The organism is Frigoribacterium sp. ACAM 257, assembly GCF_007954365.1.
In the GTDB taxonomy this organism is placed as follows: Bacteria; Actinomycetota; Actinomycetes; order Actinomycetales; family Microbacteriaceae; genus Frigoribacterium.
Genome location: NZ_VOLO01000004.1, coordinates 57,672 through 173,014 on the forward strand (window position 1 = coordinate 57,672; position 115,343 = coordinate 173,014).

The following is a 115,343-nucleotide window of genomic DNA, read 5'->3' on the forward strand; positions in this document are numbered from 1 at the left end:
CCGACGGCGAGCACGCCGCCGCCGAGGGCGAGCAGGCGGTCGGGGTCGAGCAGGTACGAGCTGACGGCCGCGACGGCGTCGTCGACGTCGACCTCGAGGCCGAGGGTCTCGACGGCCTGCTGCACCCACGGCTGACGCGAGACGTCCTGCAGGGCGGCGGGCGCCGTGCGGATCACGTGGCCGACCTGGTCGACGAGGGCGGGCACGACGGCGGCGAGGATGCCGACGACGGCGCCGATCACGAGCACGAGCGAGACGACGACGCCGACCCAGCGCGGGGCGCCCGCCCGGGAGAGGCGGCGCACGACGGGCTCGAAGGCCAGGGCGAGGAAGAAGGCGAGGCCGATGTACACGAGGATCGTCGACAGCGCCATCAGGGCGACGATGATGCCGACGCCGAGCCCGCCGCCGAGGGTCGCGATCAGCCCGAAGCGGAACGCGCCGGGGCGCCGCAGCGGGCTGGAGGGCTGGTCGCGGGACGCGGTCGAGCGGGACGACGTCGAGCCGGACGACGTCGAAGAGGCGTCGGCGCGTGCCGTCGAGCGGCGCACGGAGCGAGCGCGGTGGGAGAGGGCCATCGGACCATCCTGGCGGTCGCCGACGGCGGAGGGCCGCACGCGCCTGCCCAGGCCCGTCGCGCCTCCGGTCAGATCGGCTTCTCGACCATCCCCCAGGGCGAGTCGTGCCCCTCCGGCGACGCGAGCAGGTCGAGGAACGGCCCCGCCGGGAAGGCCTCCGGCCCGAGGACCCCCACGCCCGACCAGACGCCCGTCGCGAGCAGCTCGAGCGCGATCACGGGCCCGAGCGCCGTCTGCCACACGACGGCCTGCGAGCCGTAGTCGCGCATCGAGGTCTCGTTGTCGGCCACGTGGTAGAGGTAGGTCGACCGCGGCTTCCCGTCCTTGCCCGTGCCTCGCACCCAGACGCCGGCACAGGTCTTGCCCGACATCACGTCGCCGAGCGTCGCCGGGTCGGGCAGCACCGCCGCGACCACGTCCCGGGGCGAGACCTGCACCCCCTTGACGTCGACAGGGGCCGTCTTGTCGAGGCCGAGCTTGTTCAGCGTCCTCAGCACGTCGATGAACTCCTGCCCGAGGCCGTACTTGAAGGTGACGCGCTTCGCGGCCGTCCAGCGGGGCATGAGCAGCACCTCCTCGTGCTCGACGTTGACGCACTCGACCGGGCCTATCCCCTCGGGGAAGTCGAAGACCTCGGGCTCGCTGAAGGGGGCGGTGGTGTACCAGCCGCGCCCCTCCTCCCAGACGACCGGGGGGTTCAGGCACTCCTCGATGGTCGTCCAGATCGAGAACGAGGGGGCGAAGTCGTGGCCCTCCACGACCAGGTCCGCGCCGTCGCGCACTCCCAGCTCGTCGATCTCGCTGAACAGCTCGTCCTCGGCCCAGCGCGCGAAGACGTCGGACATGCCGGGCTCGACGCCCATGCCGACGAGCGCGAGGCGTCCTGCGTCCCGCCACCGCGCCTCCTGCGCGAACTGCTCGTCGCCGAGCATGACCCCGGTCAGCTCGTGCGGCTTCTCGGGGTGCGGGCTCGAGAGGCTCATCGCCATGTCGAGGTAGACCGCGCCGCCCGCGAAGGCGCCCTCGAAGATCGGCATCACGAACCGCGGGTCGACCGCGTTCAGCACATGGGTGATCGCGTGCTCGCGGATCAGGGCCGTGACCGAGTCGGCGCTCGACGCGTCGACCGAGGCGCCGAGGAGGCGCGGGTCGGCCAGCGAGTCCACCAGCGCCTGTGGGCGGGCCGGGTCGTGGTCGGCGACGACGAGCAGCTCGAAGAAGGCGCGCCGCACGGCGATGCGCACGGCGGCCGAGCCGACGCCCCCCGCGCCGACGATCAGGATGCGGGCCGGTGCCGCGGCGACGTCGCCGGGCGCGGGGGTGGTGGGTGCCGTCGTCATGCCAGTCCTCCGTCGATGGAACGCGTGTAGAGCTCGGGCTCGTCGGGCACGAGCACCTCGGTGTCGCGATTCAGGCTCTCGCCGCGGAAGAACGGCCGGGACACGGGCAACGCCGACCAGACCACCATCAGCACGGCGCCGACCAGCAGCGAGCCGATGCCGATCACGAAGGTGCCGCCGATGCCGAGCAGCACCGTGTAGCCGTAGTCGGGCGCGAGCATGTCGACGACCGACTGCACGAAGGCGTACGTGAGCATCAGCGCGCCGAGCAGCGGCAGCAGCCCCTTGAACAGGAACGCCTGCCACGACGACGTCAGCTCGCGGCGGAAGTACCAGACGCACGCGTAGCCGGTCAGCCCGTAGTAGAAGGCGATCGCGAGGCCGAGCGAGAGGATCGAGTCCTGCAGCACGTTCGCGCTCACCAGCGTCATGACGACGTAGAACACGATCGCGACGACGCCCATCACGAAGGTCGAGAACGACGGGGTGCGGAACCTCGGGTGCACCCGGCCGAACCGCGCGGGCAGGGCGCCGTAGACGGCCATGGCGAGGGTGCCGCGGGCCGTCGGCAGGATGGTCGTCTGCGTCGACGACACCGCCGAGACGAGCACCGAGATCACCAGCAGGACCGAGAGCGGGCCGAGCACCGGGTCCTTGAGCGCGAGGAACACGTCGTCGGCGTTCGCCTCGTTCGCGAGGCCGATGCCCGTGCTGCCGAGGCCCGCGAACGACATCGCGACGACGGTGACGCCGACGTAGGTGACGAGCAGGATCGCCGTCGACAGCACGGCGGCGCGGCCGGGGGTGCGCTGCGGGTCCTTCGTCTCCTCGGTGAGGGCGAGGCACGCGTCCCAGCCCCAGTAGATGAACAGGGCGAGCAGCACGGCCTCGACGAACCCGGACCAGTCGGTGAACGCGGTCGGGTCGAACCAGCTCCACTCGACCGGGGTCGCGTTCGGGGCGTCGCCCGTCGCGATCTTGTAGAGCGCGACGACGACGAACAGGGCGAGGGCCACGTACTGCACGCCGAGCAGCACGTTCTGGACGCGCTCGCCCAGCTCGAGGCCGCGGTAGCTGATCCAGGTCATCAGGGCGATGAACACGACGCCGGTCGCGGTGACCAGCGGCACGTTCTCGGCCAGCGAGCCGTCGCCGACCATCAGCCAGGTGTACTGCCCGGCGATCTGCGACAGGTTCGCGAGCACGACGATGCCCGCGATGGCGACGCCCCAGCCGCCCATCCAGCCGACCCGGGGGCCGAAGGCCTTCGTCACCCAGGTGAACGTCGTGCCGCAGTCGGGCACGGCCCTGTTCAGCTCGCGGTAGGCGAAGGCGATGAACAGCATCGGGATGAACGCCACGATGAACGCGATCGGCGCCTGCGCCCCGACGGCGGCGACCACGAAGCCGAGCGTCGCGACCAGCGAGTAGACGGGCGCGGTGCTCGCGAGGCCGATGACGGTCGAGCCCCAGAGGCCGAGGGTGCCGGCGGCGAGGCCCTTGCCCGCGGACGGGGCGTCGGCTCCGTCAAGGCGCGAGGAGGCGGTCGGCACGCGGCCGGGAGAAGCGTCGGGACCGCTCATGGCCAGAACGTAGTCCTGCCGCCCGGGCGTGTCAACGAGCCTGGGTCGCTGGCGCCCGGGGCCGCCGTGCCTGCTCCGGCAGGGTCAGGCCCGCGCGGCCGGGAACCGCAGCCCGGCGACGAGCCAGGTGACGGCGACGACCAGCAGCGCGAGCACCGTCAGCACCTGGCCGCCGAACGCGAACGCCGTGATCGAGGAGGCGCCGAGTGCGAACCCGATCGGCGTCGAGAACACGACGGTGCGGACGAGCGCCACCACGGCCCACGCCACCAGGGCCCAGCCGGCCGGGCCCCGCACGCCGCCGCTCCCGTCCCCGCTCGCGGAGCGCGCCGCGAGCACGGCGCCCGCGAGGGCCGCCACGACGGACACGAGCGTGAGGAGCAGGACCGCCATGGACCCGATGCCCGCGGCGAGGACGGTCGGGACCAGCGCCAGGACGGCGGCCAGCAGCTGCGTCACGGCGGCGATGCGCAGCGCGACGCGTCCGGCAGGGGACGCGGCGCAGATGCCCCGCCGTCCGCTGACCAGCCAGAGGGCAGCCGACGTCGCGAGGGTCACGACGAGCGCGACGACCGGCAGGAAGGCGAACAGCGAGGCCGTCGAGAGGGCAGCCAGCCCGAGCAGGAGGCGCGCCGCGGTCAGCAGCGCAGCCAGCGCGAACAAGGCGCCCGCGACGACGAACGCCCTGCGTTCGAGGCCGGGGTGTGGAGAGGGGGAAGCCGGGTCGTGCGTGGGGGCATGGTGCGTCGCGGGATCGCTCATGCCCCGACGCTACCGACAGACCGTCCCGTGCGGCACGCTGTTCGTCGCCGCAGAGCGAGAGTGATCCGGGCTGATCGACCCACGGGGGCCAGGCTCCCGGGCGCCTCCGGACCGGATCACGCGCGGATCACGGGATGCGGGCCGGTGGCACACGGTGCGGAACGGGGGCGCAGACGAGGAGGTGCCCGTCCGGTCTGACCGGACGGGCACCTCCTTCGGGCTGCTGAGCAGGCCCCGCAGAGCGGGCTCAGCTGCGGCGCGACCTCCTCCGCAGGGTGAGGAACCCGCCCGCGACCATCAGCAGCAGTGCTGCCAGCAGGACCGGCGCGGTGTCGCTGCCCGTGAAGGCCAGCGGGCCGCTGCCGGCGGTGCCGCTGTAGTAGCCGCCCGAGCCCGAGCCGCCGACTCCGCCTGCACCGCCGCCGGGCGTGCCGCCCGCGCCGGGGGTCCCGCCGCCGGGCTGGCCGGCCGCCGGCAGGTCGACCGTGAAGTCGACCGACTCCGAGGCCGCCGACGTGACGCCGTCAGGCCCGGTCTGCGTCGCCGTGGCCGTGAACTCGCCCTCGGGCAGTCCGCCGAGCGGTGCGCAGGCCCAGGTGCCGTCCCCGGCGACGACCGTGGTGCAGAGCACCCGGCCGGGGATCTGCACGGTGACCGTGTAGCCCGGCGTGCCCGTTCCCGTGAAGACCGGGTTCGCCGTGTCGACGACCTGGCCCTGCACCGGCGAGGTGATGACCGGCGCGACGCTCGGGTCGGTGTCCGGGTCGACGTACACGAACGGGAGCGGCGCACTGGTGCCGGCTCCGTTCGTGACGGTGACGGTCGTGCTGCCCGCCGTGCCGGCCGGGGTCGTGAACGTCAGCGTCGTGCCGTCGGCCGAGATGCTGTCCGGCGTGATCGGGGCGGAGCCGCCGACCGAGACGGTCGAGCCCGGGGTGAACCGGGTGCCCGTCACTGTCACGACGGTGCCGCCGGCGATCGGACCCGACGGAGGCGTCAGCGACGTCAGCTGCGGAGCCAGCGCGGCCGCGGCCTGGTACGAGAACGTCAGCGGAGCGCTCGTGCCCGTGTCGTTCGTCACCGTGACGCCCACCAGCCCGGCGGCGTGTGCCGGGGTCGCGAAGGTGAGCGACGTGCCGTCGGCGCTGACGGTGATCGGCGCGATCGGCGCGGAGCCGTCGACCGAGACCGTCGAGCCGGCCGTGAAGCCGGTGCCCGTGATCGTCACCGTCGTGCCGCCGCCGACCGGGCCGGAGCTCGGCGTCAGCGAGGCCAGCACCGGCGCCCCGGCGGGAGCCGCGACGTAGGTGAAGGTCAGCGGCGCGCTGGTGCCGCCGGCGGTGGTCACCGTGACCGGCACCGGGCCCGCCGTGTCGGCCGGGGTGGTGAAGGTCAGCGACGTGCCGTCGATCGAGACGAACGAGGGCGTCCGGGGGGCGCCTCCGTCGATCGAGACCGTCGTCCCGCCGGGCGTGAAGCCCGAGCCGCTGATCGTCACCACGGTGCCTCCGCCGACCGGGCCCGACGCGGGCGTCAGGCTCAGCAGCAGGGGTGCCGTCGACGCCGGGGCCAGGTACGTGAAGGGCAGCGGCGCGGAGGTGCCCGTGCCGTTGGTGGCCGTGACCTGCACGAGGCCGGCGGCGTGCGGCGGCGTGTCGAACGTCAGCGACGTGCCGCCGGTGCCGAGGGAGACCGGCGTGATCGGCGCGGAGCCGTCCACGGAGACCGTCGAGCCTGCGGTGAAGCCGGTGCCCGTGATCGTGACGCGGGTGCCGCCTCCTGCCGGTCCGCTCGTCGGCGACAGCGTCGCCAGAACGGGCGCGCCCGCCGGAGCGACCTGGTAGGTGAACGGCAGGGTGCCGCTCGTGCCCGCCGGGTTCGTCACCGAGACGTCGGTCGTTCCCGCGGCGCCGGCCGGCGTCGTGAAGACGAGCGAGGTGCCATCGGGCGAGACCGAGTCGGGCACGATGCCGGTCGTGGTGCCCACTGTGACCGTCGAGTCGCCCGTGAAGCCGGTGCCCACCACCGTGACCGGGGTGCCGCCTCCTGCGGGGCCCTCGTCGGGCGTGAGGCTCGTCAGCGTCGGCGCGGCCACGGGGGCCGCCTGGTAGGTGAACGTCAGGGGCGCGCTGGTGCCCGTCCCGTTCGTGACCGTCACGGGCACGCCGCCGGCGGTGCCTGCCGGGGTCGTGAACGTGAGCTGCGTGCCGTCGGGCGAGAGGGTGCCGACGATGCCCGTCGTGTCGCCGATGGTGATCGTCGACGCGGGGGTGAAGCCGGTGCCCGTGAGCGTCACCGTGGTGCCGCCCGCGACCGGTCCGACTGCGGGCTCGATGTCCGTCAGCACGGGCGAGCCCGCAGGAGGCGCCACGTACGTGAACGTGAGGGGCGCGCTCGTGCCGAACAGGTTGGTGATCGTCACCGGTGCGTCGCCCGCGGCGCCCGGGGGCGTCGTGAAGGTCAACGAGGTGCCGAGGGGCGAGATCGCGTCGGGCACGATGCCCGCCACGCCGCCGATCGTGACCGTCGAGCCGGGCGCGAGGCCCGTGCCCGTGACGGTGACCACGGTGCCTCCCCCGGCGGGGCCGGAGGCCGGGGCGAGCCCCGTGAGCACAGGGGCGCCGACGGGAGCCGCCTCGTAGGTGAAGGTCAGCGGCGCGGACGTGCCGCCGTCGGTCGTCACCGTGACCTGCACGTCGCCGGCCGCGTTCGGCGGGGTCGTGAAGGTCAGCTCGGTGCCGTCGTCGGAGACGTCGTCCGGCACGATGCCGGCCGTGCCGCCGACCGTGACCGTGGCGTCGGGCGTGAAGCCGGTGCCGGTGATCGTCACCGGGGTGCCGCCTCCGACCGGGCCCGAGTCGGGCGTCAGCGTCGCCAGCACGGGTGCGGTGACGGGCGCGGCGAGGTAGGTGAAGCCGAGCGGCGCACTGGTGCCCGCGTCGTTCGTCACCGTGACGCTCACGGGACCGGCCTGGTTCGGCGGCGTCGTGAAGGTCAGCTCCGTGCCGTCGTCCGAGATGTCGTCGGGCACGATGCCTGCGGACACGCCGATCGACACGGTCGACCCGGCCGCGAAGCCGGTGCCGGTGATCGTCACCGAGGTGCCGCCGCCGACCGGGCCCGAGGTCGGGTCGATCGCCGTGAGCACCGGCGCGCCGGCCGGGGCCGCGACGTAGGTGAACCCGAGCGGGGCGCTTGTGCCCGCGTCGTTCGTCACCGTGACCGTCACGGGGCCCGCGACGTTCGGCGGGGTCGTGAAGGTCAGCTCGGTGCCGTCGTCCGACACGGCATCGGGCTCGAGGCCCGTCGTGTCGCCGATCGACACGGTCGACCCGTCGGTGAAGCCGGTGCCGGTGATCGTCACCGAGGTGCCGCCGCCGACCGGGCCCGAGGTCGGGTCGATCGCCGTGAGCACGGGGGCGTCGGCCGGGGCCGGCAGGTAGGTGAAGGGCAGCCCGGCGCTGGTGCCGGCGCCGTTCGTCACCGTGATGCTCACGGGTCCCGCGGCGTTCGGCGGGGTCGTGAACGTCAGCTCGGTGCCGTCGGTCGAGATCGAGTCGGGCACGATGCCGACGGTGTCGCCGATCGAGACCGTCGAGCCGGGCGTGAAGGCCGAGCCGGCGACGGTGACGACCGTGCCGCCTCCGACCGGGCCCTCGGCCGGGGTGGCCGAGATGAGCACCGGCGCGTCGTCGGGAGCCGGCAGGTAGGTGAAGCCGAGCGGAGGGCTCGTCCCCGCCAGGTTCGTCACGGTGACGGTCGTGGCACCGGCGGCGTTCGCCGGGGTCGTGAACGTCAGCGTCGTGCCGGTCAGGTCGATCGAGTCGGGCACGAGGCCCGTCGTGTCGCCGATCGAGACGGTCGAGCCGGGCAGGAAGCCCGAGCCGGTGAGCGTCACGACGGTGCGTCCGCCGACCGGTCCCGAGGTGGGAGCGATGGTCGTCAGCACCGGGGCGCCCGCAGGAGGTGCGGTGTACGTGAACGGGAGCGGTGCGGACGTGCCCCCGGCAGTGGTCACCGTGACGGTCACGTCGCCCGCGGCGTTCGGCGGGGTGGTGAACGTGAGCGACGTCCCCGCCGGGTCGACCGAGTCGGGCACGAGGCCCGTCGTGTCGCCGATGGTGACGGTCGAGCCCGCGGTGAAGCCGGTGCCGGTCACGGTGACGACGGTGCCGCCTCCTGCCGGTCCCGTGGCGGGGTCGATCGTCTCGAGCACGGGCGCCGTCGGCGGGGCGGGCTGGTAGGTGAAGTCGAGCGGGGCGGACGTGCCGCCCGTGCTCGTCACCGTGACGGGCACCGTGCCGGCGACGTGGGCCGGAGCGGTGTAGGTCAGCGACGTGCCGTCGGACGCGATCGCCGTCGGCGTGATCGGGGCGGACCCGTCGACGGAGACCGTCGAGCCGGCGAGGAAGCCCGTGCCGGTGACGGTGACGGCGGTGCCGCCTCCTGCGGGGCCCTCGTCGGGGTCGATCGTGGCGAGCACGGGCGCGGTGACGGGTGCGGCCTCGTAGGTGAAGTCGAGCGGGGCGGACGTGCCGCCCGCGTTCGTCACCGTGACGGGCACGGTGCCGGCGACGTGCGCGGGCGACGTGTACGTCAGCGACGTGCCGTCGGTCGCGATCGTGTCGGGCGTGATCGGCGCGGAGCCGTCGACCGAGACCGTCGAGCCCGCGGCGAAGCCGGTGCCGGTGACGGTGACGGGGGTGCCGCCTCCTGCCGGTCCGACCTCGGGGTCGATGTCGGTGAGCACCGGCGCGGCGGCCGGGGCGGGCGTGTAGGTGAAGTCCAGGGGCGAGGACGTGCCGCCGGCGTTCGTCACCGTGACGGCGATGGTGCCCTCGACGTGCGCGGGCGTCGTGAACGTCAGCGACGTGCCGTCGGCCGCGAGCGCGTCGGGCGTGATCGGGGCGGAGCCGTCGACCGAGACCGTCGAGCCGGCCGTGAAGCCGGTGCCGGTGATCGTGACGGCGGTGCCGCCTCCCACCGGGCCCTCGTCAGGCGTGATCGTGTCCAGGACGGGAGCGGCGAGCGGAGGCGCGACGTACGTGAACGTCTGGGGCGCGGAGGTGCCCGTGCCGTTCGTGACCGTCACCGGCACGGGGCCGGCGACGTGGGCGGGCGTGTCGAAGGTCAGCGACGTGCCGTCGTCGGCGATCGTCGTGGGGACGATCCCGGCGGACCCGTCGACCGACACCGTCGAGCCGGCGGTGAAGTTCGTGCCGGTGATCGTGACGGCGGTGCCGCCTCCTGCGGGGCCCTGGTCCGGCGTGATGCCGGTCAGGACGGGTGCGCCCACGGGTGCGGGCTGGTACGTGAAGGTCTGCGGGGCGCTGGTGCCGCCGCGCGTCGTGACCGTGACCGGTGCGTCGCCGAGTGCGTGCGCGGGCGTCGTGAACGTCAGCGACGTGCCGTCGGCGGCGATGCTGTCGGGCGTGATCGGGGCGGAGCCGTCGACCGAGACCGTCGAGCCGTCGAGGAACCCGCTGCCGGCGACGGTCACCGTGGTGCCGCCTCCGACCGGGCCCTGCGCAGGGGTGAGGCCCGTGATCGCGGGGACCGGGATGTAGGTGAAGGTCTGCGGGCCGGAGGTGCCGATCGCCGTGGTGACGGTGACGGGCACCGGTCCTGCGGCATGGGCGGGGGTCGTGAAGGTCAGCGAGGTGCCGTCGTCCGAGACCGCCGTGGGCGTGATCGGCGCACCGCCGTCGACGCTCACGCGCGAGTCCGCGGTGTAGGTCGAGCCGGTGAGCGTGACGGCGGTGCCGCCCGCGACCGGGCCCTCGACGGGCGTGATGCCGGTCAGGGTCGGCGCGGCGAGCGGGCCGGCGTTCGGGCCGACCGAGGCGGAGGCGAGCTCCACACCGGTGCCGGCCTGGAGGACGCCGAGCAGGCCGACGCGGAGGGCGCTCTGCGTGAAGGTGCCGCCGGCGGTCGTCTTGTTGTTGACGCGGAGCGAGACGACGCCGGTGAGGGCGGTCGCGAGCGGCGTGACGACCGTGCCGCCGAGGCCGGTGAGGACGGTGTTCACCGGGGCGAGGACGGTGGCGAGCACGCCGTTCAGCACCGGGCCGAGGACGCCGAGGTCGACCGGGACGCGGAGACCGAGGACGTTGACGGTCGCGCCGACCCCGTTCAGGCTGGTCGTGATCTGCGTCACCAGGTTCTGCACCGCCGTCGTGAGGGCAGGGAGCAGCTGCGTCGTGAGGGCGGTCGTGATGTACGGCGTCAGGTCGGTGCCCGCGGGGAGGCTGTTGAGCGCGACGCCCTGCGACGCGAGGGCCGAGGGGACGTCGAGCGTGATCGCGCCCGTCTGCAGGTTCGCGGTGATCGACCCGTCGGCGCTCGTCACGGTCGTGAGCGAGTTGCCGAGGGTGGTCAGGTTCGGCAGGCCCGTGACCTGGACGGTCGGGCCGAGCAGCCCGGTGAGCGTGCCGGGGATCGCGTCGACCGTGGGCTGCAGGCCCGTGAGGGTCGTCCGCAGGCCGTTGATCGTCGTGGCGAGGACCGGGCTGGTGAGGCTCAGGTCGAGGTCGGCGATCTGGTAGGTGCCGGTCTGGGCGCCGTTCGGCCCGGCCGCCTGCGCGGCGGTCGCCGAGAGCGCGCCCGTCGTGACCCGGAGGTTCGCGAGGGCCTGCGTGTTCACCAGACGGCTGAGGTTGAAGCTGGCGTTGGCCTGCGGCACCCCGCCCTGGCCGCCGACGCCGATCGCCCCGGCGTTCGTCACGGCCCCGGAGGCGGCGGTCGAGCTGCCGTTCGCGTTCGCCTGCGCGAACTCGTTCACCGCGCCGACCGTGAGGAGCCCGTTCGGGCCGAGCAGCTGGATGCCGCTGCCGAGGTCGGCGCGCGCGGCGTTCAGCAGGGTCGCGTCGAGGGGCGTCGACTGGGTCGCCGGAGCGGGCTGACCCGTGTTCGTGGCCGCGGCGGGCTGCAGCAGCAGCACGTTGGCCAGGTCGAGGCCGAGAGCTGTCCCGTCGAGGAACCGGCCCTCGGCCGTCGAGGCCGCCGGGGCGGCCATGGCCGGGGCCGCGGCGAGCACGCTGCCGCCGATGCCGAGCAGGGCGGCCGTGAGCACGGCCACGCCCTGCTTCGCCCTGGAGTGGTGACGGTGCGCGGTCGGTCGCCCTTTTTCGGCGCGCGCGGGTGCTTCAGTCCTCATGGACTCGCTCCTGATCCTCATGGCAGCGGTGGTTGGCGTCCGCGCCGTCGGTTGGTGAGACCGAGGCAGCAGACTCGCTACCCGCCCGACGATAGGGCACGTCGGCGAGGATCGCTCGACCTTTTTCGCCGCATGTCCCCCGATCCGAGCGGTCGACCCCCGGAGTGGGGGTGCTCTGCGGGGGTGCGGGAGGGGATGCGGGAGGGGGTGCGGGAGGGGCTCCCCGGGTGGCCGCCGTAGCGTGGTCGCGTGCACCCACTCCACGACCTGCAGCACGCGACGGTGACCGTCGTGGGTGCCGGGCAGGCGGGGCTGTCCGCGGCGCACCACCTGCGGCTGCGCGGGTTCGTGCCGGCCCCGGGAGGGGACTCGGCCTCGGACTCGGGCTCGGGCTCAGGTGCCGACGCTCCGCCGACGTTCGTCGTCGTCGACGCCGGCGAGGCACCCGGAGGCGCCTGGCAGCACCGCTGGGAGTCGCTGCGGATGGCCACCGTCAACGGCATCTTCGACCTGCCGGGCATGGCGCTGCCGCCCGTCGACGAGTCCGAGTCGAGCCGGGTCGCGGTGCCGCGCTACTTCGCCGCCTACGAGGAGGCGGAGCAGCTGCGGGTGCACCGCCCCGTGCACGTGACCAGGGTCGAGCCCGTCGACGACGACCCGGCGGGCCTGCTGCGGGTCGAGAGCGACGCCAGAACGTGGACCACGCGCGCGCTGGTGAACGCGACGGGCACCTGGGACGAGCCGGTGCTGCCGGACGTGCCCGGCGCCTCCTCGTTCACGGGTCGTCAGCTGCACACGCGCGAGTACGTGTCCGCGGCCGAGTTCGCAGGCCGACGGGTCGCCGTCGTCGGCGGCGGCATCTCGGCGGTGCAGCTGCTCGACGAGATCAGCCGGGTCGCGACGACGCTCTGGTACACGCGGCGTGAGCCGGTGTTCCTCGACCACGACTTCACCTCGGGGTCGGACGGCGTCGACGTCGAGCGCCGGGTCGCCGAGGACGCTGCGGCCGGCCGCCTCCCGGGCAGCATCGTGTCGTACACCGGGCTGATCTGGACGGGCTACGCCCGCGAGGCAGCGCAGCGCGGCGTGCTCGAGCGGCGTCCGATGTTCACGGCGATGGGGCCGCGGCACGTGGTCGAGGCCGACGGCTCGACGACGAGCGTCGACGCCGTGCTGTGGGCGACGGGGTTCCGGCCGAGCGTCCGGCACCTCGACGCGCTCGGGCTGCGCGGGCCGCTCGGGGGCGTCCCGCTCGTCGGCACCCGGGCCGCTCGGGACAGGCGGGTGCACCTGATCGGCTTCGGGCCGTCGCAGTCGACGGTCGGCGCGAACCGCGCGGGGCGCGCCGCCGTGCGCGAGCTCGCGCGCGACCTGCTCGGCCCCGGCAGCTGACGCCGCGCGCTACCTCCGCCGCCGCCCGCCCCCGCCGGCCGCCGCCGCCGCCGCCCCTGAACCTCCGCGACAGCGACGAACCTCCGTGAAAGATCACGCCGCTTTGTCGCCATCGCGGAGGGATGCGGCGCGACCGCTGCTCCAGTCGGGACGACATCCTCCTCGGGTCCGTCGGGAGGGGGAGGAACCGACGCGAGCGGCTGCCTAGCCTGGAGCGATGGACGAGCGCAGGGACGAGGAGCGACCCGAGACCGAGGCAGGCGCGAAGGCCGCCGCGGACGAGAGGAAACGCAGCGACGACATCTCGATCGGCGTCGTGTTCGGCGTTCTCGGCTTCACGCTGTTCCTCACGCTCGACACGCCGTGGGCGGGGCTGCCGATGCTCGTCGTCGGCATCGTGTTCGTCGCCCGGGGGATGAGGGGCCGCACGCGTCGTCGCACCGACGGCTGAGGGCTGACGATCGACCGAGGACCGAGCCCGTGGCCGCCCCGAGGCCGGCCCTCAGGCCCCAGTCCCCAGGCCGAGCTCAGCCCCGACGCAGCCGGAACCGCTCGGGCGCGGGAGTCCCCGTCGCGATCCCGGCCAGCAGCTCGCCGAAGACGGCGCCGAACTTGAAGCCGTGCCCCGAGAACCCGGTCGCGACCGTGACGGAGCCGACGCGGTCGAGCACCGGGTCCTCGGTCGGGGTCGTGTCGTAGAGGCAGCTGATCGGGGCGAGCGTGTCGACGTCGACGCCGGGCACCCACTCGGAGACGTAGTCGCGCAGCACGGCCTGTCCCTCGGCACCGGGCGAGGCCAGGCGTGCGTCGGGGTGCACTTCGCGCCCGGTCCCGTGGGTGCCGACCTTCACGCCCTCGCCGGGCGTGAGCAGCCCGTAGATCGTGCTGACCCTCGCCCGCAGCGCCGGGTCCGTCGGGTGGTGCACGAAGCTCGGCCAGGCGTCGTCAGGCAGCTCCGTCGTGAAGTGGGCGGGCTCCTCCTGCGTGACCCTGACCTCGGGCAGCGACGCCCCCGCGCGCCGCACGATGTCCCCGGCCAGGTACCGCGCCCAGGAGCCGACCGCGAGCACGAGGCTGGTCGTCACGACCGTCGAGGAGGCGCCTCCTGCGCCCTCGAGACGGAGCACGACGTCGCCACCCTCGGTCTGGGCGCCCTCGGTCCCGACCCCCTCCGTCTCGATCCCGGCCACGGCGGTGTCGAAGCGGAGCTCGGCGCCCGCCGCCGCGGCGCTGTCGAGCAGCGCCTCGACGGCGTCGGCCGAGCGGACCCGCCCGGCCTGCGCGTGGAACAAGACGGACGTGTCGAAGCGGAGCCCCGGCCAGCGAACGGCCGCCTCCTCGGGCGTGAGTCGTTCGTGGGCGACGCCGCCGCGCTCGAGGGCCGCCTGGATCTCGTCGAGCACGACCGGGTCGCCGTGGTCGAGCGCGCCGGTGAAGTCGAGGAGGGTGCGGCCCGTCTCGGCCTCGAGCTCCCGCCAGGCCGTGATCGCGTCGCCGGTGAGCGCGACCCAGTCGTCGGTGATGTAGCCGCGACGGAAGATCCGGCTCGCGCCGTGCGACGAGCCCTTGTCGTGGCCGCGGCCGAACTGCTCGACGAGCAGGACGCGCGCGCCGCCGCCGCCGCCGGCCCGTGCCAGGGCCCGCGCGGTCGACGCGCCGATCACGCCGCCGCCGACGACGACGTGGTCGAAGCGCTCCGGGACAGGTGCGGCCGCCTCGGCGACCTCGGCCTGTTCGGCAGCCTCGGCCTGCTCGGCAGCCTCGGCCTGCTCGGCGGAGTCGGCTTCGGAGGCGGCGGCGGCGGCGGCGGGCACGGTGCCGTCAGTCGTGATCACGGGGCTCCTCGTGGTCGGATCGGCGGGATCGGCGGGATCGACGATGCCGGGCTCGGCACGTGCGGCGAGCGGGTCGCGGTCGAACAGGACGTGCGTCACGATCACGGCGGCCGCGCTGAGCCCGCCCGTCCAGAGGGCGACCGACAGGTCCGACGGGACCGCCGCCTCCGGGTCCCGGAAGAGCTGCAGCTGTGCCGAGCACACGACGAACGCGCTGAAGGCCAGGACGCCGGCGGGCAGCGCCGCCCTCAGGCCCGACCCCGGCAGGCCGTTCCGGAACGCCGCGTCGAGCAGCCACAGGATGCCGAACGCGGGCACCCCGGCCGCCGCCGCGCCGCCGAGCGGCCCCGTCAGGAGGGAGATCAGCACCGGCACGACGAGCGCCACGGGCGTCGCGATCGCGACGGCGGCGCCGACGACGAGCGCGTGGGCCGCCGCCATGGCGACCGGTTTCGTGCTCCCCACGGCGACCTCCCCTGCCGAGCCCAGCGTAGCGACGCGCACGACGTCGGCGCCGTGACCGCTGGCCCGAGCGCAGGCCCGCCGGCCCGAGCGCAGTGCCGGCTGGCCCGAGCTGCACCCCTGGTCCCGCGCTACACCCGCGGAGGTCCTGCACGCCCACGACCTGAACGCCCGCCTCCTCGCGGAGCTCGACGCCGAGCGCGGGCTCGGGCTCGGCGCCGGGACTGGTCTCGACGCCGGGCCGGCCTCGGGCGCCGCTGCGGGAGCCGCCTCGTGAGCCGCCCCGACGCGAACTCCGGCACCCACGCCCGTCGGCTGCCCTTCGCCGCCGCGAAAGCGACAAAGCGACGCGGGACCCCGCGTCGCTTTGTCGTTTTCGCGGCGGGACCCGGGCCCGACCCGGGTGGGTGCCGCGGCGCGGCTACGCCGCGTCCGTCAGCGCGCCCCCGAGGAACGCGGCGAGCGCCGCCGTCGCCGACACCGACGACTCCCGCTCGACGTCGGGGTTGTAGTTCGTGTTCGTGTTCACGTCGTAGGGAACGACGCGGCCGTCGACCGTCTCGATGAACTCGACGCCGGCGACCTCGATGCCCTGCGCGGCGAGGAACGCCTCGAGCCGGACCACGAGCGGGTGCTCCGCCGTCACCGAGGGGCGCACCGCGAACGGCGCCCAGGTCGCCGGGTCGGCGCCCGTCGGGACGACGCAGGCGTCCGCCGGGCACAGCTCGAAGCTGCCGGCGGACGTGTCGACCCTGACCGCGTAGACGAAGCGGCCGCCCACGAACTCGGCGCGGGTGACGAACGGCTCCTCGGACTGCAGGTACTCCTGCAGCAGCGTGACGCCGTCGGCAGGCTGCTCGAAGTCGGGGCCGTCGACGTACGCGTCGAACGACTCGTGGTCGTCGAACCGTCGGACCCCGATGCCCTTGCCGCCCTGGTTGTGCTTCGTGATGAACGGCGCCGGCAGCTCGCGCGCCCGCACCTTGAGGTCGGCGGTGCCGAACACCGCGACCGTCCGCGGCACGTCGAAGCCCTCAGCCGACAGGGCCAGGTACTGCGCGACCTTGCTCACCTCGAGCTCGACGACCCCGCTGCCGTTGACGACCCGGCGACCGTGCCGCTCGGCCCAGCGCAGGGTCGCGCGCGCCACCTCCTTCGCGGTCGCCCTGCCGCGGGTCGCAGCCGACGCGCTCAGGCGCGACCAGAACACCCCCGCAGGAGGCGCGGCCGACAGGTCGAACGAGGTCCCGTCGAGCAGGTGCTCGGCGTGCGGCACCCCCGCGGCGTCGAGCGCGGCGAGCAGCGGCGGCAGCCACTCCTCGTTGTCGTGCAGCACGTGGACGACGGGCGTCGTGTCGATCGCGTTCGGGTCGGCGGGGCTCATCCCCTCACCCTGCCCGCCGACACCGACATCGCCACGACGGTGACGCCACATGACGCCGGGGCGCTCGTCATGACGCTGAGGGGCCGAGGCGAGTCCGACACGGTGCCTGCGATCAGGAGGAGCGCTGCGAGAGGGGCGAGATGACGAGCTCGTCGATCCGCACGTGACGGGGAGCGTCGATCGCGAACATCGCGGAGCGTGCGACGTCGCCGGGCGCGAGCATCGCCGAGCGCGCGGCTGCGCCGGGGACCACGGGCCGCTGTCGCAGGAAGTCGCTGTCGATGTCGCCTGGGCAGAGGAGGGTCGCCCTGACGCCCGCCTCCGCCTCCTGGTCGTTGATCGTCCGGACGACCGGGGCCAGAGCGGCCTTGCTCGCGCTGTACGCGACTCCCGCACCCGGCGAGGGGCGCCAGCCCGCGATCGAGGACACCACGACCAGCACCCCCGAAGCGGAGCGGAGCCCGGGCAGTGCAGCGTCGGCACTCCGGACGACGCCGAGGAGGTTCGTCTGCACGATCCTCGCGAACTCCGCCGTCGACTGGTCCGCCCACGACCGCCGCGGGGTGTTCGCGCCGGCGGAGAGGACCACCGCGTCCAGGCCGTCGCCGCCGGTCGCGGCGGAGATCGCCTCGACGCGGTCGCGAGCGTCGTCGACCGTGACGTCGAACGGCAGCTCGAGGGGCGTGCCCCCTGCGGCACGGACGAGGGCGGCCGTCTCGGCCAGCTCGGGTGCCCTGCGGCCGGAGAGGGCCACGGTCCATCCCCGCTCCGCCAGGGCCTCTGCGCACGCGCGTCCCACGCCGCTCCCGGCTCCCGTCACCCAGGCCACTCGCCTCGTCGCGTTCATGAGATCTATAATAAGCAGACTTTTCATGGAAGACAGGAGCAGCGCATGCTGGTGGATCTCACGGACCGGGTCGTGCTGGTGACGGGCGGCGGACGGGGAATCGGGCGGGCCCTCGTGGAGCGTTTCGTGCACGAGGGTGCACAGGTGGCGGCATTCGACGTCGCATTCCCCGAAGACCCCGTCGAGGGCGTCCTCGAGATCGAGGGCGACGTGACCGACGCCGCGTCCGTGCAGAGCGGGGTCGACCAGGTCGCCGAGCGGTTCGGCGGCATCGACGTCCTGGTGAACAACGCGGGCATCAACGTGGAGGGCAGGGTCGAGGACCTCGACCTGGCCGCCTGGCGCCGGTGCTTCGATGTCAACGTCACCGGCGTCTTCCTGATGTCACAGGCCGTGCTGCCGCACGTGAAGGCCTCGGGTCACGGGCGCATCCTCAACGCGGCCTCGTTCGCGGCGATCGTCCCGTCGGTGGGCGCCGCTGCCTACGGGGCGTCGAAGGCGGCCGTCGTGCAGTTCACCCGGGTGCTCGCTGGCGAGCTGGGCCCGTGGGACGTCACGGTCAACGCCTACGCTCCCGGCATGGTCCCGAGCGCGATGAACGGGTTCGAGACGATGCCCCAGGCGACTCAGGACCGACTTCTCGACACCCTCACCCTCCGCCGCTGGGGCACCGCCGACAGCATCGCGGACCTGCTCGTGTTCCTCGCCAGCGACGCCGCCGCCTACATCACGGGCACGCTGGTCGACGTGAGCGGGGGCAAGCTCGCCACGCAGCTGCCCCAGCGCGCCTACGAAGGCCTCTCCCCCTCCGCCTCGTGACGCATCGACGTTCCCTCGACGAGATCCTGGGCACCGCCATCGTGGGCGGCGAGCTCCAGACGGGGACGGTGCTGAAGATCCAGGCACTGTCCGTCGAGCACGGAGTCTCCCGTTCCGTCATCCGAGAGACCCTGCGCATCCTCGAGACCCTCGGGATGGTCGTCGCACGGCAGCGAGTGGGGATCACCGTCCTGGGTCGCGAGCACTGGCGGCTGCTGGATCCTCGGGTCATCGCCTGGCGGTCCCACGCCGACGACGCGCAGACGCAGCTCCACGAGCTGATGCAGCTGCGCGGCATCCTCGAACCCGCCGCGGCCGAGCTCGCCGCGCGCCAGGGCACGCACGAGCAGCTGGCCGCCGTCGTCCGCGCGGCCAGGGAGATGACGACGACCTACCGCGATCGACGCGTCGCCCCGTTCGCGCAGGCCGACCTCGACTTCCACTCGGCGATCGTCGCCGCGGCCTCGAGCTCCGTCCTCGCCCAGCTCGCCGACACCGTCCTCGCCGCCCTGCTCCTGCGTTACTCCGGGAGCGTGCCCGTCTTCGACGAAGAAGGAGAGCGGGCCGTGGCGCTCCACGTCCGGATCGCCGACGCCCTCGCCTCGCGCGACGCCGCCGTGGCCGCGGACCTGACCCGCACGCTCGTCGACCACACCCGTGGTCGCGTCGAGGAGACCGCAGCGGCCCCGGCGATCGCCCGTGCGAGTGCGAGTGCGGGTGCGGGTGCGGGTGCGGGTGCGGCACCGGACGACCCCGATCCCGTGGCCGCCGCCCTCAGAGTGCGCTGAAGAAGACGACGAAGGCGACGGCCCCGACGGCCGTCAGCCCGACGGCGAGACCCCGCTCTCGCCACCCGTCGAGGCGCCGGACCACGACCCAGCCGAGCGCCGCGACGCCCGCCGCGATGCTGACGAGCCACCAGGTCGTCCCGGTCGTCGCCGCGACGCGGACGAGGCCCGAGACGCCGTCGCCGATCATCACGGCGGCGAGGACCGCGATGCCCGCCGCCTGCAGCACGGGGCGCGGCGACCACCACCACAGCCCGGCGAGCCCGACGACGGGGCCGGCCAGGGTCGCCGCCGTGAACCAGAAGTCGCCCGGTCCGTACGAGTCGGGGAAGCCCCTCAGGGTGGAGACGATCACGTAGCCCTGGACCGCGGCGTGGAAGACGACGAGCCCCAGGCCGGCTGCCGTCCACCACCTCCGGGCGCTCGGCCTTCGAGCGACCACCACGACAGCCGCGAAGGTGAGGATCGTCCAGCCGCCGCTCGAGTTGGCGAACGAGCTCAGCCCGCCGGGCAGGTGCTGCTGGCCGAAGGATGTGGCACCGCCGAGCACGAGGCCCGCCACGGCGCCCAGCAGCCACCAGCCGAGGGCCGTCAGCACTGAACGCGTCATCCCGTGAGCCTCACAGGTCGACGGCCGCTCGCCGACCACCTGGCGGACGATGCTCCCCCTCCTGGAGGGCGACCTCGCCGGCGCCGACGCCGCCCCCTTGAGGCGGCGAGGGGGCTCGACGTACGGTGGAGAGGTCGACGACGACGAGGGGACCACGACGATGGACGACGAGACGAACCGCGACCAGGGCCGACTCCGCCTGCAGAAGCCGACGTTCCGCGGCTCCTCGGTGGGCTGGGGCATCGCCGCCGTCGTGTGGCTCACCTGCGTCGTCAGCGTCGTCGTCAGGATGGCGACCGCATCGGGCGGGCCGGGCCTGGTGGACGTGATGATCCTCGTCGCACTGCTCGTCGCCACGGCCTTCTGCGTCACGGGCACCGTCGCGACGATCCGCCACCCGCGCCCCGCACCTCCGGCCGTCGACGACTAGCTCGGGCGGAGCGCCTTGGCCAGGAGACGTCCGACGACGGCGAGCTCGTCGGAGCTGAGCCTGCCGAGCGGGCCGGGCCGGAGGACCGCGTCGATCATCGCCCCCCTGACGGTCTCGCCCCGCTCCGTGAGCGAGACCACCCTCTGTCGGCGGTCGGTCGGGTCCGGCAGCCGCTGCACGAGCCCACGCCGTTCGAGCTGCCCGTAGAGGAAGGTGGCGTTGGGGGGCTTGCAGTGCAGGCGCACCGCGAGCGCCCCCATCGACCAGGGCCCGGACTCTGGATCGACCGTCCACAAGGCGTACGCGGTGTTCATGGTGAGGCCCAGCTCTGCGAGTGCCGGCGCCACCGCCTCCGTCGTGCCCGCGGTGACGTCGAACGCGGCGAGCACCGCTGTGGCCATGTCGGCCGTTCTCGCATCCATGCACCTAGGGCATGCCCTTCCCGCGCTGGAGAGGACGCCGGGTGAGCTCGTCGTCCACATGGGCAGCTTCATCACGGAGAAGCACCCCCTCGACCGGACCGACTGGTTGTCCGACCGCGACTACCGCTCCCGCACCGCCTACGCGAACTTCAAGCACGCCGTGCAGCTGTTCGGCTTCGAGCTGGCCAGGCGCCCCAAGCAGTGCGGACACTCGACCCGGTCCGTGGTCGTGCACCCGGGAGCCGCGATCGACGCCCTCACGCACGACCGGCCGGGCATCCACCAGCGCAGTGCACTCACCCGTGCCGCAGCCGCCGTCGTCGGCCCGCCCTTCTCCCGGATCGTCGCCGACAAGCAGGACGCGGCACGGTCGGCGGTCCTGGCCGTGAGCGCTCACGACCTCCCGCCCCTGGCGTACATGGGCCCGGAGCGGCGCGAGACGGGAAGGCCTCGAGCCGTGCCCGCACCGGCCGTGAGCCTCGACCCGGAGCTGGGCGCGTTCGTCTGGGACGAGACTGAGAGGCTCCTCGGCGCCCCCGTGTTCACGACTCCCTGCTGAACTCGGTCGCGTACACGCTGACCATCGCCGCGGACGATGGACGATCGGTGATCCCTGGCATCACGGAGGTGCGGGACCGCGAGGGACGGCCCGCAGAAAAGGCGGCCCACACCGTGGACCGCCTTCGTTCTGTGCGCCTGGAGGGACTCGAACCCCCAACCTTCTGATCCGTAGTCACATGCTCGCGAAGCTCACATCAAGGCCCTACTTGCGGCCCCAGCACGGCATGAGCCCGGGGCGGCCGAGCGGCTGCTGCCATCGAGAACCATCTAGATGCAACTGCGTGGAGTCGTCTAGGACGAGCAAAAAGGTGAGCGGGACAGATATGGGGCCATAACAGTCACCGGCGCCGCTGAGCCCGTGCGTCATCCGTGTCGTCTGGCCTGTGCGTGCCGGTGCCGCACCTGCCGAGGCTTCGTGTCGTCCCGGTCACCGGTGCGGTGGGGCGTGGCGGGTATCGAACCGGTATCGAGGTGTCTCCCTGCCGTGGGCTTCCTCATGGCCGGGTGCGTGCGGACAAGCTGCGGTCCGGCTAGCGGTGCGGTGGAGCGGGTCGGGGAACGTTCCGGTCCCGGAAGAAGCAGGCCCGGTGCGCATGAACCAGCCATCGGAGAGGCCCCCGGCAGGGGTGACGACGAGCACGCACGATGCGCGCGGAAGGAGGGTGGTTCCCGACGCATCACGAAGTGGTCTGGCGTGCCAGGCGAGGCAGACGCTCACAGCGTCAACCAGCCCCTGAGCTGCACACGGCAGCGAAGTCCCCGCCCACCGGCAGGTGGGTTACAGCAGCGAACGAGTGAGCGGAGGGAATCGCAGCAGTGACGGACGCGCCAGCGTTCGGCGGGGCGGAGACGCTTCTCGCGCAGCGGCAAGTCTGACGGGGAGCGGAGTGGACCGGAAGAGGGCGCCGGAACGAGGGTCACGTGCGAAGCAGCTGAAAGTGCAGGTGGAGCGGCGGCGACGAATCGAAACGGTGTGGGCGATTCTCAATAGCCGAGGAGACCACACTCGGTGCGTCAACAGTGTGGGAGCGTCAACCGGTAGTCCGGACACATGCCTTCGTCCGAGATGGGCCGCGACTCGGCCCCGTTCCGAGACGGCTGCACGACCGCGAGACTGTGCTTCTCTAGTCGCGCACACGATCGACGAGCTCAAGCGGCATCACCGCGAGAACGGTCGTTCCTGCTGCGCTTGCAGAGTAGGCCGACCGCCCCCATTGCCGAACCACAACGGCGCTGCCGGGCGCGCGGTGGTGTCATTCTGTTGACGTGTTTCGCAGCTGACTCGTCAACAGTTCGGCGCGCAACTGTGGCTTCCTCAGCCGCACTTTGGTCGGCAGGTCCCGAGGTATGGGTCGCACAGACATCGCTCGAGAGCTGACCGTTCACGAAAAACTCACTGTCAGCTATGTCGAAGCAAGCTGTGCCTTTCTCGCGACAGCTGACGTCACTGCTCATCGACTCAGGACGGCGACCGCCCTTCGGCGACGCATCGCGCACCAATTGACCGACCACGAGGCGTGAATGGGCGACGTGAACGTCCTTCTGACGCGCGACTCATGGCTCACGACGTCGAGCTCTGCCCTCGCCGTCACTAAGCTGTAAGTGAGCGATCGGTGCTTTCGCCGCCTGCTCAGGGGCCCGGGACTTGCATGCCCGCTGGGGAGGAGATCGACGTGGTGACCGGTCGGCCAGGCCTCAAACAAGTCGCCGCGGTGGCAGGCGTCTCGCACATGACCGTCTCGCGCGTCCTGAGCGGCCATCCCAACATCAGGGACTCCACTCGCGAGAAAGTGCTCAAGGCAGTCGACGAGCTGAACTACCGACCCAACGTCGCGGCTCGATCGCTCGTCACGCAGCGCACGGAGCGCATCGGCGTACTGGTCGAGAGCGGAACCGCGTTCGGTCCTTCGAGCACCCTGCGGGCCATCGAGCGGGCCGCGCGGTCGAGGGGCTATTCGGTGACGTCCGTCGCACTGCGAGACGAACAGGACATGACTCCGGTCGACGCCATCGAGCACTTGACGGGGCTGGGCATCGACGCCCTGTGCATCATCGCGCCGCGCTCCTCGTCCGTGGCGACCCTCCGCACCATCGAGATCGGGGTCCCGACACTGGTGGTGAAGTCCGAGGATGACCCGACCTTCCTCACGGTCTCGGTCGATCAACAAGCGGGCACGGCGGAGGCGGTCGACCACCTCGCGTCGCTGGGGCATCGTGACGTCCTGCACCTCTCAGGCCCTCTGGACTGGCTCGACGCTCGATCTCGTGAACGTGCTTTCCACGTGCGCGCCAAGTCCTGGGGGATGCGAGAACGCCCCATCGTGGTCGGTGACTGGACGCCCGACTCCGGCTACGAGTTCGCCGCGAGCCTGACCTCGGTCCCGGAGTTCACCGCGATGGTCGTCGCCAACGACGACATGGCCCTCGGCGTGATCCACGGTCTCGCCGAACGGGGGATCCGTGTTCCGCGAGACGTCAGCGTCATCGGCTTCGACGATCTGCCGAGCGCTCGCCACATGCTGCCTCCGCTGACGACGGTGCGGCAGGATTTCGACGCGCTGGGGACGGCGGTCGCAGACGTGATCCACGCCCACATGCACGGCCAGGAGATCCCCCGGCGCACACTCATCGCGACCGAGCTGGTGGTTCGCGAGTCCACTGCACCGCCCCGCGCCTGATCGCCGTGGGGTGATCCGTAGTCAGCTGTCGCGTATCATCGGCGACACCTCGGCACGGCGGCCCCGATGCCGTGCCGCACACGATCCGAGGACGGCACGTGGATCTGCAGTCGATGGCGGCTCCTGGTTCTCCCCACCGGACGGTGGAGATGGTCGGGATCGACGTCGTCTTCACCTCGGGCCCGGCTCTCACCGGCGCACGTCTGTGCCTGGCCCCGGGAGAGATCCACGGGCTGATGGGGCAGAACGGCGCTGGCAAGTCGACGCTGATCAAGACCCTTACGGGCATTCATCGTCCCGACGCCGGAATGGTCAAGGTGGACGGCGTCGAGCGCCGCTTCTCGGGGCCGGCGGACGCACGATCGGCCGGCATCTCGGCGGTGTTCCAGGATGAGTGGCTCACGGACAACCTGAGCATCGGCGAGAACATGATGCTCGGGCACGAGGTCCGTGGCCGCTTCGGCATCTCCTGGTCGCGGACCCACCAGCGAGCAGCCGAGATGCTGGGAGAGCTCGGACTGGGAGACCTCGATCCGCGGGCATCCGTGCGCTCGCTGTCGCCGGCGCTCCGCCAGCTCGTCGCCATCGGTCGGGCGATGATCGACCGCCCCCGCGTCCTCGTGCTCGACGAACCGACCTCGAGTCTCGACCTCGACGACGCCGTCCGGCTCTTCGCAGTCCTGAGACGCCTGCGCGACAGCGGTGTCGCGATACTGTTCGTCTCGCACTTCCTGGAACAGGTCTTGGCCCTGAGCGACCGGATCACCGTGCTGCGCGACGGCAGCACGGTCGGCGACTACCCCGCGCACTCCGTGGACCGGGCCGAGCTGATCGCCGTGATGCTCGGCGAGGACATCGAGGCGCTACGGCGGATCGGCGTGGACCGCCGCCAGCATCACCGACAGCCCGTCGGCCCGCCGATGTACCAGGCTCTCGGCCTCGGCCGTCGAGGAGCGGTCGCACCGACCGACTTGGAGCTGCATCGAGGTGAGATCGTCGGCTTCGCCGGGTTGCGAGGCTCCGGTCGCACGGAGATGGCCTCCCTGCTCAGCGGCGCCGATCGCCACGACTGCGGACGCGTCCTGATCGACGGTGAGCCCACGCAGGTGACCGAACCCCGCTCGGGCATGCGGCATGGGATCACGCACGCGAGCGAGAACCGCCACGAGGACGGCATCATCGCTGAACTGTCCGTCCGCGAGAACATCGTGATCGGCATCCAGGCCCTTCGCGGCTGGTCTCGGCCCCTCTCGGCCGCCGAGACCGACGGCCTCGTCCGTGCCTACATCGACTCGCTCGACATCTCGCCGGCGGATCCCGACCTCCCGGCCAAGTACCTCTCAGGCGGCAACCAGCAGAAGGTCGTGCTGGCACGGTGCCTGGCGACCATGCCTCGACTCCTCGTGCTCGACGAGCCGACCAAGGGGATCGACGCGGCCTCGAAGGTCGACATCCAGGCCCACGTCGTCCGGCTCGCGAAGGACGGGGTCGCCGTCGTCTACATCTCGTCCGACCTCGACGAAGTCGTTCGCCTCAGCGATCGCGTCGCCGTGTTCAAGGACCGCGAGAAGATCGGCGAGGTCAGCAACGGCCCGTGGCTGACGGTCGACACGATCGTCGAGATGATCGCCGCCGACTCCTGAAGGGAAGCGACTGGAAGACCGCGTGGGCAAGATCGCTGCGTTGACCCCTGTTTGGGTGTTACCGTGAACATCACTGACAGCCTCAGCTCTCCTCAGCAACGACGCCGAACTAGGAGCACGTGTGATGAAGCACTTCCCGCGACCGATCGTCCTCGCGACGACCGTGGTCCTCATGGCTCCCCTGTTGGCGACAGCGTCAGCATCCGCCGCTGCAGCCCAGGGTGACGCCCCGGCAGATGCCCTCGGTGCACCGGGTGAGATCCTTCGATATGACTTCGACGCCGATGCCGGCACAACTGTCCTCGACAGCTCTGGACATGGTCGGAACGGGGAGCTCGTCGCCGGCGGCACGTGGAACGACGGTGCTCTGCAACTCGACGGCGACGACGACTTCGTCAGGCTCCCGGACGACCTGCTCGCCGATGTCACCGACATCACGGTCGAGGCCGACGTCTGGATCGATCCCGCCCAGGCTTCCCCCTACTTCCTCTACGGGCTGGGCAACACGACGGCCGGAGCAGGCGACGGCTACCTCTTCACCTCCGGAGACAACTACCGCACCAGCCTGACCACCGGCAACTGGACCACAGAGCAGACGGTGTCGCAGAGTGCAGCAGTGCCGCGCGGCACCTGGGCGCACCTGGCGTACACGCTCGCCGGAACGACCGCCACCCTCTACCTCGACGGGGTGAAGGTCGGCAGCTCGACCGTGACCATCGATCCGAAGGACATCGGAGCCGGCAGGACGACGGCCAACTACATCGGCCGTTCGAACTACGACGCCGACAATCGCTTCCGAGGCCAGATCCGGGAATTCGCGATCTACGACCGAGCTCTGAGCCCGGCCGAGGTGCTCTCCGCCTCCGGGAACACGACGACCCTGTCCGACGTGACGATCGGCGGAGACGTCCTCAAGACCGCGCCGATCATCGACTCGGTCGATCGGGTCGTCACCTTACCGGTGAAGCCGGGTGTCGCGCTGACCTCCCTCGCTCCCACCTACACGACCGCGGCCGGCGTCGTCGCCAGCCCCGCCTCCGGGACCGTGCGCGATCTGTCCACGCCTCAGCGGGTGGTGCTCACGCCGCTAGACGGCGGCTCGCCGACCACCTGGACGCTGAAGGCGATCTCTATGGGGAGCCCCGCCATCCCCGGCCTCTACGCCGACCCCAACATCGCAGTCTTCGGAGACACCTACTACGTCTACGCCACGACCGACGGCGTCCCCGGCTGGGGCGGCAACCAGTTCTGGGTCTGGTCGTCGAAGGACCTCGTGGACTGGACTCGCTCGGACCAACCGATCCTGACCCTCGACGGTGCGAACGGGAACGTCCCCTGGGCGGCTGGCAACGCCTGGGCACCGACGATCTCGGAGAAGAACGGCAAATACTACTTCTACTTCTCCGGCCACAACGCCGCGCTGGACCGCAAGACGATCGGGGTCGCTGTCGCCGACAGCCCGACAGGCCCCTTCGCCGCACAGCCGACGGCCATGATCACGAACGGTGAGGCAGTCAACTCCGGGCAGGCCATCGATCCAGCCGCGTTCACCGACCCGGCGACGGGCAAGAGCTACCTCTTCTGGGGCAACGGAGTCCCCGTCTACGCCGAACTCGCCGACGACATGCTCTCGGTCAGAACGGACACCATCAAGCGGATCGACGGCCTGACCGACTTCCGTGAGGGCGCCTTCGTCAACGTGCGCAACGGGCTCTACCACCTGACGTACTCCATCGACGACACGGGGTCCGAGAACTACAGGGTCGGGTACGCCACTGCGACGAGCATCGACGGACCCTGGACCTACCGCGGTGTGGTCCTCGAGAAAGACCCTGCCCTGGGCATCCTCGCCACGGGCCACAACTCGATCATCAACGTGCCGGGCACCGACGACTGGTACATCGCCTACCATCGCTTCGCCTTCTCCGGCGGCGACGGCACGCACCGTGAGACGACCATCGACCGGGTCACGTTCTCTCCGACGACCGGCCTCATGGAGAAGGTGCGACCGACGCTCGAGGGCGCCAGCGCTCAGGAGGTCGTCGACGTGGCCGTGCCCGCGGTCACCGTCACCGCCGCGAGCAGGACCCGCTGCGTGCAGGGCAAGGTCTTCCTCTCGGTGGCCGTCTCCAACCCGAACACCTTCGCGATCAAGGTCGTCGTCACCTCGGCCCACGGCGTCAAGACGATCGACGAGATCGGCGCCGGGAAGAGCGCCACACACGCGTTCACCACCCGCGACGCGAGCGTCGCCGGCGGTCAGGTGAGCGTGTCCGCCACGGCGTTCGTCGCCGGCAAGCCCGCGACGACGAGCGCTGTTGCCACCTATCCCGCTGCTAGCTGCCGCTGACCCCCGTCCCACCCTCACCACCCCACCGCGTCGGCGATGCTGCCCACGCAGAACGGAGACACCCGAGATGAACACCCGCTCCCTCCTCGCCCGCGGAGCCGCAGGCCTGACCGGAGGCCTGCTCCTCCTCGGCGTCGCCAGCACGGCGGCCGCCGCAGAACCTGAGATCGGCACCGACGACGTCGACGTCACCGTCGACATCGCCCCCCTCAGCGGAGGAGGCGCTCTCGCCATGTCCGTGGCCGGCACCTCGTCCGCACTGGCCGAGAACGGCTCGACCGGCGTGATCCGCCAGTTCACCGGGACCCTGCCCACCGTCACCGTGACCGACACCCGCGATCCCGCCGACATCCCCGCGGACGCCGGCTGGTACGTCCTGGGGACCGCGACCGACTTCGTCTCCTCAGACGGCCTGAGCACGATCGGCGCGGAGAACCTCGGCTGGGCTCCGAACCTCATCGACGGAGGCAACAGCGGCCTCGTCGCTGAGGGCGACGTCGTCGACACCGCCATCGATGGTGGGCCCGACGGCGTGGGCCTCGTCGACCAGGAGCTCCTGGCGATCACCGGCGACTCCGCCGGCATCGCGGGCGAGGGGTCGTGGACCGCGGACGCGGCGCTGACCCTGAAGACACCGACCACCGTCGACGCCGGCGATTACAGCTCCACCATCACGCTCTCCCTGTTCGAGTAACTTCCGCGAGGCACGCCCCTCATCCCCCCACAGCCGTGAGCGGCCGGGCACCTCGTGCCCGGCCGCTTCGTGCGTCCTATTCGAGATCCAGAGGTTTCCATGACCGGTCCACGCCGATCCTCTTCCGGCGGGCGCCTTCCGGCGACGCGCCTCCCCACGCTCTCCGGGTTCGTCCTCGTCGGGCTCGTCACCGGGGGGTTGGTCGCGGCGGCCGCTCCGGCCGCGTCAGCCGCGTCAGCCCCCCAAGGCGTGACGTGGGCAGTGAGCCCCGCGACCGACGGCGCTCCGGACGAGCGATCCTGGGTCGAACTCGACCTCGGGCCCGGTGCCACCGCCTCCGACGAAGCTGCCGTTCGCAATCTCAGCGACGAGACCGTGACGTTCCGCATCGACGCGGCGGACGGCTACTTCACGGACGAGGGCCGCTTCTCCATGCTCCCCTCGGACAGGCCGTCGACGGACGCCGGTACCTGGATCTCCGCTCCCGAGACGGTCACCATCGAGCCCGGAGCGACGGGCATCGTCCCGTTCACGGTCTCGGTGCCCTCGAATGCCGAGCCCGGAGACCACGCGGCCGGCATAGCGGCGTCCCTGGTGTCGGTCGGCTCCGGCGCCGGTGGCGCGTCCGTCGGGGTCGAGAGCCGCATCGGCTTCCGCGTGATGACCAGGGTGACCGGCGACGTCGTCCCGGGTGTCGCCGTCGACGGCATGCGGGTCGACTACCAGATGTCGTGGAACCCCTTCGCCGCCGGGTCGCTGACCGTCGAGGCCGACATCGTCAACACAGGCAACGTCCGCCTCGTCCTCGACGGGACCGTCCGCGCGCAGGGATCGTCCGCGCCGATCGTCGCCGAAGACGCCGCACGACAGGAACTGCTGCCGGGCGACCGCAGGGCGGTGTCGATCCCGCTCAGGGGCGTCTGGCCCCTCATCGTCGCGAGCGCCGAGCTGGAGGTCGCCCCCACGGTCGTCGCACCGGACGGAGGAGAGGCCGTCGATCTGGAGCCGGTCGCCGCCACGGCGACGGCCGCCGCAGTTCCGTGGCCACAACTGCTCGTCGTGCTCGGCGCGGCACTCGTCCTGTCGGCGCTCCTCGCGGGCCGTTCACGCTCACGCAGCCGTGTCGCCGCGCTCGTGCGGCAGGCCAAGGAGGAGGGCCTCCGGGAGGGCGCCGTCGGCGGGCGCACGGATGGCGGAAGCCCGAACGCGAACGATCGCTGAACAGCTCGTCGAGCGCAGGAACGGAAACGACGAGAGCCGCCCCCGACGGGGCGGCTCTCGCGTCTCTCGTGGAGCTCAGTGTCCTGGGGACTCAGGGGACGAGCCGGAAGGTGGCGTCTCCGTACTCGGCACTGGACACCGGGTCGATCCTCAACGAGAAGTCCCTGTGTCGCAGGTACCTGGTGGGGTAGTTGTAGCTCTGGAACGAGGACCAGGACGAGTCCGAGAGGCCGGCGACCTTCCTGAACGTCGCGTCAGCGGCGAAGCCGGCGCTGCCGTCGTTGGCGTTCAGGACGACAGAGAAGTTCGAGTGCCTGAGGTACTGGCCGGGGAAGTTGACCGACTCGAAGGAGACGGCGTTCGCGTCGGCCAGACCAGGGACGATCTTCCACTGCGAGTCCTGCTGGAGGTCGAAGGGGAAGGCATCGATGCGTGCTGCCCCGCCCTGGTGACGGACGTACCGGTCAGGGAAGTTCGACGACTTGAGTCGCGTCGAGCTGGTCAGGCCGTACTTGCCGGTCAACCCGGTGTACTCGGAGGACGTGATGGGCTGGATGCTGTTGTGCTTGGACCCGATGGGGGCCGTGAAGTTCCGCTGGCTGAGCGGCGTCCACGATCCAGTCGTGACGCTGCCTTGCCAGACGTTGAACTTGTTGTTCGGGCAGTAGTTGTCGCCCCAGAGCCACCACGAGTTGGGGTCTGACAGAGATCGCACGACGGTGGGCGCCTCGACGCAGCCACCCTGGTACAGGCCGGTCGTGTACGGGGTGAACGAGCCCGGCGTGAGGGACGACGAGCGGGCGCCCATGAGGCCCGTCTGGTTGGGGGCAGGAGAACGGTAGTAGAGGTAGTTCACCCCGTTGATGTCGGTCTGCACGTCGGAGTCGATGACACCGCCCTGGCCGTTGTTGTCGAAGAACGTCACGGGTGCCGTCGTCGTCACGAAATCGGACGTGTAGACGACGAGGATCGTGCCGAACGGGCCACCCGTGGGACTCGCGCTGAACGTGATGCCGTACTTGGCACGCGTCGGGTCCCAGAAGATCGCGGGTGCCCAGGTGAACGAGTTGGGGTTCGCACTGTTGATGTTGAGCAGCCGGTCGCTCGACCAGTTGACCAGGTCAGGCGAGGTCCAGATGTGGATGGAGGGGTTGGCAGCCCCGAAGTTCTCGTTCTTGAGGTCCGTCGCCGTCATCACCCAGCTGCCGTCCTGCAGCCGGAAGAGGAACGGGTCGCGGATGCCCTTCGTCCCGAGCGTCGGGACGAGGATCGGGGCGTTGTCGTTGAGGGCCGTCCACTCGAGGGCGTCCTTGCTCACGGCGAGGTGCACGTTGTTGGAGTTGCCGGAGCCGTTGGGGCTCTCCTTGAAGTACGCCATGACGTAGGCGCTGTTGGCCGTCGCTGCTTCAGCCGGGGCTGTCTGCGGCGACGCCACGATGAACGCGCCGACCATGGCGGCGGATGCGGCGATGGTCGCGAGACGGCGCCGCCACGAGCTGCGGCCGGGGCCGGCGATGGAGTTCGATCTTGTTGACATGGTTCGCTTTCTAGGGTGGGTCAGTGGGTCGGGTCGGGGTGCGGATGCTCGAAGTCGCCGTGTGTGGGTGTGTGCCGGGACAGCCTCCTGGGACGTGGGCGGGTGTCTGACGGCGCGGCGCAGTGCGGGCCGAGACAGGCTTCTAGGTGATCAGGAAGGCATTGCCGTTGATGATCAGGACGTCGTCGTCGGACCCGGAGCTCCCGTCGACGAGATCCCTGTCGAGTTCTCCGCTCAGACGCGACAGACGACCGCCGATCGGCCCGCCCGTGCCCTCCCCGCTCATCCGCAGCTGCGCGACGCGTACGCCACGCTCTCCTGCGAGGTACCCGTGGCGGACGTCGCGGTGATCGCGACCGATCCCGACGTGACGGACGCTGCCCGCGTCGTCGCGGCAGTCGTGCCCGACGCTCCCGGAGCGACTCCCTTCACGGTCTTCGACCCGAAGGAAGTCGCGGTGGTGACGTCGATGGCCGAGGGGCCGGAGTTCTTGACCACGGTGGTGAGGACGACCTTGCCGCTGATGCACCGTGTCGTCGCGACGGCGCTCACGACGGGTCGCGGCAGGACGGTCACCGTGGTCGTCACCGCACGGTTGGCGGGCGCCACCTCCTCGTCGCGCGTCACGTCGAGCACAGGGCGGCCGTCGGCGGCGTAGTGGATGCGGACGAGCCGGGTGTCCCTGCCGTCTCCCCCGACCCCGTTGCCCCACGTGTGGTACACGAAGACGTCGTTGCCGTCCTCGTCGCGTGTGACGGCCCCGTGGCCGGGTCCTTGCTCGTACGCGCGGTAGTCGACGACTCCGTCCGGCATGGGGACGCTCGCCAACAGCGGAGCGTCGTACTTGGTCCAGCTGGCGATGTCGGTCAGGTCGCTGCCCTCCTTCGCCCAGGCACCGCCGACGATGTACTTCGGGCTGACGCCGCTGCTGGAGTAGACGAGCGTGATCTTCCCGTCGCGCTGGATCGCGAACGCCCCCTCTGACAGGTGGTCCTCGAACGAGAGCGACGGGACGATGATCGGTGTCGGCTCACCGATGACCCGAGTCGGATCGCCCGGATCGACCTTCGCGATCCAGGTCGCCGGGTCGCTGGCGCCTCCGTCGACGTAGCGCTGGGACCACGCGTAGTAGGCGGTTCCGCCGGACTCGAAGTAGGTCATGTCCAGGCTGATGTTGCGCCCCGTGCCGGTGCGTCCGAGGGCGCTCGAGTCGCCCTTCAGGACTGCGCGGGGCGCCGACCAGTCAGCCGGCTCAGCAGGGTCTCCCCCGTCGCGCAGCTGCATGATGTGGGCCTGTACCGTGTACCACGCGGCGTCCTGGTTCGACTGGTCGTTCCCCGGGTTGAAGCACGGGGCGAACAGGATGGACAGCTTGCCGCCGATCTCGTGGATCTCGGGGGCCCAGTAGCAGCCCGCGATCACCTTCCCCTCGGCAGTGCGGTCCATCCGCGTCGTGCGGTTGAGCAGGTCGACCTCCCTGGCACGCCCGCCGTCGTCGTCGCTGAGCTGGTCGATGCTGTCGGCCACCCGGATGGGGAGGTGCTCGGAGGCGATGTTGTCGTTGCCCGTGTCGTCGGTGGCCGTGAAGAGGTACTGCGTCTTCCCGCCGCGCTCGTACCGGTAGATGGTCGGGTCGGCGCGGTTGTAGGCGAACGGCTCGTCGTACTGCCGCTGGCGGACGGTGCCCGAGAGTTCGTACGTCCCCGGGCCCTTCGTGCCGATGTCCGCGAGCTGCTGAGGGTCCCAGTCGACGCCGAGGCTGCCGGCCGAGCCGTCGGCGTAGGACAGGCGGGCCTTCGCCTCCGTGAGGGCGGTCACGTCCCCCTGCTCGATCGTCTGTGGCGCGACAGACGATCCGGTGTTGACCGTGCGACCGAAGGCCTTCGTCATCGCGCCGGCGGTCGAGGCGGACACAGCCAGCGCACCGCCCGGAACCGCGTCGGCGACACGCCCGGCGAATTCGGACAGGTCGGCGGTCGCCACGGTCGCGGGGCTCCCGCCGAGGACCGGTCCGCGGTTCCCGTCGGTCACGACAAAGCTCCGGCGGCCGCCGTCCTTCGGCGAGAAGGCCTCCGCCCGGAGCTCGGTGCGGGCGAGATCCGTGACGGTCGCGTACTTGGCGGCTCCCGCCGCATCCGTCCACGAGACCAGGTACTGCTCCTGGTCGCTGTCGTAGACGGCGCGGGGCGAGACGACGCCTCCTGTGGTCCCGAGGTCGACGAGGCCGAGCTCGGTGAAGTCGGTCGCGGTGCCGTCGGTGGCCTTGAAGACCAGAGCGCTGGAGGTCTCGGTGCCGTCAGGTCCGCCTCCTTCACGGACGCGGGTGGCGAGCACCCCCACGGTCCCGTCGGCGAAGGTGAACAGCGACGGAGCCGCGACGGCCCGGTGATCGACCTTGTCGGTCCCCACGAAGACGCCCTCGGCGAAGAGGACACCGCCGTTGCCGGCGAGGGGTGCCGCTGTGTCGACGGACGAACCGAGGGCCAGGTGCATGCTGCGGGCGACCGTGTCCTGGTTGGCCTTCAGCTCGCCGGTGGGGGTCCGAGTGTAGGCGACGACGGTCTTCCCGGTGGTGGCGCTGAGGACGGTGGTGCGGAAGGTCTTCGTCAGCGTGGTGCCGCCGACCGCCACGGAGGCGGTGAGCCGGATCGCCTGGTCGGATGCCGTGTCGTTGACGAGGCGTCCCCCTGACAGGCCGGTGCCGTCGGCGCTCCACGACACGGCGTACCCGGCGATCGTGGGCAACGTGGTGCCGGACGCGACGGTGGGGGGAACGACCAGGGCGGTGCGCAGGCGTCCTGTCGCGTCGGCCTCGGTGTCGGCCGCGACGGTCACGGAGCGCGCGGCGCCGGTCGCGGCGGAGCCCGCGAAGCTCGCGCTCGGCGTGAGGGTGACCGCGGCGTTCGCCGTTCCGGGTGCTGGTCGGCGCACGGTCCCGTCGGCGCCGATCACCGAAGGGTCGCTGCTCGACCAGGTCAGGAGGGAGCCTCCCGCGCCGCGGGTCGGGAGGGCGATGTCGCCGGTGACGGGCTGCGTGGCCGAGAACGTCGCCGCAGCGGCGTCCGAGCCCGCGATGACGGAGGCGGCGGGAGCTGCGTCCTCACGCACCTGCTCCTGCGACAGGGCCGTGGAGTACACGTGCACGTCGTCCATCGCACCCGCGAAGAGGGGGTCGGGACCGTAGAGCGACTTGCCCAGCAGTCCGGACGCGGTCGAGGTGCCGATCGTCGTCGCGCCGGTCGCGGAGGTCGGGGTCGTCTGCGCGAGCCGACCGTCGACGTAGGTCGACACGCTGACTCCGCTGCGGAGCACGACGCCGACGTGGGTCCAGCGGCCGGACGCCGCGGGGCCGGTGTCCGCCGCGCGCTGCTCAGAGCCGTTCTTCACGGCGCCGATGAGGTTCCCGCCGCACTGCGGGGTGGCGAAGAGATACCGCTCGGTCGACTGCCCGAGGGCGTACGCCCAGCTGCAGCTCTGGCTGCCGTCCCATCGCAGCCAGGCTGACATGGTGAGGTCGGCTGTCGACGTCGAGGTCAGTCCAGGCGCGATCTCGGCGAATGCAGCAGAGCTCCCGGCGACGCCTCCGGGGAGACGGAGGGCGCGATCGTTCCCGCCTCGCGGACCCACGACCGTCGTGGCGCCGGTCCCGCGCACCGTGGCGGAACGGTTCCCCACCGAGTCGGCGAAGGCCGTCCCCGCGGTGACGGGGGCGCCCGCGGCGCTCGTCGAGGCGAAGTCGTAGGAGAGGATCGGGCCGGGTGCAGCGGCCTGCGCGGGTGCGCCGCTGAGCGCAGCGCTCCCCGCCGTCAAGGTCGCGGCCACCATCAGGGCCGTAGTGCGTCGGAACCACATCGTTCGTCAACTTCCGTGAGAGGTGCATCCGGGGAGCGCGGGCCGTTCGGTCCGCGCCCCCCGCTGGGCGGGAACCTCAGGCTCCCGAGTGCATGAGGTCCGGGCGGGGAGAGTGGCTGTCCTCCCGGAACCCGTGCTAGCGGCAGACGAGCGCCGCGTAGGGCGCCGTCACCGTCCGGGAACCGGACGCAGCCTTGGATGTGACGCTGAGTTCACCTGCCGCGATGGAGGCAGACCGGGTGCTGAACGCCGCGGAGACGGTCTTCCCGGGGGCGACGCCTGTGAACGTCCTGCTCCCCCACGGCGAGGACATCGTCAGCTCGACGGTCGAGTCGCTGGCGTTGGTGCCGGTCCCCGTCACCGTGACTTTGCCGGCGACGCAGCGGCTGGAGGCCGCAGCCTGGACGGCCGGTCCAGGAGGCGCCGTCGCCGTGATCGTCGCGACCGCGGGGGTCGCTGCCGAGTTGGCGAGCTGTCCGCGCACCTGGACGGTGTCGCCGGCCTTCTTCAGCGAGCTGAGGTCCGCGGTCTCCCAGGTCACGGCCACGGTCTCCCGGTGGCCGTCCTTGAAGGACGCCGCCACCGTCGCGGGGAGCGACACTGCGCTCGATCCGGCCTGCACCGTCCGTGCCACCGGGTCCACGGAGGTGACCAGGAGCGACGGGTTCCACTTGGCGGCGAGCGCGTCGCGCTCCTTGGCGGTGATCGAGACGACGGACCCGTGACGGGGCGAGGCCGGCAGCGAGAAGCTGCTGGGGATCGTCCACCGGATGTCGCCCTCGAGCGAGTTGGTGCCCAGCGGGATGTAGCCGCGTCCGCCGTAGTTGTCGGTCCAGAGGAAGTACTTGAACCCCGCCCGGTCGCCCTCGTTGGTCTTGAAGATCTCCGGACCCTCGACCTCGGGCGTTCCGGCGTCGCGGCCGATGCAGGTGTCGATCAGGCTCCACGCCCCGGAGGCCGTGGTGGCACGCAGGTCGGTGGACTTCTGTCCGATGATGTCGGGCGAGGGGCAGCCGGTGGTCTGGGTCGCCTTCGTGAAGCGGTAGTAGGTGTCGCCGTCCTTGAGCATCGTGGCGTCGATCAGCCCGTTGCTCTTGTTGAGCGAGGGGACGTCGGCGGCCTTGAACCACACCTCCGGAGTCGTGAAGTCACGGAAGTCGCGGGTGGTGGAGGTGAGGATCTGCGGCCCGTTGCCGTCCTCCACGTTTCGCGTGCTGTCAGTGAAGAGAGCCGAGGTCCAGTAGACGACGTAGGCGTCGATGGTGGGGTCGTAGGTGGCTTCCGGTGCCCAGGTCATTCCCGCGTTGGGCAGGTTGACCTCGATGTGGCGCTGCTGGCCCCAGTTGACGAGGTCGGTGGACTCCCAGATCTCGAGGTGGCGGCTGCCGCGGTTGGTCGATCCGCCGAAGCCGGTGGTGCCGACGGAGAGGTCGGTGGCCATCAGGAAGAACCTGTCGCCCTCCTTCGAGCGGAAGATGAACGGGTCGCGCAGGCCCTTCGTGCCCAGGGTCGAGGTGAGGATCGGCTGCGCGTCGTTCAGGTTCTTCCACTGCAGCGAGTCGTTGCCGTCCGAGGTGGCGAAGCGGATCTTCTCGCCCTCGACGCTGTCGCCGGTGAAGTAGGCGAACAAGTAGGCGTCGAGGTCGCTCGCGGCGACGGGGGCCGCAGCCGGCACGGTGCGCGTGAGCGTCCGCACGACGGGCGAGGCTCCCGGCACGGTCACCGTGGCGGTGAGGGTGACGGTCGTGTCGGCGGAGGGACGCGTGAGCGATCCCCCGGCAACCACGTCGGGCGCGGTTCCCTTGTCGCCGGAGGTGATGACCGCCTCGTTCGACGAGGTCCAGCTGACGGCCGCGCCCGAGCTGCCGGGCCGCGAGGCCGTGGCTGCGACGTCGGCTCCGGTCGAGGGCAGGTCCAGGCTGCCACGCACGGGTCCGGCGAGTGCGGGATCTGCGCTGATGGCGTCGGCCACGGCCCGAGCGAGCTCGGACTCGGCGGTCTCGCCCGCGGCGTAGGCGGGAACGGTGACGGTGATCGGACGGCCGACGGCGGAGATGCCGCCGTGGACGGCGGTGGGGGTCAACGTCACGGTCGCGTCCGGGTTGCCGGAGGCAGGTCGGGTCACGACGCCGGCGGGGCTGACCGTGCCCGGGGCGCTCGACGCCCAGGTGACCACGGAGCCGGCGGAGCCGGACGTGGGGAGGGTGAGGTCGGAGGTGACGGCGGAGGTGTCGCCGAGCGAGACGGTGGCGTCCTGGTTCGCGAGCACGGCGTGCACGCTGGCAGCACTCTGCTGCACCTGGCCTGCGGTCAGCGCGGAGGTCCAGACCTGCATGTCGTCGATGGCACCGGCCCAGTAGGCGTCCGCGCCGTAGAACGACTTGCCGAGGTAGCCCGAGAAGGTGGAGGTGCCGATCGCGGAGGCGGCGGTGGAGGAGGTGTTTCCCTGGCCGACGAGCGCGCCGTCGAAGTAGGTCGAGACGGACTGGCCGCCCTTGACCACGACCGCCATGTGCACCCAGCGGTTCGCGGTGACGGCAGTGTTACCTGCTCCCCGTACCTCGGCGCCGTTCTTGACCGCGCCGAAGCCGGCCGGACCGCACTTGGTGGTCGCGAGGACGTGGGAGTCGACGCTGGAGCCGAGGGTGAAGGGCCAGGTGCAGTCCGGAGCGCCGCTCCAGCGCAGCCAGGCGGACATGGTGACGTCCTGGGTGCCGGCCGGGATGAGGCCGGGCGCGATCCGGACGTGCGGGGCAGCGGACGTGCTCGACCCGCCCGGGAGCGAGAGCGCGCGGTCGCCGGAGGCGCCGGAGGCACCGGCGACGCTCGTCGCGCCGGAGTTGACCAGCGTCCCGGGGTGGTCGCCCGCCGCTGCGTCCGCGATGACGGCACCGTTGCCGAGGGTCGAGCCGATGGCGTCGAAGGAGTACTGCAGGACGGGCGCGGGGACGCTCTCGGCCGCTCCGGCGACTCCGATCGGCGACAGTGCACCGCCCAGCGACACGGCGGCGACCGTCAGCGCGAGGCCCGCGCGGGGAAGGCGCGAGCGTCGGGTGCGCTCTTGCGGGAGAGATCGTGACATGAGGAGTCCTTCGCATGGTGGGGAGGGCGGGGAGTGAGGGCCAACTGGCCGTCTGCTTCTGGCGGAGGGCGAGCAGGAGCGGGTCGTCGGTGGGGAGGGCACGGCGAACAGCGACGCATGACAGCAAGGGCGCACGCTGTTCGCCCAGCTCGGGCCGAGCGCTGAGCGCTCGCCCGTGGGGGCGGTGAGCGCGAAGGGTCAGCCCGTGGACTCGTCAGCGGAGCGCGGGCCGCACGATGTCGGCCGGCAGGACCGGTGACCGGGGGACCAGGCCTGGCGGCCTCGTCTGGAAGGGGGTGGCGACGTCGTCATCGACGTTCCTCTCAGGCTCTTCTTCGAGCCGATAGATCGGGGCGAGTCGGCTGGATCGTGTCCTGCGCGGCCTCTGATCGTCCACTGTATCCATTTTTGTTACCGTGAACAATGCCTGTTCCCGGCTGTGCGCTATGTGGCCACGCCTGGCAGCCAGGATGCGGCGCCCGAGATGCGCCGCAGCGCTTCTCAGCCCGTCCGGAGGTCTCAGAACGGGGCCGACCATCAAGCCGACCCCGCACTCTCGAGGCCCGTCAGCAGCGAGCTGCGGGGTAGGCCACGGTGACCGGTGTGCTCACGCCGCCGGTGACCGCCGTCCCTACGAGTGTCCCCGCGGTGATCGCGACCGCCCGCGTCGTGATCACGAGTGAGGCTGTCTTCTGCGCACCGACGCTCTGCGTCCGCTCGCCCCAGGGGGTCGCCCAGGTGACGACCGCGGCCGCTCCGGAGTTCTTGGTCACGATCGTGACGACGGCCTTCCCCGCGATGCACCTCGTCGTGGCCGCGGAGGTCACGGCCGAGGCCGTGGCGCGGACGACCACCGTGGCCGTGACGGTCCGATTGCTCGGAGCCACCTCCTGGTCCTTCGTCAACGACAGGTCGAGTGTGCCGTTGGCGCGGACGTTGACGCCCTTGAACCAGGTGTTCCGATCGGAGTCGAAGAGGCCGCCGGCGTTCTGAGGGTCCGTCACCAGGTGCGGATCTTCGTACGGACGGGCATGGTACGCGAGGACGAGATTGCCCGATTCGTCCTTGGCGAACGAGTTGTGCCCCGTGCCGGCCTGCTGCCTCGTGTAGTAGCGGGTCTCGTCCGCCCCGAGACGGCCCGTCGAGGTGTCGTTGGTGTCCAGCACGGGGAAGCTGGTCTGCCTCCAGCTCGCCGGATCTTGGAGATCTGCGTCGGCAGTCGTCGTCAGGAGGCCCAAGCTGTAGTACTTGTCGACCGTGCCGCCGGAGTAGGTGATCGAGATGGCATCTCCTTGCTGCACCATGAACGGGGCCTCGACGACCCCCTGGTCGCTTCCCTCGGACGTGTCGCTGGGCGTCGGAGACCGCTTGCCGAACTCCCACGGCTGGGACTCGCCGTAGACGCGCCGGAGTTCGCCGTCGACGAGCGGGACGGTGCCCTTCGGCCCCGCCACGGCCTTCCCCACGAGGATCTGGCCGCCGGCGGGCATGATCCAGTAGCCCTGCTGCTCGCCTGCCTCCGTTCGCTCGAAGTAGCTGACGTCGAATGCGGCGCCGTCGAGGACGACGGGCTCGCCCCACTTCGTCTGGTCCAGGAATCCGCCCGCCGCGATGGACGCGTCCGTGCCCGTGTACGGGATCAGGACGGTGTTGTCGCACCACCCGCCGACGGGTGCGTAGCCCTTGTTCATGCCTGCGACGATCCACCACGTGCCGTTGATCTTGTGGAACTCCTGCGCCCAGATGTAGCCGCCCCAGCCGTAGAAGGTGTTCGGGTACTGCGCTTCCTTGCCGGGCGTGCCCTGGTCGGGGTCGATGACGATCTGCTCCGGGGCGTCCCGGAGCCCCGCGAGCGTCTTCGCTCGCTTGAGGCCGATCTTGCGGTAGCTCGAGCTCTCCTCGATCGGCCCCAGGGAGGGCTGTCCGTAGTGCGACCCGGTGAGGTAGTAGTATCCGTCGTCGGGGTTCAGGAACACGTACGGATCGGCGCGCGCATCGCTGACCATCTCCTCGGGATCCTGCTGGAGCGTCCCCGAGACCTGGTAGCTGCCCGGCTTGGTGGTGTCCACGCCGGTGAGGTCGTCCTGCCAGTCGACGTTGAGGCTCTTCCTCGACCCGTCGTTGTAGGTCAGGGCCGCCTGCTTCGGCAGAGCGGCAGCGACACCCTCGGCGCCGGCACCCTGGGCGACGGAGGCGTCGATCGTCTCGACGCCCGTGTTCCGGAGGTCGACGTAGTTCTTGTAGAAGGCGTCGAACTCCGTCGTGGACAGCAGGGAGTCGCTCGCCTGGCTCTGTGTGGCCCACGACGGGAGCCCTGCTCCCTGCACGCCGAGTACTCGGACGTCCGCTTCGGACGTGACTCCGAGCGGGGTGCTCGTGGTCAGATCTGCGAGGATCGTCACGCGACCTCTGCCGGTGAGCAGGTCCGTCCAGAAGACCTTGTACTTCTGGGAGGCAGGGTCGAACACGATGCGAGGGTCGGTCACGACAGATCCGGGGGCGATCTTCACGGACCGCTGCTGCGCGAACGTGCGCCCCTCAGGCGAGTTCCACACGTAGACGGAATCGGTCGCGTTGTTCTGGGACGACACGGCACCGAGAGCCCCGTCGGCGAGGCGGAAGAGGCTCGGTGATCCCACCTGGGCGTTCGGCCTGGAAGCCTGGTCGCCGTCGTTGCCCACGTACAAGATCGCCTGTGAGCGGTTCAACGGCTCCCAGCTGCTGCTGCCGGTCGGCAGAGCCGCGGCGTACACCGCGTCGGCACGACGGTCGTCGTTGTAGGCCAAGGGATCGTCCTTCGTCCCCCCGGTGGTCGTCACCGTCTTGACGTAGGTGGCGATGCGCCCGCCAGGAGCCGCGATGCGGCTGTCCCAGCGGAAGCTCTGGGCGGTGCCCTCGACGGCGGCCGTGAGCGTCACGGCCACCGCTGCCGAGCCGAGACCGGCGGTGTCGATGGTCCCGTTCGGCCGCACCCTGCTCGCGCCGGCGCCGGTGGCAGTCCACGTGACCGGCTTGCCGAGGACCTGCGACGGCAGATCCCCGAGCACCGTGGACGGGACTGCCAGGGCGGCACCCACGTCGGACGGCAAGGCGGCGGCCTCTGCACCGAGTTCCGCACCGGACAGCGCCCGGTCGTAGATGCGCAGGTTGTCGATCAGGCCGGAGAAGTACTCGCCTGAGCCCCAGTTGGCCTTGCCCACCTGCAGGACTCCGCCGGATGATCCGAGGATCTGGCTCAGAGGGATCCCGGAACCGTTGACGGCGACGGGCTTCTTGTCGACGAAGAGCCGCGTCGTCGTGTCGGTGACGACCAGGTCGACGTGCTTCCACTCCGCGTTCGGCGTGGTCGCCTCCAGGTTGCCGGCGGAGTTGCGTGCGGCGGCGTTGTCGTAGCGCTCGACGGTGATGCCGGTCGTCCGATCGAGCACTCCGAGATAGTGTTCCTGGGCGTACTCCTGGCGAGTGGCGGACCGAGCGGCGAAGACGGTCCAGCCGGCGTTCGCCGACGAGTCCGGCTTGCTGTCGTAGGAGATCGTGACGCTCTGCCGGCCCGCGAGGAGCGCTTTTCCGTCAGTGTCGGTCAGGTTCAGCCACGACCTGTCGGAGAGTCGCGCTGCCGTCCCCTGCCCCGACTTGCCGGGGGCCAGGTTCGCGACGCCCTCGACCGCGGCACGGGTCGTACGGTCGACGAACGCACCGTCGACCGGAGCCGAATCGAAACTGAGGTCAGCGAGGAGGCTCTGCTCCGGGGAAGCCACTGCCTCCCCCGCCGATGCCGATGCCGCCGGGACCGAGCAGGAGAGCAGCAGCGCCACAGTCGCGACGGCAGCCGTGACGGGAAGGCGCGAGGATGACGACAGTGAGCCTGTCGGGCGGGGGGACGTCGACATTGACGGTTCCTCTCAGGATTCGCCTCTGAATCCGATGCGGATGGAACGGAAGTGACAGCGCGAATGCGCCACACGAGCCGACCTGGGGGTTGAGGCCAGGTGGACAAGCTGAACCTAATGCAGATTGTTCACGGTAACAAGAACAGGGTCGGAACAGGCGGGGCCTGTCCCGAAGGATGCGAGCCATGAGGGTCTGGTCACGACGAACGGCTGCGCTGCACTCCGATCTGGAGCGCGACGCAGCCGTTCGGGGGGTGAGACTGCGCTGCACCCCGATCCTGATCCCGTGTGCAGCGCAGCCGTTCGTGGAGAGTGCGGGCAGACGATGCCCGACTCAGGGTGCCGACTCAGGTCTGCCGACGTCTCGCCATCACAGCGCGCTGCAGGAGCACGAAGACCAGGAGGATCCCACCGGTGATGATGGTGGTCGCCTCGGGCGGGATGCCTCCGTCTCGCGTGATGAGCACGTTCATCAGTCCGAGCACGAGTGCCCCCACGACGGACCCGAGCACGAAGCCGACGCCTCCCGTGAGGAGGGTGCCGCCGATCACCGTCGCGGCGATCGAGTCGAGCTCCCAGCCGATGCCCGTGATGTTCTGCGCGCTCCCGAGTCTGGCCGTGTAGATGACCGAGGCGAGCCCGGCGAGCGAACCGCTGATGATGTAGACCGCGAGCTTGGTGCGGCGGACGGGGAGCCCCATGAGGGCGGCCGACTGCTCGGATCCGCCTATCGCGTACACGGTGCGGCCGAGGCGTGTGCGGTGCAGCACGAAGAACGCGACGGCCACCACGACCAGCGCGATGAGCACGCCCGGCGTCGTGACGATGTCGTTCACCTTCGGGCCGTCGACCACCTTCATGTTCGTGGCGAGCGACCGGATGGGCGACTCGTCGCCGAGGCGCTCGGGCACCGTGCTGAGGATGGAGGCGAGGCCGCGGCCGAGGAACATCATCGCGAGCGTCGCGATGAACGGCTGCACGTCGAAGAACTGGATCAGCACGCCGGACACGACGCCGGATGCCGTGCCGATGAGGATCATGAGCACCATCACTGCCCACGGGTTCCAGCCGGCGTTGGCGAGCAGCACGCCTGCGACGCTGCTGACGGCGACGATCGCGCCGACGGAGAGGTCGATCCCGCCCGTCAGGATCACGAACGTCAGCCCCACGGCCAGGACGATCACATGTGCGTTGTTGATGAGGAGGTTCGACAAGGTCGCGGCCTGCACGATGCGGCCGTAGGCGATCTCACCGTAGGCCAGCATCGCGATCAGGATCACCAGGGCGGCGACGGTCGGCAGGGAGTCGAGCCGGAGTCGCATGCGGCGCCGCGGCTCCAGGGGCCCGCTGCCGGGACCAGGTGCCGGCGTCGGGGTGAGGGGCGGGCGGATCGTGGTGGCGCTCATGCGGACACGGCCTCCTTCTCGGTGGGCACGGGGGTGGGCACCGGACGTCGGCGCCTCGTGAACAGGGCGCGGACGCGCCGGGACTGCAGGAGCACGATCGCGACGATGACGATCGCCTTGAATGCGGGCGTGGCCGAGGACGAGACGCCCAAGAACACGACGGTCTTGTCGAGCGTGGCGATCAACAACGCTCCGACGGCAGCTCCGAGCAGGTGGAATTTTCCGCCTGCCAGGGACGTGCCCCCGATCACGACAGCCAAGATGGCGTCGAGCTCGAGCTGGTAGCCGGTGCGGGAGACGTCGACCGTCATGACGCTCGACGTGGCGAAGATGCCAGCCACGCCGGCGAGCAGGCCGCTGCCGATGTAGGCGGTGAACAGGAGCGCCCGTCGGTCGAGTCCCGCGAGGCGGGCGGCCTTCGGGTCCATCCCGATCGCCTCGATCATGAGGCCCAGGGCGCTGCGCCGCACGAGCGCAGCGACGCCGAGCGTGATCAGGACCGCGAGGAGGAACACGACCGGCAACCCCACGAGGTAGCCGTTGGCGACCCAGCGGAACGGCTCGTTGGAAGCGGCGGTGTTCTGGCCGCCCGTGATGACCTTCGCCAGGCCGCGGCCGGCGAGCATGATCACCAGCGTGCTGATGAACGGCTGCAGCCCCACGACCGAGACGAGCATGCCGTTGACCGCGCCGAGGATGCCGGCGATCAGGAGAGCCAGGCCCATCGCCGCGAGCGCGACGCCGAGGGAGTCGGAGCCGGCTGCCTTCAGGAACTCCATCGAGACTGCACCCGCCACGACCATGATCGAGCCGACGCTGAGGTCGATGCCGCCGGTGGCGACCACGAGGCACATGCCGACCGCGATCATGAGCACAGGGGCGGCTGCGCGGAGGATGTCGATGAGGTTGCCCACGAGGTTGCCGGTGTCCGGGTTGACGGACAGAGCGAGGTAGCCGGGGTCCTTGGCCACGTTGATCGCCAGCAGCAGGACGATCGCGACCGTGCCCCAGACCCAGGGCCGGTGCAGCACGTCGCCGAGGCCGTGCAGGCCCAGGCGCCTGGTCACGGGGATTGTCGGGTCACTCATCGGGCTGCCTCCTCAGGCGTGGTGTGGGGGACGGTCTCGAGAGGGACCTCGGAGACGCCCTCTTCAGCGATGGCGGCGACGATGGACTCGGCAGTCACGTCCGGTCCGGCCTCGAGCTCCGCGATCTTGCGGTGGTCCTTCAGGACGACGATCCTGTCGCTGAGCCGCACCACCTCCTCGAGTTCGGAGGAGATGAACACGACGGCGACACCCGTGTCGGCGAGCGCCGCGACCTGCTCCTGGATCTCGGCCTTGGCGCCCACGTCGATGCCGCGGGTGGGCTCGTCGAGGATCAGCAGCTCCGGCTCGGTCGCGAGCCACCTGCCGAGCAGCACCTTCTGCTGGTTGCCGCCGGACAGGTTCCGGATGGGCCGATCAGGATCGGCCGGTCTGACGTTGAGCTCGGTGAGGTACTTCTTGACGACCCGGTCCTTCTCCTTCGCGGAGAGCGGCCGGGCCCAGCCGCGCTTCGCCTGGACGGCGAGCACCAGGTTCTCACGGACGCTGAGGTCACGGATGATGCCCTCGTCACGGCGGTTCTCGCTCGAGAACGCGATGCGGTGCTTGAGAGCCTTCGCGGGAGAGGAGATGGCGACGGGGACGCCGTCCATGGTCACGGTTCCCGTGTCGGGTCGGTCGACGCCGTAGAGGAGGCGAGCGAGCTCGGTGCGGCCGGAGCCGAGGAGCCCTGCAAGGCCGACGACCTCGCCGCGACGGAGTGCCACGTCGGTGGCGTCGAGCGAGCCCTTCCGGCCGATACCTGTCGCTCGGTAGACGGGCTCACCCTCGGCGACCTGTCGGCTGGCCCGCTCACGGTCGAGGGAGCGGAGGCTCTGCAGGTCCTTCCCGATCATCTCGGCGATGAGCCCGGCCCGGTCGATGTCGCGGGTGAGGTGCTCCCCGACGAGCTTGCCGTTCCGGAGCACGGTGAGCCTGTCGCTGATGGCGAAGACCTGGTCGAGGAAGTGGGAGACGAAGAGGATGGCGACTCCTTCGTCACGAAGCCGCCGCATCACTCGGAAGAGCCCCTCGACCTCGTCGGCGTCGAGGCTGGAGGTCGGTTCGTCGAGGATCAGCACCTTGGCGTCGACGACCGTGGCACGACTGATCGCGACGAGCTGCTGGAGCGCGAGGCTGAGGGAGGAGAGCGGGGTGCGGGGGTCGAGGTGACCAAGACCCACACGGGCGAGGACGTCGGAGGCGGCAGCGTGCGTCCCCTTCCAGTCGATCCCGAACCGGCCGCGCCGCTCGTGGCCGAGCATGACGTTCTCGCCGATGGTGAGGTTGGCGCAGAGGTTGACCTCTTGATAGACCGTGGAGATCCCGGCGGCCTGCGCATCGGCGGTGCCGGAGAGCCGGCGCTCGGCGCCGTCGACGACGACGCGGCCGGAGTCGATGCCGTAGACGCCCGTGAGCGCCTTGATCAGCGTCGACTTGCCGGCGCCGTTCTCGCCCATGAGCGTGTGGACCTCGCCGGGGAAGAGACGGAGGTCGACCCCGTCGAGCGCTTTGACCCCGGGGAAGGCGATGGTGATGGCTTGCATCTCCACGATCGGACTGGATGCCTGCATGGCGTGTGCTCCTTGTCTGCCGACTCCCCCGCCCGCTGCCGTGGCAGCGGACGGGGGTGGCGGGGGCGGCGAGGCGGTCAGGTCCGCCTCGCCGCCGGGTGTGGCCGTGCGGACGGGTCAGAACTTCCGGTCGGGCAGTGCCGTGGCGGCCGCCTCGGGCGAGTCGAACGTGGCCGACTGGACGACGATCGAGGACTCGACGGTGTCGCCGTCGAGCAGCTTCTGTACCGCCTCGAGGGCCGTGTCGCCGAACAGCGGGTTGTACTCGGCGACGAAGCTGAGCTTGCCGTCGGCCAGCGCCTCGAGCGCGCTCTTCGTTCCGTCGATCGTGGCGATCTTGACGTCCACGCCGGGCGTGAGTCCCGCCTCCTCGACAGCCTGGACGGCTCCGAGGCCCATCTCGTCGTTCTGCGCGAAGACGAGCTGCACGTCGTTGCCGTTCGACTTCAGCACGGTCTCGAAGACGCTCTTGGCCTCCTCGGTCGACCAGTTGGCGGTCTGCGCGCCGATCTTCGTGAACGAGCTCTCGGCGCCGATCACCTCGTCCCAGCCCTCGTTGCGCTCGTTCACGACCGAGACGCCGGCAGGGCCCTCGAGCGTGAAGTACTTGCCGCCCTCGGGGAGAGCGGTCTTGGCCCACTCGGCGACCGACTCGCTGACGGCGATGTTGTCGGGGGCGATCCGAGTCGCGTAGAGCGAGGTGTCGTCGGGCTCGATGCCGCGGTCGATGAGGACCACGGGGATCTCGGCCTCCTTCGCCCTCTCGAGCGAGTCCTCCCAGCCGGAGCCCTCGGTGGCCGAGAGCAGGATCACGTCGACGCCCTCGTCCACGAACGACGTGAAGGCGTCGATCTGCGACTTCTGGTCGTTGTTGGTGGCAGGGGCGTACTTGAGGTCGAACCCGGCCTCCTTCGTGAAGGTGTCCTGGATGTTCGACTCGTTGGCCTGACGCCAGGCGCCCTCGGGGCCGACCGCGACGAAGCCGATCGTGGCCAGATCGTCACCGCCGTCGGTCGAACCGGTGCCGGAGCTGCAGGCCGCCAGGCTGAGGGCGATGGCCCCTACGGCGGCGATTGTGGCGATGCGCCTCTTCGTGGACATGGATCTCCTCCTTGAGATGACCGGACGTCTGCGTCCGGTCGTGGCCATGGGGGCCGGTCGTGCTGCGTGGGCTCGGGTGCTTCCGCTTGTCGGGAATGTTACCGGTAACAGTCTTCCGATGACAAGAGCTGCCGGGAACATTCGTCAGCGGGTGGACAGCGGCGCGTCAGGCCCGCCGTCGCTACGGCATCGGAAGCGGGCGCGGGGGGTCCGGCCATGCCGGAGGGAAGTCGTCGTCATCGTCCTCGTCGTCCGGTGCGGCGATGAGCTCGACGAGCGTGTCGACCGTGACTCCGGGCCCGTTGCTCAGCTCGCCGATCTTCTCCCGGTCCTTGAGGACGACGATCCGGTCGCTCACGCGCACGAGCTCGTCGAACGCGCTCGAGATGAACACGACGGCCACGCCCTCGAGCGCGAGCTGCGCGATGTGCGCCTGGATGTCGACCTTGGCGCCGATGTCGACCCCGCGGGTCGGCTCGTCGAGGATCAGCACGCGCGGCCGGATCGCCAGCCAGCGAGCGAGCAGCACCTTCTGCTGGTTGCCCCCCGAGAGCTCGCCGGCGGGCGTCGCCGGATCGGCCGGCGTGATGTCGAAGTGCTCGATGTGCCGCTCGACGAGGTCCTCGCGCTCGGCCTTGGAGAGCGGATGTGCCCACCCACGCAGAGCCTGCAACGCGAGGACGATGTTCTCTCGCACGCTGAGCTCGTTGATGAGCCCTTCCGCCCCTCGATCCTCGGCGGACAGCGCCACCCGGTTCCGCAGTGCGTCCGCGGGGCGGTCGATCACGACGGCCCGACCGCCGAGCGTGACCACGCCGCCGTCAGCTCGGTCGGCACCGGCCAGGAGGCGAGCGAGCTCGGTCCGGCCGGAGCCGCGGAGCCCCGCGATGCCCACGACCTCGCCCGCGTGCAGCTCGAAGTCGACCGGCCGCAACATCCCGCGGCGCCCTACACCGGTGGCCCGGTACAGCGGCGGGCCGACCGGATCCACACGATGGGCGCGACGCTCTGAGCCGATGCGCTGCAGGTGCGCGATGTCCTTCCCGATCATCCGCGCGACGAGCTCGGCCCGGCCGATCTCGTGCGGCAGGTAGTCGCCCTTCTTCACGCCGCCGCGAAGGATGGTCATCCGGTCGCTGAGTGCCAGCACCTGCTCGAGGAAGTGCGAGACGAAGAGGATCGCGACGCCCTGGTCGCGGAGGCGGCGGATCACCTCGAAGAGCTGCGCCACGTCGACCGCATCGAGGCTCGACGTGGGCTCGTCCAGCACCAGCACCCGTGGCCGGTCGACCATGGCGCGGGCGATGGAGACGAGCTGACGGCTGGCGGGGGTGAGGTCAGCCAGCAGGGCTCGCGGGTCGAGCTCGGCGAGTCCGAGCTCGGCGAGCATCACGGCGGCGCGTTCATGCGTCGCGCGCCAGGAGATGCCGACGCGACCGTGCACCTCGTGGCCGAGCATCACGTTCTCGCCGACGCTCAGGTTCTCGACCAGGTGCGACTCCTGGAACGCGGCCTGGATGCCGAGGGCCCTCGCGTCTGCCGGACCGCCGAGACGGACGGGCTCGCCGTCCACGAGGACCTCCCCTGCCTCGATCGGGTACACGCCGAGCAGCGCCTTGATGAGCGTGGACTTCCCCGCTCCGTTCTCGCCCAGCAGAGCATGCACCTCGCCCGAGTGGAGGTCGAGGTCGACCCTGTCGAGCGCGACGCCGTTCGAGAAAGCGACGGTGATCCCCCGCATCTGCACCGTGGGGCAGGCAGGTCCGTCCCGCCGCTCGCCGCGACCGGACCAGGTCGGGCCCGCGGCCTGTGGGCCGATCGGGCGCATCGTCGTCGATGCCCGTACGTGACGCACGTGGTGCTCCTCGGGTCGGAGGCCTCGACGGCCTCGTGCCGGGCGGTGCCCGACGTGCACGACTGTAGCTGTCGGGATGCACGCGGGCGAACGGCGACGAGCTGGATTACCTCAGATGGCCATCTCAGTCGATCTGACGCGCAGCCGCGCTGGAGTCGCGCACGACGAGCTCGGCAGGGATCCGGCTGTTCTGCGGGATGTCGCGGCCCTCGATCGCTGCGATGAGAACGTCCACCACGAGCGACCCGAGCGCGGGGAAGTCCTGCCGCACGGTCGTGAGCGGCGGGAGGAAGTGGCGCGAGACGGGCAGGTCGTCGAAACCGACGACGCTCAGGTCCTCCGGAACGCGGATGCCACGGTCGTGGAGGCCGTGGATCACCCCGAGCGCCATCTCGTCGTTCGCCACGAACACCGCGGTGTACTCGGGGACGCTGGCGAGCCCACGTGCAAAGTCGTAGCCGAAGTCACTCGACCAGTCGCCGATCACGATGGGCCGCTCGTGCATGCCCCAGGCCCGGGTACGCGTGTGGAAGGCACGCTCGCGCGCGCGCGCGTCGAACCAGTCGAGGGGCCCTGAGAGGTGGAGGACGTCGCGGTGACCGAGCGACGCGAGGTGATCGACGGCCAGCTTCGTGCCCGCGGCCTGGTCGACCGAGACCGTGAGGAAGGCCGGGTCCTTCTCGGCCTTGACGACCAGTGTCGGCAGCCCCGTCGTGATGGTCCGGAGCACGGCCACGGACGACGAGCGCGGAGCCACGACGCAAAGCGCGTCGATGCCCTGGCCGGTGAGGTGGCGGACGGCCTCCTCGGGCGTCGCCGAGTCGTCGCGGAGCGCGAACGACGCCACGGAGTACCCGCTGTCGCGCGCCGATCGTTCGATGGCCCGCAGGATGCTCGACGGTCCGAACTCGACGGCGCTCTCGATCAGCACGCCGATCCGGAGAGCCCGCTGCGTGACGAGCTCGCGCGCAGCGCTGTTGGGCCGGAAGTCGAGCTCGGCGACGACCTCGAGCACGCGTTGGCGCGTGGACTCCTTCACCTGAGGATGTCCGTTGAGCACACGGGACACGGTCATGTGCGATACACCGGCACGCTCGGCCACCTCGCGAAGACCGAGACGCTCACCGCCGCCTCTGACGCTCACCCAGACTCCATCCTGCACGCTTCGCAACGCAGCTTGGCGTCATCTGCGCCGGCGTTGACGTCGTTCAGTGGCGCTGATCCAGTGTACTGGGGGCCTTGCTGACTGCGAGGAACGATGTGTCCCGACAACTCGCCCGATCCGGTGCGTTGTCACGGGGCGTAGTGAACAGACTTGATCGGACACAAGACACCGGCCGAGGGGCAAGAGCTGCCAAGGTCGCCGCATGGCGCTCATCTGTCTGGTCCTCTCCGGGGCCGCCCTCCTGGTCAACGGCCTCACCCTGCTCGGGCGCGTGCCCGGCCTGGACAGCGGCGTGTTCAACGTCCTGATCGGCGGTCTGCAGCTCGTCCTCTGCGTGGCCGTGGCCGTGTCGGCTGACGGTTCCCTGCCTGTCCTCCTCGGGATCTCGGGCACCTTCTTGTTCGGCATCACCTATCTCTACGTCGGCGTGGACTCCCTCCTCGGCCTCGGCGCCGTGGGCCTGGGCTGGTTCTGCGGTCTGGTGGCCACTCTCGCCGTCGTCTTCGCGGTCGTCCACGTCGCGGACGACCCGTTCCTCGCAGTTCTCTGGACGGGATGGGCGGCGCTCTGGGCGCTGTTCTTCGTCCTGCTCGCCCTCGGCCGATCAGTCATCGGCACCTACACCGGGTGGGCCCTCGTCCTCGCGAGCCAGGTGACCACCACGGTCCCCGCGCTCCTCGGCCTCACCGGGCACTGGCCGACCGGGTCGATCGCCACGACGACCGCGCTCCTGTCGCTCGTCGGGGTGTTCGGCGGCGCCGCCCTGTTGGCCCGCCGAGCCGCCACACGTCCCCAGCCGGAACACACGCCTGCCCCTGCCGCTGCCTGACCCACCAGAACGGAACCGAGACCCATGACCACCACATCCATCACCACCGCGGCACCCACCGACGACGCTCTGTCCGCGCGTTTCCGCCCGCTCTTCGACCGCATCGCTGCCGGTGCCGCGGAACGCGACCGTGAGCACCGCCTCCCCGTGGCCGAGATCCGCGAGCTCGCCGACGCGGGCTTCGGAGCCCTCCGTGTCCCCGTCGAGTTCGGGGGTTCCGGCGCCACACTCCCGCAGCTGTTCGAGCTGCTCACCGAGCTCGCGGCGGCGGACAGCAACATCCCCCAGGCCCTGCGCGGCCACTTCGCCCTCGTCGAGGACCGCCTCGTCGCCCGGTCCGGGCCGCGCGACGTCTGGCTCGAACGGTTCGGCCGCGGCGAGATCGCCGGGAACTCCTGGACCGAAGTGGGCACGGTGCAGGTCGGAGACGTCATGACGAAGGTCAGCCCCGACCCGGACGGCGGGTTCCGCATCACCGGGCAGAAGTACTACTCCACCGGCAGCATCTTCGCTGACTGGATCGACACGTACGCCGAACGCACCGACACCGGCGACCGGGTCATCGCGATCGTCGACGCCCACCAGGAAGGCGTCGCCCACACCGACGACTGGGACGGGTTCGGACAGCGGACGACAGGCTCGGGCACGAGCACCTTCCGGGACGCTCGTGTCGGCGCCGACGACGTCGTGCTCTTCGACCAGCGCTTCAAGTACCAGACGGCCTTCTACCAGGCCGTGCTGCTGAGCGTCCTCGCCGGCTCCGTCGTGGCGGCCGAGCGGGACATCGCGTTCGAGGTCAGGAACCGGACCCGGGTGTTCTCGCACGGCAACGCTGACACGTTCGCTGCTGACCCGCAGATCCTGCAGGTCGTCGGGGAGGTCTCAGCCGCCGGGTTCGCCGCCCGAGCGATCGTCGACCGAGCCGCGCAGTCCCTCCAGGGCGCCTACGAGGGCGCCTTCCTGGACGAGGTCGAAGACGAGCGGCGGAACGACCGGGCCGAACTCGCCACGGCGCAGGCACAGGTCGCACTGACGTCGCTCGCGACACAGGCGACCTCGCACCTGTTCGACGCGCTGGCGGCATCCGGCGTGAGCACCACGAGGAACCTGGACCGGCACTGGCGCAACGCCCGCACGGCCGGCAGCCACAACCCGTGGGTGTTCAAGGCACGCATCGTCGGCGACCACGCTGTCAACGGGGCCCAGCCGCCGCGGGTCTGGGCCATCGGCGCGACCCGCCGCTGACTCTCCTCCAACAGCGACGACGCCTCGAGAAACGAAGAAAGCCTGGCTCTCGGCCAGGCTTTCTCGTGTGTTCTGTGCGCCTGGAGGGACTCGAACCCGCAACCTTCTGATCCGTGGTCACATCCGTTCGAGGCTTGCAACGTGGCCCGAATCAAGCGTCCAGGGCAGCAGGGCCCGAGGGCGGCCGGGCAGCTCCCGCCATCGAGAACCATCGAGATGCATCTGCGTGGAGCCATTTACGACGAGCAAAAAGGTGAGCGGGGCGAATGCGGGGACTTCACGTCCGCTGGGGGCGCCGTGGTCTGGAACCGCGCGACGGGTAGCCCGGCTGGAATGAGATGACGTGGGCTCATTTTGCGCTACGGTCCTTTTTGGAGACCAGGAGGGGTATGACGATCCCAGTGACGGCGGGGCCCTACGGCCTGCTGCCAGCCGGGCGGCACGCATGCACGGTCGACGAACTCGAGCAGCACTTTGTTGTGAGCGCTCCATTCCCCGATGAACGGCGCCAGATTTTTGACGCGTTCCGGGTCTGGGCCCGCGCCGTCGGAGACTTACTGCCGGGTGCGCGGTGCTGGGTCGATGGCGGCTTTGTCACGCACAAGACGTGGGCCGCTCCACGCGACGTCGACGTCGTGGTGTTCACCACCGCGGAAGTACTAGATGCGCTGCCCGAGTCGGATCAGCAATTGCTGATGTCGATGATGACCCAGCACAGTTCCGGGATCGCTCGAGTCCAGCCGATGGCTGGCCTGGTCGACGGCTTCCTCGGACTGCGGGACGATGCGGATCGTACGATCTACTGGCGGAATCTGTGGTCGGGCGTCAAGGACGTTGACGGTAGCAAGGTAGATGCTGTGCAGAAGGGGTTTCTGGAGGTGACGCTGTGACGATCGATCGTGCTGACATCGGCGCGCTGCGAGACGCCTGGCACGCGCTTCCCGACCAGACCACCTTCGCCGGCAGGATTGCGCGACAGTCACTAGAAGCATCTGCCAAGCAGGACCCGATCTTGGAACGGGCGCTGTTCGATCTGCAACTGCAAGCGCAATCCGAACTCGACCTGCATCTCGACGGTGAGACCGTCACCGAGCACGCAACGAATGCGCTCGACTTTGCGAACCTCGTACGCGGTGTCGCGGAGGCAGTCAAAGAGCTAACGAAGTCCTCCATGGGCAGGCAGCGGATGCCCTCGACGCTTCAGGTGATCGCACCGACCCCAGGGTCAGTGCGAGTGGTGTTCCGTCCGGAGGCTCCGAAAACAGTGGACGGAGTCGTCGCGGATTCCGCATCGGAGACACGAGAGTCTGCGTCGCTCGTTCGTGTCGCAACGATCCTTGCCCGCGCTGGAGAACAAGACGGCGGCGGCGTACTCGACGCGCTCACCGCTGGGGTCCCCATCGGCGCGCACGCTGGACTCCGCCGAGCAGCCAAGGCCGTTGTCGCAGCCCGGTGGAGCATCAGCGGCACCCTTCGACGACCACACCACGACCCGATCCATGTATCCGTCGACCCCAGAGGTGCGGCGCGACTGCTCACTGCCCTCGCGGCGCGCACACACGAGGAACAGCACGTCGATGTCCAGGGCCGCGTCGACGGGCAACGACGATCCGTAGGGGCCATGTGGTTCGTTCCACCCACCGGGGCGGCTTTTGAGGCAGCCGTGCCGGACACTCAGCTCCTGGACACGGTGGCGTCCCTGGCGGCAGCCGACAAGCAAGTCCGCGCAAGGTTCCAAGTCATTGTCACCGCACTTGCAGGATCAACAGGCGGCATCCGACGCAGCTACTCACTTGAGTCGATCAGTGAAGCACCTAGCGAACCAACCCTGAATCCCGAGAACTAAGCCTCAGGGTCATTCGACGACGCCGACGACGCCGACCGCCTGAGAGGCCCTGACCAATCGCGAACGGAGCTCACGGCCGTGTGCGCCGACCGGCATGGCCGGCGAGGCGCTGCCGGGTGCCGGCTGGCTGTCAGTCACGAGCGGGGACGGCGTGCGGCTCTGCCTGGACGGGCTGGTCGTCCTTGAGCTCGGCCTTGACGATCTTCATGGACTGGCCGACGCTCCGTGCCAGAGCCGGGAGCTTGGCAGCGCCGAAGAGGAGCAGGACGACGGCCAGGATGATCAGGGCGTGCCGGCCGGTGAGGTTGTGGAGGAGCCCCATGGGGTGCTTCTTTCTGGTGGGTGAGATGCTGCAGGGGCGAGGTCAGGGTGCGGTGGGGGGCGTGCCCCCGGCACCGCCCTCGGGCGGCGTGCCTCCGCCGCCACCACCGCCGCCTGAGGGCGCGGCACCGGCCGACGGCGTCGTGCTCGTGTCGACGCGGACGGTGAGGGACACCTGGTACCCGGAGGTCGCATCGCCGGTGACGGTGGCGAGCTGCAGGGCGCCACTGTCGTCGCTGAAGACGTTGTCGCTGTCGAGGCTGACCTGGTCGAGGTTTGAAGTTGACCCGTCGTACGCAGTGAGGGCGTAAACAGCGCGGCTGGCGTCCTCGGGCAGGGCGATCTGCGACGTCGCGATCGCGTTTGTGGAGTCGGTGATCGAGTCGACGTCGGGGTAGACCTCGAAGTGGATGTGCGGCCACCGGCCCGTGTAGCAGGCGGGAAAGATGGAGGTGTAGCTGACGGTTCCGGTCGCGTCGGCGACCTGCACCCCTCGGAGGTAGGTCTCGTCCTCGATGCCGTCGGAGTACATCGAGTAGCCGCCGGCGGCGTCGCAGTGCCACACGTAGACGGCCACGTCGGCGAAGGGCGCGTCGTCGTTCACCATGTCGAGCACGGTCAGCTGCAGCGACATGGGCACGCCCTCGGCGGTCGCACCTCCCCCGATGCTTGACCGGATGTCGCTGCGGACGATGCCCGACTGCTCGAGGACGTCGACGCCGTTCGAACCGTCTCCCGGGTAGGGGCCGGCGGTCTCGTCGGGGATCTCCCCGGCCGTCGTCGTCGCCGCGCCCGTGCCGGACGTCGCCGTGCCGGAGGCGGAGCCGGTGGAGGCACCTGTCGCGGTGGTGCAGGCGGCCAAGGCGAGGGTGCCCGCACCGATCCCGATCAGACCCAGCACGGTACGACGGGAGAGGAGCGTGCGGACGTCGAAGGCGACACCCTGGTCGACGACCTCCTCGTCGGCACGGTCGAGGAGGCGCCCTTCGTAGGCGGGCCCCTCAGGAGTGGTCTCGGGTTCGGGGATGCGGCTCATGATGTCCTCTCGGATTGCAGCGGTCGGTCTCGCCACACTCTGTGATGTGGCCCTTTGACTGTCCTTTCCTCCTGCTATGGGAAACGGAAGGAACTGAAACTCGCCTCGACATGGGTGAGCAGCCGCCGGTGTGACGCCGCTTGGCACGCGCTAGACGTGGCAGAGTACGAGCATGAGCAACCCCGGTGACGACGATGGAGAGGCGGCATCGGGCGGCCTGCCGCAGCTCCCCACGATGCGCGACATCGCTCACCACCTCGGCGTCTCTCGTCAACTCGTCTCTCTCGTGATGCGTGGCGCTCCCGGGCCGAGTGCAGAGTCGCGCGACCGCATCCTCGCGGCCGCGAGGGACCTCGGCTACCGCCCGAACGCGTCGGCCCGCCTGCTGCGCCAGCGCCGGACGCACCTGATCGGTGCGATGTTCGTGCTGCGGAACCCGTTCGAGGTCCGTTTCGTCGAGCGCTTCGTCGAGCGTGCCGCCGAGGAGGGCTTCGGCGTCGTGCTCGGCGCCCACTCCGACGAGCGTCCGACCGACGTGGTCGTGTCCGACCTGATGGCCCAGCGGGTGGAGGCACTCGTCGCCTTCAACCCCGATCCCGCGTCCCCCGCGCTCCAGGACGCTCTCGATCGCCTCCCTGTCGTCTGGCTCGGCGAAAAGTCGCCGGAGGCCCGCGCCGACAACGTCCGTGTGGACGAGGTGACGGGCCTGCGCCTTGCCGTCGAGCACCTCGTCGAGCTCGGCCACCAGGACATCGCCTACGTCGGGGGAGACGCAGGGATCGTCGGTCGTGACCGCGCCGAGGCTTACCGCAGCGCGATGGTCAGGGCGGGGCTCGGCGACCGGGTCGAGGTCGTCCCCGGCGACTTCGGTGAGGAAGACGGCGCCGCCGCCGCTCGCGAGATCGCCTCCCGTCCGGAGCGCGACCGCCCCACGGCCGTCCTCTCGTGCGGCGACCTCTCCGCCGTCGGCCTGCTCGCCGCGTTCGCCCGGGCCGACGTCTCGGTGCCCGACGACATCTCGGTCGTGGGGTTCGACGACAGCTATGTCTGCGCGCTCTCGTACAACGACCTCACGTCGGTGCGACAGGACGTCGAGGCGACCGTCGAGGCTGCGCTCGAGACCGTGCTCGCCCGCCTCGCCCAGCCGTCGTCGACACCGCTCGACGTCCTCACGCCGACAGTGCTCGTGACTCGCGGGTCGACCGGTCGGGCACCGGCTACAGCCGCTAACGCACCTTCTTGATCGGGAGCACGACGGCGGCCCCGATCAGGGCGATGGCACCGGCGCCCCAGAGAAGCGCCGTGTAGTTGTCACCGGCGCCCGTCCCGGTGCCGATCCCGAGCAGGAGAAGCCCGAGGGCCGGGGCCAGCGACTGCGGCAGGGAGTTGGCGATGTTGATGACGCCGAGGTCCTTGCCGGGTTTCTCGGGGTCGGGCAGCACGTCGATCGTCAGCGCGGTGTCGACGGCAGCGTAGATGCCGTAGGCGAAGCCGAGCACGACCTCGGCGAAGTAGAACACCCCGACCGTCTCCGCATGGGCGAGGATGATCAGCCCCACTGCGAAGAGCAGCGTCGAGCCGGCCACGAAGACCTTGCGGCGCCGCAGCTTGTCGCTGAGCCAACCCGAGAAGGTCAGGCTCACGAAGAGAGCGATCGTGTAGAGCAGCACCCCGAAGGCGACGGCTCCCACAGCGTCGACGGCCGAGAGCCCGATCTGGTCCTGCATGTAGAGCAGCCGGTACGTCGTGAACATGAAGGTGGCCATCGTCACCAGGAACCGCGACCACCACGCCAGCCCGAAGTCGGGGTGCTTGATCGGGTTCGTCCAGAACGTGCCCGCGATCTGGCGCCACGAGAACGCCTTGACCGGGTTCGTGGGCAAGTTGTCCGGAGTGACGAACACGTAGACGGCGACCAGCACGACGCCGACGACACCGGGCAGCACGAAGAGCAACGGCAGGTTCGACACCAGGAACACCGCGAGGTAGGTGCCCGCCAGGATCGACACGTTCTGCGCCAGGGCGAGCACGCTCGAGGCTCGACCACGCTGCTCTTCGGGGACGTTGTCGGCGAGGCTGGCGACCAAGGCGGAGAACGCTGCATTCGACGCGAGCTGGCAGGCCAGCCAGGCGAAGGTCAGCGTCAGCACGGTGTCCGACACCGACACCCAGAAGAGGGCGAGCGTGAGCCCCACGATGCCCGCGAGGAGCCACGGCCTACGGCGCCCCCACCGGGTGCGCGTCCGGTCGCTCAGTGCGCCGAAGAGCGGGTTGGAGACGAGGGCGCCCAGGGCGCCGACCGGCAGCACGGCGCCGATGACGGATGCCGGATCGTCCGGGTTCATCTCCTGTGCCTTCAGCTGCAGGCTGACGAACACCGGCGCGAGGATCGCGAGGAAGATGCCGAACTGAGCGGCGAAGAGCGCGGCCAGGTAGCCCTTCCCGACCCTCTGCGTACTGATCGGCACGGTGTACGGGTGGGCGAAGGGCGGTCTCGTCGACATCGACGTTCTCCTCGTGGTCGGGTTCTCCGGCAGGTCGGGGCCTGCGCGGCGGACTTCGTTGTCTCGTGCCAAGTGCAAGAGTGGCGTGAGCTTAGCTCGTGCCAAGTTTTTCCGCTACGGTGAGTTGAGCGTCGCCTCGGCGCACTGAGCGTCGCTGCTCCCGGCGGCGCAGACCCCCTGGAGGCCTGCATGCTGCCCACCCACCTGCCCGATCCCGAGCTGTTCCTGCCCGGCACCGGCGAGCCCGCCCTGCGCTGGGGCTTGATCGGCCCGGGCTGGATCGCCGGCAAGTTCGTCGGCGCCGCGCACGCGCACACGGCGCAGCGGTTCACGGCCGTGGCGTCCCGCTCGCTCGGACGCGCCTCCTCGTTCGCCGCCGCGCACGGCATCGAGAACGCGCTCGACAGCTACGAGGCCCTCGTCGCCCACCCCGAGGTCGACGTCGTCTACGTCGCGACGCCGCAGAGCCAGCACCTCGAGCTCGGCCTGCTCGCGATCGCCGCGGGCAAGCACGTGCTGATCGAGAAGCCCCTGGCCCTCACGGCCGACGAGGCCCAGCAGCTCGCCGATGCGGCCCGCGCGGCCGGCGTCCTGGCCATGGAGGCGATGTGGAGCCGCTACCTGCCGCAGACCTCCGTCGTGCGGCAGCTGCTCGACGATGGTGCGCTCGGCACCGTCGACCAGGTGCACGCCGACCACGGCCAGGCGATCCCGGCCGACCCGCAGCACCGGCTCTACCGGCCTGAGCTCGGCGGCGGCGCCCTGCTCGACCTCGGCATCTACCCCCTGCAGTTCGACTCCATGGTGCTCGGCGCGCCGACGGCCGTCACCGCCGTCGGCGGGATGACGGAGACCGGCGTCGACGCGTTCTCGACGCTCGTGCTGTCGCACGGCAAGGACGCGCAGTCGACGGTGACGACGACGATGCTCACGAACACCCCGACGCGTGCGTCGATCTCGGGCAGCGTCGCGCGCGTCGAGTTCGAGTCGTTCTTCTACACGCCGTCGTCGTTCCGCCTGCTGGCGAACAACCCCAACGACCCGACCGGCGGCACGTCGCTCGAGTTCACGGACACGAGCGGCCTCAGGCTGTTCGCCGCCCTGTCGTGGGAGGCCACCGCGCTGGCGCGGTTCGTCGGCGAAGGACGCACCGAGTCGCCCCTGCACACGCTCGACGAGACGGTGTCGATCCTCGCGACGATCGACTCGGCGAAGGCACAGCTCGATGATGCGCACGGCACGCGCTCGACAGGCGTCGACAGCACGCACGGCGTCACGGTGGACGCATGACCGACGAGACGCAGGACGCACCGCAGCACCGCGCCCTTCTCCCCGGCCAGAGCTGTCGAATCCGCGTCTTCGACGTGGCCAGCGGTGAGTCGACGACCCTGCACGAGTCGACCGAGACCCTGTTCGAGGCGCCGAACTGGACCCGCGACGGTCGCCTCGTCGTGAACGCGGACGGGCTGCTCTGGACGCTCCCGGTCGACGGTTCCGCACCTCCCGGACCCGTCGCGATCGAGGGCGTCCCGGCGCTCAACAACGACCACGTGCTGGCCCCCTCGGGCGACGGCATCTTCGTCTCGGGCATGGACTTCCACCTCTGGGAGGCGTCCCTGTCGGGCGGACCCTCTCGACGGATCACGAGCGAGGACGGCCCGCTGCACTTCCTTCACGGGGTCTCGCCCGACGGTCGCACCCTCGCGTACGTGCGCCTCGAACCCGCCGGCGACGACTGGTGGGCGAACGCGACGATCCACGAGATCGGAGCCGACGGCACGGGCGACCGTGCCGTCACGACGCACCCCGGGCCCGCCGACGGCCCGGAGTACAGCCCCGACGGCACCTGGATCTACTTCAACACCGAGCAGTTCGAGGCCGGCCGGGCGCAGGTCGCTCGCGTGCGCCCGGACGGCAGCGAGCTCGAGCAGCTGACGACCGACGAGCGCGTCAACTGGTTCCCGCACCTCGCACCAGCCGGCGACCTGGCCGTCTACCTGAGCTTCCCCGAGGGCACCGAGGGCCACCCTGCGGACAAGGCGGTACAGCTCGTGCTCGTCACCGGGGCGTCGGGCTCGGGCGCCGCCGGCCCCTCGGCCGACGCCTGGCACGACGGCCGCGTCGTCGCCGAGTTCAACGGCGGCCAGGGCACGATCAACGTCAACAGCTGGGCACCTGACGGCAGCGCGTTCGCCTACGTCGACTACCCCGTGCCGTCGCGACGACACGCGACGCCCACCGCGCCTCCTCGGTCGTGACGACACCCACCACCAGCGCTTCCTCCCCCACCGACGGCACCACAGACAAGGACGGTCACCGATGACCCACGACAACTCCGCCAAGCTCGCCACCCTCATCGCCCAGGAGGACGAGCTGCACTTCGCCGACTTCACGCACGACGACGCGATCGCCGTGGGCCTCCGGGTGATCGAGCTGGCGCGCGGTCGCTCTCAGACGATCTCGACGTCCGTATGGCTCGGGGAGCAGCTCGTCTTCCAGGCGTCCCTCGCCGGCACGACCGCCGACAACGACTCCTGGATGAACCGCAAGGTCGCCACGGTGCGCCGCTTCGACAAGGCGTCGCTGCTCGTCGCCGAGCAGATGACCGCCTACGGCATCGACGACCCGGCGACCGCCCGCATGGTCGACCCGATGACCTACGCATTCAACGGCGGGGCGTTCCCGATCCGGGTCGGCTCGCGGCAGGTCGGCGTCGCCGTCGCCTCCGGGGTGAACGACGACGTCGAGCACGACCTCGTCGTCGAGGCGCTCCGAGCCCACCTCGCCTCCACCAGCCCAGGAGAGGGAGCAGTCGCGTGATCCGCCACACCGTCAGCTTCTCCCTCGTCCACCCCGCCGGCTCCGACGCCGAGGCCGAGTTCCTCTCGACCGGGGCGCGGACGCTCAGCGCGATTCCCGGCGTCGAGAGCTTCGTCGTCAGCCGCCAGGTCAGCGCGAAGAGCGAGCACGCCTTCCAGTTCGCCATGACGTTCGCCGACCAGGCGACCTACGACGCCTACGACTCCCACCCCGACCACCGCGGGTTCGTGGCCACCCGGTGGGAGGCGGAGGTCGCGTCGTTCCAGGAGCTCGACCTGGTGCCCCTCACCCCCCAGTAGTGGCGGGAGGAAGAGCTTCTGCGCGGCGGTCGCGGTCGCCTTCTTTCAGGACCAGACCGTGGTCGGCGCCGTCACGAATCGAACGGATGAATGGCGCCGGTGTTGTGAGGTTCGGCGAACTGGACCATCAACTGCACGCAGGCGTCGGGCCCGACCTGCCCCGACCGGTGCCCGATGTTGCCGTCGACGTCGCGGGTGTCGAGGTCCTGGCCCCAGTGGATGTCGCCGGGCCCCATCTCGACTCGAGTCCCGTCCTGGGTCTCGATGAACCACCGCCCCGACAGAGGCACGATCCACTGCGGTTTCGGGCTCTCGTGCCATTCGCCCTCCCACCCGACCTCCATCACGTTGAAGAGGACCTTCTCGACGCGGCCCGGCATCTCCTTCATCCACAACGGTGAGGCCTTGCCTCCGACGCTGCCCTGGACGAAGTTCCGCAGCTCACTCGGACCGATGCTGCTCAGGCCCTCAGGTGTGGTCCACATGCTCAGGAACGGGACGGTGGGCGAGGTCTTGTTCGCTTCAGCCATGTTGTATCGCCATGCCTCTCTCAGTTGTTTGCAGTGCTCGTCAGTCTCGACATCGTCCTCGAGCTCACACCCCGCGGATGTTCTTCGTTCGGGTCAGCCTCGAGCCGGCGGCCAGGGCGGCGTCGACAGAGATCCGGCCGGGCCCGGCGAGGATCACCGCCAGTGCGCCTGCCGCGAGTGTCAGCGGCAGCTCGTAGCCCCCGTCCGCGGAGAAGATCCCGAACGGCAGGTGCACGAGGAACGCCGCGATGACCATGTCCACGGCGAGGGCTGCTGCCACGAGGCGTGCGCCGAAGCCGACGACGAGCAGCATCCCGCCGATGAACTCCACCAGCCCGACGAGCGGCCCTGCGATCGACGCCATCGGGACTCCCATGTCGGCGAAGGATCCGCTGGTGCCGGCGAAGCCGTAGACGAAGAGCTTCTGGGCTCCGTGCGCGATGAAGACGGCCCCGAGAGCGACTCGGAGCACGAGGAGGGCGAGCGACGGCGAGGTGGGCCAGCCGCGGGCGGCCCCACGTCGGGCCTGGGCCTGAGGGGAGGTGGTCGTGGTCATGAGGGAGCCTTTCCAGGACGGATGGTGGTGCAAGAAGGGGCAAGCGGGACTGCGGGGGATCAGGTAGAGAGGGCTGCGCGTACAGCCGGGAGCACGTCCGTGGCCAGGAGCTCGATGGACCGCAGGGTCTCGGCCTGCGGAACACCTCCGAGCCCGATCTGCGCGAGGAACCGCGTGTGGCCGAGGAGCTCGTGCTCCCACAGGATCTTGTCGACGATCTCGGCCGGGCTCCCTGCGAACAAGGCACCGCCAGGGGCGGCCCAGGTGTCGAAGGACGCGCGGTCGAGATGACCGACCCGGGGCATGTTCTGGCCTATGTAGGACGAGTAGTGCGGGTAGAAGGTGTCGCGGGCCCCCTGCGACGTGGATGCTGCGAAGAAGTGCGACGTGACGCCGATGCGCCCCGCCGACCGGCCCGCCTCCGCGGCAGAGCGCCGGTAGAGGTCAGCGAGGGGGACGAAGCGTTCCGGGCTGCCGAGGATCGCGAGGTAGACGGGCAGGCCGAGCTGGCCCGAACGCACGACGGACGCTGGAGTGCCGCCGACGGCGGTCCAGACGGGCAGCTCGTCCTGCACGGGACGTGGCCAGACCCCGGCACCGGACAAGGGGGAACGAGTCGAACCAGACCACGTCACCGGGTTGCCCCGCCGCAGGCGCAGGAGGAGCTCGAGCCGATCGTCGAAGTACTCGTCGTAGCGGTCGAGGTCCTGACCGAAGAGCGGGAACGACTCGACGTACGCACCTCGTCCCGCCGTGATCTCGGCACGCCCGCCGCTGATCAGGTCGAGCGTGGCGAAGTCCTCGAAGACCCGGACGGGGTCGGCGCTGGAGAGCACCGTCACCGTGCTCGTCAGCCGGATGCGCTCCGTCTGCGCCGCCACGGCGGCGAGGACGACGGGCGGGGACGAGATGGCGAAGTCTTCGCGGTGGTGCTCGCCCACGCCGAAGACGTCGAGGCCGGCCTCGTCCGCGACCCGGGCCCACTCGAGCACGTCGCGGAGGCGGACCGCGGGCGGGATGGCCCTGCCGCCCGCGTCGGTGGTCAGCTCGCCGAAGGTGAAGACGCCGATCTCGAACCCGGGTGTGCTCACGACACGCCCTGCCCCTCCGTGATGTTGCTGAGGACGAACTCGCGGACGTCCGAGACCTCCTGAGCACTGATCCCGTGACCGAGGCCCGGATAGACACGCTCGTTGAGCGCGGCGTGCAGGGGCAACCAGGAGGAGGTGCGGGCGACGGCAGGACCGGTGATGACGTGGTCGTCCCCTCCCCGCCCCCAGAACACGGCCGGCCGCTCGGAGGCGAGGACGTCGTCTCCGGGCTGGGGAGCACCCAGGACGAAGCCGCCGAGGACGACGGGGGCGAGGACGCGCTGAGGACGCGACCGCAGCAACTGGGACGCCATCAGCCCTCCTTGGGAGAAGCCGACGGGGACGATCCTGGTTGCGCGCTCGACGTTGTCGTCGACCCACGCCCAGATCGCCTCGGTCGCTTCCTCGACCGGTGCCGCGCTCGGGTTCCCGGGGGTGGTGACGGGGAACCAGGCGGCGCCTCCCCCGGGCATGTCGAGGGGCGCGCGGAGCGAGGCCCAGGGCAGTCCGAGGTCGAGGGCGGCACAGAGGCCGACGAGGTCGTGCTCGCTCGAGCCGTAGCCGTGCAGGAACAGCGCGACGGCCGGAGCCGCGGCGGGTCCGCCCGGCCAGTCGGCCGAGCGGACGTCACGCGTCAGGGTCTGCACGGGGTCAGCGGACGATGCCGAAGCCGCCGGTCCAGTTGATCTTCTCGGCGGCGGCGAGGGTCAGCTGCAGGAAGCCGACCGACTCGAGCTCGTGGGCACGCTTCAGCGAGCCGGCGTCGATCGCCTGCACACCGCCGGCGGTGATGAGCTGGGCGAGGGTCTGCTTGGCCGTCTCGTCGTCGCCGGCGATCAGGACGGTGGTGTCGAGGTCACCGATCTTCTTGGTGGCGAGGGTCGCGGCGAAGGTCGTGTTGAAGGCCTTCACGACGCTCGACGAGGGGAGCTTCGCGGCGAGCTCGGCGGTGGCCGAGGTGCCGTCGGCGACGACGAGCGAGTCGAAGGTGGAGAAGTCGAGGGGGTTGGTGATGTCGACGACGATCTTGCCGGCGAGCTGGTCGCCGTGGCTGGCGACGATGGCGTCGAGGGCCGGGTACGGGACGGCGAGGACGACGACGTCGCCGGTGACGGTTCCGCCGTCGGTGCCGATGTGGTCGACGGAGGCGCCGCCGGCTGCGAGGACGCTCGCGATGGCCGAGCCCATGTTGCCGGAACCGAAGATGGTGACGTTGGTCATGAGGATTCTCCTTCTGATGAGTCTCGGCGATCAGGTCGAGACCAATGGTTGCTTCTACAACCAATGTAGACGGCAATGGTTGTAGATGCAAGTTATTGGTACGATGGGCCCATGACCGAGACGAAGTGGCTGTCCGAGACCGAGCGAGCAGCCTGGGTGCGGTTCACCGCCGTCCTCGAACTGCTGCCGTCAGCGCTCGACGTACAGCTGACGACGGACGAGGGCCTGACCCACTTCGACTACTTCACCCTCGCGATGCTCTCCGAGGCGCCGGGGCGCGTTCTCCGCACGAGCGCTCTCGCGGCACGGGCGAACGCCACGCTCCCTCGGCTGTCGAAGGTGGTCACCCGCCTCGAGAACGCGGGGCTGGTCGAGCGAGCACCGTGCCCTGAGGACCGACGCGCGACGAACGTGACGATCACGGACGCCGGGTGGAAGAAAGTCGTCGCGGCAGCCCCAGGCCATGTCGGCGCGGTTCGCCACTACGTGATCGACGCCCTCACCCCGAAGCAGGTCGAACAGCTCGGGGCGATCTCCGCAGCGCTCCTCGGCCGTCTCGACCCTGACGGCCGCATGCTCGCCAGCGAGGCGTGACGAAGGTCAGCCGACCGTGACGACGAGCTTCCCGGGCGCCGAGCCGGACTCCATGTCGGCGTGGGCCTGGACGATGTCGTCGAACGCGTACACGCGGCCGATGGGCACGGTGACTTGGCCGGCCTCGACGGCGTCGAGGAAGTCCTGCAGCACGGCCGCCGGCAGGTCGCTGGCCTCGCCCGAGTACGCGGTGAGGCGAACCCCGTTGGGCAGGTAGTCGATGGGGTAGAAATCCGGCACCGTCCACTGGTCGCTAAGCATGCCGGTGAAGCAGACCGTGCCGTGCACGGCGGTGGCCCGGAGGGTGTCGCGCAGCGTCGGTGCGCCCACAAGCTCGACCGCGCCGGAGACCCCCTCGGGGACGATGCGGCGCACGGCGTCCGCGATGGCTCCGTCGTCGATGACGACGTGGTCGACGCCCGCAGCCTCGAGGACAGCGGACTTGGCGGCGCTCCTGGTGGTGGAGATCACCGTCATGCCTCGCTGCTTGGCGATCACGGCGAGGGCGAGGCCGATCGAGGAGGTGCCGCCCCGGATGAGCAGAGTGTCGCCCGGCTGCGCGTCCACACCTGTCACGAGGGAGCCGTAGGCGGTCTGCAGCATCTCGGGGACAGCGCCGATCACGGCCCAGTCGAGAGAGCTGACCAAGGGGACGACAGAGGCGGTGGGCACGGTCACGTACTCGGCGTAGCCGCCGTCGATGGTGCGCCCCATGCCGCCCATCAGTGCCGCGACCTTGGTGCCGGGCTCGAACTCACCGCCCGGCGCCTCGACGACGACACCGACCGCCTCGATCCCCGGGATGCGCGGGAACGACCCGAACGACCCGAGGCCTTGTCGGAAGTGCAGCTCGGAGCGGTTCAGGCCGAAGGCGCGCACCTCGATCAGCACCTGCCCTGCTGTGACGCCAGGGCGCTGGACGTCCCGGATCTTCAGGACGTCCGGTGCGCCCGGTCCGTCGAGGACGATCGCTCGCATGCTGCTCATCTCGCGCCTTCCTAACTCCCAGACCGTCCCGGGGGTCGCACAAAGTAGTTGACAAGGAATATAGTTCCTCGGAGTGCACATCCGCACCGACCATCCCAAGGAAAGCTGCATCATGTCGACCACCCTCGCACCCACGACCACCGCGGTCCTCGTCATCGACATGCAGAACGACACCGTCCACGCCGACGGGGCCTACGCCACGTCCGGCGCTGTGGAGCACGCCCAGTCGCAGGACGTGATCGGGAACGTCGGCTCCGTCGTCGACGCCGCCCGCACCTCCGGTGCCCCGGTCTTCTACAGCCGCATCGTCGTCTACCCGGTCGCGGGGATGAGCGGCACCAACGCCCCCATCTTCCAGATGCTCGCCCCCGACACGTTCAAGCTCGACAGCTGGGGCGCCCAGATCGTCGACGAGCTCACCCCGGTCGCCGGCGACGTCGTCCTCGACCGCACCCGCATGAGCGTCTTCAACGGCACCGCGATCGACAACATGCTCCGCAACCTCGGCATCGAGACCCTCGTCGTCGTGGGCGCGTGGACGAACATGGCCGTCGAGCACACCGTCCGCGACGCCGCCGACCACGGCTACCAGGTGACCCTCGTCGAGGACGCCACCTCGAGCCTCAGCGCCGAGTGGCAGCACGCCGCGACGAGCTTCGCCCTGACGAACATCGCCACCGTGAGCGACACTGCCACGGTCACCGCCGCCCTCGCCGGCTGACCCGTGACGACCCGCCCCGACGACGTGAGCCTCTACGACGTGTTCTTCGACCTGACCCGCACCGAGATGCAGCTCTGGGACCACATCGACGACGCCCTCCGCGCTGAGATCGACGTGCCGTTGGGGCGGTTCGAAGCACTCCTCGTCCTCCGCCGGCTCGGGCCTTGCCGCATCCTCGACGTCTCCCGCGAACTCGCGCTGACCGTCGGGGGCACGAGCAAGCTCATCGACAAGCTCGAGACCACCGGCCTCTGCCTGCGTGCACCCAACCCCGACGACCGGCGGTCGTCCCTCATCACCCTCGCCGAGACCGCCCCCGCAGTCATCGACCGCGGCGAGGCCGTCATCGAGACGACCCTCCGGTCCCACCTCGACGCTCATCTCACGGGCGAGGAGATCACCGCCCTGCGCGGTGCCCTCCGTGCCCTTCGCCGTGCCACCAACGAAGCCTCTCTCCCGGAATGACCGCCAGATCATGACTGCCCTACACCGCACCCTGGCGACGACGACAGCGCTCGTCGCCTCCCTCGCCCTCGCCAGCTGCTCGTCGTCCGACCCGTTGGCCTCCACCGATGCGGGCGCCGGCGCCATCGTCATCGGCTCTCAGCAGTACTACTCGAACGAGATCATCGCCGAGATCTTCGCGCAGGCACTCGAGGCCGAGGGCCGCGAGGTCGACCGCCAGTTCGCCATCGGCCAGCGGGAGGTCTACCTTCCCGAGATCGAAGAGGGCTTCATCGACCTCTTCCCCGAGTACACCGGCCCCCTCCTGCACGCCTGGGACCCCGACTCCACCGCCACATCGGAGGCGGACGTCGAAAAGGCCCTGGCGGCAGCGACCCCTGAGGGGCTACGGACCCTCGCCACCGCGCAGGCATCGGATCAGGATGCCTACGCGGTGACGAGCACCTTCGCCGCCGAGCACGACGTCGACAGCGTCGACGACCTCGCCGGCCTCGGCATCCCGCTCGCCCTGGGTGGCAACCCTGAGGGCGCAGACCGGCCCCAGGGGCCAGCGGGGCTGAAGGCTGCGTACGGCGTCGACGTCAGCTACACGAGCATCGACGACAGCGGCGGTCCCCTCACCATCAAGGCGCTCCTCGACGACGACATCCAGCTCGCCGTCGTCTACACGGCCAACCCGCAAGTCGGCGACGAGGACCTCGTCGTCCTCGACGACCCGGAGGACCTCTTCATCTCCTCGCACGTCGTCCCGCTCGCCAGCGACGCACTCGACGCGGACGCCGCTGCCGTGATCGACGAGGTGACGTCAGCGCTCACCATGGACCAGCTCCTCGCCCTCAACACCCGGAGCGTCGACGAGCAGGCCTCGGCGACCGTCATCGCCCGCGACTGGCTCGCGGACGTCGGCCTCGACTGACAGGCGCACCCTCACTTCCGCGCCCCTCGACGCGGTGTCACCGATGAAGGAGTCACACCATGCAGATCACCGCAGCAGTAGCCCGCGGCAACGGCGAACCGTTCACCATCGAACAGCTCGAGCTCGACGGCCTCCGACACAACGAAGTCCGGGTCCGCCTCGTCGCCTCCGGCATCTGCCACACCGACGCCCTCGTCCGAGACGGCATCTACCCCACCCCCCTCCCCGCCGTCCTCGGCCACGAGGGCTCCGGCGTCGTCGAGGCGATCGGCGACTCGGTCACCTCGGTCACACCGGGCGACCACGTCGTCCTGGCTGCCGCCTACTGCGGGCACTGCAAGCGATGCCGCAGCGGCCAGATGGCGTACTGCGAGAACCTCTTCGCCGCCGACTTCGGCGGACGCCGCCTCGACGGCAGCACCTCCCTCAGCGACGACGCAGGAGAGGTCGTGTCCTCGCACTTCTTCGGCCAGTCCTCGTTCGCCACCTACGCCAACGTCGTCGAGGAGTCCGTCGTCAAGGTCGACGCCGACGTCCCCCTCGAGCACCTCGGCCCGCTCGGCTGCGGCTTCAACACCGGCGCCGGCACGGTCCTGAACGAACTCCAGCCCGAGATCGGCTCGACGCTCGTCGTCTTCGGCGTCGGCGCCGTCGGCAGCGCCGCCGTCATGGCCGCCCGCATCGCCGAGTGCTCGACGGTCGTCGCCATCGACGTCCACGACGACCGCCTCACCCTCGCCCAGGAGATCGGCGCGACCCACGTCATCAACTCCCGCACCGAGGACGTCGCCGCCCGCCTGGACGAGATCACCGGAGGCCGCGGAGTCGACTACGTCGTGGACACCACCGGCCGGCCTGAGCTCCTCCGCACCGCGGCGGACTCGCTCGGCGTGCGGGGCACCATCGCTCTCGTCGGAGCCGCCAAGCCCGGCACCGAGGTCACCTTCGAGGTCGGCGCCTCCCTCGTCAAGGGATGGACCTTCAAGACCGTCGTCCAGGGCAGCTCCGTGCCGCAGGTGTTCATCCCCCGGATGATCCAGCTCTGGCGCGAGGGGCGCTTCCCCTTCGAGAAGCTCGTCAAGGACTACACCCTCGACGACATCAACCAGGGCTTCGAGGACTCCAAGAAGGGCATCACGACCAAGCCCGTCATCATCTACTGAGATGTCCGGCACAAGCATGGACTCGCTCGGAACGCCTCCGTACCGTGCTGTCCCGCTCCACACGAACACGGTGACGGCTGCCTCCGTCGTCGTCGAGGATCGCGTGGCCGCGGGCCGGGATGCCCTCAACGTGCGGCTGTCCGAAGAGATCGAGGCGCACGGGCGGCCAGGGATCGACTTCGTCGATCAACCCACTTTCGCTGTGATCCCTGTCGTCGTCGAGAACGCGCGCGTGAGCGTCGACATCTTGAGTCGGCTTCGGCCCGGTGCTCCGGACTTCGCTCGAGGTTTCGCGGGGCTCGCTTTCCGGATCAACGACGACTTCTCGCGCTTCGAATCTGTTTATCTGCGCCCGCTCAACGGAAGTCTCGAGAGCCCACCGCCTGAACGGGTGGGGCGCGCGGTCCAGTACTTCGCGTATCCGGACTGGCCGTTCGATCGCCTGCGGGAACAGCGACCCAACGCAGGGTACGAGGCGGCAGCGGACATCGGTCTCGACACGTGGCACACGCTTGAAGTCGATGTCGTCGACGACAAGGTCGACGCCTGGGTGGACGGGAAGGAGGTCTTGCACACGGGAGGGCTAGCCGGTGCACGACCGGGCCGTCTGGGGCTGTTCGTCGACATCGGTACCGATGCGACTTTCTCACGGTTGCGGGTCGCCCCGCACTCAGACTGCTGCTGACCCGCGCCCACCGTCTTCCTTAACCGATCAGTCACAGACGTCTCGGCCCCTAGCAGTTCGGTAGGGGCCGAGACGTCTGCCATCAGGGGTCTCGTCTAGACACGAGTCCAGGTCTGGTTGGACGTTCCGAGAGCCCGCCACAGTTGGACGGGTGATCCGTTCGCGACGGCCCGGTTGCTCACGTCGAGGGCAAGACCGTTCGAACGGTTGATGATCGAGCCGTCGAGGCGTGTGGACCACCTCTGGCTGCTGGAGCCGTTGCAGTTCCAGAGGATGGCCTTGGTTCCCGGTGTCGAGCCGTTCGCTTCTGCCGCCAGGCACCGGTCTCCGACCCGCAGTTCACCGGCAGCGGTGGGGGTGATGCGCTGGTTGGAGTTGCCGACGCAGTCGTAGATCTGCAGCTGCGCCCCGAGCGTTCCGTTGGGGACGTCGAGGCAGCGGCCGGAGGCGGTGCCGCGGATGCTCGTGGCGACTCCGACGGTGGTGGCATCTTGACTGATGAGCCACTCCTGGCTGTCGTCAGCGGCGGCGTTGCTGGTGGTGCTGATGAGGGGCCGCAGTTCGACGGCTCCGTTGGTTCCCGTCGAGGTGAGGTAGAGCGAGGGGTCGGCAACGGAACGCAGTTTCTGTCGGCCGTCGGAGCTGGCGACGAGGGTCCACTGCTTGTCCGTGGCGCCGTCGTCGACCCACTGAGCGACCTTCTGGCCGGCGGAGGGCGTGCCGGTCCAGATGGCGAGGGAACGACCACCAGCCTTGTTCAGCAGGGTGACCGTGGAGCCCGTCTGCTCGAGGTTCCAGCGCTGCTGGATGTCGGTGTCGGAGCGGTCGCGGGTGATGACGTCCGGTACGTCGCCGGTGAATCGAGCATCCTGGGTCTTGCCCGCCTGGGGGCTGAGTGCCTGACCAGTCGCGCGGTTGGTGAGCGTGGAGTAGCGGGAACTCGTGCGTCCGAGGTCGACGTCGGCGTGCTTCACGGGGCCGACGCTTCCGCCTGCCCAGGCGGCCTGGAGGACCAGGAGCCGGCCGGTGCCTTCGAGGTACTGGAGGTTGCGGCTGTAGCCGCCGGGCAGGGTGGTCTGGTGTTCTTTCCACTGGCCGTCGCTGCGGCCGGACTCGTTCACCCAGACGCTGCCGCTGCCTGCAGCGTTGAAGACGATGCGCCCGTCGGGGAAGGACGTGAGGACGGGGCTGCCTCCGTCGGAGAGGCCGTTCTGTCCCGCCGGGACGGGGAGCTGGGCGATCTCGGTGCCGTCGGGGTCACCATCGGCGAAGAAGCGCAACGGGTCGTCGGCGAACTTGTAACGGGTGTTCTGCCCGCCGCCGAAGTACTCGAAGGTGAGCAGGTAACGCCCGTCGGTGGTGGGCGCGATCGTGGTCATGCCGGGTCGGCCGCCCCCGATCTGCGTCTTGCCGTTGCCGCGGTTCTCGGTGAGGCCGGCGACGTCGACGACGGGCTGGCTCCAGTCGGTGCTGCGGCCGTCCCACGTCTTGTGGACGAGGATCTGGCCGTGGGAGTCGGGGGCGGTGGCGTTGTCGGGGTCGATGGTCGGGACACCGGTCTGGGTGTTGTAGCCGATGTAGTCGTTCTCGTCGGAGTAGTAGGCGATGAGCTGGCCGTCGCGGGCGAGGAGGTGGGGTTCCCAGACGGGGTCGACCTGCTTGGTGGTGTTCGCGGCGGAGGTGCGGCCGATCGCTCCGGCGCTGCCGCCCTGCCATCCGCCGGTGGCGATGACGTTGACGAGGCCCCAGTTGGCGCCTTCGTCAGTGCTCGAATAGAGGGCGATGGCGAGGTCTCGGCGGTCGCCGTCTCCGGTCGGTCGCCAGTTGGGGTCGGCGGCTTTCTGTTCCTTGGCGTACTCGTCGTCTCCGGAGACGACGACGGCGAGGAGAGCCGTGCCAGCCTTGAGGTTCCCGACGTCCTGCGGGAGGACGTAGAGGTAAGGGTTCGTCCAGGCGCTGGTGTACTTCGCATAGCGGCTGTCGTTCGAAGCGTAGGCGGGAGCCTGCACGGTGGACAGGGCGCGCCAGGTGGTGCCTTGGTCGTCGCTGGCGTGGATGGGCAGATCCTGGCCGACGACCTGACTCTGGCTGTCCTCGAACGCAGCGAGAACGCGGCCGCTGGGGAGTTGTGCGGACTTGGGGTAGAGCACGCAGGGGTTCTTGTTGCAAGCTGCGGCGTTGGTGGCGTTGAAGACGTTCCCGGGGCTGGGCTGGTAGGCCGCAGCTCCGGATGCCCCGGCGAGGGCGAGCCCGGCTGAGACGGCGACGGCCGTGGCGGTCGCGATGACCTTCCGGGTGAGTGACTGCACCATTGCAGTTCCTTTCGTTGACGGGTCGACTTCGGCCCACCAGAACCTTCTCCCGGGAAGGACGTCCGTGGGGAGGTTCGGAAAGGCTTTCGTCATGCCGAGGACGTCGTTGCAGGCGGTGACGGCGAACGCACGCCGAACACCCCGCCAGCTGAGCCCGGCGGGGTGTTCGGGGATGACTGCTGTCACGCCTCCAGAGGACGGACTGCGCTCTGGCTCGCGAGGACGCGCGTGTGGTCGACGGGCCTGACGGAGCCGGTGAGCTCGATCTCGACCGGCGCCCCTGGGTCACCGGCGGAGTCAGCGACTGTGAGCACGATGGTTCCCGGTTCCACCAAGCGGCGCCCGTCTCGGCCGGTGAAGCTCGCCAGATCGGCCGAGACCGTGAAGACCACCTCGGAGCTCTCGCCGGGCTCGAGAGTGACGCGCGCAGACCCGATGAGGCGGCGGACAGGCCTCGTGATGGAGGCGACCGGGTCGCTGAGGTAGAGCTGCGGGACGGCCGTCCCTGCGCGCTCACCGACGTTCGTGATCTGGACGGTCACGTCGACCACACCATCGGTCGAGATGGTGTCCACGTTCGCGGTGGCTCCGGAGGTGTCGAAGCTGGTCGTCGAGAGTCCGTGACCGAAGGGGAATGCCGGGCTGGGATCGATGTTGCTGACGCCGTCGCTCTTGAGCGCCAGGGGAGCCGCCAGGTACGTGCTGGGCTGAGGGGCGTCGTCGCCGGGCATCTGCACGGGGAGCCGGCCCGACGGGGCGACCCGCCCCGAGAGCACGCCTGCGAGGGCAGCCCCTCCTTCTTGTCCAGGGAAGAATGCTTGCACGGTCGCCGTCGCCGACTCGGCGAATCGGTCGATGGCGTAGGGGCGACCCGAGAGCACGACGAGCACGGCCCGGCGTGAGTGGGCGAGAACGGCTTCGACGAGATCTTCTTGTCCGCCCGGCAGACGCAGGTCGACGACGTCGCATCCCTCGCCCGACGTGCCGTGCCCGAACATGCCGGAACGATCCCCCACGACGACGAACGTCAGATCGGCGGCTGCCGCTGCCCGGACCGCGTCATCGACGTGTTCCGTGGAGGGGTCGAGGTGGTCCGCACCTCGAACGTACGTGATCTCGCTCTCCGGGAACTCTGCACGCAACGAATCGAGAACGGTGGGGGCCCTGATCCCCATGGGCAGGTCGGGGTGGTTCGGCAGGACGTGGTTCGGGAACGAGTAGCAGCCGAAGAGGCACCGGGCGTCGTCGGCGCCCGGGCCCACGACGGCGATCCTCCGAGGCGCTGCCGCCAAGGGGATGATGCTCGCGTCGTTGCGGAGCAGCACGATGCTCTCCTCGGCGACGCGACGAGCGACGTCCTGGTTGCCCGGGCTGTCAAGATCGACACGGTCAGCCGTGTCTCGGGGCTGCCAGTCAGCATCGAGAAGACCGAGTTCCGCCTTCTGGGTCAGCACCCGAAGCACCGACCGGTCGACCAGGCGGCTGCCCTCGGGGTCGTCCGTCAACAGGGCGGTGAACCCGAGAGCATGGGGCAGCTCGACGTCCATGCCCGCCTCGAGGGCGAGTCGTCCTGCGTGCTCGTTGTCCGCCGCGACTTTGTGCATGCTGGCTAGGAACGGGACCGACCAGTAGTCGCTGACGACTGTTCCGGTGAATCCCCAGAGGTCGCGGAGCGTCCCGGTGAGCAGATCTCGATCGGCGCCGGCGGGAACGCCGTCGATGTCGGTGTACGCGTTCATGACGCTTCGGACGCCACCTTCGACGACCGCTCGTTCGAAGGGTGGCAGCATCACGTCGGCTAGTTCACGGGGCCCCATCGAGACCGGCGCGTGGTTACGAGCTCCGCGGGAGGCCGAGTATCCGACGAAGTGCTTCAGCGTCGCGACGACGCCGGCTGATTGGACGCCCCGGACATAGGCCGAGGCCAGTTCACCGACGAGGTGCGGGTCCTCCCCGAGCGTCTCTTCCACACGTCCCCAGCGGTGGTCCCTGACGACGTCGAGGACGGGAGCGAGTCCCTGGTGCACCCCGACCGACGCGAGGTCTTCTCCGATGCGAGCGCCGAGTTCTCGGACGAGCTCGGGATCGAAGGTGCTCGCCCACGCTAGTGGCGTCGGGTAGACGGTCGCCTTCCAGGCGGTGAATCCGGTCAGGCACTCCTCGTGCGCAACTGCCGGGATGCGGAATCTGTTCGCAGCCATGACCGCCCGCTGCAACTCGGCGAGCCTCGACACGCCGTCCGTCGGGTCTATGGGCGTCGTTCCGAAAGGCCGGGTCAGCTGACCGATTCCGCCGACGATCGCGTCGTCGAAGGACGCCGCCTGGTCCTGCGTGCTCTGCATGGGTGCGACGTCTCCGCTCGCGCCCTCCGCACCCGGCCAGACGGAGACCAGTTGTTGGAGCTTCTCCGCCGGCGTCATCTCCGCGAGGAGCGCCTCGGCGCGCTGCGCCGGTGTCAGTGTCGTGTCGTGCCAGGGAGACGTGTTCCTCGCCTCGGCTGCGGGCATCGTGGTCGTGGTCGTGGTGTCGATGGTCATGTCGTTCCGATCTCGGATCTGCTGCGGTCGGTCGCAGCGAGGAGCGACGCTTCGCGTCGCGGAGGAGGTGGGTCAGTCCGCGGGAGGAGCGGTGGAGTCCCGGATGACGAGATGCGTCGCCAGCTCCACGCGTTTGGCGGCTATCGACTCGCCGTTCGCGAGCCGGACGATGCTGGAGACGGCCGTGCGTCCGATGTCCGCGATGGGCTGGTGGACGGTCGTCAGCGGAGGCGTCGAAGCCCGGGCGAGATGCGTGTCGTCGAAGCCGACGACGCTGAGGTCCCTCGGCACGGACAGCCCTAGGCGTCGGGCAGCCTCGAGGGCACCGGTGGCCGAGATGTCGCTGCCGGCGAAGATCGCCGTCGGCGGGAGCTTGCTCGTCAGGAGCGCCTCCGTGGCGACGCATCCGTGTTCGTACGAGTAGGCGCCGCGGGGTATCTGTTCGAGATCTACCTTGATGCCTGCCTCGGCCATGGCGGCCGACCACCCGTGGGCCCTGATGACGTCACAGGTGGCGCCGGGCGGCCCGCCGATGTAGGCGATCCGCCGGTGGCCGATGGACAGCAGGTACCTCGTGGCCTCGTAGGCACCAGCCCAGTTCGTGGCACCGATGCTCGGCGTGGACGGACGGGGTTGATCGATCGGATCGACCAGGATCATCGGCAGCCCCACGGCCCGGAGCGCATTCTCTCGCTGCGCCGAGTACCGGCTGGTCACCTCGATCACCCCGATGCGGCCTGCCTGCACGAGGGACTGGGCCCAGTTGGGCCTGGGGGTGTCCGAGACGCTCGCGATGGGACGCATGAGGAGTCCTGTGCCGATCTCGCCCGCGGTCTCCAGCGCGCCGCCCAGGAGCATGGAGAGGTAGGGGTTGCTGACGTCCATCGGATCGACGAGCACCTCGATCGTGCCCTCCCCGACACTCCGCAGGGACGAGAAGCGTTCCAGGACGCTCAGGTAGCCGAGGTCCTCGACGGCTGCCTCGACACGCGTCCTGGTCTCCGTGCCGACGCCGCTTCGCCCGTTGACGACCTTGGACACGGTGGCGATGGACACGTTCGCACGACGCGCGACGTCGTTGATGGTGCTGCGTCGGGCAGCGAGGGGCTCAGGAGTCTCCGCCGAGGATGACGGGGCCATCACTTTCCTCCGACACCGGTGAGGCCTGCGACGAGCGATCGTCGAGCGAAGAGGTAGACGACGAAGATCGGGACGATCGTGAGGATGACGGCTGCCATGAGACCCGGGATGTTCACGCTGAACTGCGATCTGAATCCGTTCAGTCCCACGGTGGCGACCATCACGTCTGGGGAACGCGTGAGGATGAGCGGCAGCAGGAAGCCGTTCCACGCGTTGAGCGCGGAGTAGACGACGATGGTCGCGATGCCGCTGCGAGACAGGGGCAGCACCATCGTCAAGAACGTCCTGACCGAACCCGCGCCGTCGAGCGCCATGGCCTCGTAGAGCTCGCCGCCGATCTCTCGCATGCTGCCCGTCAGGATGAGCGTCGTGAGCGGGATCACGAAGGCGGCGGTGGGCAGGATGACGCCGATCAAGGTGTCGTAGAGCCCCAGGGAATCGATCAGGTAGTACAGCGGGATCACGACGACCTGCGCCGGGATCGCCAATCCGAAGAGCATGAGGCGGAAGATGCGCCTGACGGAAGGACTCCCGCTCCGCACGATGGCGAATGCCAGCGGCGGGACGAGGATCAAGACCAGCACGACGACGCCGACGGTGATGATGCCCGCGTTGAGGAGGTAGCGGCCGAATCCCATCTGGATCGCGAGCCCGAAGTTGTCGAACGAGAACTGGCTCGGGGCGGCGAACGGTCCGCCGGCCGTGTAGGCGGCCTGGCTCTCAAAGGCGGCCCTGACCATGATGTAGACGGGCAGCAGGATGATCAGCAGCCAGAGGCCGGCGAGGAGCCCACCGGGCACGTTGAGACGTGTACGCATCAGAGACCTTCCTGCGTGCTCGACATCTCGTCGTACTTCGTGACGCGCACCATGACCGCCGAGACGATCGTGGCCAGCACCACGAGCACGAGCGCGATCGCACTTCCGTAGCCGAGGTCGTAGGAGACGAACCCCTGTTCGTACATGAGGTAAGGAAGGATCGCCGTGCCGCCACTCGGCCCGCCGCGCGTGAGGATCAGGATGATGTCGAATGCCGTGAAGGTCCCGACGACGATGAGGATCGTGCACGTGATGATCGTGTTCCGGAGCTGGGGCACGGTGATCGAGAAGAACTGTCGGACCCGGCCCGCCCCGTCGAGTTCGGCCGCTTGGTAGAGCACCGCGGGAACAGCGCGGGCGGCGCCTTGGAAGATCAACGTGTACAGGGGGGATGCCCCCCAGAGGTAGATGAAGGCGATGGCGACGAGTGCACTGGTCTTTCCCCCCAGCACGTTGCCGTCACCGAACAGCCACGGCAGGGCGCTTGGCAATCCGAAGTTCGGGTCGAGCAATGAGCCCCAGACGACGCTGACGGCGGCTGTGGACATCAGCAGGGGGATGAAGTACAAGGCGACAACGACGGCGCGACCTCGTTGAGGGCCAGCTGCCCAGACGCCCGTGAGCAGTCCCAGCGGGATCTGGGTGGCGACGGCGAGGACGACGAGAGTGAGCGTGACGACGACGCTCTGGCCCACGGCGGAGTCGCTGACGAGACGTTGCCAGTTCTCGAGTCCGATGAAGCGCGGCGGGCTGAGGCGGATGCCGTTGTAGGACGTGAACGAGAGGTACACGGCGAAAGCGAGGGGCAGGAGGGCGAATACCCCGAAGAACAGGGTGGCGGGCAGGGCCCAGACGAGGCCGGGGCGGCCTGCGCGTAGCAGGCCGCCCGTCGTGGTGCTCGTCCGCCGCTGCGTCTTCTCTTCGACCGGGACGGGTCGTTCGAGTGTTGCGAGGCGGGTCATGATCGTTCTTTCTCGGGACTCGTCAGCGGCCAGCGGCGGTCAGCGACTGCATGTCGCTGATCCACTGGTCGGCGTCGATCGAGCCGTTGGCGTAGTCAGCCACGGCATCCGTCAGTCGCGTCTTGCTCGCCGTCGGGACGGTCTGGTCCCACGAGAGCTGGAACGTCGGGGCGTTCTCGACGAGGTCGAAGACGAAGCTCAGGTATTCCTTGTTGGCCGCGTCGATGCTGGTGTCGGCCTGCACGAGCTCGTTGGCGTTCGTGGTGGGGGGCAGGTTGCCCAGGGCGATCTGGTCCTTCAGGAAGTCGTCCGAGTAGAGCTCCTTCAGGAAGTCGCGGACGGTGTCGGGGTACCGGGTGTCGGCTGCGACGTTGTAGTAGTTGCTGAGGTTGCCGGCGATCTCGCCGGCCTGGCCGTCGCCGCCGGAGATGGTCGGGAACGCTGTCCAGCCGAGGTCGCTGGCAACGAAATCGGGTGCAGCGGCCTTGAGGGTGGCGTAGTTCCACGTGCCCATGAGTTCGTAGGCGGCCTTGCCCTGGCTGAGGAGGGCTGTGGTGCCGTTGTTGGAGTAGCCGACCGAGTCGAAGGCGCTTCCGAAGGCCTGGTCTCCGGTCAACGTGCTGATGTCGTCGAGGGCGGCCTTGCTTCCGTCGCTGGACCAGACGTCGGCGTCGCCGGCGAGGCCCTTCGCGACCTCGTCGTTGCCGATCTGACGCGCGAAGGCGTACTGGTACCACATCTGCGTGGGCCACTTGTCCGCGCCGCCGAGGGCGACGGGGGTGATGCCGGCGTCCTCGAGGACCTTGGTCTGGTCGAGCAGCTCGTCCCAGGTGGTCGCTGCTTCGAGGCCGTTGTCGGCCAGCACCTTCTCGTTCGTGAAGAGGAACGTCGGCGCCACGCCGCGCATGGGGATTCCGTAGGACTCGCCGTCGATGGTCTCTTCGTCGAAGACTGAAGGAAGGAAGGACGACTTGAGTGCCGGGTCTTCCTGGATGAAGTCGTTGAGCGACAGGACGGCGCCCGAATCGACGGCCTGCTGGATGTCTGCGGCGCCCCAGCTCATGAAGACGTCGGGGGCGTTGTCCGTGCCGAGTGCCGTGCGCACGGCGGTGGTGTAGTCGGAACCGCTGGCGGCACCGGTGTCGATGACCACCTTCACGTCGCTGGTCTCGTTGAAGCGGTCTGCCGCAGCCTGCTCTGCCGAGGCCGCTGCGTCTCCGTAGACGAGGACGTGGACCTCGTTCTCCGGTCGGTTCTCGTTCGGTCCGCCCGCGGCGGCGCCGCCTGAGCACCCTGCGGTGCCGAGGACCAGGGCCGCGGCCGTGACGAGCACGCCGGCGGTCATGAAAGTTTTTCTCTTGTTCATCGTCGAACACTCCAGTCGTTGCCGCGTCGTTGTCGGCCTGGTCTTGGCGCGTGATCGGGATACCACGCAGCAGTAAAGTAACCCGCGCCCGAGCACGGACCAGAACCCGCGACGCGAAAGTCTTTCGCGATCTGGACATGAACGACGAGTTCTGTTTTCAGCTGGGGATGTCGATGGTGTCGCCGTGCCTCGCCGGTCGGAGAACGTCCGCCACCCCAGGTCCGGAGACACGGACTTCTCCGTCCCCTCCGACGGTTACACGGACGCGTTCGACCCGCCCCTCGGACCAAGTGAGGTCGACTCGGTGCCCTCCCTCGACGACGAGACCGCGGACGCTGCCTGCGGGCCAGGTGCCGGGCAGGGCAGGAAGGAGGCGGATGTGCCCGTCTCGTGCTGAGACCAGGGACTCGATGATGCCCGCCACTCCCCCGAGGTTGCCGTCGATCTGAAACCGGAAGCCCGTGGGGTGATTCGGCACCGGGTGGAGATCCAGGAGAGAGGCTGACGTCAGGTCTCGGACCAGGATGTCCACAGAATGCTGAACGAGGTCGGTGTCACCGATGCGAGCGGCGAGGCACAGTATCCAGGCCTGGCTCCAGCCGGTGTATCCGCTTCCGTGATCGAGCCGGTCACGAAGCGCCAGACGAGCTGCTGCCTCGAGGGCTGGTGTCCGCTCGGGGTCGATGGAAGCTCCCGGGAAGAGCCCGTAGAGGTGTGAGAGGTGGCGGTGCCCCCGGTCGGCAGGCTCCCACGCCTCACCCCATTCGAGGAGTGCACCGTCAGGGCCGACACGCGGGGGGCGGAGACGATCGCGCGACTTTCTGACTCGCCCGGTGAGGTCCTGCGCGTCTGTGTCAGCCGGTGCCCGTCCTTCGGAGACGAGCGCGAGCAACGTGTCGAAGACGTCGGCCACGAGTTGCTGGTCCATCGCCGTCCCGGCGCTCACCGAGAACGGAACGCCGTCGACGAGGAAGTCGTGCTCTGGGCTGGTCGAGGGGTTGGTCACGAGTCGACCGTCGGGATCGGGCTCCAGCAAGTGGAGGGCGAACTCTGCGGCACCGGCCGTGATGGCCCAGAGGTCGACGGGCAGGTCGACGCCGAAACGTTCGAGTTCGGCGAGCTGTTCGGTGAGCCACAGCCCAGCCACAGGCCAGTTGGCATGGTGCGGGTCAGTGGGGGCCGTGCTGGGCACGGGTGCGGAGAACCCCCAGAGATCGGTGTTGTGGTGCAGCGCCCACCCTGGTGCACCGTAGACGTCTCGGGCGGTCGTCGAGGCGAGCTCGGCAAGATCCGCCACCAAGGAGGCGAAGGGAGCAGTGAGTTCTCCGAGGCCCAGGCGAGCTGCTGGCCAGTAGTTCATCGGCAGGTTGATGTTCGTGGTCCAGTTGCAGCTCCACCCGGGTCGGGCGTCGTCGTTCCAGATCCCCTGGAGGTTCGCCGGTTGGCTTTCCGGACGTGAGCTGGCTATCAGGAGATAACGCCCCAAGTCGAAGAACTGCTCGGCCTGAGCGGCGTCGACGTGGGCTCCGGCGTCCCGGGCGGAGCTGGCCGACAAGTCGAGGTCGACGCGGTCGAACCACGACCGGTGCTCGGCCTCGTGTTCGGCCCGCATGGTCTCGGTCGGGACGTCCCAGAGGGCGACGACCTGGTCGACGGCTCGACGTCGGAGGTCGGAGAGGTCTGCCGACGGGCGTGCGGTCCGGCCGCGGTATCCGTCGACGGCCGCCACGATGACTCGGACCTCGTCCGGTCCGGTGCGCTGCGTGATGGCGGCGATCGCGAAACCCATGCCGGCGTCGACGAGGCCTGAGGCGTCCGGTTCGTCCGTAGGTCGTCGAATTGGTTCGTCGACGTCTCCCAGGTAGTCCGGTGCGACCGCTACGGGCGCCCTGCCGGCCCAGGTGTGGACCAACGCCTCGGAGGCACCAGGCACGTTCTCGTGACTTGCCGCGTATTCGGCGCCGTGTGGGTCGTCGAGGTCGAGGACGACGTCGTGAGTGGCCCCTGACAACTCGATGACGAGAACGTTCCGCGGGGCTGAGATCCAGGATCGTAGGCGGACGGGTCCCCGAGGACCGCTGGACCACGACGAGGCGATGGCCGCGGCCATGTCGAGTTCGCGTCCTTCGAAGACGGACTCGTCGGACGGGTCATCGAAGCGGACGAGCAGCCCGCCGAGAGGTTCGTATGACTGCGACCAGGTGTCGCCTTGGAGGTCCTGAGCCAGACGCTGAGCCTCCTCGTGGTCTCCGCGGCGGACGGCGGCCCGGATTGGTTCGAGCCATCGGCTACGGTCATGTTTCTCTGCCGACGAGAGCGGACCGCCCGACCAGAACGTGTCGAGGTTGAGGTCGAATCGTTCGCAGCCCGGACGCCCGTGGACGGCAGCCCCGAATCGGCCGTTCCCGACGAGGAACGACTCGATGAAGGAGGTAGCGGGACTGTTCAGGCGGATGCGGTGACGGGCGTGTTCGGGCAAGGGATTCCTCAATTCGTCGGTGTGCTTCTCAGACAGCGGAACGCCGACGTGACCTCTGCGGCTCACGTCGGCGTCCGGTGATCGCTCAGTTGGCAGCCACGATGCTCCATTGCTGGTCGAGGCTGCCCGTGTCGGACCACTGGATCACCTGCGCGCCGTCGGCCGATGAGCCGGCACGGACCCCGAGGACCAACCCGCTGCGGACATTCTGGATCTTGACGTAGGACCCCGTCTGGATGAGGCGCCAACGCTGGTCGTTGCTGCCGTTGTCGAGCCACTGGACCGCGTCGCTGTCGGCCGCCGTGGACGCTTCACGGATGCCGAGGGCACGACCACTTGATCGGTCGGTGATGAGGCGTGTCCCGTCCGACTGGGTGGTCACGTGCCAGGCCTGGTCCCGGCTCCCGGTGTCGGACCACTGCACGACGGACGCGCCGTCGGAAAGGGACCCGCCGAGGACCCCGAGCACCTTGCCTGTCGACCGGTTGACGATCTTGTAGTAGGCCCCTGCACTGTTGCCGAGGTCGACGTCGCCATAGGTGACGACGTTCTTGTCGTTCCCGCCGTTCTCGAAGAATCCGGGGCAGGAGAGGATCAAGACTCGGCCCGTCGACGTCACGTACTGCAGCTGCCGGCTGTAGCCGGGAGCGACGGGTGTCTTGACGGTCGTCCAGGCCCCCGCGCCGTTGGAGGTGTTGACCAGGACGTCTCCACCGGCCGTCCCGTAGGAGTTGTAGACGATCTTGCCGTCCGGGAGGACGAGGTTCACCGGGCTGCCGCCGTAGTCGATGGTGGTTCCGAGGTCGGACGCGTTCCAGCTCTCGGGGTCGTTCGTGATCTTGTAGTTGTTGGGCAGGTTGGGTGCACCGACCACCTCGTAGGTCATGAGGTAGCGCCCGTCTGCGAGACGCGACACCACGGGCATCCCGGGACGAAGTGAGGAGTCCGTTGCGGCGACGTCGTCGACGACGGGACCCCAGGTGATGCCGTCGGCGCTCGTCTGGTGGACGATCTTCTGGTTGTGCGATGCCTTGTCGCGTTCGTCCGAGTACCAGACGATCAGCTTGCCGTTCGCGACAGCGACGAACGGCTCCCAGATGGGCTCGCTGCTTCCCTCACCCGAGGCCACCCGACTGACGTAGCTCCACGAGCGCCCCTGGTCGGTGCTCTTGTAGACCTCGAGGTACATCTGGGAGTAGTCGTTCGTGCTGGCCAAGCCGAAGGCGAGGACCGTTCCGGCCGGCATCGACCCGACTGCCTGGGGCAGCTCGTAGAGGAACGCCCCGTTGTTCATGCCGACCCCGGCCCGGGTGTCCGTGATCTGGCTGATGCGGGACCACGTCGCGCCCGCGTCGGTGCTGCGGTAGATCGGGAAGACGCCTCCGCCGGTGGCGGACGTCTGCTCGTGGGTCGCCAGCAGGGTTCCGTTCGCCGTTCCGCTGTTCCGCAGCTCGACGGACTTGGGGTACAGCGCACCGTATCGGTAAGCGTTCGAAGGGGAACTGTAGAGCGTGCTCGGGCCGTAGGCCTGGGCTGGAAGTGAAGCGGTCCCGAGAGCCAGGGCTACTGCAGCTACGAGGGCTGTCGCCCCCTTGGTCAGCCGCTTGCGCAGGAGGGTCATGTGTGTCTCCGTATTCGTCATTGAACGGAAGAAGCCGACGCCGCCGGCCCCAAGGAGATCCTCGCCCGCAAGAGCATGCGGCGACCCAGGGTGCTGAGCGAAAGGCTTTCCGACTAGTCGTCGACGGCGGGCCCCTCAGCGATACTCGTGGGACTGGCGGTTGGCCCCTCACCCTGGAGACCGATGCTGGTGCTGCCCGGCCGGGGCCGGCGGAACTTTCCGTGCGGCCACAGAACATCTTGCTCAACGAGGAGAACCATGCACGTGACGACGCCCCCTCATCGACTCCTCTCGTCGGGGCATGCAATGCCCCTCGTCGGGCTCGGGACCTTCGGATCAGACCGATACGGCTCCGACGATGTCTCCGCAGCCGTCCGGACGGGCATCGACGTCGGTTACCGGCTCATCGACTGCGCCTCGGTCTACGGGAACGAGGCACACATCGGCCTGGTACTGGAGGAGGCCTTGGCCAAGAGGTCTCGTGAAGAATTCTTCGTGATGTCGAAGGTGTGGAACGACGCTCACAGTCCGCAGCGGGCCGTCGCCTCGGTCGAGAGGTCTCTGCGCGACCTTCGTCTCGACTACCTCGACGCGGTCTTCGTCCATTGGCCTTTCCCGGCAGCACACCCGCCGAAGGCCGAGACCGACGCCCGTGACCCTGACGCGACGCCGTACGACCACGCTCGCTACCTCGGGGTCTGGCAAGCCCTCGAGGGTCTCGTCGACAGAGGACTCGTGCGGCACCTCGGCACGTCGAACACGACCATCCCCAAACTCGAACTGCTGCTGCGAGACGCTCGGATCACCCCGACGTTGAACGAGATGGAACTTCATCCGTGTTTTCAACAGCCAGAGCTCTTCCGCTTCTGCGTGGACAACAGCATCCAACCGGTCGGATACTCGCCGCTGGGTTCGCCGTCACGCCCTGAACGTGACCGTGACCCAGAGGACGTCATCGACCTCGAGAACCCCGTGGTCGTTGAAGTCGCGCAGGCACACGGCGTACACCCCGCAGTGATCTGCCTGGCGTGGGCGGTGACGCGCGGCCAAGTGCCGATCCCGTTCTCAGTGAAGCGAGAGCAACTCGAGGCCAACCTGCGGGGCGCCCTCGAGACGGTGCTCTCCGCCTCGGACATCGACCGTCTCCGAGGCGCCGAGCGCAACGCACGGCTCATCAAGGGCCAGGTCTTCCTCTGGCAGGGCGCTGAGTCTTGGCTTGAGCTGTGGGATGTCGACGGGACCATCCCCGGACACGAAGGGTATGCCTCCTGATGCTGACGACACCACTCATCCACCCGCCTCTGCTCGAAGCCCTTGCCAAGGCAGGACACGGGTCGAAGATCCTCATCGCTGACGGCAACTACCCCTTCGCTACGGCCACCGGTCCGAACACGACGACCGTATGGCTCAACGTCTCGCCAGGGCTCCTCACCGTCGACCAAGTCCTCGGGGTGCTCACCCAGGTGCTCACGTTCGAGGCCGGCCACACGATGCGGGACGAGTCCGACCAGATCGCGCCACCACACGCCGGATACCAGCGCGCCATCGGCCGGAACCTCGCGATCGAGAGCACATCGCGGTTCGACTTCTACGACCTCGCCAGAGGTGAGGATCTCGCGGTCCTCATCGCCACAGGTGACCAGCGCAGATGCGCCAATCTGCTTCTGACCGTCGGAGTCCGCACCCCCTGACGAAGGAGGCCGTTTCGTCCCTAGTTGAAGACCATCCCCCCGTCGACCAGAAGGGACTGACCCGTGATGTAGTCGGAGTCCGGGCCGGCGAGGAACGACACGACTCCGGCGACCTCCGAGGGCTCCGAGAGGCGTTCGAGGGTGATGCCGTCCGTGAACTGGGCCCAGCCCCACTCCTCCGGCTGCCCGGCGGACGCGGCCGTCTTCTTCGCGAGGTCCTCCATGAGAGGCGTCCTGACGATGCCCGGTGCGTAGGTGTTGACGGTGATGCCGTACTGCGCCAGGTCGCGCGCTGCGGTCTGGCTGATCCCGCGGACGGCGAACTTCGTCGCCGAGTACAGCGCGATGCCGGGATTGCCCACGTGTCCCGCCTGAGAAGCCGCGCTGATGATCTTGCCGCCGTGGCCCAGGGCCCGGAACGCCTTCGTCGCGGCCTGGATGCCGTAGACCACGCCGTTGAAGTTGATCGAGAAGATCTTCGCGATGCTCTCCGGCGTGATGTCCTCGATGGGCGACTGCGGCGCGATGCCGGCGTTGTTCACGATGACGTCGAAGCCGCCGAGTTCGTCGGTGGCCTGCTGCACGGCTGCGAACACGCTGTCCTGGTCGGCGACGTCGACACGGACCGCGATCGCCCCGCCCTCGCGTCCGCCGAGCTTCTCCGCCAGCGCCCCCGCGGTCTCCGTGTTCAGGTCCGCCACGGCGACCCTGAAGCCGTCGGCGTGGAAGCGCTCCACGATCGCCTGGCCGATGCCCTGACCGCCACCCGTGACGAGGGCTACCTTGCCGTTCTCAGTCCGTGCCATGACTCTTCTCCTTCTTCTGTGGCGGTGCGCACCGTGCGTACCGCATGTAGTTCTCGTAGATCGACGCCATGACGGGCGATCGACCGTTCGGTCATCGCTCCCTCGGTCTGCGCGTGCGGGCCTTCGAGAAGGGCGACGGCGTCGGCGGCACCTGGTTCTGGAACCGCTACCCCGGAGCGATGTCCGACACGGAGAGCCCGTTCTACCGCTACTCCTTCGACGAAGCGCTGCTGCAGGAGTGGAGCTGGGAGCGCAAGTACATCGACGGACCGGACATCCTGGCGTACCTCGAGGCCGTCGTCGACCGCCACGACCTGCTCAAGGACATCCAGCTGAGCACCGAGATCACGGGGATGACGTTCGACGAAGAGGCCGAGACCTGGACGGTGACGTCAGCGGCCGGCGAGAGCTGGACGGCGCGGTACGTGGTCACGTCACTCGGCCTGCTGGCTGCGGTCAACGTCCCGGACATCCCCGGCATCGACACGTTCCGCGGGACCCTCGTGCACACGGCGCACTGGCCCGACGATCTCTCGATCGACGGCAAGCGCGTCGGCGTGGTCGGCACCGGATCGACGGGTTCCCAGTTCATCGTCGCTGCGTCGAAGACCGCCTCGCACCTGACCGTGTTCCAGCGCTCGGCGCAGTACAGCGTCCCGTCCGGCAACGGCCCGACGACGCCGGAGGAGGTGGCCGACTACAAGTCTCGCTACCCGGAGATCTGGGAGCAGGTCCGCAACTCGTCCGTCGCCTTCGGCTTCGAGGAGTCGACGATCGCGGCCAGCTCCGTGACGCCCGAGGAGCGCGACCGCGTCTTCCAGGAGGCCTGGGACCGCGGCAACGGCTTCTTCTTCATGTTCGGCACCTTCAACGACATCCCGACCGACCCGGAGTCGAACGAGGCCGCGGCGGCGTTCATCCGCAGGAAGATCGCGGAGAAGGTCAAGGACCCCGAGACTGCCAGGAAGCTCACGCCCACGCAGCCGTATGCCAAGCGCCCCCTGTGCAACGTCGGCTACTACGACCTGTACAACCAGGACAACGTCGAGCTCGTCTCCATCAAGGAGAACCCCATCGTCGAGATCACCCCCGAGGGGATCAAGACCGCCGACGGCGTCGTGCACGAACTCGACGTGATCGTCATGGCGACCGGCTTCGACGCCGTCGACGGCAACTACCGGCGCATGGACATCCGCGGCCGCGACGGCCAGACGGTCGACGAGCACTGGGCGGACGCGCCCACGAGCTACCTCGGAGTGGCCACGGCCGGGTTCCCCAACATGTTCATGATCCTCGGACCGAACGGCCCCTTCACCAACCTCGTCCCGAGCATCGAGGTCCAGGTGGAGTTCGTCACGAAGCTGATCGCTGCAGCGGAGCAGCAGGGCGGCACGATCGAGACCACGCAGGAGTTCGAGGACGCCTGGTCCGAGGAGTGCACGTCGATCGCGAACGCGACGTTGTTCCCCAAGACCGACTCGTGGATCTTCGGGGCCAACATACCCGGCAAGAAGCACACGGTGTTGTTCTACCTCGGGGGGATGGCGTCGTACCGGGGCGTCCTCGACGACGTCCAGCAGGCCGGGCTCCGCGGCTTCGAGGTGAAGAGCAAGGCGGTAGCCGCCTAGTCCGCGCCCGCCTCCAGTCGGATCTTCGCCCCCTCGTTCGCCTCGGCGATCTCGACGTGCAGTTCGTCCAGCCGCCGGCAGGCGGCCGAGCAAGCGCTTAGACGCAGAAAAGCCCTGCCGACAAGGGCAGGGCTTTTTTGCGTGTTCTGTGCGCCTGGAGGGACTCGAACCCCCAACCTTCTGATCCGTAGTCAGATGCTCTATCCGTTGAGCTACAGGCGCGTTTTCTCGGCCGAATGGCCGGGGGAAACACTACACGACCGAGGGCGTCCTCGCGAATCGAGGGCGCCTCCTCGTGCTCGCTCGTCGCGCGGACGAACGAGATGACGCTGCGAGGGCATCTGCCGCGAGCAGACCCCTCGCGAGCGTCACGCTGATGCGCGGGCTACGGCGCGCGCGGGCCCTCGTGGTCGTCGTCGCGGTCCTCGCGGCGGCCGAGCAGGTCGTCGACGTCGGACGAGTCGACCGATCCCGTGCGGTCGAGCACGTCGCCCGTGGCCTCGCGGCCCGTGAGGTGGTCGGGCTCGTCGTCGGTCCCGGGAGCGACGGGCTGCTCCACGTCGCCGTGGTTCTCGGTGCTGCCCGCGACGGGCACCTGCGAGCGGTCGCCGAACTCGGCCGTCTCGTCCGTGACCCCGCCCTGCTGCGGCTCGTTGCTGTTCGTGGTGCTCATCGAGCGCCTCCTCGTGTCGAGCCGACCGGGGTCGACTGATGTGGGTCGATCATGCTCCGGCGACCTCCGCGCCCGCCAGGAGGAGGGGGACGCGGCCGCGAGCCCGGGTGAGCCGCCGGGTGAGCGCGAGCTCGCCGGCGGAGCCGCGGCACCCCGGCGTGCCAGGCTCGGAGCGTGGACGAGCGACGCAGCTGGATCAGGGAGCACGTGCTCGAGGCGCCGCGACGCCGCACGCTGCTCTGGATGTTCGTCGCCATGACGGTCGCCTTCGGCGGCTCGATGGGCACCTTCTTCGGGGCGTCCTCCTCCTTCTCGGCGGCCCCTGTCCCCCTGGCGACCTCCGTGACGCTCGGCGTGGCCCTCGGCCTCGTCTCCGGCCTGTTCTTCGGCGCGTCGATGACCCTCGTCGTCGCCTGGCTCTGGGCCCAGCACGGAGGAGCGGAGCAGGCCGAGCGCATCGGCCGGGCGATCAGGGTCGGGCGCCTGCCCGAGGGCGCCGACACGTCGGGGTGGGCGCCGATCCTCGCCCGGCAGGAAGCCTGGGCCCGCCGCGGTGCCTGGCTCTTCACCCTCGAGTTCGTCGTCTTCGCCCTCCTCAGCGCGCTCCTGGCGGCCCTTCCGCCCGGACCGCCCGACGACATCGTCCCGACGTGGGTCCCGTGGGCGGGCGTGGTGTTCTTCGGAGTCGTCGCCGTGCTGAACCCGCTGCTCAGCCTGCGCCGCGCTCGGCGGATCCGCGCCCTCCGCGATCAGCTCCCGACCGGTGAGGACTCTGCCCGCCCCCTGTGAGTCACGCCGCTCCCGACGCATCGGCAGGCAGATGTGAGGCGGCGTCCAGGAGGGGTGCTGTTCTATGGGGAAGTGACTGCTGCCCGCGTTCTCCCGACCTCGAGCGCCGTCCGGCGACACGGGTCGGCCCGGTGGATCGTCGCGGCGAGCGCCTCCGTCGTCGCGTTCGGCGGCGTCTACGTCATGGCCGTGCTGACCGAGACGGGCCAGTCGGTCGAGGACAGCATCCTCAGCTCGGTCGACGACGACCGCCTCCTGGGCTCCGGCTCCGCCCTCGACGCGATCTCGCCCGCGGCGCTCATGCTGCTCGTCGGGCTGACGATGCTCGTCGCGTTCCTCCGACGACGACCCGGAGCCGCCCTGCAGTCGGGCGTGCTCATCATCGGCGCGACGATCACGACGCAGGTGCTCAAGCAGGTCGTGCCGCGCCCCGACCTCACCGGCGAGCTCTACGGCAACAGCTTCCCGAGCGGCCACACGACCATCGCCGTCGCCGCCCTCTTCGCCGTGATGACGGCCTTCGGCCGGCACGTGCGCCCCCTCGTCTTCTTGATCGGGACGGCCTTCGCGGCGATCGTCGCCGAGCAGACCGTCGCGTTCGGCTGGCACCGCTCGAGCGACATCGTGGGCGCCTGCGCCGTCGCCCTCTTCTGGCTCGCCGCCGTCCGTCTGACCGCCTCGAGGCTCGCCGGCAGGGCCCGCGGCCGCCTCCGCAGCCCCGCCGCCGTCGACGCGGTCGGGCCCAGGGCCTTCGCGCTCACCTCGGGCCTGCTGGGGCTCGCTCTGGTCGCCTGCCTCACGATCTCGGGCCTCGTCTGGGGCATCGGGATAGGCAGCGACATGAGCGTGACCACCTCGACCGGCAGCGGCGTGCTGACCGGCGCCCGCCTGGCCGCGGCCGGGGTCGTGCTCGTCACCGCCTGGGTCGGCTGGAAGCTCGACCGCCGGTCGTGACCGACGTGGCGGCCGGGCAGGCCGGGCAGGCCGGCGCGGCCGGGCAGGCCGGCGCGGCCCAGCAGGCCGGCGCCCCGCGCTACCTCGGCGTCGACCTCGCCTGGCGCGACTCGACCCCGACGAAGCCCGCCAACGAGACGGGACTCGCGGTGATCGACGCCGACGGCACCGTGCTCGACGCCGGCTGGGCCCGGGGCGTCGACGAGGTCGCGGACTGGGTGCTGCGCTGGGCGACGCCGGGGTCGCACGCCGCGATCGACGCGCCCGTGCTGGTGCCGAACGCGACCGGCATGCGGCCGAGCGAACGGCTCGTGGGCCGGGCGTACGGTCGGTGGCACGTGTCGGCGAACGCCTCCAGCGCCTCCTTGCCCTGGCTCGGCGGTCGCACCCTCGGCGAGCGCCTCGCCTCAGCCGGGGCGGTGTACGACGACGGAGTCGAGCCCGTGCCGGCCGATGCCGTCTCGTACTTCGAGTGCTACCCGTACACGACGCTCGTCGGGGCTGCTGAGCTCGGCTACGACGAGCGCCGGCCGCGCTACAAGCGTCCCGACACGACCGTCGCGAAGGAGGAGCGGCGCGGCGCACGCGCGGTCGCCTGCGACGACCTGATCTCGCGCCTCGCCGCCCTCGACTCGGCCGACCCGCCGCTGCGGCTGCTCTCGCACCCGGTGTCGCGCCTCCTCGTCGACGAGCCGTCGCCGCTCGTCGACCGGCCGTACAAGCACCGCGAGGACCTGCTCGACGCCCTCGTCTGCGCGTGGACGGCGTCGATGCGGGCACGGCGGCCCGAACGGATGCAGGTGCTCGGCGCGGCGGCCGAGCCCGACGTGCTCGGCCGTCGCGCGACGCTGATCTCGCCGGCACGCGAGGTGCAGCGGCTCGCCGCGCCCGAGGGCACGGTGCCGGTGGGCCGCGCCGCGCACTGAGCTGCGCGCGCGCCTCGCGCCGCGCGCTGGAGCCCTGCGCCGCGCCGCACCGGGTCTCCGTGCGCCGCACCGGGTCTGACGCCCTGCCGCAGTCACTGCACCGACTTTCATGCACCGCACCAGAACTGGCGCCCCCGCCGCAGACACTGCACCGGGTTTCGTACACTGCACCCGGTCTAGACGCGGTGCAGTGCACGAAACTCGGTGCAGTGCGGAGCCGCCCCGTGAGCGGGCGAGCGACGGGCGGCACGCGGCACGCGGACGGCACGCGGGCGGCACGCCGCAGGCGAGCAGCGCGTGGCACGCTGGGCGCATGAGCCCGCGCACGCCGAGCACCGTCACGATCCGCCGCACGACCGCCGACGACTGGCAGCAGGTGCGCGACCTGCGGCTCGAGATGCTCGAGGACACCCCGCTCGCCTACGGCGAGACGCTCAGCACCGGGCTGACCCACGGCGAGGACGAGTGGCGGTCGCGCGGCGCCCGCGGCCAGGCCCCGCACAGCGTGCTGCTCGCGGCGATCGACGACGCGACCGACGAGTGGGTCGGCACGATGGGCGGCTACCTCGACGCGCCGGGCAGCCCGATGCTCGTCGGCGTCTACGTCAGGCCCGGTCATCGAGGCAGGGAGGCGCGGGTCGCCGACGCACTGCTCGACACGGTCGTCGAGTGGGCCCGCTCCGAGGGCTCGGCGCTGACGCTGCACGTGCACGAGGACAACCCGCGGGCGATCGCGTACTACCGACGCCGGGGCTTCGAGCCGACCGGCATCACCGTGCCGTACGTGCTCGACCCCGAGAGCCGCGAGCTCGAGCTGCGGCTGCCGCTCGACTGAGGCCGGACCCGCCGGGTTCGGCTCGTGCCGGGCTCGCCTCGTGACTCCTCCACAGGACATCCCCAGGTCGATCCAGGGGTACAAATGAGAGATCTTCGTGGACATCTCCGGCCCACGGGCGTACAAATGGGGCACAGCGGGACCAACCACCCCGCTCGCCGGGCCCAACCACCCCGGCAGCAGCTCAGCGACCGAAGAAGGTGCGCCGTGGATCAGACGGCCGAGGGGACGATGCGGCGACCGGCCGCGCTCTCCTTCGTGCGCCTCCTCGTGGTCTCCGGCCTGGCCGCTCTCGCGGCCCTGGTGCTGAGCCTGTTCTTCTCGTCGACGTCCGCGTCGGCGGCGCCGGCCGCTCCCCCGGCCGACTCCTCGCTGCTCGGCGGCGTCACGTCCGCGGTGGGGGGCGTCGCGCAGTCGCTCGACGCTCCCGTCGCCGCCGTCGGGACGACCGCAGGAGGCGCGGTGTCGACGGTCACGCAGGTCGCCACGCAGGCCACCGCGGTGGCTCCCCCGGTGCAGCAGGTCGTCCAGGCCGTGGCGCCGGTGGTGCCGCAGGTCGTCCAGCACGTGGCCGCCGCGGCGCCCGTCTCCAGCGTCGTGGCCCCGGTCGCGCAGGTCGTCGACACGGTCGTCGCGGCCACTCCCGTCGTCCCCGCCGTCGTCGGCCAAGCCCCGATCTCGACCGTCACGGCCCCCGTCGCGGGCGTCGTCGACACCGCGGTCGGCAGCACGGGCGACGCGGCTGCGGCACCGGCTCCGGGCCTGCCCGGCGTGCCGGTCCCGCCCGTGACGACTCCCCTGCCCGACCTGCCCGGCACGCCCGGTGCGTCGATAAGCGGCGCGCGCCCCTCGACCCCTGCCTCCGGCATCGCGGCCGGCGACGACGCGGCCGTCGCGGCCCTGGCCGACGAGGCGACGAGCGCCTCCGCCGACGTGGTCACAGCCGACCCCGCCAGCATCCTGCGTGACCGCATCGCGGCCCAGGGATCCGCTGCGGCTGCTGTTCCACCCGCAGGCGCGGGCACCCTGGCTCCCGTCTCTCCCCTGCCCGGCGACGACCGCTCGCCCCTCGACCACGACGGCCTCCCCGGCCTGCCCTCCGGCAGCACGGGGTCGACCGGCTCGGGCTCTGCCGGCTCGGGCCCCGGCTCGGCGGGAGCCGTCGTCGGCGACGCGGCTCGCGCCTCCTCACTTCCCGGCCTCGCCGTCTCGGCGAGCTCCGCGGACGGCGACGACGACCTCCCGTCGACGCCCACCTACGACACCGACAGCTCCCCCGACTGAGGTCGGTCGCGTCGTCAGGGCCCTGCTGCATGCGCAGCCGGCCCGACAGCAGGCACCTGCCTGTGGACGACACACGCGACCACGCCGCGAGACCGCGGCACCACACCTCACATCGTCTTGGAGTTCGTCATGAACAAGTACATCTCGAGAGGGCTCACCGGAGCGCTCTTCGTCGGAGGCCTCTGGGCCCTCGGAGCCACCGCCGCGAACGCGGCACCTGCCACCACCGGAGACGACGGGCTGCTGTCGGGCACCCAGATCGGGGCCGTCGTGGACGCCCCCGTGTCGGCGCTCGGGAACGCGATCTCGGTCGTCGGCGACAGCGCCGCGACGGCGCCTGCGGCTCCTGTGGCTCCTGCTCCCGCAGCAGCACCCGCTCCTGCCCCGGCTCCGGCACCCGCACCTGCACCTGCACCTGCTCCAGCCCCGGCTCCGGCACCCGCGCCGGCACCGGCACCGGCGCCGGTCACGACGACCAGCGGCGACTCGGGCCTGCTCTCGGGCACGCAGGGCATCGTCTCGGTCGACGTGCCGATCACGGTCACCGACAACGCGATCTCAGTCGACGGCGACACGTCGAGCACCACGCCGGCCGCGCCCGCTGCTCCCGCGGCCCCGGCTCCGACCGCACCGGTCGAGGCCCCCGCGGCGACCACCTCCGGCAGCGACTCGATCGGCGGCGGCACGCAGGCGCTCGTCGACGTCGCCCTGCCGGTGACGATCTCGGGCAACGGGCTGTCGCTCCTCGGCGACAGCTCCGGCTCGGGCTCGGGCGCCACGGCACCGGCGACGACGTCCCCGACCACGTCAGCCCCGGCCACGTCCGGCGCGACGACCAGCGGTGACGACGCCGTCCTGGGCGGCACGCAGATCCTGCCCGGCGTCTCGGTGCCGGTCACGATCGGCGGCAACGCGATCAGCGTCATCGGCGACAGCAGCTCGATCGGCACCACGCCGCCCGTCGGCACGACGCCCTCGACGGGCTCGGGCTCGTCCGGAGCAGGCTCGACGGGCACCACCTCGGGCGACGACGGCATCGCCGGCGGCACCCAGGTCGCCCCCGTCGTGACGGCTCCCGTCGCGGTCGGCGGCAACGCCGTCAGCATCATCGGCGACAGCAGCAGCACCGGCACCGGCAGCAGCACCGGCACCGGCACCGGCACGGGCACGACGCCCAGCACCGGCACCGGCACCGGCAGCACGCCCGGCACCGGCAGCACCACCTCGGGCGACGACGGCATCCTCGGCGGCACCCAGATCGTGCCCGTCATCACCGCTCCCGTCACGGCGGGCGGCAACGCCGTCAGCATCATCGGCGACAGCAGCAGCACCGGCACGGGCACGGGCACCAGCACCACGCCCGCCACCGGCACCGGCGGCACCACCTCGGGCGACGACGGCATCGCCGGCGGCACCCAGGTCGTCCCCGTCGTCACGGTGCCGATCGAGCTCGGCGGCAACGCCGTGAGCGTCGTCGGCGACAGCAGCACCGACACGACCGGCGGCACGCCCGTCGACCCCGGCACCCCCGTCGACCCGACCGACCCGGTCGAGCCGACGGACCCGACCGACCCCGTGGTCCCGGTGATCCCCGTGTCGCCCGCCTTCCCCTTCGACCCGACGGACCCCACCACCCCGTCGACCGATGACGAGGGCGGCGTCCTCACCACCGTCGACGGCGAGGTCGCGCTGACGACCGACCTCGGCGACGGCGTGGTGACCGCCTCGACCGCCGGACGCACCGTGTTCGTCTCGACCGCCTCCTCGGCTGGTCAGCCCTTCACGGCAGCGGCCGACAGCTCGACCCTCGCGTTCACCGGCAGCGAGTCGACGGGCGGCCTCGCGGCCGGCCTGCTCGCCCTGCTCGCCGGGCTCGGCCTGCTGCTCGCGGCTCGCCGCCGAGCACGCGCCTGAGCGGCGAGGCAGCCGCACCGAGAGGAAGGACGCCAGCGACACGGCGGCCGCACGGCGACGCACCGCAGACCGGATCAGGGCCTGCGGTGCGTCGCCGTGCGCGCACGCGTCGTGCGCGGCCCGGCGTGGGCGGTCGCGCTAAGTTGTGGCCCGGAGCCCGCCCGGGCACCGGGGGCACGACACGGGGGACGCATGGCCGACAGCAGCTACGACTACTTCTTCAGCGGTCCGCACGACGACTCTCGCAGGCTCGTCGACCACGTGGCCCGGTCGCAGGGGTTCCGGCTCGAGCAGATGCCGAACGGCAGCACGAAGGCCGTGCGGGGCGACCTCACGAAGACGCTGTTCCTGGGGGTGTTCGCGGGCAAGGCGTTCCACGTCGTGCTCTGGCTGCAGTACTTCGTGGACGACTCCGGCCGGCTCGTCGTGCGGCTCAGCCGCGACCTCGGCACCGGCCTCGTGAAGGGCGGCGCACTCGGCGCGGCTCGATCGCAGGAGGCGTTCGCCGAGCTCGCCCACGCCCTCGGCCGCGCGTCGACCGGCGGGCAGCTCGACCCCGGCGCGCACTCGCAGGGCACCCCGCAGCCCTAGCTCCAGCTCCAGCTCCAGCTCCAGCCAAGTGAACCGACGAGAAGTGCTCTCGACAGCACCTCGGAGAGCACTTCCTGTCGGCTCGGCCGGCCCAGCGCCGGCTACCCGGGCACGCCGTCGACGTACAGCCACCGGCGCGAGCGGTCGCGCACGAACCGGCTGACCTCGCGCTGCACCTCGGCGGCTCCGTCGACCCGGCGGTGCGCCGCGAACTCGACCACGCCGCGGTCGTCGAGCGGCTCGCCGCGCTCGGTCCGCAGCACGTCGAGCCGGTACCAGCGGACCTCGGGGTCGAGCTCGAGCTCGGACGGACGCGTCGACGGGTGCCACGTCTCGAGCAGCCAGCCGACGTCGCCGACGGCGAACGCCGAGTACCGCGAGCGCATCAGCCGCTCGGCGGTGGGGGCCGGAGCGACGTGCGCGTGCAGCGGCCCGCAGCACGCCCCGTACGTCTCGCCGCTCAGGCAGGGGCAGCGCGCGGAGTCGTCCATCCCTCCATCATCGCCGACCCTCAGGCCGCGGCGCCGCCGATGTTCACCATCCAGTGGATGCCGAACCGGTCGTCGAGCTGGCCGAAGCTGTCGCCCCACGGCGCCTTCGCGAGCTGCTCGTGGACCGTGCCGCCCTCGGCGAGCGCGGCGAACCAGCCGGTGAGCCTCTCCTCGTCCTCCGCGGCGCCGAAGAGCGAGAGCGAGATGGCGTTCTCGCTCTCGAGCAGGACCGAGTCGGGCCGGTCGGCCGCCATGAGGAGGAGCCCGTGCGGGGTCGCGAGCTGCCCGTGCATCACCTTGTCGCCCTCGCCCTCGCCCCCCATGCCGAACTCGGAGTAGCTGCTGTAGGTGGGGACGCCGCCGAACACCGAGGCGTAGAAGTCGAGCGCCTCGCGAGCCTGGGCCCGGAAGGCGAGATAGGGCGTGAGCTGGACGGACATCGGTGCTCCCTCGATCAGGTCGCCGGCGCGTCTCGGCGGCGGCGAGGGCCGGCGACCGCGCTGCCTCCCCGCATGATGCCAGCGTCGAGGAGGCGGCACCACCCCTGACCGGGTCGGCCCCGAACTGGGCCTGACCGTGCGCCGCCGGCCCTGCCACAGTGGGCACATGTCCACCCCTCCGCCCCCGGGCACCCACCCCGTGCTCGAGCCGGAGCTCGTGTTCGCGCACGTGCGGGCCCGCCTCGAGGCGAGCACGATCCACGGCGACCCGCGCGGCGGCCGCGAACGCCTGCCGCGACTCTCGCGCTCGGCGACCGCGAAGGCGCTCACGGCGAACGGCTTCCGGACCCTGACCGGGCTGAACGTCACCCCCTCCGACCTGAACAAGGACGGCACGCAGTTCCTCGACGACACCGAGACGGTGCTGCTCGAGACGCTCGCGCTCGGGCGCCGCTTCTACGGCCTCTACGTCGAGCCGCAGAACCCCTCGCACGAGCAGTGGGAGGCGGTCACCGCGATGTTCGCCGAGCTCGGCGCGAAGCTCGACGCTCGCCTCGGGCCCGTCGAGCAGTTCCTGGCCTAGACCCGCCGCCGCCCCGCGCGGCAGCGGCGGCGAAGGAGGCGCGGCAGCTGCCGGTAGGGTCGGCGCATGTTCGCCCTGCCGCCGGGAGCCCTGCGCCTCGTCCACCTGAGCGACTCCCACCTGAGCGGCGACGGGAGCCTGCACCAGGGCTCCGTCGACACCCTCGCCGCGCTCGACCTGGTCCTCGCCGAGGCGGCCCGGGTCGAGGCGGCCCGGCTGCTCGTCGGCTCGGGCGACCTGTCGGACGACGGGAGCACCGCCTCCTACGCCCTGCTGCGCGACCGGCTCGAGGCCTGGGCCGCGCGCCGGGACGAGCAGGTCGACGTCGTGCTCGCGCCCGGCAACCACGACCTGCACGCGGGCTTCGCGGAGGTGCTCGGCGACGGCCACCTCGGCCAGGACACGCACCCCGGCGACGCGCAGCACGAGCACGACCCCGCCCAGCCCGTCGACGGCGTCTCGCTCGTCGACGGCTGGCGCGTCGTCACCCTCGACACCGCGGTGCCGCGGGCCGGCTACGGGCTGCTCCGGCCCGAGCAGCTCGACCGCCTCCGCGACCTGCTCGCCGAGCCGGCCCCGCGCGGCACCGTGGTCGTGCTGCACCACCCGCCCCTCCCCGCGCCCACGACGCTGCACCAGTCGCTGGCGCTGCAGGCCCCGGAGGCGCTGGCCGCGGCGATCGAGGGGACCGACGTCCGCGTCGTCCTCGCTGGCCACTACCACCGGCACATCGTCGGGTCGCTGGCCGGAGTGCCCGTGCTGGTCGCCCCCGCCGTCGCGAACGAGACCGACGTCTGCGCACCGCACGGCACCGAGCGGGCCGTGCGCGGCTCGGGGTTCCTGGTCGTCGACCTGCTGCTCGACGGCTCGGTGCGCTCGACGCCCGTCCGGGCCCACGACGACCGCGACGGCGACGAGGTCTTCGTCCTCGACGAGGAGGCGGTGCGCGCGATCGCCGCCGCGGCCGGCGCCCCTGCCCCGTCACCCGCCTGATCCCTTCCTCCCCCCTCCCTTGATCGTCGCGACGGCGTCGAGTGGTCACGAACGGTCCTTCCCGCGTGCGGGAGCAGCCGTTCGTGACCACTCGACGCCGCGTGGCGGGCGTCGGCCCAGGAGCGCCGCGTAGGGTCGAGGGGACGTCGGGTCCGCGTGGGCGGGGCCGGTTCGTCCACATCTGTCCGAGAGCTATGCGAGGGAGACCGCAGCATGCGCGTGGTCGTCGTCGGAGCCACCGGCAACCTGGGCACGGCCCTGTTGTCGCGGCTCCAGTCCGAAGCCGACGTCACCGAGCTGGTCGGCATCGCCCGTCGTGCGCCCCGCACGGCCTCGCCGCCGTACGGCGACGTCCAGTGGTTCACCATCGACGTCGGCGAGGACGCCTCGCGCGACCGGCTCGCCCGTGCCTTCGTCGGGGCCGACGCCGTCGTGCACCTCGGCTGGGCGCTGCAGCCGAGCCACGACCGCGACGCCATGTGGCGCACCAACGTCGTCGGGACCCGCCACGTGCTCGACGCCGTCGCGCTGGCCGGGGTGCCCCACGTGCTCGTCGCGTCGTCCGTCGGCGCCTACAGCCGCGGCTCCAAGACGCGTCGCGTCTCGGAGTCGCACAAGACGAAGGGCGTCCGGCGCTCGAGCTACTCCAAGCACAAGTCGGTCAACGAGCGGCTGATGGACGCGTGGGCCGCCACGCACCCCGACGTCGTCCTCACGCGCATGCGTCCCGGGCTGGTGTTCCAGCCCGCCGCCGCCAGCGAGATCATCGGGCTGTTCCTCGGCCGGTGGGTGCCGACCCGGTGGATGCAGCACCACCGCCTCCCGTTCCTCCCCCTCGCCCCGCGCTTCGTGTCGCAGGTCGTGCACGCCGACGACGTCGCCGACGCCTTCTGGCGCGCGATCGACCGCCGGGTCGGCGGGGCCTTCAACCTCGCGGCCGAGCCGATCGTCGACCCGCACATGGTGGCCGAGGCGTTCGGCACGCGGCTGCTGCCCGTGCCGTATCGCGTGATGCGGGCGGCGGCGCTCGTGACGTGGCTGCTGCGCCTGCAGCCGACGGAGCCCGGCTGGCTCGACATCGCCGCCAAGGTGCCCGTCATGTCGACCGACGCCGCGCGCGAGCAGCTCGGCTGGGTGCCGAGGCACTCCTCGGGCGAGACGCTGCGTGCCTTCGCCCGCGCGGTCGGCCGACGCGACTCGCACCCCGGCTCGCACCCGCTCAGCGGCTAGCAGCCGACCGGGACCGCTCACCGGCGAGCGACAGGACCGCCTCAGAGCACGAGCGTCAGCACCCCGTCGTCGCCGACCTCGACGGTGGCGCCGACGTAGTCCCTGATGCGCGGCAGGCCTGCAGCGGCGGGCCCGTCGTGGTCGCCCACGACCACGACCTGAGCCCCGGAGGCGCGTGCGGCCTGCAGTCCCGCCTCCGCGTCCTCGAACACCACGACGTCGCTCGGCTCCACGCCCAGCAGCTCGGCCGCCCGGAGGTAGCCGTCGGGAGCGGGCTTGCCGACGGGCACGTCCTCCGAGGCGAGCACGACCGCGGGCAGCCCGACCCCCGCGACCGCGGTGCGGGTGCGCGCGATGCCGCCGGGGGCGCTCGTCACGAGCGCCACGAGCGAGGCGGGCAGGGCGGCCACGAAGTCGGCCGCGCCGGGGATCTCCACCACGCCGTCGGGGGCCTCGCCCTCGACCGACAGCAACGCGTCGACGTGCCGGAGCACCGCCTCCTCGTCCAGCTCGGGCAGGAACCGCCTGACCGTGTCCGCGGTCTGTCGACCGTGCGCGAACGAGAGCACCTCGCCCGGGTGCAGGCCGAGGGGGCCGCACCACTCGGTCCAGATGCGCTCGACGAGAGCGGTGGAGTCGACGAGCGTCCCGTCCATGTCGAAGACGACGGCCCGGGCGCTCAGGGTCGTGCGGGGCTGCGTGCGGGGCTGCTCATCGCTCATGGCGCCAGTCTGTCGCACGACCCTGGCGGAACGGCCGTCGACGGCATGTGCTGGTCGGCACGGTCGTGGGCAGGACGGGGGACCTCGCCGGGGTACGGGCTCTGCCGCACTGCTCCGTGCAGCCTGTGCATGCCGTGCGCGTCCGCTGGCCCCCTTCCGGGGGACTCGACGGAACGCGTAGCCTTGTCAGGTCGGGGCCTCGCCGGTCCCACAGGATGTCGCTCACCGCGAGCGTTCCCTGCCCGTGAAGCTCACGCTCGCGGAGCGGCATCCGGGTCGCGCTCCTCGCTCGAGGGGCGCGGCCCCTCCTCGGAGGATCAGCCTCGTGACGCCCTGCGCCTCGTGACGCCCCGCCCCTCGTGACCCTCCGCAGCGGTCGTCCCTGCGTGAAGCTCCGACAGTGCGGAGAGCCACGTGCCTGCTCGAGGCGGGCACCGCCCAGCCTACGAGCGGAGGCGCCGCGCCGACAGGGGTTGACTCTGCCGAAAATCCCTGGTCAACATCCTATTTTGCTAGACGGTCTCACTAGTCCGACTAGCGACTGTCACCGTGAGGCGGCGCGCTGCTAGCGTCGCACCCATGACCACCGCTCCGCCTCCCGTGCTCGTGATCATCGACCGTGCCGCCGCGGGCGGACCCCCGCTCGCCCAGGGCGAGACGGGCTGGCGGGTCGTCGAGCCGTCCGAGCACACGATCCACGTGACCGACCTCGGCGTCACCCGCGGCGACGGCATCTTCGAGGGGCTCGGCGTCTCGCACGGCCGGGTCCAGGCGCTCGAGCCGCACCTCGCCCGGCTCGCCCGCTCGGCTGCCCTGCTCGACCTGCCCGAGCTCGACCTCGACGTGATCCGGGCCGCCTGCCTCGAGTCGGCCAGGCTGCACGAGCCCGCGCCGCTCCTCCTGCAGAAGCTCGTCGTGACGCGGGGCGTCGAGGGCGGCGACGGCTCGCCGACCGCCTGGGTGCGCACCGAGCTGATGCCCGACCACGACGCCGAGCGCGTGCACGGCATCCGCGTCGTCTCGCTCGACCGCGGCTACCGGCACGACGTGGCGCAGACGTCGCCGTGGCTGCTGCAGGGCGCCAAGACGCTGTCGTACGCCGTCAACAAGAGCGTGCTGCGCGAGGCCGCGCGCCGGGGCGCCGACGACGTGCTCTTCGTCAGCAGCGACGGCTACGCGCTCGAGGGGCCGTCCGCGTCGCTGATCGCGCGCCTCGACGGCGTCTACGTCACGCCGCGCACCGACCAGGGGATCCTCGAGGGCACGACCCAGGCCGCCGCCTTCGAGGTGCTGCGCTCGCTCGGGCACGAGGTCGCCGAGGTGCTGCTGCCGATGGACGAGGTGCGCCGGGCCGACGCCCTGTGGCTCGTCTCGAGCGGTCGGCTGGTCGCGCCCCTCTCGTCGCTCGACGGCGAGCCGGTGGCGATCGACGTCGAGGTCACCCGACAGCTGGCCGATGCGCTCGTCGACCGGCGCGTCTGACCGGTCGTGAGCGCGGCTCACGTGGTAGTGCGGGTATCCGCGACGCGAACAGTAGTTAGGTGAGCTAGACACTTCCGGGGTCGACTGCGATGGTTGAGGTGTGCCGATTCACGGCGGCGCAGCCATCATCCGCAGTTCGATCAGGCGTTCGCAGGGCGCCGGGAATGAGCCGAACATGTCCGCAGGAACCTCACCGTCCCCCCTCCGCTCCGTGTCGGCCCGCCAGCTCGCGGCCCTCGACCCGGAACAGCTCGTCCAGCACGTCCGCTCCCGGGTCGACGTCACCAGCGACAGCTTCTACCGACGTGAGTCGAGCGTCGCGCCGGTCCACATCTCGGTGTACCCGAAGCGCCGCCGCACCGCGCGGGCGCCCCGTGTGCCCGTCGTCGCCGCCGGCCCGTCCTACGCCGACTTCTTCGTCGAGCATTCGCGTCGGCTCGCGACGGCCTGACGGCGCCGACCGATCACACGCCCGAGGGCGGGCACCGCACGGTGCCCGCCCTCGGGCGTTCCTGTCCTCGTTCGTGTTCGCGTGCGCGTTCGCGTTCGCGGGACAGACGTGACCCGACCCGAGGAGGCGACGCACGCCTCCTCGGGTCAGCTCCCGCCCGATCCCGCCTAGGAGGCGCGGCTGCGGAGCAGCGTGAAGCTCGCGTCGCGCACGAGCAGGGTCGTCACCGGCCCCTCGACCTGCTGGTCGGGATCGCTCGAGCTCGCGAGCTCCCACTCGCCGTGCGGCGCCTCGGGCACCTGGAACTCGACGACGCTCGTCGAGCCGTTGGTCAGGTAGGCGAAGGCGTCGGCGTCCTTGTGCGTCAGCACGAACGTGATGGCCTTGTTCTCGCCCTGCTGCCAGTCGCCCGTCGAGAACGAGTGGTCGTCGGCGCGGCGCACCTGCACGTGGTCGTCGCTCTCGACCTCGGGCGCGTAGCGGAACCAGTCGGGGCGCAGCGCCGGGTTCTCGCGACGCAGGGTGATCAGCTCGGTCGTGAAGGCGAGCAGCTCGCGGTCGGCGCGCTCCCAGTCGAACCACGAGATCTCGCTGTCCTGGCAGTACGCGTTGTTGTTGCCGCCCTGGCTGCGAGCGATCTCGTCGCCGCCGAGGATCATCGGCACGCCCGCGCTGATCAGCAGCGTCCCGAGGAAGTTGCGGCGCTGGCGGTCGCGGTACTCGTTGACGGCGCCGTCGTCGGTCGGGCCCTCGACGCCGCCGTTGAACGACTTGTTGTCGCTCTCGCCGTCGGCGTTGTCCTCGCCGTTGGCGTCGTTGTGCTTCTCGGCGTACATCGTCAGGTCGGCCAGGGTGAAGCCGTCGTGCGCGGTGACGAAGTTGACGCTCGAGAGGGGCGAGCGGCGCGAGTCCTCGTAGACGTCGGGGCTGCCGAGCACGCGGTCGGAGAAGGTCGAGAGGACGCCGGGCTCGCCGTTCCAGAACTCGCGGACGTCGTCGCGGAACTTGCCGTTCCACTCCGACCAGTCGGCCGGGAAGCCGCCGACCTGGTAGCCGGCGGTGTCCCACGGCTCGGCGATCATCTTGACGCTCTGCAGCACCGGGTCCTGGTGGATCAGCGTGAGGAACGCGCTGTGCTCGCTGGCCTCGCCGCCCTGACGCGTCAGCGTCGTCGCCAGGTCGAAGCGGAAGCCGTCGACGTGCATCTCGGTGACCCAGTAGCGGAGGCTGTCCATGATCAGGCCGAGCGCGGCCGGGTGGCTGACGTTCAGGCTGTTGCCCGTGCCGGTGGTGTCGAAGTACGCCGACTCCTCGCCCTCGACCAGGCGGTAGTACGACGCGTTGTCGATGCCCTTGAACGAGATCGTCGGGCCCATGTGGTTGCCCTCGGCCGTGTGGTTGTAGACGACGTCCATCCACACCTCGAGGCCGGCCTCGTGGAAGGCCTTGACCATGGCCTTGAACTCGGCGACCTGGCCGCCTCGCGTGCCTGCCGCCTCCGAGGCGTACTCGTCGTGCGGCGCGAAGAAGCCGATGGAGTTGTAGCCCCAGTAGTTGCGGAGGCCCTTCTCCTCGAGGTGGCTGTCCTGCACGAACTGGTGCGTGGGGAGCAGCTCGACGGCGGTGACGCCGAGGTCGGTGAAGTACTTGATCGCGGCCGGGTGCGCGAGGCCCGCGTAGGTGCCGCGGATCTCCTCGGGCACGTCCGGGTGCGCCTGCGTGAAGCCCTTGACGTGCACCTCGTACACGACCGTGTCCTCGAGGGCGGTGAGCGGGCGCTCGTCGGAGCCCCAGTCGAAGTCGCGGTCGGCGATCACGTTGCGCGGCATGGCCGACGCGGAGTCGGTCTCGTCCATGGTCTCGGGCTCGTTCATGTCGTGGCCGAAGACGGCCTGGCCCCAGTCGAAGCGGCCGTCGAGCGCGGTGGCGTAGGGGTCGAGCAGGAGCTTGTTCACGTTGTGGCGGAGGCCGGCGGCAGGGTCCCAGGGGCCTGCGACACGCAGGCCGTAGAGGGAGCCGACCCGCGCCTCCTCGACGACGGTGTGGAACACGTGGCCGGTGCGCTCGGTGAGCTCGTGGCGGGTCTCGGTGCCCGAGGTGCCGTCGTCCGCGTCGTCGAACAGGCAGAACCAGATCTTGTCGGCGGTCTCGGAGTACACGGCGACGTGGGCGCCGCCGCCCTCGAGGGGCGTGACGCCGAGGGGGTAGGGCAGGGAGCGAGAAGCGGTCATGCACCAGACATACAGGCTGCGCGGCTGCGGGGGCCAAGCTGAGCGCCGCTCCGGCTGTACCCCGCCGCTGCTCGCCCTGCCCGCCTCGCCCTGCCCCGCCCTGCCCTGCCCTGCCCGCTCGTGCGCCCCGCCCTTCTTGACTCCGTCCGGACAAAGTGCCGCGCTACAGCGCGTCATCTTGTCCGGAAGACATCCCGAAGGCGATTCCTCCCCAGCAGCCGTCACCGGTCGCCTCTCCCCGGCAGCAGCCTCCTGCGACACGGGCGTCCTCCTGGAGAACGACACTCGGCAGATGACCGCACCTGACCCGTTCCGCGTCCTGCTGAGCTTCGCGGCGACCTACGGTGACGCGAAGGAGGCGCGAGCGCTGAGACGAGGCCACGAACGGGGCGACATCCATCGTGTGCGCCGAGGCGTGTACGTCGCCGCGGCTGCCTGGACAGCTCTCGACGACCGTGGCCGTCACGTCGTCACCGTCCGTGCCGCGCTGGCAGGACATCCTGCTCGGCTCGTGGCGTCGCACGACTCGGCCGTCGCCGTCCACGACCTGCCGCGCGTCCACCGCGCGTTCGGCGAGGTCGTGCAGCTCGTCGATCCTCTCCGCGCCGAGGCCCGCCGCGCTCGTCTCGTCCACGTGCGTCCGGGCGAGCTCGCCGCCCGCGACGTGGTCGACGTCGCGGGCGTTCCGTCGACGTCCCTCTCGCGCACCGTCGTCGACGTGGCCAAGTCCGCTTCGTTCGGAGACGCCGTCCTCTGTGCCGACGCGGTCCTCCGGCGCATCGTCCTCCGAGGTCGGCACGCTGCCGGGCCCCAAGTCGACGAACGGCTCGCCCGGGTCCGAGCCGCCCTTCTCGCCGCGGTCGGCCCCGGTGACCGCCGAGGGGGGAGCGCGGCAGCACGCGTGATCGAGTTCGCGTCCCCGTGGGCGGAGAACGGCGGCGAGTCCCTGGCCCGGATCGCGCTGCACGAACTCGGCGTCGAGGCACCCGTCCTGCAGAAGGTCGTCACGGTTCACGGCCGGTTCGCGGGGAGGGGCGACATGCACCTGCCCGACGACGGCGCGCTGCTCGAGTTCGACGGCATGGAGAAGCTCGTCGACGGGAAGATGCTCGCTGGACGATCGACCGCCGAGGCACTCCGTCAGATGAAGGCACGCGACCGGGAACTGCTGCGGTCAGGCGAGGTGCGCACGATCGTGCACTTCGATCTCCTGGACGTCGTCCACCCCGCGCGGCTGGCAGAACTGCTCCGCGCAGCACATGTCGCCGTCGATCCCCGCCGCGTGCGAACGGCCTCGCGCCTCGCAGCCGCCCGGTTCGCGCGTGCCGACCTGCCGGGGTGATGCGTTCCGGACGAGATGACGCGCTAGAGCGCGGCACTTTGTCCGGAACGCGTCAGACAAGCGGGCGCAGGGGCAGGGGCAGGGGGCGGGCAGCGGCTAGCTGACGTGCACGTCGGGGCGGCGCGAGCGGTGCGGCTCCGCCTGCCGCAGCACCTCGCGCGTCACGGGCGCCACCTCGCCGGCCCCCGTCACCAGGAACCGCCCCATGTTCGACAGCGGGCTGCCCTCGGTCCACTCGAAGTAGACGTCGGGCACGACCCCGGTCTCGTCGCGCACGGCGAGAAGCACCGAGGCGATGGTGTTGGGCACGGCACCGCTCGTCACGCGCAGCACGCGATAGCCGTGCACGACGCAGCCGGTGACCTCGAGGTCCTCCTCGAAGTCGGACGAGTCGCCGGGGTGCACCTCGAGGAAGATCACGGGCGAGCGCTGCGGGATGCCGCTGTACTTGCGCTCCGCGCTCAGCTTCTTCTTGTAGATCTCGGCGACCTCGCGACCGGGCTCGTGCGCGATGATGCGGATCGAGCCGTACTCGTCGGCGTCCTCACGCACGTAGCCGAGCGACGTGTCGTCGAACGAGATCGACGTCGCGCGCAGCTGGAACGACCGCCGCACCCGCGAGATCAACGACACGGCCATGATGCCCACGATGAAGATCGCGGCGATGCGGACGCCGTCGGGCCGCTCGACCACGTTGACGACGGTCGTGTAGACGAAGACGACCGCGATGACGCCGAAGGCGACGGTCCGCTTGCGCTGACGCGCCCGGCGGGCCGACAGGGTCACCGCCACGGAGGCGCTGGTGATGAGCACGAGCACTCCCGTCGCGTACGCCCCGCCCTGGGCGTCCACGTCGGCGTCGAACACGATCGTGATGACGAAGGCGATCGCCGTGAAGACGAGCACGAGCGGCCGCACGGCCCGCGCCCACTGCGGCGCCATGCCGTAGCGCGGCAGGTAGCGGGGCACGATGTTCAGCAGTCCCGCCATCGCGGAGGCGCCGGCGAACCAGAGGATGCAGATGGTCGCGACGTCGTAGAGGGTGCCGAACCCGTTGCCGAGGTAGGCGTGCGCGAGGTAGGCGAGGGCACGGCCGTTCGCCCCGCCTCCTGACTGGAACTCCTCCTGCGGGATCAGCAGCGTCGTCACGAAGCTGGACAGGATGAGGAACGAGCTCATGATGATCGCGGCCGACGTGAGCAGGCGACGCGCGCCCCGGATGCGGCCGACGGGCTGCTGCGGGGTGTCGCTCTCGTCGCCGGTGATCTGCGGCATGACGGCGACGCCGGTCTCGAAGCCGGACAGGCCGAGTGCGAGCTTGGGGAACACGATCAGCGCGATGCCCACCATGACGAGCGGGTTGCCGTGCTGCACCGTCAGCGCCTGCCACCAGTTGCCGATGACGACCGGGTTCTCGGCGACGTGGGCGAGCGCCACGGCGATCACGACGAGGTTGAGCGCCAGGAACACGCCGACCAGGACGACGGCGATGCCGATCGCCTCCTTGAACCCCCGGAGGAACACGGCGGCCAGCAGGGCCACCAAGAACAGCGTGATCGGCACCTCGGCCCCGTGGAACCAGGTCGGCGCGAAGGGGTTCTCGACCGCGTGCGCGGTGGCGTCGGCCGCCGAGAGGGTGATGGTGATCATGAAGTCGGTGGCGGCGAAGCCGAGCAGCACGAGCACGAAGACCTTGCCGCCCCACCACGGCAGCAGGCGCTCGAGCATCGCGATGGAACCTTCGCCGCGGGGGCTCTCGCGGGCCACGCGGCGGTAGACGGGAAGCGCGCCGAAGAGGGTGAGCAGCACGAGCACGATCGTCGCCAGCGGCGAGAGCAGGCCGGCCGCGACGGCGGCGATCGCCGGCTGGTAGCCGAGGGTCGAGAAGTAGTCGACGCCGGTGAGGCACATGACGCGCCACCACGAGTGCGTCTTCTCGACGGTGGTGGCGTGTGGGCCCTGGTGGGCACCGCTGTTCTCGGAGAGGCCGCCCAGCAGCCAGCCACGGAGGCGCGATCCCGACGTGCGGGAGGGCGCCGGTTCCAGCGCGTCGGCGTCGCGCTGCTCGGACGTCGTGGACACGGTGACCTCTTGTCGCTCGTCGCTCGTAGCTCATCGGGCCGGAGCGGCACGACGAAGCAACGCTATGCCCGCCGCGACCCGGCGCGAGGCGGTCGGCCGTAAGGATGTCGTGAGGACTTCGAGCGCGTGCAGCGGGCCCCGAGCGTGCGCACGGCGGGTGTCCAGGCGGCGATCGCCGAGGGGATCGCGAGCAGGTCCTCAGGGCTTGTCGGCGCCTCCGTCCGGTACGAAGCGGTAGCCCATGCCCAGCTCGGTGACGAGGTAGCGCGGCTCGGCCGGCACCGGCTCGAGCTTCTTGCGCAGCTGCGCGAAGTAGAGGCGGAGGTAGCCCGTGTCCTTCGAGTGGAACGCCCCCCACACCTGCGTCAGCAGGGTCTCGCGGGTGACGAGCTTGCCGGGGCTCTGCAGCAGCAGCTCGAGCACGCGCCACTCGGTCGGCGTGAGGCGTACGAGCTCGCCGGCGCGCGTCACCGTCGTGGCCGACAGGTCGACCCGCACGTCGCCGAACTCGACCACGGGCGCGTCGTCGTCGCCGGGAGCGAGGCGGCGGGTGAGCGCTCGGATCCGCGCGAGCAGCTCCTCCATCGCGAACGGCTTCGTCACGTAGTCGTCGGCGCCGGCGTCGAGCGCCTCGACCTTGTCGGCGGCGTCGGTGCGTCCGGAGACGACGAGCACGGGCGCCGTCGACCAGCCGCGCAGGCCCGCGATCACCTCGACGCCGTCGAGCCGGGGCATGCCGAGGTCGAGCATGACCAGGTCGGGGTGCTGCGTCATGGCGACGTCGAGCGCCTCACGGCCGTCGGACGCGGTGTGGATCTCGTAGCCGTGGGCGCCGAGGGTCACCTTGAGCGCCCGCAGGATCTGCGGGTCGTCATCGGCGATCAGGATCTTCACGGGCCCTCCTCGACGACGGTACCGCCCGCAGGAGGCGCCGATCGCGCTCCCGACGTAGGGATCCCGCGAGGATCCGCGCCGGCAGCCGGGGTTGCGGGGGTTGCGGCCGGGCGTAGATGCCGGAGTTCAGGAAGGCCGCGCGACTCGTTCCTGATCGCTGCACGGTTCAGGAAGGATCGTCCCCCCGCTGCGGGCATCAGGACGGATCTTCCTGAATGAGGAGGGGCGGGGCAGGGGCAGGGGCAGGGGCAGGGGCCTCGGGCAGGGAGACGACGGCAGTGAGGCCGCCGCCCGGGGTGTCGTCCATCGTGAGGGTGCCGCCCATCGCCTCGGTGAAGCCCTTGCTCAGCGCGAGCCCGAGCCCGAGCCCCGTGGAGTTGTCGGTGTCGCCGAGCCGCTGGAACGCGACGGTGATCTCGTCTCGGCGCTCAGGCGGGACGCCGGGCCCGCGGTCGACGACCCGCACCTCCACCCGGCCGGCGAAGCCGCTGGTCGAGATGCGCACGAGGGTGCCGTCGGGCGAGTGGCGCAGCGCGTTGTCGAGCAGGTTGACGAGGACGCGCTGCAGCAGCACGGCGTCGGCGACGACGGGCGGCACCGACGCGCGCAGGGCCAGCTCGACGTCGGCCGGGCCCAGCCCGAGCTCGTCGAGCGCCCCGAGCACGACGTCGTCGACGTCGACCACCGCCGCGCTGACCGCGAGCGCCCCGGCCTGCACGCGGCTGACGTCGAGCAGGTTGGTGACGAGCGTCGAGAGCGACTCGAGGCTCTCCCACGCGGTGGCGAGCAGCTCGTCGCGGTCGGCGTCGCTCCACTCGACGCCGGGCTGGCGCAGGCCGCTGACGGAGGCGGTCGCGGCGGCGAGCGGACGGCGCAGGTCGTGCCCGACGGCGGCGAGCAGGGCGCTGCGCATCCGGTCCACCTCGGCTAGCGGTGCGACCTGCCCGGCCGTGCGGGTCAGCGCCGAGTGCTCGAGCGCCGCCTCGACCTGGGCGGCGACCACGGCGAGGAGGCGTCGGTCGCCCGCCTGCAGCGGCTCGCCCGTCAGCTCGAGCACGCCGCGCTCCCCCGCGGGCAGTCTCGAGACGTCGCCGACACCCGCGTCGCCGCTGTCGCCGAGCACCTCGTCTCCCGACAGCACACGCACCCGCGTGAGCCCGAACGCCTCGCGGGTGCGGGCGACGAGCGCCTGCAGCGCGTCTTGCCCCCGCAGCACGCTGCCCGACACGGTCGCGAGCAGCTCGGTCTCGGCGAGCGCGCGGGCCGCGGAGCGGCTGCGCCGGGCCGCCTGGTCGACGACCCAGCTGACGATGGCGGCGTTGAGCACGTACAGCACGAGCGCGAGCAGGTGCAGCGGCTCGGCGATCGTGACGCTGTAGATGGGCGCGATGAAGAAGAGGTCGAGCGTGACGCCGGACAACAGGGCGGCGAAGAGCGCCGGCCAGACGCCGCCGGTCACCGCCACGACGACGACGAGCAGCTGGAAGAGCAGAACGGTGCCCGCGATGCCGTCCTCGGTGCGGTGCCCCGCGAGCAGCCAGGTGAGCAGCGGCCCGACGACGGCCGCGAGCACGAAGCCCGTGACGACCCGCGAGCGCGAGAGCGCCCCGCCGAGCTTGGGCAGCGACCAGCCCCGACCTGCGGCCGAGTGCGTGACGATGTGCACGTCGAGCTGGCCCGACTCACGGATCACGGTCGCGCCGATGCCGGGCCCCGTGACGAGCGACCCGAGCCTGCCGCGGCGGCTGACGCCGATCACCAGCTGGGAGGCGTCGGCCCCCTTGGCGAAGTCGACCAGCGCCCTCGGCACGTCCGACCCCACGACCTGGTGGTAGCTGCCGCCGAGCTTCTCGACGAGGGCGCGCTGGGCGGCGAGCGCGCCGGGCGCGCCCTGCCGGAGGCCGTCGGGGGTGCTGACGTGCACGGCGATCAGCTCGCCCCCGGCGCTGCGGGCCGCGATGCGCGCGGCGCGACGGATCAGCGTCTCGCCCTCCGCGCCTCCGGTGAGGGCCACGACCACGCGCTCGCGCGCCTCCCACGCGACGTCGATGCCGTGCTCGACGCGATAGGCGCGCAGGGCGCTGTCGACCTCGTCGGCGAGCCAGAGCAGGGCGAGCTCGCGCAGGGCGGTGAGGTTGCCCAGCCGGAAGTAGTTCGAGAGCGCCGCGTCGACCCGGGCGGCGGGGTAGACGTCGCCCGCCGCGAGCCGGTCGCGGAGCGCCTGCGGCGCCAGGTCGACGACCTCGATCTGCTCGGCGGCCCGCAGCACCGCGTCGGGCACGGTCTCGTGCTGCGCCGCGCCGGTGATCTGCTCGACGACGTCGGCCAGCGACTCGACGTGCTGCACGTTGACGGTCGACAGCACCGAGATGCCGGCGTCGAGCAGGGCCTGCACGTCGCGCCAGCGCTTGTCGTGCCGCGAGCCCGGCGCGTTGCTGTGCGCGAGCTCGTCGACGAGGGCGACCTGCGGGGCGCGGGCGAGCACCGCCTCCAGGTCCATCTCGTCGAGCTCGACCCCGCGGTGCACGTGCCTCTCGCGCGGCACCACCTCGAGGTCGCCGAGGCGAGCCGCGGTCGCTGCCCGCCCGTGGGTCTCGACGACGGCCACCACGACGTCCTTGCCCTCGTCGCGCAGCCTCGCGCCCTCTTCGAGCATCGTGAAGGTCTTGCCGACGCCGGGTGCGGCGCCGAGCAGCACCCGCAGCCGACCTCGTGTCATGCGCTCAGCTTCGCACGAGCCGCCGACACGGCTGCGGCCGCCGACCCGGCTGCGACCGCCGACACGGGCGAGGCGACGACCGCGCCCGCCACGCCCGCCGCGCCCGCCACTCCAGCCGCGCCCGCCGCGCTCACGACCCCAGCCCCGCCAGCGCGGCGTTCAGCTCGAGCACGTCGACAGTCGGCTCCCCCAGGTAGCCGAGCTCGCGGCCGTGCACGTGCTGCTCGACGAGCGCGCGCACCTCGTCGACGGGCAGCGACCGCGCGGCGGCGACGCGCTCGACCTGCTGACGGGCCCACTCGGGCGAGATGTCCGGGTCGAGGCCGGAGGCCGAGGCGGTCAGCGCGTCGACGGGCACGGACGCCGGGTCCACCCCGTCGAGGGAGGCGACGGCGGCGCGGCGCTCCTCGATCGCGGCGACCAGGTCGGGGTTCTCCGGGCCCAGGTTGCTGCCGCTCGAGGCTCCCGCGTCCCAGCCGTCGCCCGCCGCCGAGGGACGCGACTGGAACCACTCGGGCAGGGCGGCGCCGTCCGCGTCGACGAACGACTGGCCGAGCAGGGACGAACCGACCACCTCGCCGTCCACCGTGAGCCGGGAGCCGTCCGCCTGGTGCGGCAGCACGAGCTGCCCGACCCCGGTGACGAGCAGGGTGTAGCCGAGGCCGAGCACGACGGTCGCGACGATCATCGCGCGGAGTGCCGTGCCGTACTGGCGAAGCGTCGAGCGGGTGTCCATGGGATTCCTTCTTCTGGTGGTGCAGGTGCGGTGCAGGAGGCGGTGGCGCAGGAGGCGCGGGCCGGGCAGGAGCAGGCAGCGCCCGCTCAGGCAGCGTCCGTTCAATACCCCGGGATCAGCGCGACCACGAGGTCGATCAGCTTGATCCCGACGAACGGCGCGACGACGCCGCCGACCCCGTAGACCAGCAGGTTGCGGCTGAGCACCTGCGAGGCCGAGGCCGCGCGGTACGCGACGCCCCGCAGCGCCAGCGGGATGAGCACGACGATGACGAGCGCGTTGAAGACGATCGCCGAGAGGATCGCGGAGGCCGGCGAGCTCAGCTGCATCACGTTCAGCACCCCGAGCCCCGGGAACACCCCGGCGAACATGGCCGGGATGATCGCGAAGTACTTGGCGACGTCGTTCGCGATCGAGAACGTCGTCAGGGCGCCGCGCGTGATCAGCAGCTGCTTGCCGATCCGCACGATGTCGATCAGCTTCGTCGGGTCGCTGTCGAGGTCGACCATGTTGCCGGCCTCCTTCGCGGCCGAGGTGCCGGTGTTCATCGCGACGCCGACGTCGGCCTGCGCGAGCGCCGGGGCGTCGTTGGTGCCGTCGCCGGTCATGGCGACGAGCGCGCCGCCCTCCTGCTCGCGGCGGATCAGCGCGAGCTTGTCCTCCGGGGTGGCCTCGGCGAGGTAGTCGTCGACGCCGGCCTCGGCCGCGATCGCCTTGGCGGTCAGCGGGTTGTCGCCCGTGATCATCACGGTGCGGATCCCCATCGTGCGCAGCTCGGCGAAGCGCTCGCGCAGGCCGTCCTTGACGACGTCCTTGAGGTGGACGACGCCCAGCACGCGGCGCTCTCCCGAGGCGTCGCCCGAGCCCGCGTCCGCGACGGCGACGACCAGCGGCGTGCCGCCCGCCTCCGACACGGCGTCCACCAGGCCGCGCAGCTGCTCGCGCCGGTCTGCGGGCAGGGCCCGCGCCTCCTCGGCCCAGGCGACGACGGAGGCGGCGGCCCCCTTCCGCACGACGCTCCCGTCGGGCAGGTCGAGGCCGCTCATGCGGGTCTGGGCGGTGAACGGCACGACGACGACGTCGCCGGAGGAGCCCGACGAGCCGGGCGCGCCCTCCTCGTCCCAGCCGGTGGTGAGGGCGAGGTCGACGATCGAGCGCCCCTCCGGGGTGGGGTCGCTGAGCGACGCGGTGGCCGCGGCGTCGACCAGCTCGGCCGGGGCGACGCCGTCCAGAGGGGCGAACTCCGAGGCGCGGCGGTTGCCGTAGGTGATGGTGCCGGTCTTGTCGAGCAACAGGGTCGTCACGTCGCCCGCGGCCTCGACGGCCCGGCCCGACATCGCGAGGACGTTGCGCTGCACCAGGCGGTCCATGCCGGCGATGCCGATGGCGCTGAGCAGGGCGCCGATCGTCGTGGGGATGAGGCAGACCAGCAGCGCGATCAGAACCGGGATGCTCACCGACGCGTCGCTGTAGGCGGCGATCGGGTTCAGCGTCAGGGTCACGACGACGAACACGACCGACAGGCTCGCGAGCAGGATGTTGAGCGCGATCTCGTTCGGCGTCCGCTGTCGCGAGGCGCCCTCGACGAGCCGGATCATCCGGTCGACGAAGGTCTCGCCGGGCTTGCTGGTGATGCGCACGACGACGCGGTCGGACAGCACGCGCGTGCCGCCCGTGACGGCGCTGCGGTCGCCGCCCGACTCGCGGATCACCGGGGCCGACTCGCCCGTGATCGCCGACTCGTCGACGCTCGCGATGCCCCAGACGACGTCGCCGTCGCCCGGCACGACCTCGCCGGCCACGACCACGACCACGTCGCCGAGCACGAGGTCGGCCGACGACACGTCCTCCGAGGAGGCGCGCTCGGCCGAGGGGTCGCCGGTCTCGTCCCACGAGGCGACGCGTCGCGCCGTCGTGCTGGTCCGGGTCGCCCGGAGCGTCTCGGCCTGCGCCTTGCCGCGCCCCTCGGCCACGGACTCCGCGAGGTTCGCGAAGACGACCGTCGCCCAGAGCCAGAGCGCGATCGCCCAGGTGAACGAGCCGGGCACGGCGGAGCCGCCGGAGGTCTGCGGACCCGTGACGAGGCCCGCGACGGCGAGCACGGTCGTGTACGCCGCGCCCACCTCGACGATGAACATGACGGGGTTCCGCCACATCAGGCGGGGGTCGAGCTTGCGCAGGGCGCCGGGCAGGGCCGCGGCCAGCTGGGAGACGCCGAAGGCGCTGCCGCCGCGCGAGGTGCCGGAGCCCGATCCGGTCGCGCCGTCCGCCTCCTGGTGGGTGTCGGTCGGCGAGTCGGTCGGCGAGTCGGTGGAGGTGGCCATGGTCAGTTCAGCCCTTCGGCGAGCGGCCCCAGTGCGAGCACGGGGAAGTAGGTCAGCGCCGTCACGATCACGGAGACGCCGGTGAGGAGGCCCACGAACTGCGGGCGGTGGGTGGGCAGGGTGCCCGCGGTCGCGGGCGCCTTCCCCTGGGCGGCGAACGAGCCGGCGAGGGCGAGCACGAGCACGATCGGCACGAACCGGCCGAGCAGCATCGCGACGCCGAGGGCCGTGGTGAACCAGGGCGTGTTCGCCGTGAGCCCGGCGAAGGCCGAGCCGTTGTTGTTCGCGGCCGAGGTGAACGCGTAGAGCACCTCGCTGAAGCCGTGCAGCCCGGGGTTCCAGATCGACGTGCCCTCGACGTCGGCGCGCACCGCGGGGATCGCGAAGCTCAGCGCCGTGCCGGTGAGCACGAGGGTCGGGGTGACGAGGATGTACAGGCTCGCGAGCTTGATCTCGCGCGGCCCGATCGCCTTGCCGAGGTACTCGGGCGTCCGGCCGACGAGCAGCCCCGCGACGAACACGGTGATGACGGCGAGCACGAGGATCCCGTAGAGCCCCGAGCCGACCCCGCCGGGGGCGATCTCGCCGAGCATCATGTTGATCATGGCGACCATGCCGCCGAGCGCCGTGTACGAGTCGTGCATCGAGTCGACGGCACCCGTCGAGGTGAGCGTCGAGGTCGAGCCGAACAGGGTCGATCCCCAGACGCCGAACCGCACCTCCTTGCCTTCCATGGCGCCCCCGGCGAGCTGCGGAGCCGTGCCGGCGCCCCGGACCTCCGCCCAGGTCATCGCGGTGAGCGAGACGACGGCGATGGTCGTCATGACGGCGGCGATCGCCCTGCCCTCGCGGGCCGAGCCGACCATCCGGCCGAAGGTGCGGGGAAGCGAGAACGGGATGACGAGCATCAGCACGACCTGGAACAGGTTGGTCCAGGCGGTCGGGTTCTCGAAGGGGTGCGCGCTGTTGACGTTGAAGAACCCGCCGCCGTTCGTGCCCAGCAGCTTGATCGCCTCCTGCGAGGCCACCGGCCCGCCCGGGATGACCGCCGAGCCGCCGGTCAGCGTCGTGACCGTCTCGGGCGCGACGAAGGACTGCACGACGCCGCCGGCCAGCAGCACGAACGCCGCGACGACCGCCAGCGGCAGCAGGATGCGCGTCACCGAGCGGGTCAGGTCGACCCAGAAGTTGCCGAGGGTGCCACTGCGGGCCCGGGCGAGGCCGCGGATCAGCGCGACGGCGACGGCGATCCCGACGGCCGCCGAGACGAAGTTCTGCACGGCGAGGCCGGCGAGCTGCACGGCGTAGCCCATCGTCAGCTCGGGCGAGTACGACTGCCAGTTCGTGTTCGTGACGAAGCTCACGG

The 115,343-nt window shown here is 70.7% G+C and carries 92 protein-coding genes and 1 tRNA gene (2 of these 93 cut by a window edge); 42 read left to right on the forward strand and 51 right to left on the reverse strand.

The features are described from left to right. The 5 genes from ES689_RS12460 to ES689_RS12480 form a co-directional block, all read right to left on the reverse strand. Positions 1-578, reverse strand: the 5' end (the start) of a protein-coding gene (locus ES689_RS12460; RefSeq protein ID WP_146905085.1) for an AI-2E family transporter. Its footprint begins 592 nt before the window's first position; the window shows 578 of its 1,170 coding nt (coding positions 1-578); it begins with the start codon at positions 576-578; its stop codon lies beyond the left edge, outside the window. 68 nt (positions 579-646) lie between these two features. After that, a complete protein-coding gene (locus ES689_RS12465; protein WP_146905088.1) occupies positions 647-1,918 on the reverse strand; it encodes a saccharopine dehydrogenase family protein in 1,272 nt (423 codons plus the stop codon). After that, positions 1,915-3,501, reverse strand: a complete 1,587-nt coding sequence (locus ES689_RS12470) for an APC family permease (RefSeq protein WP_146905091.1) — start codon at positions 3,499-3,501, stop codon at positions 1,915-1,917. Before ES689_RS12470 ends, ES689_RS12465 begins: the two co-directional genes overlap by 4 nt. Positions 3,502-3,585: 84 nt before the next feature. Then, on the reverse strand, positions 3,586-4,263 hold the full coding sequence (locus ES689_RS12475) for a hypothetical protein (RefSeq protein ID WP_146905094.1): 678 nt from the start codon (positions 4,261-4,263) through the stop codon (positions 3,586-3,588). Positions 4,264-4,510: 247 nt separating this feature from the next. Then, positions 4,511-11,419 carry an IPT/TIG domain-containing protein gene (locus tag ES689_RS12480; protein WP_191330423.1) on the reverse strand — a complete coding sequence of 2,303 codons (6,909 nt, stop codon included), beginning with the start codon at positions 11,417-11,419 and terminating at the stop codon, positions 4,511-4,513. A 249-nt stretch (positions 11,420-11,668) separates the two neighbouring features. On the opposite strand from ES689_RS12480, the gene ES689_RS12485 reads away from it, so the two are divergent. Together ES689_RS12485 and ES689_RS12490 are read left to right on the forward strand one after the other, a co-directional pair. Further along, the gene (locus tag ES689_RS12485) at positions 11,669-12,811 is read left to right on the forward strand and encodes an NAD(P)-binding domain-containing protein (RefSeq protein WP_223269591.1); all 1,143 of its coding nucleotides are present in this window, start codon (positions 11,669-11,671) and stop codon (positions 12,809-12,811) included. Positions 12,812-13,028: 217 nt separating this feature from the next. After that, complete coding sequence (locus ES689_RS12490; protein WP_146905099.1) at positions 13,029-13,262, forward strand: hypothetical protein; 234 nt, start codon at positions 13,029-13,031, stop codon at positions 13,260-13,262. Between the two features lie 76 nt (positions 13,263-13,338). On the opposite strand, the gene ES689_RS12495 is transcribed toward ES689_RS12490, so the two are convergent. The 3 genes from ES689_RS12495 to ES689_RS12505 all read right to left on the reverse strand — a co-directional run bounded on the left by ES689_RS12495 (position 13,339) and on the right by ES689_RS12505 (position 17,366). Further along, positions 13,339-15,111 (reverse strand): FAD-dependent oxidoreductase, encoded by a 1,773-nt coding sequence (locus ES689_RS12495; protein WP_223269592.1) that lies wholly within the window; start codon positions 15,109-15,111, stop codon positions 13,339-13,341. Positions 15,112-15,529: 418 nt separating this feature from the next. Then, complete coding sequence (locus ES689_RS12500; RefSeq protein WP_146905103.1) at positions 15,530-16,492, reverse strand: RimK family alpha-L-glutamate ligase; 963 nt, start codon at positions 16,490-16,492, stop codon at positions 15,530-15,532. A 112-nt stretch (positions 16,493-16,604) separates the two neighbouring features. Further along, positions 16,605-17,366, reverse strand: coding sequence for an SDR family NAD(P)-dependent oxidoreductase (locus ES689_RS12505; protein ID WP_150007977.1), 762 nt, complete (start codon positions 17,364-17,366; stop codon positions 16,605-16,607). 18 nt (positions 17,367-17,384) lie between these two features. Here ES689_RS12505 and ES689_RS12510 point away from each other — a divergent pair, with 18 nt between their 5' ends. Together ES689_RS12510 and ES689_RS12515 are read left to right on the forward strand one after the other, a co-directional pair. Continuing rightward, the gene (locus ES689_RS12510; RefSeq protein WP_146905109.1) at positions 17,385-18,158 is read left to right on the forward strand and encodes an SDR family NAD(P)-dependent oxidoreductase; all 774 of its coding nucleotides are present in this window, start codon (positions 17,385-17,387) and stop codon (positions 18,156-18,158) included. Next, positions 18,155-18,946, forward strand: coding sequence for a FadR/GntR family transcriptional regulator (locus tag ES689_RS12515; RefSeq protein WP_146905112.1), 792 nt, complete (start codon positions 18,155-18,157; stop codon positions 18,944-18,946). Before ES689_RS12510 ends, ES689_RS12515 begins: the two co-directional genes overlap by 4 nt. Here ES689_RS12515 and ES689_RS12520 read toward each other — a convergent pair. Beyond that, entirely contained in the window at positions 18,933-19,556 is a 624-nt protein-coding gene (locus ES689_RS12520; RefSeq protein WP_146905115.1) for a DUF6518 family protein, read from the reverse strand. The genes ES689_RS12515 and ES689_RS12520 overlap by 14 nt on opposite strands. A gap of 49 nt (positions 19,557-19,605) precedes the next feature. Here ES689_RS12520 and ES689_RS12525 point away from each other — a divergent pair, with 49 nt between their 5' ends. Further along, the gene (locus ES689_RS12525) at positions 19,606-19,986 is read left to right on the forward strand and encodes a hypothetical protein (protein WP_146905118.1); all 381 of its coding nucleotides are present in this window, start codon (positions 19,606-19,608) and stop codon (positions 19,984-19,986) included. Here ES689_RS12525 and ES689_RS12530 read toward each other — a convergent pair. Continuing rightward, positions 19,983-20,387 carry a MarR family winged helix-turn-helix transcriptional regulator gene (locus ES689_RS12530; RefSeq protein ID WP_191330426.1) on the reverse strand — a complete coding sequence of 135 codons (405 nt, stop codon included), beginning with the start codon at positions 20,385-20,387 and terminating at the stop codon, positions 19,983-19,985. The genes ES689_RS12525 and ES689_RS12530 overlap by 4 nt on opposite strands. Positions 20,388-20,466: 79 nt before the next feature. Here ES689_RS12530 and ES689_RS12535 point away from each other — a divergent pair, with 79 nt between their 5' ends. The 6 genes from ES689_RS12535 (at position 20,467) to ES689_RS12560 (ending at position 29,555) form a co-directional block, all read left to right on the forward strand. Next, positions 20,467-20,967 carry a hypothetical protein gene (locus ES689_RS12535; RefSeq protein ID WP_146905123.1) on the forward strand — a complete coding sequence of 167 codons (501 nt, stop codon included), beginning with the start codon at positions 20,467-20,469 and terminating at the stop codon, positions 20,965-20,967. A gap of 1,675 nt (positions 20,968-22,642) precedes the next feature. Continuing rightward, entirely contained in the window at positions 22,643-23,647 is a 1,005-nt protein-coding gene (locus ES689_RS12540; RefSeq protein WP_370512376.1) for a LacI family DNA-binding transcriptional regulator, read from the forward strand. A 98-nt stretch (positions 23,648-23,745) separates the two neighbouring features. Then, positions 23,746-25,290, forward strand: a complete 1,545-nt coding sequence (locus tag ES689_RS12545) for a sugar ABC transporter ATP-binding protein (RefSeq protein ID WP_223269593.1) — start codon at positions 23,746-23,748, stop codon at positions 25,288-25,290. A gap of 124 nt (positions 25,291-25,414) precedes the next feature. Beyond that, on the forward strand, positions 25,415-27,640 hold the full coding sequence (locus tag ES689_RS12550; RefSeq protein WP_146905128.1) for a family 43 glycosylhydrolase: 2,226 nt from the start codon (positions 25,415-25,417) through the stop codon (positions 27,638-27,640). 67 nt (positions 27,641-27,707) lie between these two features. Then, positions 27,708-28,334, forward strand: a complete 627-nt coding sequence (locus ES689_RS12555) for a hypothetical protein (RefSeq protein WP_146905131.1) — start codon at positions 27,708-27,710, stop codon at positions 28,332-28,334. A 99-nt stretch (positions 28,335-28,433) separates the two neighbouring features. Continuing rightward, entirely contained in the window at positions 28,434-29,555 is a 1,122-nt protein-coding gene (locus tag ES689_RS12560; RefSeq protein ID WP_146905134.1) for a WxL protein peptidoglycan domain-containing protein, read from the forward strand. 91 nt (positions 29,556-29,646) lie between these two features. On the opposite strand, the gene ES689_RS12565 is transcribed toward ES689_RS12560, so the two are convergent. The 11 genes from ES689_RS12565 to ES689_RS12610 all read right to left on the reverse strand — a co-directional run bounded on the left by ES689_RS12565 (position 29,647) and on the right by ES689_RS12610 (position 50,099). Beyond that, a complete protein-coding gene (locus tag ES689_RS12565) occupies positions 29,647-31,092 on the reverse strand; it encodes a glycoside hydrolase family 43 protein (RefSeq protein ID WP_146905137.1) in 1,446 nt (481 codons plus the stop codon). Between the two features lie 142 nt (positions 31,093-31,234). Beyond that, a complete protein-coding gene (locus ES689_RS15660) occupies positions 31,235-31,378 on the reverse strand; it encodes a hypothetical protein (RefSeq protein ID WP_191330428.1) in 144 nt (47 codons plus the stop codon). After that, positions 31,375-34,917 carry a LamG-like jellyroll fold domain-containing protein gene (locus tag ES689_RS12570; RefSeq protein WP_146905140.1) on the reverse strand — a complete coding sequence of 1,181 codons (3,543 nt, stop codon included), beginning with the start codon at positions 34,915-34,917 and terminating at the stop codon, positions 31,375-31,377. Before ES689_RS12570 ends, ES689_RS15660 begins: the two co-directional genes overlap by 4 nt. Positions 34,918-35,080: 163 nt before the next feature. Beyond that, positions 35,081-38,026, reverse strand: a complete 2,946-nt coding sequence (locus ES689_RS12575; protein WP_146905143.1) for an immunoglobulin-like domain-containing protein — start codon at positions 38,024-38,026, stop codon at positions 35,081-35,083. A 566-nt stretch (positions 38,027-38,592) separates the two neighbouring features. Beyond that, positions 38,593-41,784, reverse strand: a complete 3,192-nt coding sequence (locus tag ES689_RS12580; protein WP_191330429.1) for a LamG-like jellyroll fold domain-containing protein — start codon at positions 41,782-41,784, stop codon at positions 38,593-38,595. Between the two features lie 479 nt (positions 41,785-42,263). Then, positions 42,264-43,322: an ABC transporter permease gene (locus ES689_RS12585; RefSeq protein ID WP_150007978.1), complete on the reverse strand. Its 1,059-nt coding sequence runs from the start codon at positions 43,320-43,322 to the stop codon at positions 42,264-42,266. Then, complete coding sequence (locus ES689_RS12590) at positions 43,319-44,410, reverse strand: ABC transporter permease (protein WP_146905149.1); 1,092 nt, start codon at positions 44,408-44,410, stop codon at positions 43,319-43,321. The genes ES689_RS12585 and ES689_RS12590 overlap by 4 nt, the downstream gene beginning before the upstream one ends. Next, complete coding sequence (locus tag ES689_RS12595; protein ID WP_146905152.1) at positions 44,407-45,981, reverse strand: sugar ABC transporter ATP-binding protein; 1,575 nt, start codon at positions 45,979-45,981, stop codon at positions 44,407-44,409. The genes ES689_RS12590 and ES689_RS12595 overlap by 4 nt, the downstream gene beginning before the upstream one ends. Before the next feature lie 117 nt (positions 45,982-46,098). Continuing rightward, complete coding sequence (locus ES689_RS12600; RefSeq protein ID WP_146905155.1) at positions 46,099-47,082, reverse strand: ABC transporter substrate-binding protein; 984 nt, start codon at positions 47,080-47,082, stop codon at positions 46,099-46,101. A gap of 181 nt (positions 47,083-47,263) precedes the next feature. Next, on the reverse strand, positions 47,264-48,823 hold the full coding sequence (locus tag ES689_RS12605; RefSeq protein WP_223269594.1) for a sugar ABC transporter ATP-binding protein: 1,560 nt from the start codon (positions 48,821-48,823) through the stop codon (positions 47,264-47,266). Positions 48,824-49,061: 238 nt separating this feature from the next. Beyond that, complete coding sequence (locus tag ES689_RS12610) at positions 49,062-50,099, reverse strand: LacI family DNA-binding transcriptional regulator (protein WP_370512377.1); 1,038 nt, start codon at positions 50,097-50,099, stop codon at positions 49,062-49,064. Between the two features lie 205 nt (positions 50,100-50,304). On the opposite strand from ES689_RS12610, the gene ES689_RS12615 reads away from it, so the two are divergent. From ES689_RS12615 to ES689_RS12630, 4 genes are all read left to right on the forward strand, one after another. Beyond that, positions 50,305-50,931 (forward strand): AmiS/UreI family transporter, encoded by a 627-nt coding sequence (locus ES689_RS12615; RefSeq protein ID WP_146905163.1) that lies wholly within the window; start codon positions 50,305-50,307, stop codon positions 50,929-50,931. 24 nt (positions 50,932-50,955) lie between these two features. Next, positions 50,956-52,176 carry an acyl-CoA dehydrogenase family protein gene (locus ES689_RS12620; RefSeq protein ID WP_146905166.1) on the forward strand — a complete coding sequence of 407 codons (1,221 nt, stop codon included), beginning with the start codon at positions 50,956-50,958 and terminating at the stop codon, positions 52,174-52,176. A 389-nt stretch (positions 52,177-52,565) separates the two neighbouring features. Continuing rightward, the gene (locus ES689_RS12625) at positions 52,566-53,066 is read left to right on the forward strand and encodes a hypothetical protein (RefSeq protein WP_146905169.1); all 501 of its coding nucleotides are present in this window, start codon (positions 52,566-52,568) and stop codon (positions 53,064-53,066) included. Further along, on the forward strand, positions 53,063-54,022 hold the full coding sequence (locus tag ES689_RS12630; protein ID WP_146905172.1) for a hypothetical protein: 960 nt from the start codon (positions 53,063-53,065) through the stop codon (positions 54,020-54,022). Before ES689_RS12625 ends, ES689_RS12630 begins: the two co-directional genes overlap by 4 nt. Positions 54,023-54,152: 130 nt before the next feature. Here ES689_RS12630 and ES689_RS12635 read toward each other — a convergent pair whose 3' ends face one another. Together ES689_RS12635 and ES689_RS12640 are read right to left on the reverse strand one after the other, a co-directional pair. Further along, positions 54,153-54,344 carry a twin-arginine translocase TatA/TatE family subunit gene (locus ES689_RS12635; protein ID WP_146905175.1) on the reverse strand — a complete coding sequence of 64 codons (192 nt, stop codon included), beginning with the start codon at positions 54,342-54,344 and terminating at the stop codon, positions 54,153-54,155. Positions 54,345-54,386: 42 nt separating this feature from the next. Further along, on the reverse strand, positions 54,387-55,379 hold the full coding sequence (locus ES689_RS12640; protein WP_146905178.1) for an intradiol ring-cleavage dioxygenase: 993 nt from the start codon (positions 55,377-55,379) through the stop codon (positions 54,387-54,389). Between the two features lie 172 nt (positions 55,380-55,551). Between ES689_RS12640 and ES689_RS12645 the strand changes: the two genes are divergently transcribed. Beyond that, positions 55,552-56,622 carry a LacI family DNA-binding transcriptional regulator gene (locus ES689_RS12645; protein ID WP_223269595.1) on the forward strand — a complete coding sequence of 357 codons (1,071 nt, stop codon included), beginning with the start codon at positions 55,552-55,554 and terminating at the stop codon, positions 56,620-56,622. On the opposite strand, the gene ES689_RS12650 is transcribed toward ES689_RS12645, so the two are convergent. Further along, positions 56,606-57,883, reverse strand: a complete 1,278-nt coding sequence (locus tag ES689_RS12650) for an MFS transporter (protein WP_146905181.1) — start codon at positions 57,881-57,883, stop codon at positions 56,606-56,608. The two genes, ES689_RS12645 and ES689_RS12650, sit on opposite strands and share 17 nt — an antisense overlap. A 189-nt stretch (positions 57,884-58,072) precedes the next feature. On the opposite strand from ES689_RS12650, the gene ES689_RS12655 reads away from it, so the two are divergent. From ES689_RS12655 to ES689_RS12670, 4 genes are all read left to right on the forward strand, one after another. After that, entirely contained in the window at positions 58,073-59,173 is a 1,101-nt protein-coding gene (locus ES689_RS12655) for a Gfo/Idh/MocA family protein (RefSeq protein ID WP_146905184.1), read from the forward strand. Then, positions 59,170-60,141, forward strand: a complete 972-nt coding sequence (locus ES689_RS12660; RefSeq protein ID WP_146905187.1) for a PD40 domain-containing protein — start codon at positions 59,170-59,172, stop codon at positions 60,139-60,141. The genes ES689_RS12655 and ES689_RS12660 overlap by 4 nt, the downstream gene beginning before the upstream one ends. Before the next feature lie 61 nt (positions 60,142-60,202). Beyond that, the gene (locus tag ES689_RS12665; protein ID WP_146905190.1) at positions 60,203-60,703 is read left to right on the forward strand and encodes a heme-degrading domain-containing protein; all 501 of its coding nucleotides are present in this window, start codon (positions 60,203-60,205) and stop codon (positions 60,701-60,703) included. After that, entirely contained in the window at positions 60,700-61,002 is a 303-nt protein-coding gene (locus ES689_RS12670) for a Dabb family protein (protein WP_146905194.1), read from the forward strand. Before ES689_RS12665 ends, ES689_RS12670 begins: the two co-directional genes overlap by 4 nt. A 71-nt stretch (positions 61,003-61,073) precedes the next feature. Here ES689_RS12670 and ES689_RS12675 read toward each other — a convergent pair whose 3' ends face one another. The 5 genes from ES689_RS12675 to ES689_RS12695 form a co-directional block, all read right to left on the reverse strand. Next, positions 61,074-61,532 (reverse strand): cupin domain-containing protein, encoded by a 459-nt coding sequence (locus ES689_RS12675; RefSeq protein WP_146905196.1) that lies wholly within the window; start codon positions 61,530-61,532, stop codon positions 61,074-61,076. Positions 61,533-61,596: 64 nt separating this feature from the next. Further along, positions 61,597-62,088, reverse strand: coding sequence for a DoxX family protein (locus tag ES689_RS12680; protein WP_146905199.1), 492 nt, complete (start codon positions 62,086-62,088; stop codon positions 61,597-61,599). A 59-nt stretch (positions 62,089-62,147) separates the two neighbouring features. After that, positions 62,148-63,179, reverse strand: a complete 1,032-nt coding sequence (locus tag ES689_RS12685) for an LLM class flavin-dependent oxidoreductase (protein ID WP_146905202.1) — start codon at positions 63,177-63,179, stop codon at positions 62,148-62,150. Continuing rightward, on the reverse strand, positions 63,176-63,826 hold the full coding sequence (locus tag ES689_RS12690; protein WP_146905205.1) for an alpha/beta hydrolase: 651 nt from the start codon (positions 63,824-63,826) through the stop codon (positions 63,176-63,178). Before ES689_RS12690 ends, ES689_RS12685 begins: the two co-directional genes overlap by 4 nt. Before the next feature lie 4 nt (positions 63,827-63,830). After that, entirely contained in the window at positions 63,831-64,400 is a 570-nt protein-coding gene (locus ES689_RS12695; RefSeq protein ID WP_146905208.1) for an NADPH-dependent F420 reductase, read from the reverse strand. A 111-nt stretch (positions 64,401-64,511) separates the two neighbouring features. On the opposite strand from ES689_RS12695, the gene ES689_RS12700 reads away from it, so the two are divergent. Beyond that, entirely contained in the window at positions 64,512-64,994 is a 483-nt protein-coding gene (locus ES689_RS12700; protein WP_146905211.1) for a MarR family winged helix-turn-helix transcriptional regulator, read from the forward strand. A 6-nt stretch (positions 64,995-65,000) separates the two neighbouring features. Here ES689_RS12700 and ES689_RS12705 read toward each other — a convergent pair whose 3' ends face one another. After that, complete coding sequence (locus ES689_RS12705) at positions 65,001-65,981, reverse strand: zinc-binding alcohol dehydrogenase family protein (RefSeq protein WP_146905214.1); 981 nt, start codon at positions 65,979-65,981, stop codon at positions 65,001-65,003. A gap of 112 nt (positions 65,982-66,093) precedes the next feature. Between ES689_RS12705 and ES689_RS12710 the strand changes: the two genes are divergently transcribed. The 5 genes from ES689_RS12710 to ES689_RS12730 all read left to right on the forward strand — a co-directional run bounded on the left by ES689_RS12710 (position 66,094) and on the right by ES689_RS12730 (position 69,931). Continuing rightward, positions 66,094-66,702, forward strand: a complete 609-nt coding sequence (locus tag ES689_RS12710) for a cysteine hydrolase (RefSeq protein ID WP_146905217.1) — start codon at positions 66,094-66,096, stop codon at positions 66,700-66,702. 3 nt (positions 66,703-66,705) lie between these two features. Next, a complete protein-coding gene (locus tag ES689_RS12715; protein ID WP_146905220.1) occupies positions 66,706-67,167 on the forward strand; it encodes a MarR family winged helix-turn-helix transcriptional regulator in 462 nt (153 codons plus the stop codon). Positions 67,168-67,177: 10 nt separating this feature from the next. Further along, the gene (locus tag ES689_RS12720) at positions 67,178-68,083 is read left to right on the forward strand and encodes an ABC transporter substrate-binding protein (RefSeq protein WP_146905223.1); all 906 of its coding nucleotides are present in this window, start codon (positions 67,178-67,180) and stop codon (positions 68,081-68,083) included. A gap of 59 nt (positions 68,084-68,142) precedes the next feature. Continuing rightward, on the forward strand, positions 68,143-69,246 hold the full coding sequence (locus tag ES689_RS12725; RefSeq protein ID WP_146905226.1) for an NAD(P)-dependent alcohol dehydrogenase: 1,104 nt from the start codon (positions 68,143-68,145) through the stop codon (positions 69,244-69,246). Positions 69,247-69,316: 70 nt separating this feature from the next. Then, a complete protein-coding gene (locus ES689_RS12730) occupies positions 69,317-69,931 on the forward strand; it encodes a hypothetical protein (protein ID WP_146905229.1) in 615 nt (204 codons plus the stop codon). A gap of 95 nt (positions 69,932-70,026) precedes the next feature. On the opposite strand, the gene ES689_RS12735 is transcribed toward ES689_RS12730, so the two are convergent. The 8 genes from ES689_RS12735 to ES689_RS12770 form a co-directional block, all read right to left on the reverse strand. Then, entirely contained in the window at positions 70,027-72,243 is a 2,217-nt protein-coding gene (locus ES689_RS12735) for an RICIN domain-containing protein (RefSeq protein ID WP_146905232.1), read from the reverse strand. Between the two features lie 182 nt (positions 72,244-72,425). Beyond that, entirely contained in the window at positions 72,426-74,780 is a 2,355-nt protein-coding gene (locus ES689_RS12740; RefSeq protein WP_223269596.1) for a glycoside hydrolase family 3 N-terminal domain-containing protein, read from the reverse strand. Between the two features lie 72 nt (positions 74,781-74,852). Further along, a complete protein-coding gene (locus ES689_RS12745; protein ID WP_146905235.1) occupies positions 74,853-75,920 on the reverse strand; it encodes a LacI family DNA-binding transcriptional regulator in 1,068 nt (355 codons plus the stop codon). Beyond that, the gene (locus tag ES689_RS12750) at positions 75,920-76,738 is read right to left on the reverse strand and encodes a carbohydrate ABC transporter permease (protein WP_146905239.1); all 819 of its coding nucleotides are present in this window, start codon (positions 76,736-76,738) and stop codon (positions 75,920-75,922) included. The genes ES689_RS12745 and ES689_RS12750 overlap by 1 nt, the downstream gene beginning before the upstream one ends. Continuing rightward, complete coding sequence (locus ES689_RS12755; RefSeq protein ID WP_146905241.1) at positions 76,738-77,700, reverse strand: carbohydrate ABC transporter permease; 963 nt, start codon at positions 77,698-77,700, stop codon at positions 76,738-76,740. The genes ES689_RS12750 and ES689_RS12755 overlap by 1 nt, the downstream gene beginning before the upstream one ends. A gap of 22 nt (positions 77,701-77,722) precedes the next feature. Continuing rightward, on the reverse strand, positions 77,723-79,045 hold the full coding sequence (locus ES689_RS12760) for an ABC transporter substrate-binding protein (RefSeq protein WP_191330431.1): 1,323 nt from the start codon (positions 79,043-79,045) through the stop codon (positions 77,723-77,725). A 178-nt stretch (positions 79,046-79,223) separates the two neighbouring features. Further along, a complete protein-coding gene (locus tag ES689_RS12765) occupies positions 79,224-81,611 on the reverse strand; it encodes a glycoside hydrolase N-terminal domain-containing protein (RefSeq protein ID WP_191330433.1) in 2,388 nt (795 codons plus the stop codon). Between the two features lie 19 nt (positions 81,612-81,630). Further along, positions 81,631-83,166 (reverse strand): RICIN domain-containing protein, encoded by a 1,536-nt coding sequence (locus ES689_RS12770; RefSeq protein WP_191330435.1) that lies wholly within the window; start codon positions 83,164-83,166, stop codon positions 81,631-81,633. Between the two features lie 258 nt (positions 83,167-83,424). On the opposite strand from ES689_RS12770, the gene ES689_RS12775 reads away from it, so the two are divergent. Together ES689_RS12775 and ES689_RS12780 are read left to right on the forward strand one after the other, a co-directional pair. Next, positions 83,425-84,438 carry an aldo/keto reductase gene (locus tag ES689_RS12775; RefSeq protein ID WP_146905254.1) on the forward strand — a complete coding sequence of 338 codons (1,014 nt, stop codon included), beginning with the start codon at positions 83,425-83,427 and terminating at the stop codon, positions 84,436-84,438. After that, on the forward strand, positions 84,438-84,857 hold the full coding sequence (locus ES689_RS12780) for an RbsD/FucU family protein (RefSeq protein WP_146905257.1): 420 nt from the start codon (positions 84,438-84,440) through the stop codon (positions 84,855-84,857). The genes ES689_RS12775 and ES689_RS12780 overlap by 1 nt, the downstream gene beginning before the upstream one ends. Before the next feature lie 20 nt (positions 84,858-84,877). On the opposite strand, the gene ES689_RS12785 is transcribed toward ES689_RS12780, so the two are convergent. Then, positions 84,878-85,663, reverse strand: coding sequence for a (S)-acetoin forming diacetyl reductase (locus tag ES689_RS12785; RefSeq protein ID WP_146905261.1), 786 nt, complete (start codon positions 85,661-85,663; stop codon positions 84,878-84,880). Positions 85,664-85,731: 68 nt separating this feature from the next. On the opposite strand from ES689_RS12785, the gene ES689_RS12790 reads away from it, so the two are divergent. After that, positions 85,732-87,291 carry an NAD(P)/FAD-dependent oxidoreductase gene (locus ES689_RS12790; protein ID WP_146905264.1) on the forward strand — a complete coding sequence of 520 codons (1,560 nt, stop codon included), beginning with the start codon at positions 85,732-85,734 and terminating at the stop codon, positions 87,289-87,291. 149 nt (positions 87,292-87,440) lie between these two features. Here ES689_RS12790 and ES689_RS12800 read toward each other — a convergent pair. Both ES689_RS12800 and ES689_RS12805 read right to left on the reverse strand, forming a co-directional pair. Beyond that, positions 87,441-87,513, reverse strand: a tRNA-Arg gene (locus tag ES689_RS12800). A gap of 163 nt (positions 87,514-87,676) precedes the next feature. Beyond that, positions 87,677-87,964, reverse strand: a complete 288-nt coding sequence (locus ES689_RS12805; RefSeq protein ID WP_146905267.1) for a hypothetical protein — start codon at positions 87,962-87,964, stop codon at positions 87,677-87,679. Between the two features lie 174 nt (positions 87,965-88,138). Here ES689_RS12805 and ES689_RS12810 point away from each other — a divergent pair, with 174 nt between their 5' ends. From ES689_RS12810 to ES689_RS12850, 7 genes are all read left to right on the forward strand, one after another. Then, positions 88,139-88,753, forward strand: coding sequence for a hypothetical protein (locus tag ES689_RS12810; RefSeq protein ID WP_146905270.1), 615 nt, complete (start codon positions 88,139-88,141; stop codon positions 88,751-88,753). A 72-nt stretch (positions 88,754-88,825) separates the two neighbouring features. Then, on the forward strand, positions 88,826-89,707 hold the full coding sequence (locus ES689_RS12815) for a phosphatase PAP2 family protein (protein WP_146905274.1): 882 nt from the start codon (positions 88,826-88,828) through the stop codon (positions 89,705-89,707). Continuing rightward, the gene (locus ES689_RS12820) at positions 89,704-90,633 is read left to right on the forward strand and encodes a DUF429 domain-containing protein (protein WP_191330437.1); all 930 of its coding nucleotides are present in this window, start codon (positions 89,704-89,706) and stop codon (positions 90,631-90,633) included. The genes ES689_RS12815 and ES689_RS12820 overlap by 4 nt, the downstream gene beginning before the upstream one ends. Before the next feature lie 313 nt (positions 90,634-90,946). Next, on the forward strand, positions 90,947-91,468 hold the full coding sequence (locus tag ES689_RS12825) for a GNAT family N-acetyltransferase (RefSeq protein ID WP_146905277.1): 522 nt from the start codon (positions 90,947-90,949) through the stop codon (positions 91,466-91,468). A 207-nt stretch (positions 91,469-91,675) separates the two neighbouring features. Next, on the forward strand, positions 91,676-92,752 hold the full coding sequence (locus ES689_RS12830) for a hypothetical protein (RefSeq protein WP_146905280.1): 1,077 nt from the start codon (positions 91,676-91,678) through the stop codon (positions 92,750-92,752). A gap of 129 nt (positions 92,753-92,881) precedes the next feature. After that, positions 92,882-94,666: a hypothetical protein gene (locus tag ES689_RS15940; protein ID WP_305038356.1), complete on the forward strand. Its 1,785-nt coding sequence runs from the start codon at positions 92,882-92,884 to the stop codon at positions 94,664-94,666. A gap of 192 nt (positions 94,667-94,858) precedes the next feature. Next, positions 94,859-95,257, forward strand: coding sequence for a hypothetical protein (locus ES689_RS12850; protein ID WP_146905282.1), 399 nt, complete (start codon positions 94,859-94,861; stop codon positions 95,255-95,257). A gap of 101 nt (positions 95,258-95,358) precedes the next feature. Here the strand turns inward: ES689_RS12850 and ES689_RS12855 are convergent, their stop codons facing one another. Both ES689_RS12855 and ES689_RS12860 read right to left on the reverse strand, forming a co-directional pair. Further along, positions 95,359-95,748 carry a YchJ family protein gene (locus tag ES689_RS12855; protein WP_146905285.1) on the reverse strand — a complete coding sequence of 130 codons (390 nt, stop codon included), beginning with the start codon at positions 95,746-95,748 and terminating at the stop codon, positions 95,359-95,361. A gap of 20 nt (positions 95,749-95,768) precedes the next feature. Then, positions 95,769-96,188 (reverse strand): VOC family protein, encoded by a 420-nt coding sequence (locus tag ES689_RS12860; RefSeq protein WP_146905288.1) that lies wholly within the window; start codon positions 96,186-96,188, stop codon positions 95,769-95,771. A gap of 166 nt (positions 96,189-96,354) precedes the next feature. On the opposite strand from ES689_RS12860, the gene ES689_RS12865 reads away from it, so the two are divergent. The 3 genes from ES689_RS12865 to ES689_RS12875 all read left to right on the forward strand — a co-directional run bounded on the left by ES689_RS12865 (position 96,355) and on the right by ES689_RS12875 (position 98,994). Then, positions 96,355-96,771, forward strand: coding sequence for a hypothetical protein (locus ES689_RS12865; protein ID WP_146905291.1), 417 nt, complete (start codon positions 96,355-96,357; stop codon positions 96,769-96,771). Positions 96,772-96,837: 66 nt separating this feature from the next. Next, on the forward strand, positions 96,838-97,764 hold the full coding sequence (locus tag ES689_RS12870) for a metallophosphoesterase (RefSeq protein ID WP_146905294.1): 927 nt from the start codon (positions 96,838-96,840) through the stop codon (positions 97,762-97,764). 213 nt (positions 97,765-97,977) lie between these two features. Further along, positions 97,978-98,994: an NAD-dependent epimerase/dehydratase family protein gene (locus ES689_RS12875; protein ID WP_146905297.1), complete on the forward strand. Its 1,017-nt coding sequence runs from the start codon at positions 97,978-97,980 to the stop codon at positions 98,992-98,994. A gap of 41 nt (positions 98,995-99,035) precedes the next feature. Here the strand turns inward: ES689_RS12875 and ES689_RS12880 are convergent, their stop codons facing one another. Beyond that, positions 99,036-99,716 carry an HAD-IA family hydrolase gene (locus ES689_RS12880; protein WP_146905301.1) on the reverse strand — a complete coding sequence of 227 codons (681 nt, stop codon included), beginning with the start codon at positions 99,714-99,716 and terminating at the stop codon, positions 99,036-99,038. 579 nt (positions 99,717-100,295) lie between these two features. Between ES689_RS12880 and ES689_RS12885 the strand changes: the two genes are divergently transcribed. Together ES689_RS12885 and ES689_RS12890 are read left to right on the forward strand one after the other, a co-directional pair. Next, complete coding sequence (locus ES689_RS12885) at positions 100,296-101,198, forward strand: aminodeoxychorismate lyase (RefSeq protein WP_146905304.1); 903 nt, start codon at positions 100,296-100,298, stop codon at positions 101,196-101,198. 175 nt (positions 101,199-101,373) lie between these two features. Next, positions 101,374-101,649 carry a hypothetical protein gene (locus tag ES689_RS12890; RefSeq protein WP_146905308.1) on the forward strand — a complete coding sequence of 92 codons (276 nt, stop codon included), beginning with the start codon at positions 101,374-101,376 and terminating at the stop codon, positions 101,647-101,649. Between the two features lie 167 nt (positions 101,650-101,816). Here the strand turns inward: ES689_RS12890 and glgX are convergent, their stop codons facing one another. Beyond that, the gene (glgX, locus tag ES689_RS12895; protein ID WP_146905311.1) at positions 101,817-103,880 is read right to left on the reverse strand and encodes a glycogen debranching protein GlgX; all 2,064 of its coding nucleotides are present in this window, start codon (positions 103,878-103,880) and stop codon (positions 101,817-101,819) included. 292 nt (positions 103,881-104,172) lie between these two features. On the opposite strand from glgX, the gene ES689_RS12900 reads away from it, so the two are divergent. Further along, the gene (locus ES689_RS12900) at positions 104,173-105,222 is read left to right on the forward strand and encodes a hypothetical protein (protein WP_146905313.1); all 1,050 of its coding nucleotides are present in this window, start codon (positions 104,173-104,175) and stop codon (positions 105,220-105,222) included. A gap of 96 nt (positions 105,223-105,318) precedes the next feature. Here ES689_RS12900 and ES689_RS12905 read toward each other — a convergent pair whose 3' ends face one another. From ES689_RS12905 to kdpA, 6 genes are all read right to left on the reverse strand, one after another. After that, the gene (locus ES689_RS12905) at positions 105,319-107,304 is read right to left on the reverse strand and encodes an APC family permease (protein WP_370512378.1); all 1,986 of its coding nucleotides are present in this window, start codon (positions 107,302-107,304) and stop codon (positions 105,319-105,321) included. Between the two features lie 198 nt (positions 107,305-107,502). Further along, on the reverse strand, positions 107,503-108,198 hold the full coding sequence (locus ES689_RS12910; protein WP_146905316.1) for a response regulator: 696 nt from the start codon (positions 108,196-108,198) through the stop codon (positions 107,503-107,505). A 196-nt stretch (positions 108,199-108,394) separates the two neighbouring features. Then, positions 108,395-110,917, reverse strand: coding sequence for an ATP-binding protein (locus tag ES689_RS12915; RefSeq protein WP_146905319.1), 2,523 nt, complete (start codon positions 110,915-110,917; stop codon positions 108,395-108,397). Positions 110,918-111,047: 130 nt separating this feature from the next. Next, positions 111,048-111,653 carry a K(+)-transporting ATPase subunit C gene (gene kdpC, locus ES689_RS12920; RefSeq protein WP_146905322.1) on the reverse strand — a complete coding sequence of 202 codons (606 nt, stop codon included), beginning with the start codon at positions 111,651-111,653 and terminating at the stop codon, positions 111,048-111,050. Positions 111,654-111,754: 101 nt separating this feature from the next. Continuing rightward, positions 111,755-113,977 carry a potassium-transporting ATPase subunit KdpB gene (kdpB, locus tag ES689_RS12925; protein ID WP_146905325.1) on the reverse strand — a complete coding sequence of 741 codons (2,223 nt, stop codon included), beginning with the start codon at positions 113,975-113,977 and terminating at the stop codon, positions 111,755-111,757. A 2-nt stretch (positions 113,978-113,979) separates the two neighbouring features. Continuing rightward, positions 113,980-115,343, reverse strand: the 3' portion of a protein-coding gene (gene kdpA / locus ES689_RS12930) for a potassium-transporting ATPase subunit KdpA (RefSeq protein WP_146905328.1). 313 nt of this gene lie beyond the right edge of the window; 1,364 of the gene's 1,677 nt are visible here — the last part of the coding sequence; its start codon lies beyond the right edge, outside the window; the stop codon is at positions 113,980-113,982.

Bases quoted from the DNA above. Each gene is read 5' to 3' on its own strand.
- ES689_RS12870 (WP_146905294.1), top strand. From the start codon at position 96,838: ATGTTCGCCCTGCCGCCGGGAGCCCTGCGCCTCGTCCACCTGAGCGAC.
- ES689_RS12470 (WP_146905091.1), bottom strand. From the start codon at position 3,501: ATGAGCGGTCCCGACGCTTCTCCCGGCCGCGTGCCGACCGCCTCCTCG.
- ES689_RS12855 (WP_146905285.1), bottom strand. From the start codon at position 95,748: ATGGACGACTCCGCGCGCTGCCCCTGCCTGAGCGGCGAGACGTACGGG.
- ES689_RS12825 (WP_146905277.1), top strand. From the start codon at position 90,947: ATGAGCCCGCGCACGCCGAGCACCGTCACGATCCGCCGCACGACCGCC.
- ES689_RS12725 (WP_146905226.1), top strand. From the start codon at position 68,143: ATGCAGATCACCGCAGCAGTAGCCCGCGGCAACGGCGAACCGTTCACC.
- ES689_RS15660 (WP_191330428.1), bottom strand. From the start codon at position 31,378: ATGAGCGGGGAGGGCACGGGCGGGCCGATCGGCGGTCGTCTGTCGCGT.
- ES689_RS12720 (WP_146905223.1), top strand. From the start codon at position 67,178: ATGACTGCCCTACACCGCACCCTGGCGACGACGACAGCGCTCGTCGCC.
- ES689_RS12680 (WP_146905199.1), bottom strand. From the start codon at position 62,088: ATGACCACGACCACCTCCCCTCAGGCCCAGGCCCGACGTGGGGCCGCC.
- ES689_RS12790 (WP_146905264.1), top strand. From the start codon at position 85,732: ATGACGGGCGATCGACCGTTCGGTCATCGCTCCCTCGGTCTGCGCGTG.
- ES689_RS12585 (WP_150007978.1), bottom strand. From the start codon at position 43,322: ATGAGCGCCACCACGATCCGCCCGCCCCTCACCCCGACGCCGGCACCT.
- kdpC (WP_146905322.1), bottom strand. From the start codon at position 111,653: ATGGACACCCGCTCGACGCTTCGCCAGTACGGCACGGCACTCCGCGCG.
- ES689_RS12615 (WP_146905163.1), top strand. From the start codon at position 50,305: ATGGCGCTCATCTGTCTGGTCCTCTCCGGGGCCGCCCTCCTGGTCAAC.
- ES689_RS12875 (WP_146905297.1), top strand. From the start codon at position 97,978: ATGCGCGTGGTCGTCGTCGGAGCCACCGGCAACCTGGGCACGGCCCTG.
- ES689_RS12565 (WP_146905137.1), bottom strand. From the start codon at position 31,092: ATGTCAACAAGATCGAACTCCATCGCCGGCCCCGGCCGCAGCTCGTGG.
- ES689_RS12775 (WP_146905254.1), top strand. From the start codon at position 83,425: ATGCACGTGACGACGCCCCCTCATCGACTCCTCTCGTCGGGGCATGCA.
- ES689_RS12625 (WP_146905169.1), top strand. From the start codon at position 52,566: ATGACGATCCCAGTGACGGCGGGGCCCTACGGCCTGCTGCCAGCCGGG.
- ES689_RS12635 (WP_146905175.1), bottom strand. From the start codon at position 54,344: ATGGGGCTCCTCCACAACCTCACCGGCCGGCACGCCCTGATCATCCTG.
- ES689_RS12785 (WP_146905261.1), bottom strand. From the start codon at position 85,663: ATGGCACGGACTGAGAACGGCAAGGTAGCCCTCGTCACGGGTGGCGGT.
- ES689_RS12465 (WP_146905088.1), bottom strand. From the start codon at position 1,918: ATGACGACGGCACCCACCACCCCCGCGCCCGGCGACGTCGCCGCGGCA.
- ES689_RS12780 (WP_146905257.1), top strand. From the start codon at position 84,438: ATGCTGACGACACCACTCATCCACCCGCCTCTGCTCGAAGCCCTTGCC.
- ES689_RS12750 (WP_146905239.1), bottom strand. From the start codon at position 76,738: ATGCGTACACGTCTCAACGTGCCCGGTGGGCTCCTCGCCGGCCTCTGG.
- ES689_RS12880 (WP_146905301.1), bottom strand. From the start codon at position 99,716: ATGAGCGATGAGCAGCCCCGCACGCAGCCCCGCACGACCCTGAGCGCC.
- ES689_RS12645 (WP_223269595.1), top strand. From the start codon at position 55,552: ATGAGCAACCCCGGTGACGACGATGGAGAGGCGGCATCGGGCGGCCTG.
- glgX (WP_146905311.1), bottom strand. From the start codon at position 103,880: ATGACCGCTTCTCGCTCCCTGCCCTACCCCCTCGGCGTCACGCCCCTC.
- ES689_RS12480 (WP_191330423.1), bottom strand. From the start codon at position 11,419: ATGAGGACTGAAGCACCCGCGCGCGCCGAAAAAGGGCGACCGACCGCG.
- ES689_RS12600 (WP_146905155.1), bottom strand. From the start codon at position 47,082: ATGTCCACGAAGAGGCGCATCGCCACAATCGCCGCCGTAGGGGCCATC.
- ES689_RS12550 (WP_146905128.1), top strand. From the start codon at position 25,415: ATGAAGCACTTCCCGCGACCGATCGTCCTCGCGACGACCGTGGTCCTC.
- ES689_RS12745 (WP_146905235.1), bottom strand. From the start codon at position 75,920: ATGGCCCCGTCATCCTCGGCGGAGACTCCTGAGCCCCTCGCTGCCCGA.
- ES689_RS12590 (WP_146905149.1), bottom strand. From the start codon at position 44,410: ATGAGTGACCCGACAATCCCCGTGACCAGGCGCCTGGGCCTGCACGGC.
- ES689_RS12570 (WP_146905140.1), bottom strand. From the start codon at position 34,917: ATGGTGGCCGCGACCTTGACGGCGGGGAGCGCTGCGCTCAGCGGCGCA.
- ES689_RS12885 (WP_146905304.1), top strand. From the start codon at position 100,296: ATGACCACCGCTCCGCCTCCCGTGCTCGTGATCATCGACCGTGCCGCC.
- ES689_RS12660 (WP_146905187.1), top strand. From the start codon at position 59,170: ATGACCGACGAGACGCAGGACGCACCGCAGCACCGCGCCCTTCTCCCC.
- ES689_RS12740 (WP_223269596.1), bottom strand. From the start codon at position 74,780: ATGACCATCGACACCACGACCACGACCACGATGCCCGCAGCCGAGGCG.
- ES689_RS12605 (WP_223269594.1), bottom strand. From the start codon at position 48,823: ATGCGGGGGATCACCGTCGCTTTCTCGAACGGCGTCGCGCTCGACAGG.
- ES689_RS12705 (WP_146905214.1), bottom strand. From the start codon at position 65,981: ATGAGCAGCATGCGAGCGATCGTCCTCGACGGACCGGGCGCACCGGAC.
- ES689_RS12490 (WP_146905099.1), top strand. From the start codon at position 13,029: ATGGACGAGCGCAGGGACGAGGAGCGACCCGAGACCGAGGCAGGCGCG.
- ES689_RS12510 (WP_146905109.1), top strand. From the start codon at position 17,385: ATGCTGGTGGATCTCACGGACCGGGTCGTGCTGGTGACGGGCGGCGGA.
- ES689_RS12695 (WP_146905208.1), bottom strand. From the start codon at position 64,400: ATGACCAACGTCACCATCTTCGGTTCCGGCAACATGGGCTCGGCCATC.
- ES689_RS12640 (WP_146905178.1), bottom strand. From the start codon at position 55,379: ATGAGCCGCATCCCCGAACCCGAGACCACTCCTGAGGGGCCCGCCTAC.
- ES689_RS12560 (WP_146905134.1), top strand. From the start codon at position 28,434: ATGACCGGTCCACGCCGATCCTCTTCCGGCGGGCGCCTTCCGGCGACG.
- ES689_RS12755 (WP_146905241.1), bottom strand. From the start codon at position 77,700: ATGACCCGCCTCGCAACACTCGAACGACCCGTCCCGGTCGAAGAGAAG.
- ES689_RS12505 (WP_150007977.1), bottom strand. From the start codon at position 17,366: ATGAAAAGTCTGCTTATTATAGATCTCATGAACGCGACGAGGCGAGTG.
- ES689_RS12735 (WP_146905232.1), bottom strand. From the start codon at position 72,243: ATGGTGCAGTCACTCACCCGGAAGGTCATCGCGACCGCCACGGCCGTC.
- ES689_RS12700 (WP_146905211.1), top strand. From the start codon at position 64,512: ATGACCGAGACGAAGTGGCTGTCCGAGACCGAGCGAGCAGCCTGGGTG.
- ES689_RS12475 (WP_146905094.1), bottom strand. From the start codon at position 4,263: ATGAGCGATCCCGCGACGCACCATGCCCCCACGCACGACCCGGCTTCC.
- ES689_RS12525 (WP_146905118.1), top strand. From the start codon at position 19,606: ATGCTCCCCCTCCTGGAGGGCGACCTCGCCGGCGCCGACGCCGCCCCC.
- ES689_RS12805 (WP_146905267.1), bottom strand. From the start codon at position 87,964: ATGAGCACCACGAACAGCAACGAGCCGCAGCAGGGCGGGGTCACGGAC.
- ES689_RS12620 (WP_146905166.1), top strand. From the start codon at position 50,956: ATGACCACCACATCCATCACCACCGCGGCACCCACCGACGACGCTCTG.
- ES689_RS12650 (WP_146905181.1), bottom strand. From the start codon at position 57,883: ATGTCGACGAGACCGCCCTTCGCCCACCCGTACACCGTGCCGATCAGT.
- ES689_RS12655 (WP_146905184.1), top strand. From the start codon at position 58,073: ATGCTGCCCACCCACCTGCCCGATCCCGAGCTGTTCCTGCCCGGCACC.
- kdpB (WP_146905325.1), bottom strand. From the start codon at position 113,977: ATGGCCACCTCCACCGACTCGCCGACCGACTCGCCGACCGACACCCAC.
- ES689_RS12520 (WP_146905115.1), bottom strand. From the start codon at position 19,556: ATGACGCGTTCAGTGCTGACGGCCCTCGGCTGGTGGCTGCTGGGCGCC.
- ES689_RS12575 (WP_146905143.1), bottom strand. From the start codon at position 38,026: ATGTCACGATCTCTCCCGCAAGAGCGCACCCGACGCTCGCGCCTTCCC.
- ES689_RS12555 (WP_146905131.1), top strand. From the start codon at position 27,708: ATGAACACCCGCTCCCTCCTCGCCCGCGGAGCCGCAGGCCTGACCGGA.
- ES689_RS12535 (WP_146905123.1), top strand. From the start codon at position 20,467: ATGGGCAGCTTCATCACGGAGAAGCACCCCCTCGACCGGACCGACTGG.
- ES689_RS12530 (WP_191330426.1), bottom strand. From the start codon at position 20,387: ATGGCCACAGCGGTGCTCGCCGCGTTCGACGTCACCGCGGGCACGACG.
- ES689_RS12500 (WP_146905103.1), bottom strand. From the start codon at position 16,492: ATGAGCCCCGCCGACCCGAACGCGATCGACACGACGCCCGTCGTCCAC.
- ES689_RS12860 (WP_146905288.1), bottom strand. From the start codon at position 96,188: ATGTCCGTCCAGCTCACGCCCTATCTCGCCTTCCGGGCCCAGGCTCGC.
- ES689_RS12865 (WP_146905291.1), top strand. From the start codon at position 96,355: ATGTCCACCCCTCCGCCCCCGGGCACCCACCCCGTGCTCGAGCCGGAG.
- ES689_RS12675 (WP_146905196.1), bottom strand. From the start codon at position 61,532: ATGGCTGAAGCGAACAAGACCTCGCCCACCGTCCCGTTCCTGAGCATG.
- ES689_RS15940 (WP_305038356.1), top strand. From the start codon at position 92,882: ATGAACAAGTACATCTCGAGAGGGCTCACCGGAGCGCTCTTCGTCGGA.
- ES689_RS12710 (WP_146905217.1), top strand. From the start codon at position 66,094: ATGTCGACCACCCTCGCACCCACGACCACCGCGGTCCTCGTCATCGAC.
- ES689_RS12760 (WP_191330431.1), bottom strand. From the start codon at position 79,045: ATGACCGCCGGCGTGCTCGTCACGGCCGCGGCCCTGGTCCTCGGCACC.
- ES689_RS12665 (WP_146905190.1), top strand. From the start codon at position 60,203: ATGACCCACGACAACTCCGCCAAGCTCGCCACCCTCATCGCCCAGGAG.
- ES689_RS12890 (WP_146905308.1), top strand. From the start codon at position 101,374: ATGTCCGCAGGAACCTCACCGTCCCCCCTCCGCTCCGTGTCGGCCCGC.
- ES689_RS12900 (WP_146905313.1), top strand. From the start codon at position 104,173: ATGACCGCACCTGACCCGTTCCGCGTCCTGCTGAGCTTCGCGGCGACC.
- ES689_RS12850 (WP_146905282.1), top strand. From the start codon at position 94,859: ATGGCCGACAGCAGCTACGACTACTTCTTCAGCGGTCCGCACGACGAC.
- ES689_RS12770 (WP_191330435.1), bottom strand. From the start codon at position 83,166: ATGACCCTCCTGCGCAAGCGGCTGACCAAGGGGGCGACAGCCCTCGTA.
- ES689_RS12915 (WP_146905319.1), bottom strand. From the start codon at position 110,917: ATGACACGAGGTCGGCTGCGGGTGCTGCTCGGCGCCGCACCCGGCGTC.
- ES689_RS12595 (WP_146905152.1), bottom strand. From the start codon at position 45,981: ATGCAGGCATCCAGTCCGATCGTGGAGATGCAAGCCATCACCATCGCC.